The following is a 115343-nucleotide window of genomic DNA, read 5'->3' as shown; positions in this document are numbered from 1 at the left end:
AAGTATTTAAACGGGAGATCGTTTCCTGTCCAATATAACAACCTTTATCAAAAGAAATTGTCTGCCATAAACCAGCTTCTAAGGGGTTAAATTCTTCTGTTAATTCTTGATCGGGAGCGGGTCTACCTTGTAAAATTCTTAATTTTTCCCAAGCATTTTCACCCATTGGTTTAACATCTATTGCTATTAATTTTTGCCAAAATTGTTCAGCAATTTCTATAGGTAAAATAAAGTTATAACCTTTATGTTTCAAGTTACTTCCTAAGATAACTCTAATTTTTTGATCTTCAAAGTTAACTATTTGATGACTATATTCTGGTTGATCAATCATTTGATTAAATCCTAATTTTTCAAGAATTTGATCACTTTTTTCCCCTAATAAAGTAAAAATAGCAAACTTTTGAGATAAATCAGTTAAACTAACTTTATCCATCGGAAAAATAAAGCGATCTAACCATTCTAATAAATATTGACGGCGTTGGGGAGAAACTAATAATAAAATGCTATCTTCTGTTAAATAAGCATTAACTATATCAATAGTTCGAGCGGTGGAAGTTACAAAAACTGTTTCACATCCTTGCCCAACTTTTAAATTATTAATATCATTGGTACTTTGATTATGTAAATATCTAATGCGATCATTTCCTGTTAATTCAATTAAACCCCAATGGGTACGATCATAAACAAAAGTTTGTTCATTAATTTGATGCAAAAAGGTCTCATCATTGCCAAAAGTTAAAGGATAATTTCCCTGAGCCGCTAGGATTGCTCCTGATTTTTGTTGAGTTTTTCTTAATTTTTCAAGCATAGTTAAATTAAAGTTTAAATGAATATTTATTACTTAATACTTATTACTGATTTATTGATATTGCCAATATTTATAAGCACTATAAGCCATTGTAACAACCCCTGTAAAAATTGAAGATTCATCTATTTCAAACTGGGGATGATGGAGAGGATGATTAATTTGATTTGAACGCCCCACACCAAGACGAAACATAGAGCCGGGGGCTTGTTGTAAATATAAAGCAAAATCCTCCGCCCCTAAAGATGGTTCGGGTATAATCTGCACAGCCTCATTACCAAAGGCTTCTCGGCTTGATTGCTCTAAAATTTGGGTTAAATGGGGATCATTTTGCACGCAAGGCACTCCCCGCCGATAATTCATTTCATAACTTGCCCCGTAAGTCTGACAGACATTTTTGATAATGCCTTCAACCCAATCCGGCAGATTGGCGTGGGTTTCAGGGTGAAGCGATCGCACTGTACCGGCCAATCTGACCTGATCGGCGATCACGTTTGGCGCACGGCCTCCGCTAATTTCTCCAATGGTCAAAACGATTGGCCGTAAAGGGTTTTGAGTGCGACTGATGGCCTGTTGTAAAGACGTAATCACCTGAGAGGCTATCCAGATGGCATCGATCGCTTCATGGGGGCGCGCACCATGCCCCGACTCCCCTTGTATAAAAATTTCTAAATCATCGGCGGCCGCTGTTAAAGCCCCGTAACGAATGCCCACACAACCGGCCGGAATGGACGGAAACACATGAACCCCAAAAATTGCATTAACCCCTCGCATCGCGCCATCCTGCACCATCCAACTCGCACCCTGCGCGATTTCTTCGGCCGGTTGGAATAAAAAACGGATTTGGCCGGGGATGGCCTCACTTAACTGGGATAAAATCATGGCCGTACCCAATCCCACCGTAGTATGGACATCATGGCCACAGGCGTGCATGATCCCCTGATGACGGGAAGCAAAATCTAAAATTGTTCGTTCCTCGATCGGTAGTGCATCCATATCAGTGCGAATCCCTAAAATGCGTTGATCCGTACCCTGCCCAAATAAATGACCGATCACCCCCGTTTTACCGATGCCTTCTTGCACTTGAAGCCCATAGGAAGATAAAACGCCGGCCACATAAGCGGCCGTTTGATATTCTTGGCCACTTAACTCTGGGTGAGCGTGAAAATGACGGCGAATTTCGATTAAACGAGGAGTTAATTTTTCAGCAATTTCTTTAATTTGATTTAACATAATGATTTCTTTATTAATGCTTAATTATAAATGTTTTTGCTTAATTTTAAGATAAAAACATCAAAAATTAATCAAAAATAAGATTATAGTTAAAAATAATAAGTCGCTTGAGCAGACTTCTGCTATTAGTATTTAACTTCATTGTAAGCTTTTTACACAAGGTTAAACGATTATTTTTATTAATTATTCTGTAATAAATTAATTTAATTACTAATAGCAAAATGCGGTTAAAATCACTACAAAAATAAATTAATCTTAACTTTGAAAAGTCAAGAATTTTAAAAATACCTGACTTTGTTGGTGTTAATGATCAAAGCTTGATTTTTGCTCAAAATTCTGAAAATTTAGCTCCTTTTACCCAAAGATTGAGATATAATGATAAAAAAGAATTTCGTTTAATCAAACATCAAATAAATAATACAATGACTCAGGCTCAATTACCGAAATCTGTTACTACTTCTGCTAAGTCATTAAAAGCAATTTCAAATCTGTTTCTTGCCTTATTTGCAATTTCTTTCGCCCCGATTTTTATTCGATTTAGTGCAATAGAGTTAAACGCAGATGCCACAGTTTTTAACCGTTCCTTAATCTTTTTATTAATTTTTGGCGTAGGACGTAGTTTTAATATATTGTTTTCCCAATCAAAGCCAAATATTATTACTAAAAAATCATCTTATTCAGAGTGGATTTTATTAATTATAATGGGGATATTATCCGTGATCACTTTAGGATTATGGACTTATTCTCTCCAATATATAACTATTGCTAAATCTATGTTATTAACTAATATTACACCTCTGTTTACTGCTTTAGGGAGTTGGCTTTTATTTAATAAACATTTTGATTATAAATTTTTGTTAGGAATGGCGATCTCTTTATCAGGTGTAATCTTTTTGGGAGTAGATGATTTAAAATTAGAAACATCCTGTTTAATAGGTGATTTGTGTGCAATTTTATCGGCGGTTTTTCGAGGTGGATATTTTTTAATAGTGGAGAAATTAAGAGAATATTGTGATGGGACAACTATTTTAATTTGGCGTTGTATAATTAGCTGTTTAATTTTACTGCCAATTATCTTAAATGATGGTCAACAATTATTCCCGCAAAGTTCCACAGTCTGGTTAGCTGTCATAGGTTTAGGGTTGATTTCAGAAGGAATAGGACAGAGATTATTAGCTGATTCTCTTAATCAATTTTCTTCTAGTTTTGTGGCTTTATTTTTATTACTTGAACCGATTATTAGTGCGGTTTTAGGATGGTTAATTTTTAGTGAAACTATTAATTTTGTAACTAAAATTAGCTTTATTTTTATACTAGGAGGAATTTATTTGGCCAAATCTAGTGAAGCTTCTGTTCATCACAGTAATTAGACTTCTTGCAAAAGTCAAGTAATAAGTATCAGAATTGATAAAAACTTTATGAAAGGGCATCAAAAGTATTATTATTATTACTTTAACAAATGGTTTATTAATTAAGATATAATTAATCAAAAATATTCTAACTAACTAAAATTATGATTAAAAATCTTTGGAATGACGAAGAAGCAAAGCAATATCAAGATGACTTAGCCCTGAGAGTCTATACATCACGCCTATTAGGGCGTGATCCCTCTTTGGTATTACATGGGGGAGGTAATACTTCAGTGAAAATTACACAAACTAATTTAGTAGGGGAAAAAGAAGATATTTTATATGTAAAAGGTAGTGGCTGGGATTTGGCGACTATTGAAGTAGAAGGTTTTGCTCCTGTGCGCATGAATCATTTATTAAAATTAGCAAAATTAGAAACATTATCCGATCCCAAAATGGTCAATGAATTAAAAACCCAAATGACTATTGCATCAGCCCCTAGCCCCTCAGTTGAGACAATTCTTCATGCAATTTTACCCTATAAATATGTAGATCATACCCACTCCGATGTGGTAGTTACTATTACAAATACCCCCAAAGGTTTAGAAAGAATTAAAGAAATTTATGGCGATCTAGTGGTGATCATTCCCTATATTATGCCCGGTTTTGATTTAGCTAAAATTTGCGCTCAACAATTTCCCCAACAAGTAACAGCAAATACCATCGGCATGGTATTAATGAATCATGGTATTTTTTCGTTTGGAAATACTGCTCAAGAATCTTATGATCGCATGATTCAATTAGTAGGAATGGCAGAAAAATATTTAGTTAAAAATAAGGTAATTACACCCGTTCAATCTACAGTTATTAAACCTCAAAATTTAGCTTATTCTTTAGCCAAATTACGTTATCAACTATCAAAAAAAGCTAAATTTCCCGTTATTATAAAAAGTTTTACTAATAGTAAAACTTTAAATTTTGCTATTAGAAACGATTTAAGTATTATCTCACAACAAGCACCCGCTACCCCCGATCATGTGATTCGCACCAAAAGACTCCCCATGATCGGCTATCAAGAAGATAATTTAGAAAATTATATTAAAGCCTATCAAGATTATTTTCAAACCTATTCTAAAGAAAATCAAGTTATTTTAGACCCCATTCCCAGAGTAATATTAGATCCTGATTTTGGCATGGCCACGGTGGGAAAAACCGCAAAAGACGCTCAAATCGTAGCGGATATTTATGATCACACCATTGATATTATTCAAAATGCCACCTTGTTGGAGCAATATCAAGGCTTAAGCGCTAGTGATATTTTCCAAGTGGAATATTGGGATCTGGAACAGGCAAAATTGAAGAAATCCGGTCAAAATCCGCCGTTTATGGGAGAAATAGCCCTTGTTACGGGAGCGGCCTCTGGCATTGGTAAAGCCTGTGTTGAATCCCTCTTAAAACGGGGCGCGGCGGTGATCGGCCTTGATCTCAATCCCGATCTTGAAAATTTATTCAAAAATATTAATTTTTATGGTATTACCTGCGATCTTACAGAGGAAACTGAGCTTAAAGAGGCTTTAGAAAAAGGGATTAGACATTTCGGCGGTTTAGATATTGTGATCTTAAATGCGGGAATTTTCCCCAAAGGATGCCAGATCAAAGAGCTAGACTCCCAAACTTGGGGTAAAGTGATGGCAGTTAATCTCGATGCCAATTTAAACTTGATGAGGGAGGTGCATCCCTTCTTAAAAATTGCACCCAAGGGGGGGAGAGTGGTGATTATTGGCTCAAAAAACGTCCCTGCCCCCGGAAAAGGTGCGGCGGCCTATTCTGCGTCTAAAGCGGCTTTAAATCAATTAATGCGAGTGGCGGCCTTAGAATGGGGTGAAGATGGGATCCGGATCAATTCTGTCCATCCAAATGGTGTTTTTGACACAGGAATTTGGACGGATGAAGTATTAGAAAATCGGGCAAAATCTTACGGTTTAACTGTTAGTGAATATAAGCAAAATAACCTTTTAAAAGTGGAAGTTACGAGTCAATCTGTGGCTGAATTAGTATCAGAAATCTGTGGTGATTTATTCAGAAATACCACGGCCGCACAGATTCCTATTGATGGGGGTAATGAAAGGGTGGTTTAAATAAGTGATAAGTAATAAGTGATAAGTAATAAGTAATAGGTGGAAACATTTACTAAAGCGATGAGAAAGTTTGTAAATTTAAAAATTAAATTCATCCTCATTATTTACCTTTAATCTCTGCTGAATTTCTGACCAATTAATATCAGAAATTAAACTACTTTTAATAATTTTACCCTGTTCTAAATAAATAACTTTTTGGGCAAAATCTTGTAAAAAATTAATTTGATGTGAAATTAAAATAATTGAGGTTTTTTCCTGTTGAGTAAGTGAATGTAAAATAGTTAATAAATTATCACTTTTCCCATGATCCAAAGCAGAATTAGGCTCATCTAATAATAAGACTTTTGGCCTCATCATTAAAGCTCTAGCCAAGGTAATTAATTGACGTTGCCCTAATGATAATTGACTTTCTTTTCGCTCTAATAATTCTTGAGAAATTTTAAATTTTTCTCGTCCATCTTCTAATCTTTCAATAATTTCTTTTTTTGGTAATTTTTGTAATAATAAGGGATAAATTAAAGCCTCTTTAACAGGTAAATCTAATAATTTCGGCTCTTGATGTACATAAACAATATTTTGGCGTAATTTAATTATAGGTATTTCTTGATAATTAATTCCCTCAAAAAATAAAGAGCCAAAAGTAGGATTTTGTAAACGATTTAAGATTTTTAATAAGGTACTTTTCCCCGCTCCCGATGAGCCAATAATTCCTAAGCGATCCCCCTCCAAAATGTCGAAGGAAATATGATCTAAAATTAGTTGTTTTGTAATCTTTGCGGTAAAACTTACCTGCTCAACTTTTAACCTAGTTTTAAGATTTTCATTCATATTTGTTGATTTAATTTTAATGGTAATAACTCAAATTTGATTAATTAAATTATAGATTAAAATTTTAAATATTTTTTCACTTAAATAAAGAAAATTTAAACAATCTTATGTTAAAATAGATTGGGAGTAAAATTAATCAAAATAATGAGCAAAATTCAAGCATTACCATTAGAAATTATTAATTTAATAGCGGCCGGAGAAGTGATTGATTGTCTGGCTTCGGTAGTGCGAGAATTAGTGGAAAATGCCCTTGATGCAAGGGCTGATCGTCTGGCGATCAATGTATTTCCAGACGCTTTAAAAGTCAGAGTTGCTGATAATGGCACGGGCATGAATCTCGATGACTTGCGCCTTTGTGCTAAAGCCCATCATACCAGTAAAATTCTTAATCGTGATGATCTGTGGAATATTCAAAGTCTCGGTTTTCGTGGGGAGGCTCTCCATAGTATTGCACAGGTGGGATCACTGGAGATTTTTAGTTATTGTGAGACGGATGCCGATCCCGTAGGATGGCGATTTGTCTATGATAAGGGCATTGCGATCTCAGAAGAAGCAGTGGCGATCGCTCCGGGGACGATTGTGATAGTTTCCGATTTATTTAAGAATTATCCAGTTAGACAAAAAAATTTACCTAAAATTCCTCAACAATTAAAAAGTATTCAAAATCTAATTTATGATCTGGCCTTGTGTCATCCCCACCTTACTTGCCGACTTTGGAAAAATGATCAACCTTGGTTTAATCTTACCCCTAGTCATACGGCTAAAAATATTTTTCCTCAGATTTTAAATACAATTCAAAGCACAGATTTACAAGAATTAAATCTGAATATTTCTGTACCAAATGCCCCCAATTCCCAGTTAAATTTAATTTTAGGATTGCCCGATCGCTGCGATCGATCTCGCCCCGACTGGGTTAAAATTGCCGTTAATGGTAGGATGATCAAATATCCAGAATTAGAACAAACTTTATTAACGGCCATGAGTCGCACTTTAAGACGGGATCGCTTTCCAGTGGCTTTTTTACACCTTAAAACTGCCCCCGATCAAGTTGACTGGAATCGTCATCCGGCTAAAACAGAAATTTACCTCCAAAACCTCACATTTTGGCAAGAACAAATTACCATCGCCGTAGAAAAAGCCCTGTGTCTCAGTCCGATTACCCTGCCTAATGCTCTGAATAATCAGAGGATTAACAAGGTGTTAAAAGCGGCTGAAAATTCAAGCAGTTATCAAGTGGAAGCAACGGATAAAACTCAGAAAAATCAGATTGGGTTAATGCCCTTAACAGCGATCGCACAACTGAGAAATACTTATATAGTGGCGGAATATCCAGACGGCATTTGGTTAATTGAACAACATATTGCCCATGAAAGGGTAATTTTTGAAAAATTACAAGCAGATTGGCAAATAATTGAGTTAGAAGAACCTCTGATTTTAAGTGATTTAAAAATTAAACAAATAGAAAATTTAGAAAAAATAAATTTAAAAATTGAAGTTTTTGGTAAAAATATGTGGAAAATCTTAAGTATTCCCCAAGCATTAAAAGGAAGGGAAGATCAAAAAGAAGCGATTATTGAAATAAGTTGGGGAGGAGACTTAGAAACCGCACAGGTAGCCACGGCCTGCCGTACAGCGATCCGCAACGGTACGCCCTTAACCTTACCACAGATGCAAGAGCTTTTAAATCACTGGAAAATGACACGCCATCCCCGCACCTGCCCTCACGGGAGACCGATTTATCTAGCCCTTGAGGAGTCAGCCCTCGCCCGTTTTTTCCGCCGTCACTGGGTTATTGGCAAAAGTCACGGTATTTAAGTAACCCCTCAGCCTTGATTTAAAATTTAATTTCATTTTCATATTTTAGGTTATAATAAAAAACAATTTATTAACAAATTATCAATTAATAATTAAATAATTATGACATCAGCAAAAGTAGAAATTTATACATGGAGGTCTTGTCCTTTTTGTATTCGTGCGAAAAACCTTTTAAACATCAAAGGAGTAGAATTTATTGAATATTCTATTGATGGAGATGCTCAAGCCAGAAGCAAAATGTCAGAAAGAGCAAATGGCCGCACTAGCGTTCCGCAAATTTTTATCAATGATCAGCATATCGGAGGATGTGATGATCTTCATGACCTAGAAAATCAAGGAGAGTTAGACGTTTTACTTAATCAATAAAACCGTAAATCAATAGCTATTAACTAATAGTTATTGATTTAAAATCATAAGTAAATGTTAAATTTTTGTGCATTATTTTTGACTATTTTTTATTGCTTAATTCCCTATTTATATGATGGATAAAATTAAATTTGGTACTGATGGTTGGCGTGGTATTATTGCCAAAGAATTTACCTTTGAAAATGTGTTTCGAGTGGCTCAAGTTTCGGCGGAAATATTAGCGCAAACCTATGGAGATCAAACCCCTTCCCGCCGTATTTTAATCGGTTATGATCGGCGTTTTTTGGCGGAAAAATTTGCTCAGAAAGCCGCTCAAGCCGTGCAGGAAATGGGTTTTGATGTGTCTTTAGCCCTAAGTTATGCCCCCACTCCGGCCTTGAGTTGGGCCGTTAAAGCTCAAAAATGTTTAGGAGCTTTAGTCTTAACCGCTAGTCATAATCCGGCTCAGTATTTAGGCTTAAAAGTAAAAGGAGCTTTTGGAGGTTCGGTTGATACGGATGTCACTGCTAAAATTGAGGATTTATTAGCCAAAGATCTTGATTTTATCCGCCCTTGCGGCCTCATGGATACTTTTGATCCTTGGCAAAGTTATTGTCAGCAGTTAAAACAGCAGGTAGCTTTAGATCAAATTATTTCAGCTATTACAAATGGGAAATTAACTGTTTATGCCGATGTGATGCACGGGGCGGCCTCCGGTGGTTTAGAAAGGCTCTTAGGGCTAAAAATCAGGGAAATTAACAGCGATCGCAACCCTTTATTTAATGATGGTGCGCCTGAACCATTGCCAAAATATTTATCCAAATTTTTTAGATTAATTCGCACGGAAAATCGAAAAAATAATCAAAATTTAAAAGTAGGATTTGTGTTTGATGGTGATAGTGATCGCATAGCCGCCGTAGATGAAAAAGGAAATTTTTTAAGTTCTCAAATCTTAATTCCGATCTTAATTGAACATTTGGCTAACAGAAAAGAGTTAAGAGGAGAAGTGATTAAAACAGTTAGTAGTTCTGATTTATTTACTAAAGTAGCTCAATTATACAATTTACCCCTCTTTGAAACGGCGATCGGCTATAAATATATAGCCCAGAGAATGTTAGATCATCAAGTGTTGTTGGGGGGAGAGGAGTCAGGGGGTATTGGTTTTGGCCATCATATTCCTGAAAGAGATGCTTTATTATCGGCACTTTATGTATTAGAAGCAATGGTACAATCAGGACAAAATTTAAGTCAATTAGATCAAGAATTGAGGGTAAAAACTAACTTTAATTCGGTGTATGATCGCATAGATTTACATTTAAAAGATTTAGAAACGAGACGAAGTTTAGAACAATCTTTACAAGATCAACCTTTAACAATAATAGCCGATCAAAAAGTGATTAAATGTACAACACAGGATGGTTATAAATTCAGATTAGAAGATGATAGTTGGCTATTAATTCGTTTTAGTGGTACGGAACCTGTGTTAAGATTATATTGTGAATCAGGGTCTATGATTAAAGTTCAAACTATACTTAATTTTGCTAAAAATTGGGCTGAAAGTTGTAATAATTGAGGTCAGTAATTCTCATTTTAACAACAGGGGATCACAATGAATTTTTGAATATAACAAAATTGAGGTTAAGATCAAAAGTTAAAATTTATTTACTAATGACTATGACAAAAAAAATCAATATTTTACTATTATTAAATAACAACTAATTATTTATGATCAACATTCAAAACAATAAATTAATTCAACCCCAGAAAAAAGCCCCATTGTTAGTACATATTCAACAATGGTTAGAACAAAAATGGGTAGCACCATCTTACTCAGGTTGGGTAATTATTAGTATTGGGATTTGTTTTTTTGGGGCGGCCACTAATACGATGGCCGGATGGCTTTATGTCTTAAGTGGCCTTATGTTTGCCCTCTTAATTCTATCAGCAATCTTAGCAAAACAAACCCTTAAAAATATTAAAATAAATCGCATTCCTATTACCCCCGTAAGTGTGGGAGAAGAATTAACTTTAGAATTAGAAATAGAAAATTTAACTAATCAAACTCAAAGTTTATTACAAATAATAGATTTAATCCCTTTAAATCTTTTTCGTCAGCCTCTTAAAACTCCGATTGAATCAATCCCCCCTTACCATAAAAAGCGATTTAATTACTCATTAACGCCGCCTAAGAGGGGCGTTTACCAATGGAATCAAATTAAATTACGCACAGGTACACCCTTTGGCTTATTTTGGTGTGCAAAAACCCATCAAAACAAGGCTAAAGCCATTATTTACCCCCAAGTATTGCCCCTTAAACGCTGTCCTATGATGGATCAAATTGGACAGGATGAAAATAAATTATTACAAAGTCGTCGCCTTTATCAAAATGCCAATGAAGGCTTAACCAGAGCCTTAAGACCTTACCGCCAAGGGGATCCCACCCGTTTAATCCATTGGAAAAGTAGCGCTAAATTTAACGATTTACAAGTCAGAGAATTAGAAATTGTTACCGGAGGGGAAGAAATTATAATTTGTTTAGATACGGCCTCAAACTGGCAAAGTGAAAATTTTGAAAATGCGGTGATCGCCGCCGCCTCTTTGTATTTCTACGGTAGTCGTCAACAGATGAATATTAAACTTTGGACGGCTAAAACAGGTTTAGTTTACGGTAACTGGGTTGTTTTAGAAACATTAGCCCAAACCCAGCCCAATGAGGGGCAATTATCTTCGATCGCCACTATGCCCAAATTAGCGATCATCTGGTTAACTCAGGATCCCGCTAGTTTAAATCATTTAGCCTTGGGCAGTCGTTGGCTTTTATTTCCAGAAAATCATACTAATATTTCTATTAGCGATCGTGAAAATTCCGGCTTAATAATTGATCCACAAATTTCCCTTCAAAATCAATTACAGGGAACAACTTTTTAAAGCATGGCTTAACTCTTGCGCACTTTGATAGCGATCGCCCACTTTCGGAGAACAAACTTTTTCAATAACTTGTCTGAGTTGAGCGCTAATGGTGGGAATTTTACTCAAATTAAACTTAATTTCATTATTAACCAAAAATTGATATTCTTGAGGTGCATGGCCACTGGTGAGCAGAAAAATTAAAGTTGTGCCGATGGCATATAAATCTGATTGAATACAGGGTTGACCTCTCATTTGTTCAGGTGATCCAAAACCTTCACTACTAATACAAGTGCCAAGGGGTGTACCAATTTCTTTAACTGCGCCAAAATCTAATAATAAAATTTGTTGATCAAGATTGCGTAACATTAAATTAGCAGGTTTAATATCTCGATGGACTAAAGGGGGATCAAAAGAATGAAGATAACTTAAAATATCACAGGTTTTTAACATCCATTCGATCGCCTGTTGGGGTAAAATGTTACCTTTGTCAATCACAATTTGTTCTAAATTTTTCCCATGAATTAACTCCATTGCTAAATATTTTTTATTATTTTCGATAAAAAAATCATAATATTCAGGCACTCCCAAATGTTTAATTTTATGTAAAATTTTCGCTTCCCTTTCAAATAATTCAACCGCTTTAGGAATTTTGGCCATATCAGCGTTCATTTCTTTTAAAACTAATAACAAAGGATGACCTTTAATCGTGCCTTGTTGATCCCATGCGATATAAGTTGTACCCATACCGCCCCGGCCTAAAACCCTTAAAATTTGGTATTGACGGATAAATTCTTCTTGTGTGACGATCGGTTTACCACAATGAATACAAAATAGACTTTGAGGGGGATTATTTTGATGTTGACAAAGGCCGGAAGTAACCCCTCCAATGGGTTTGATAACGGGAATAACAGGAGTTGCCACAAATTCAAATTGAAAAATCGGCCCATTTTGTGCCAACTGGATCAAGGCTAAATTCGGCACTAAACTTTGCGCACCTTGAGAGAGGGGAAAACCATTTAAAAAAGTTTTGTTTGTGCCTTTACTAATTAAACGCCATTGATCCTGTTGTTGATGAATTTCCACATGATAACGAGACACTTCGAGATAATCTTGAATGATAATATCATTATCCTTTTCCCTTCCCATGCGAATTACAGTGGTTGCAGGATCAAAGTTCCACGTTTGAAGGATTGTCTGATTATTTGGATCAAGTTGTTTTACTGTTATCATCTTTTAGTGATTGATCATTGGTCACTGGTCATTGGTCAGGGTATTTGTTCAAGATTAGGACGCACTTTAATTCTAATAGCTACGGCCGTGATATTATCATGACCATTATATTCATTAGCAAAATCAATTAATTTGAGTAATTCGTGATCAAGATTAACCCTTGAACTAAGTAGGGGAATTAAATAAGTTTCCCAATTATTTTCTACTAATTCATTATCGCATAAACCATCGGAACATAATAATAATACCGTATCTTCATTAATATCTAAAAAAGTAATATCCGGTTGAATAAAATCATTATTCCGAGGGCCTAAAGCTTGAGTTAATTGATAAGCGTCAGGGCGGCCGTAGGCGATTTCTGGCTCTACTCCCCGTTGAATTTCCCTTTGACCAACTTCATGATCGATCGTTAATTGTTCTGCACCCCATTTGCGGGTAATTTTATAAACTCGACTATCTCCCACATGGGCGATCGCTATTTTAGTATCCTGAACTAAAGCCATCACTAAGGTTGTTCCCATCCGGCCACTACCCGATCGAGAATTTTCCATATTAACATCAAAAATCGCCTGATTAGCCGCCAAAATGCCATTTTTGATCATTTCTTCATCGGGAAATTCATCTTGCCAATGAACTTTAAAATAACTTTGTAACTTTTCTACGGCCATGGCCGAAGCTACCTCCCCCGCATCATGGCCGCCCATACCATCACAAACAATATATAGCCCCTTAGCTTGAGTTAAACGCCCCACAGGGTTGGCACGGGTGATCATAGTGGTTTGTAAACCGAAAAAGTCCTCATTATGATCCCGTTGAGAACCGATGTCAGTAATCCCACTATCAGTTAAACTTAATAACTGCATCGGTAAAACAATCGTGGGAATATCATTCCCTTCGCTAGTATAGCTAAGAGGATTAGATTCTTTTTTATTAACAATAGTAATTAAATCAGATTCATTGATATTTTCCGCTTCAATTTCAATTTCAAAATCTTCCCCCATATTTTGAGTTAAATTTTCTTGATCTAAATCTTGAGAAGCAATCATTTCTAAATGTTCACATAATTCTTTTTCTGTTTGAATTATTCCTTGATTAACTTTAACTATTAATTCATTAAATTGTTCAGATTCTTGATGGGATTCTTCTAGGAAAAATTGCCATAGTTTGACTAAATCTTTAAGATCATATTCTACATTTTCTACATCAGGATAAAGTTGTTTTAAACAGAAAGTTAAATCTTCATCTAAACAAAGATTATTGTGATCAAATAAACTTTGACGACATTTATATGTACCTAAATCTTTCCACAAACGTGCCATTTCTTTCATTAAATATAAAAGATGAGGGAAAGTAATAGATTCATTGGCTACATATTCAGCTAATGTTAAATATTGGGATCTATCTTCAATAATTACAATATTTTGATCCTCCTCTTGCCAACCATCGTAAGCTCTAGGCACGATTGAGCCATATTCTTCAAAGGCTAAATAGGCTTTAACTAAACTATTGGCTAATTTACTTTTAATTTCATCTACTTCTTGAGATTCTCTTAATAATAAATCTAATCTTGATTCTTGTACTGGTCTAGTATCAACAACTTTAATTCCTATTAAATTATTACCACAAGTTGATTCTAATTTAGCCCGTAAAGTATCTCTTTCCGTACTCAGAAGACGATAACGCTTTCCTTTATCAAAATAATCTCCTTCAATTAATATTTTATCTAACAGATTTTCTTGATTTTCAATTTGATCTTGATCAATTTGTTCCGTAGTTTGATCATTGATTTGTTCATTTAAACTTAGATTTTGTTCATCAAGATCATTAAGAGAAGAAATGTGATCATTACTAACAGTAACAGGGCTATCTTTTTCCGTTGAATCAGTTAATTTAGCTGTCACTAATTCAGTTTCTAAAGTATTTTGTGTTAAAGTTTCTGTAGTCAAATTAACAGGTTGAGCAAAAATTAACCATCTGAGGGTAGCTGTCAATGTACCACATTCGGAACAGTTTTCTTCACTATAGTTCACTTTTGCCCCGCAGACATGACAATGTTTTTTGATTAAAGAATTTCCACATTGTTGACAAAATTTGTTATTATCTGGATTTGTCGCTTCACATTGGGGACAGATTAGCATAATCAGTTTTCCTCGATTGTTATTAATTTAATCAATTAGATAAATTTACAATAATAATTAATCATAACTTATCAATTGACAATTGATAATTAATAATTGTCAATTGTTGAATAAAATTCTTCTTCTTTCTAGTTTGCCAGAAATCAGGGAAATTTTACCATTTTTTTTACTTAATTTAATAATTAAGATAGTGGGGGGTGAGCTTGAATATTGATCTTTACCTTTGGGGGTATTTTCAAAGTCAGATTAAAATTGTATTTTATAATCGGTTTTAACCGATTTTTTCAATTAGATAACAACTTCAATTATCTCACAGTTTCATCATTTAATTGATTGTCAATTACTTATTGTTTTTTTCGTTGATTAATTTTTGATTTTAATAATTTTACTTGATAGGGATCGGCATCTTTACGCCAATAAATACTATGGCCTTTAATTTCAATACAATTTTCTGTTAAAATTTTTAACCAATCTCTTAAATAATGAATTTTTTTATAATTAAATAATCCCCTTTCTTTTTCTTGATTAGTTAATTTTAAAAACTTATTATATAAAGGATAATTTTCCGTCACAAATTTTTCTTTTTCGTGAATTATTGGCGGATTTGCCTCTAGATCCGCCGCCCAATAATAGACTTTTAAATTTTGTAAATCAATGGTCATTTTTTCCATAATAATGGGGTGAGCTTCTGTGTCAAAATTTGGCACAGATAAATAGGCAATTTGCGCTTTATGGAAGTATAATTGAATGATATTACAGTCATCTAATCTGCCAAAAGTACGGTTAGCTGTACCTTCATATAATCTTAAAATTGGCTCTAAATTTTCTAAGGCATTAACATGAATTAATAAAGAATTAGCTGTTTTTTTACCTACCTTACTTTTACGACATAAATCTGCGATATTTTGAAGATCTCTTAAACTTAATAAAGTTAAATCTGCTAATAAACAAGCTTTTTGATAATTCCCAAATAAAGCTTTAATATCCTCCCTCATTTCATAACTAAAATGAACATATTTAGGCCGCTCTTTAAAGCTACTCAGGGCAATATATAATAATAAATCTTGACGGCGTTTTTCTTCAATTTCTTCCCATTCTTGTTGATCTGTTGCCTCTAAAACTAATTTAAAAGCCTTCCTCATTGTGCCAAATTCTAATTTAATTTCACCTTCATTTTCTAACTCTCCTTTAACTGGTAATCGGCCCCGATTTGTAACAAATTCAATTAAGGGATTTAATAAGATTTGATAATCTTCAAAACGTCTAACTTTTCTTTGAATACGAGGAGTTTTTAATTTACTTCTAAAGAAGGAAGCCCGAAAAAGTTGTGCCTTTTCTTCATCTTTAAAGATTAAATAAATACCTAAAGAAATAGGAATAGAATCAACTTTTAAAACCTGATCAATATAGATTTTTAATTCTTCCTGTTCATAATATTTTTGAAAGGTATTTCTATTAGTAATAATGCCATCTCCAAAGGCTACAACCCCCCTTCTTTCATCATCAATTAAAACCTGTGCGGCCACAATTAAAACTTGTTTTGTTAAATGCCAAGCATTAATCAGAGCCTCTCTACGCTCACCTAAGCTCTCAATCACATTGATAATATAACCTAAATTGACTATATCAGCTTTGTGTAGGGGTTCATCGGGGCGATAATGGGGATCCCAGCCATGACTCACAAAACCTCTTTGACTAATCCTCTCAAAATCCCCACCATAACCGCAACCGTAGTCAAAAAAGCTCATTCCCTCTTGAAAAATGCCTAAGTCTAAGGCGGTTTTCACGGGGCGGGAAAGTTCATTGCGCATCAATGCGGCCTTATGGCGTTCAATTTTGCGTTGGGGGTTTTTAAATTCTACTTTACAGGTTAAAAAATGCCCATTAAAACTGATATGATGAGCCAATAGACGTTTTTCCCATTGTTGTTTTGTGCCGATCGCCCGTGCTTGATCCAATAAGCCTAAGCTTTCTTCACAGTGGGTTAAATGGGCAAAAATTTCATATAAAGGATAATCAGGGGTTAAAAAAGTTTCTTTACGGTGTAAAATAGGAGGATTATCTCTTTTTTCATATTCCCAAATATTAATTTCTTGAGTTAATAAATCAATAATAATACTTTTTTTCAGGGCGGGATGGGGATCATGATCAAAATTAGGATAACATAAATAAGAAATTTTCGGTTGATCGGTATGAAATTTAATTAAATCAAACTGATTACTTTCCGTTAATAAAGTTCGGGCTTGTTCCTCATATTCTGTTAAGATCGCCTCAAGGCTAGATAGGGCAGAATGATGGATATATAAAGCGTTTGGTAACTTTTTACCAAAGGGGCTATGCTCACAACACTCGGCGATCGCAAAAAATTGTTGAGGATCAAAAACCATAGTTTTAAACTTGAGCAAATAAATCTTGCCAACTCCGAGAGGGTGCATCGGATTGAGCTACAATTTCAACGATTTTATTTTTAGCTTCAGCGTGGGATAAAGCCATCACACTCACTTGAGCCACTTTACGCCGAGGGATACTGCCCTCAAATAAGGTATCAGCCCCACCCATAATAATTGGGTCAAGATTATCCTCATTTTTGAGTCCACCCGGTCTTACAATGGTATAATTTAAGCCACTATTTTGTAAATAACCTTCTGCTTGTTTTTTCCAATAGAGAATTAACCAAAAAAGATTCAGAGGATGAAAGAATTTGGAAACACATAAAGATGAAACTAACACAAAATGCTGAATTGCGTTCTTTTTGGCTAGGTCGACTAGATTTTTTGTACCAATATAATCCACTTGATAGGGGGCGGTAAAATCAAAGCTAGGAGTGGCTCCGGTGGCACATAACAACACATCACACTCGGCGATCGCACTGGCAAAAGTGTTCGGGTTTAAGACATCTCCCTCGATCAACTCCACTCCTTGAGGTAAAATTGTTTGAGCTTGAGCCATATTTCTGACTAAAGCCTTTACCTCAATTTGGTTTTTTAATAATTCTTCAACAATGCGTCTTCCGGTTTGGCCGGTAGCTCCTGCGACAAATGCTTTCATTTTTAAACCTCTAGTTTGACAAAATAATTAACTTTAATTTTAAGATAACAGAAAATTAAAAACAATTCAATTTTAAGAATAAATTGAATTATATTGAGAAAAATTAGGTAAATTAATGGAACGGGGTGATTTTTTAGTTTTTGGAGAAATTCTTGGATAAATTAAAGGAGAAGGGGATTTTTTCTGATGTTGATCATAGGATGAGAAATTATGATTTTGTGTTTGATTTTCTTCATTTTCAAAATCATTAATAACTGTTTCAGAATTAAGTTGATCTTCTCTAATTTTATTAATAAAAATAGGCCTTGTTAATAGCTCTTTTGATGATTCTAATGGGAGTAAAAGATGAGATTTACTTTTTTTCGATTTATTGATATTATTTTCTATATAACTATTAGAATCATCACTGTTAGGCTTTAATTCTTCTACTAATTTACTTTCAACTATAGGAGCAATTAAAGGTTCTTCTAAAGTTTGATTTTCCTTGTTATTAGCAGAAGTAGGAACATTTAAAACAATAGTATTTGATGCCTCTTTAATTTCAAGTTTAACAATTTCAATATCCCTATTTGATGGTAAATTCTCCTTAACTTCATCCAGTGAATTATTAGCTTCTAAATTTTGATTTATTTCCCACTCAAAAGGATTTTGTAAATCTAGTTTAAAATGAGGAGGCAAAGGTAAATCTTGTTTTTGACTTGACCAAGGTTTAATTGGTTGATGATGATAAGTAGGAGTATAATCTATTTGATTTTCTTGATTAATTAATCTTTCAGTTTCAGATGTTTGACTCAAATTTTTATCAAATTTGTCGTCAATTTCTGGAGCAAGTTGGGTATTTTTAATAATTTCTAAAACTTCCGAACTAATAGAAGATTCAATCGGAATTTTAGCTTGATCTGAATTAGATTTAGATGGGGAAACTAAAGCAGATTGTTGCCAATTTTGACGTTTAATTTGATGGAGATTATCTCTTAATTCTTTAACCTGTTTTTCAGCTAAAATTAGTTGATGAGATTGCTCATTATAAGCTTCTTGAAGTAACGCACATTCCCTCTCTAATTGGGCGGTTTGCTCTTGGGATTTTTCTAATTGTTCCGTTAAATTATCTAAAACATTTTGCTGACATTGGGCAGTTTTATGGGATGCTTCTAACTCATAAAAAAGGCGAGAAACCTGTTTTTGAGTATTATTTAATTCTTCTGTTTGTTGATTAATTACTAATTCAGAATTTTTAAATTGAATCATCTGAGATTGTAACGATTCTTGGGTATTAGCTAAAGCTTGTTCTAACTGTACAACGGTTTTCACCAATTCCCGATTATGTTGACGCAATTTTCTGGCTAAAGTAAACCAATCGGTATTTTGAGCCACTACCTCTTGATCTTGATCTTGATTTAATTGTTGATCAATTTGAGAAAGATTTAAACTACCTAAACGGGGAAATTTATTTAAGGCCGGTATTTCGTGATCAGTGTTTTTCTTTTCTTCAAAATGATCGGCGATCGCCTCAGAAGTCGCCTCAGAGGGGTTACAAGACGATAAATTATTGAGGTGATCATCTGATCCATTCTCATCAGAAATCACCTGTGAATTTAAAAGAGGTTGGTGATCACCTTGAAGGCTTTGATCCGCAGATTGAGGAAATTGATCTTCAGTCATAATTGGTCACAAAATAAAGAAAATACCAAGTTTAAAATCAATATAGCTTAATTTTGTCAAATAGACATCTGATCTGAACAAAAGTTTATCGTGGCATCCCACTGGGCAAAATCACCACCTTTGAGGGGGAAACAAAAAATTTTTGTCGTTTAATCATTTTTCAATTCAACTTGTATCCATAAGTACAGAATTTTGTCAAGTATTTTTTCTAAAATGTAACCAAACTTAACAAAATTATTAATATATCAGGAGTACATATCATGTCTAACCCTATCGAACTTTCCTTAGAACAAGAATTCAGCATCCGCTCTTTCGAGACTCAAGTAGAACAAATGAGTCAGGATCAAGCTAAAGAATTTTTAGTTAGATTATATGAACAAATGATTGTTCAGGAAACAATGTATAAACAGTTTATTAAGTCTCAGTGGGGCTTTGAGACTCCCCTGAGAACTACTTAGATGAATATTAAAAATAATGAAATGTTGAAATAATTGATCACGAGTAGCTTCTAGGCGTTTAACCTCTTTCTTGAATAGAAAGGGGTGTTTTTTTATAAATAGGTTTTTTGCACAAGTCAAAAAAAAGGTTAAAAGCATTAAAATTTAATTAAAACTGTTAAAGAATTGATTTAATTTAATTTTTTATTACTTTCTCAAGAGGTCTAATTTTTAAATCATTTTAGATAGGATTTGATAAACTAATCGAAATAAGGCCATAATGGCAATACTTCCCGCACCTGCTAAACTTGCGATTATAAATGTCATCATAATGCCAAGATTATGATTTAAAGTAGGAAATAACATGATTATACTTGAAATAATTGCGAGGATTGGTAAGTCTTTTTTTTCAATAATGCGCCGATATTGAAGAAAGACTAAACCCCCCACCATCATGCCCCAAATACCGATGGAAAAAGGAGTTATTCCTTTAAATAAGTGAGATAGGGCGATCGCTAATAAACCCCCTTCAAACCCCGTAAAGGCTGAATTGCCAATGATTTCAAAAAGAGAAAATTGGGGTGTAATTACTACCGGAGGAATAGAAGGATTAAGAGGTGTTCTTACAGAGGGTTTACTGACGGGGGGTTGAGTGATGGGGGGTTGAGTAAGAGGCCTTTGGGGTTTAAGAATGGGTTGAGGGTTTTCTAATAAGGCTAAAATCTCCTCGGCCGACTGAAAACGGTCTTTGACTGAGTTAGAAAGCATAATATCAAACAGTTGTGCGAGATCATCACTAACGGAAGTAACCTGCGATCGCCAGTTCCAACAATTGTTATAGGGATCATAGAGTTGATCTGGCTGTTTGCCACTCAATAAGGTAATACAAGTGACGGCTAAAGCATATAAGTCGGTGGCTGGGAAAACTTGAGAGCCGGACATTTGTTCGGGTGGGGCATAACCTTGGGAATAGATACCCGTAGAACCTCCCCCCCCAGCCGAAGCCGTCACTTCTTTGACTGCTCCAAAATCAAGTAAAAAGAGTTTGCCCTCTTGATCTCTCATAATATTACTCGGTTTTATATCACGATGAATTGAATTATTTTCGTGGACAAATTGAAGCACTTTTAAAATTTCTACCAAAATATAACGCACTTCATCCTCAGAAAAAGCTCCTTTAATGCTCAATTCTTCTTCTAAATCTTGTCCATTGATTAATTCTTGAGCCAGATAAAAATATTGTTCTTCTTTATTTTGATGAATACTCGGTACAATTAGGGGAAAAAATGCAAATAAATCAGGGATTTGGGGATGTTTATTACCTAAACGCTCTAAAACGATTGCTTCTCTTTCAAATAAATTCTGAGCTTTTTCTAATTGATTTGGGCTTAAATTGCCTGAAGGTTGAAACTGTTTAACGACACATTCTCTCATGGTGGGGGTAAAACGGTCTTTAGCCAAAAAAGCCGCCCCAAAACCACCTTGACCAAGTAATTTGATTGGCAAGTAACGTCCCGCTAGAATTAAGGGCATTCCACAACTAATACAGAATTTTTGTTGGACGGTTTTGAGTTTTGAGGATTCATCCAGATCACTAAAAGAATTTTGAGGATGGGGGCAGTTAGGACGGGTACAAATAATTTCCATATTTTAAGGTTTAAATTTGTTCACAATAATTATCATAATTCAAAACTTAAAAAATCAAGCATTTTAAATTAAGAATTTAACGGTTGACAGTTTTCAATCGCTTTTTTAATTGTCAATTGTCAATAGCTGATCTGTTTTTTATTTGATTAACTAATCCTGAAGCAATTGTAACACTTTGCCATAATAATTGTTCATTTTCTTCTAAATTAATTAATGTTTCATTAGTTTGTAATTGTTCAAAAATGGGATTTAATAAAGTTCTGGCGTAACTCCCGTATGCTACCCCTGCAATATGAGAAAATTGTTGATTTGCTAATAGTTGAATCTTCAAATTTTCTAATAATAAATCTGGACTAATTAAGTTTTTTTCTTTTAATTTTTTTACTGTATATTGATTAGTGCCTCCGGCTAATTGAATAAAGCCCGGAAATTTAATTTTAATTAATTTTTCGGCCATTTTGATTGCGGGATGGGTTGTACCTTTGCCTAGATCTCCGCTCATTGGTCTGCCGTCTGTTTGCCAAATTAAGGCACATTTTAGGGGGGAGATGATCTGATATAAATTATTAAGATAATCTGTTACATTTTCGTGATTTTGACAACTCACAGCGATTAATTTTAAACTAGAAATAATCGGTTTTAATTGTTGCCATAATCTATTAAAACCTTCTATTTGTCCTACTTGGGTATGGATCTCGATCGCATCAATTTTTAAGTCTTGAATTAAGGGAAAAATCTGATTAAAATTAGCAATATAGGAGCGGGTTTCAATTAAATTTAATGGACAAATGGGAATACATCTACCACAACCATAACATTTTTGATCGATCACTCCATTATTATTAATAGCTAAGGCCGGACAAATTTTTTCACAGGGGCGAGGACAATCTTTTGGGCATAATAAAGGATTAAATTCTGCCTTGCGAAAATGGGGATCTTCTGCTGTATTTAAACTTACCATTAACCAAGGTTTTTGATAACTTAAAAATCCTTTTTCTTTTGCTTTTTCTTGTAAGTTTTCGGCTATTTTTAACCCTTCTTTAACTGCATTAATCACGGCTGGATCGGTCGCTAAATCAAGACAGTCAGCCCCTGCTAAACTATAGGCGATCGCCAAACTTCTAATAGTAGGTAAATCTTGAAAACTTGCACCACAAATTAACTTAAACCATTTACCTGCGATCAATGATTTTAAAGGTTTTTCTAATATTTCTGTAGTTTTGATCATGTTTACTCCTTTAATCTTATTTTAAGAATTGTAACATATTTATCCACATTAGTTAGTAGGGCTATATATGGTTAAGTATTGATTATTTCGCCAAAATATTATATTATTAAATTAAATAATTAGTATTATAATCAAATTATATGACGTGGGTTATTTTATTTCATGAACAATTTGAATTAGAGTTTGAGCATTTTCCGAAAATTGTACAAAAACAAATGTTAGCAAAAATTAAAGTATTAGAAAAATTTGGACCAGAATTAGGGAGACCAATTGTAGACACATTAAAAGGGTCTAAATATACTAATATGAAAGAATTAAGATTAAAAGTTAATGATGGAGTTTGGCGAATTGCTTTTATTTTTGATCCTCAAAGAAATGCAATTTTATTAGTAGGAGGTGATAAGTCAAAAATAAAAGAGCAACTTTTTTATAAACAATTAATTCAAAAAGCAGATTTTAGATATGAACAACATTTAAAAAATTTATAATTATCATTAAATAAAAAGGAGTTACCTAAAATGACAAAAACTTTAGCAGAAATTATGGCAAAATTTACCCCTGAAGAACGGGCTGAAATTGAGGCTCAAGCTCAGGAATTAATTGCACAAGAAATGACATTAAGGGAGTTGAGAAAAGCTTATCAATTAAGTCAAACAGAACTAAGCCAAAAATTAAATATTGAAGAAGATCAAATTTCTCAAATAGAAAAACAAACTGATTTATTATTATCTACTTTTACCAGTCATCTTCAAGCTTTAGGAGGTAATTTAAAATTAGTAGTAGAGATGCCAAAAAGTCAATCTATTGTCATTAATCAGTTAGCAGAACTTAAGCAAAACTTTCCTACTTCCTCTCAAGGATAAAAGTTGAATTTATTAGAATATTTTTAAAGTTAGGGATTTTTTAAATCTGCTACTTTTTGTTTTAATATTATTATTCACGATCTTAAGACTGACTGCTATAATTTTTAATCATCTTTGAAAATGACCCCATCGCATTATGCAAACACCGTCAAGTAGTCAAACAGTATTCAGTAATATTCCCTATTTAATTTTTAATAATCAAGGGCAAATCTTACCACCCGTACCACTTACCAAACAATATCATATTTTTGGGCGCGATCATATTAGAGCGGATATTGTCTTACCTAGTAACTGGACGGTGATCAGTGGTATTCATGGACGTATTCAAAAAATGGGTAATGATTACTATATTTTTGACGGTGACGGTCATAAACCAAGCACAAACGGCTTATTTCTCAATAATAGGAGGGTTTCTATCAATCAAGGGGTAAAATTAGAAAATGGGATTGGGTTAAAAATTGGTCAAGACCCTACTAATTGGATTATTCTGAACTATTTTGACTCCAGTGGTAGCCAAACCGCGCCGCCTCCTTCCCATCGAAGTATATCACTTAAAAATCGCTCCGTCTTATTAGGACGTGATCCTAACGCTAATCTGATTTTAGATTCTCCCATTATATCCCGCCGTCATGGGGTGATTGATCAAGATAGCCAAGGGCGTTATATCATCAGGGATTTCAGCACTAACGGTATTTTTGTTAATGGTCAAAAAGTTAACGGGGCAATGATCCTAACCCTTGGTTGTAAAATTCAATTAGGCCCTTATATTCTTGTTTTACAAGGTGATGAGCTTATTTTAGCTGATCAGGGTGATAATATTCGCTTAGACGCTCAGAATATTATGCGTATCGTCAGAAATAAGCAAAATCAGCCCATAACCCTCTTAAATGATATTACTTTACCGATCGAGCCGGGGCAGTTTGTGGCTTTAGTGGGGGGTAGTGGGGCTGGAAAGTCAACTTTGATGAGGACTTTACTCGGTATTGATCCCACAACTAACGGGATTGTGTATTTGAATGGTGAAAGTTTAAGAAAAAATTTTAATATTTATCGTACTCAAATCGGATATGTACCGCAAAGTGATATTGTGCATAAAAATTTAAGGGTAATTGATGTATTAAATTATGCGGCAAAATTGCGTTTACCTCCTGATATAAATGTGAAAGAAGTAGTGGAAAAAACCTTACAACAAATTGAAATGAGCGATCGCCGAGATGTGTTTGTTAAAGCGTTGAGTGGAGGTCAATTAAAAAGGGTAAGTATTGGGGTAGAATTGTTAGCGGATCCTAAATTATTTTTCTTAGATGAACCCACATCGGGTTTAGATCCTGGCCTTGATAAAAAGATGATGCAACTATTAAGAAAGTTGGCAGATGAAGGGCGTACAATTATCTTAGTTACCCATGCTACAAGCAATATAAAGCAATGTGATCGCATTGTTTTTATGGGTGCGGGTGGCCACCTTTGTTATTTTGGGCCACCGAAAGACTGTTATCACTTTTTTAATATTCAAACTAACGATTTTGCGGATATTTATATTAAATTAGAAACCAAAGAAGCAGTGTTACAAGAAAGTCAAAAATTTAGAAATTCTAGTTATTATCAAAATTATATCGAAAACCGTTTAAGTATAGGACAAAAAGCCACAACTCAAACCCAACCCCAAAAAGTTAAACCTTCATTTTTACAACAATTATTAATTTTAACTCAGCGCTATTTAAAATTAGTTTTAGAGGATAAAGTTAATTTATTTTTATCATTAGTTACCGCACCTGTTGGTATTGCTTTAATAAATATTGCCATCAGAGACAAAGAGCCTTTAATTATTCCCCAAGAATTAGAAGCAAGTTTAGCACCTTTAGCTTTAAGAGTTTTATTTGTTTTTACCTCGGCCGCTTTGTGGGTAGGTTTATCAACATCTTTGCAAGAAATAGTCAAGGAAGCTGATATTTATTTAAGGGAAAGATTGGTTAATTTAGGCTTATTTTCCTATCTAGGTTCTAAGTTATTAGTGTTAGGAACTTTGGCGGTAATTCAAACCATTTTAATGACAGGAGCAATTCTATTAGGATTTGAGTCACCCCAACCTGATTTAATTTCATGGTCAATCGGGGCAGGAATTACCAGTTTTTTAACCCTTTTTACTTGTATGAGCTTAGGTTTAATGGTTTCTGCTATGGTTAAAAATAGCACTCAAGCTAACAGTGCTTTACCCCTTTTATTAATTCCTCAAATCATTTTTTCAGGGGTATTATTTGACATGGAAGGGGCGGGAGAAGTGGTATCTTGGTTAATGTTAAGTAGTTGGTCAGTGAGGGCTTTTGCTAGTTTAGTAAATGTTAATGCCATGGTGCCAGAAGCTCAAGTTTTACCGGACGGTACGGAAATTCCTTTACCTTTTGCTGGTGATACAATTTATAATGCTACATGGCATAATTTAAGCTTAAATTGGGGTATGTTGGGAGTTCATACTTTAGTTTATTTAATTGTTACTTTAATCTTACAAAAACGCAAAGATATTTTATAATTTGTTTTCTTGATTTCTGATTAACTTAATATCTCCCCAATCCTCCTTAAAATAGTATAATTAATCAATTATCAATTATCAATTGGCAACTGATAACTAACTACTAAAGATAAAGCCATAATAGGCGCGGTAACAGCCCTTAAAATTCTTTTCCCTAAAGAAACAGGTTGAAAATTATAATCGATCGCCGTTAAAATTTCCTGATCAGTCCAACCGCCTTCCGTTCCCGTCATAATAATAATATTTTTAGAAGATTTTTTTTGTAAACAAGTTAATAAATGAGGATTTTTTCCCCTCGCCACACACATATAATTATCACTATTTTCTAAGTTAATTTGCTCGAAAACTTGCTTAAATTTGACGGGTTCACTTAGATGGGGTATTAATTGACGTTCTGACTGTTCCGTTGCTTCTAGGGCTATTTTTCGCCATCTTTCCACTTTATTTGGACTGGGTTTTAATAAAGTTCTTTCACTAATTATTGGTATAATTTGATTAACTCCTAACTCGGTACAACTTCTCACAATATCGTCAAAATGATTGCCTTTTGGTAAAGCACAAATTAAAGTTAAATTAATAGGTAACTCGTTATTCTGATTAAATTTTTCTTTGATTTGATAAATTTCTCCCTCAAAAATAACCAGCCATGCTTGACCTTGGCCGTCCATCATAATAATTTGATCCCCTTCTTTGAAGCGTAAAACCCTTTCAAGATAATGTTTTTGCTCTGAATTAAGTATAATTTGATTATTCTGTATTTGTTCTGTTTTAATGACAATTCTTTGTAATTGATGAATTTTCATTTGATTTAATTTTTACTTGACATTTTATGGGTTGATTATGTTATACTATATACCATACTTATTACTTATTACTTATTGCTTGAGGGACTTAACATTGTTAAGTCCCTAATTCTTATCTATTGCTCACGATTAATGCTTATCAATAACTCATTAACCTCTCAATTAGAAACTCTGAAACAGACCCTCAGATCAGGGCAAAAAAGTTTAGCAGAGTGGGAAGGTTCTCAAATGGCAGTTTCAGCAGTACCCGGAGCCGGAAAATCCCATAGTCTATCCGTAGCGGCGGCGATCGCCATTATCAAAAATCAATTACATTCGCGCCGTCAACTCTTAATCGTCACTTATACTCGATCGGCGGCCACTAGCATTAAAACTAAAATTAGAGACAGATTAAAAGAGCTATCCTATCCCCCCGGAGGCTTTATGGTGCAGACTTTGCACGGATTAGCTTTAAATATTGCCAGTAGTCATCCTGAGTTATCAGGGTTAAATTCTCAAGATTCAACTCTGGTTATTCCTACTCCTAGCCATCGCATTATGAGAAGTACAGTGGAAAAATGGATAGTTAATTATCCTGATCTATTTAATTTACTATTAAAGGGAAACATAATTGACGATGAAGAAACAGAAAAATTACGCCGTCAATCCGTATTAAGAACAGAGGTTTTACCTAATTTAGCCTATCAAGTGATTAGGGAGGCCAAAAGTTCGGGCTTATTACCAGAAGATTTAGCTAAAATGAGTGAAAAAGCCACGGATCAATATCAAATTTTAGCGGTATGTGCGGGATTATTTGAAGAATATCAAAAAGTAATGAAAGCTAATAATTATATTGATTATGATGATATGATTTTAGGGGCTTTAAAAGTTTTAAAAAATGAAGAAATTAGTCAAGTTTGGCAAAATCAAATTTTCGCAGTTTTTGAAGATGAAGCACAAGATTCTAGCCCGTTACAAGAACAATTAATTAACATTTTAGCTCAAGAAGTTAACAGTAATAAGATTAATTTAATTAGGGTTGGCGATCCTAATCAAGCCATTAATTCTTCTTTTACTCCGGCTGATCCGATGTATTTTAATTGGTTCTGTCAATTATGTCAAAATCAAGAAAAATTAGCCACGATGGATCAAGCGGGTAGAAGTAATCAAATAATTTTAAATGCTTCCAATGTGATGTTAAATTGGATTTGCGATTTCTGGGAACAAAAAGAACAAAAAAAAGAACAAGATCTGGTCAATAAATATCCATTTCGCCGTCAAAATATTCGCCCTGTAGATGTTAATGATCCCCAAATTAATGCTAATCCAACTGCCGAGGGTAAAGGCTTAGAAATTTATACACCACAAGACTTTGACCATACTATTAACCTAATCGAAAAAAGAGTAATTGATCTATTTAAAAAAAATCCTGAAGATAGTTGTGCAATCTTAGTTAGATTTAACCGTCAAGGCCGCTTTTTAGCCAAACAATTAAGCCATTTGGAAACAGAATATGGCATCAAAATTTATGAAGTAAATCAAAGCGATCGTTATTCACAAATTCCTACAGAAATATTAAAATTATTACAATTTGTTGATCGCCCCCATTCTTCAGATTATTTAAAATCAGCCTTAGAAGTATTAGAAAATCGTCAATTAATAGCCACTCAAGACTTTAATGCTTTGGCTACCTATCCCGAAATCTTTTTATATCCCACGGCCATTGATCCCCCCCAAAAAGAAATAGTAAAAACTGCCCGTCAATATTGTTGTAATTTGCTTAAAGCTAGATTAGAATTACCCCATTATCAATTAATATCTTTTTTGGGCATGACTTTACAATATCAAGGCGCAGAATTAGCCACTGTGCAAAAATTGTCTGAAAGAATTAATCAACAAATTATTGGGAAAAGTTCCTTAAAAAATATTATTAATACTTTAACAGAAATTGTGAACACAGAAAATTTTGAAGGGGTAGAAGAAGAAACAGAAAATCAATATGTGCGCCCAAAACAAGTGACAATTATTACCATGCACAAAGCCAAAGGATTAGATTGGGATTATGTTTTTTTACCTTTTCTTAATGATGATGTAATTCCGGGGGATAATTGGATTTCTGCTCCATTTTTAGGTCAATTTAGTTTACCAGAAGTCGCTAGAGTTCAAATTAGAACTATTTTACATAGTCAATATTTAGATGATCATAAAAAAGTTCAAATTCCTTCACCTACGGAAGCTTGGGAAGAAGCAAAATCATTACAACAAGCGGAAAATTATCGCCTTTTATATGTAGCCATGACTAGGGCTAAAAAATTACTTTGGCTATCGGCGGAAATAAAAAATCCTTTTAATTGGCATCGTTTTAGAGGAGAAAAAACGAATTTAACAATCAAAAAACCCTGTGAAGTTATTGATGTTTTAAAACAAAAATTTCCCGATTGTGTGATCAAAAATTAAAAAAATCAGGGGGAGAGAATGTATGATCAATTTGTTAAAATACAAAAAAATAATCCATGAAAACTATGTTCAAAAAAATTAAATTTTCTTTTTTCTTTAGTTTAGCCCTTATTACCTGTTCTTTCTTAATATTAATTAGTTGTTTTCAAGCACCACTACCCCCTTTAAAAATGGGTTATCATATTTGGACAGGTTATGAATTTTTTCACCTTGCTCAAGATTTGAATTATTATCAAAAACAACCAATTGAATTAGTAGATTATCCCTCGGCTACTGAAACAGCTAGAGCCTTACGCAATGGCAATTTAGAATTAGGTTGTCTTACCCTTGATGAGAGTTTTTTATTAGCAGAAAGTATCCCAGATCTAAGGGTTATTTTAATTATAGATACTTCCGCCGGAGCAGATGCTTTAATTGCGAAACCAGAGCTTAAGAATTTACAAGATTTAAAAGGGAAAAAAATAGGGGTAGAAAGTTCAGCTTTAGGGGCTTATATGTTTAGCAGAACTTTAGATTTTGCCCAATTAAAAGTAGAAGATGTTAATGTAATTCCTCTGGGTTTTTCTGAACATGAACAGGCTTTTAAATCTGGTATAATTGATGCAGTTGTAACCTTTGACCCTGTTAGATCTAATCTCTTAAAAACCGGAGCAAAAGTATTATTTGATAGTAGTCAGATCGAAGGTGAAATAGTAGATGTTTTAGTGACACGTCAAGAATTATTAAATACTCGTCAAAAAGACATAGAAACTTTAGTTAAAGGTTGGTTTAAAGCCTTAGATTATTTTAAGAAATACCCTCAAGAAAGTGCGCAAATTATGTCAGAAAGAGAAAAAGTTACTAAAGAAGAATTTTTAGATGCACTCAAGTTATTAAAAATTCCCACTTTATCGGAAAATCAAAGTATTTTATCAAAACAAAAATTAGATTTAATTAAGACGGCTGAACAATTAAATCGAGTTCTGATGGAGAAAAAATTGTTAACTAAAAAAGTTGATTCTCAAGCTTTATTATCAGATCAAATTGTTAAAAATTTATCCACTTTGAATAATTAAATTATTTTAATTATTCTCATAATAAGCCTTGAAATTTATTTCAAGGCTTGATCAATACTTTGAGGATTAATTTTTAAAATTGTCAACTGTCAATTGATAATTTGTAGTTAAGATAACTTCAATTGTCTCAATCATGATATATTAAATTTATTGAACCATCAATTAAAATTTTTTAAATTAATCATAAATGAAAACTTTTCCGTTTCCTTTACGAATATCTTTACCTATTATGCTATTTTTCTTGGGTAGCGGTTTAAGTTTGTATGCGTTTTTTGTAGAAGTATCGAAAAGTTATCAACGTCAAGAAAAAGAAGCTATGTCTCAAGTTACTTTTTCTGCTCAACAAACTTCAACTATTTTAGAATATATTTTTCGTAAAACAACAGTTGAAGATCATGATTCAGAAGTTGCTAATGTTATTATTAGTCAAATGGGAAATGATTCTCATATTGAATTAGCAGTTTTATTAGATGAGCAAAATCAAGTAATTTTTTCCACTGATTATCAATTGAAACAAACATCTGTTAAAAATACGATGTTTGCAACAATAATTCCCCAATTACAAGAAGTAAGAAGTAATCAAAAAGCCGATGTAATTGTGGGTAAAAATAAAGATAGTTTAATCGCAATTTATCCTATCTATTTTCAAGCTAAAAAAGGAGAAATTAGACCTTCAAGAGTCGGTTTATTTACTTTTAAATATGACTTATCACAGGGCAAAAAAATCGCTTTTAATGATGCTTTAAATAAAGCTTTACAAATGACAATTGTTGTGATGGGAGCTTGTTTAGTAATTTGGTATTGGTTTTATGAAAGTTGGAAAAAAAGGGCTGATCAATTAGTAAATGTAACTATAAGTTTTGCCCAAGGAAATTTAAGCGATCGCTCAAATTTAATAGGAAAAGATGAATTAGCGCAAATTTCAAAAGCTTTTGATCAAATGGCTGATCAAATTGAAAATGATACCCATATTCTCAAACAATCTAAAATAGAATTAGAATTAAAAGCTGAACAATTAAAAAATACTTTATTAGAATTACAAAAAACTCAAGCTAAATTAATTCAAAATGAAAAAATGTCAAGTTTAGGGGAATTAGTCGCAGGAGTAGCACATGAAATTAATAATCCAGTTAGTTTTATTTATGGTAATTTAGTTCATGCCAATCATTATATTAAAGATTTATTATATTTAATTGAACTTTATGAAAATTACTATCCCCAACCCCATAAAAATATCTTAGATCATAAACAAGAAATAGATTTAGAATTTATGAAAGAAGATTTAATAAAATTAATTAATTCTATGAGAATTGGAACAGAAAGAATCCAAGAAATTGTTAAATCTTTACGCATTTTTTCCCGTTTAGATGAGGCTGAAGTTAAACAAGTAAATATTCATGATGGCATTGATAGCACTTTAATGATTTTAAAACATCGCCTCAAAGCTCAAAATAATCGCCCTGAAATTATTGTTAATAAAAATTATGGAGATTTACCTTTAATTAATTGTTATGCCGGCCAAATTAATCAGGTTTTTATGAATATTTTAGCCAATGCGATCGATGCTTTTGAAGACCAAAAGAAAGATCATACTTTTGAAGAAATTTTAACAGATCCTCATCGAATTAATATTACAACAGAAATAGGTGATCATAATCATATAAAAATTATGATTAGTGATAATGGTTTAGGCATTCCAGAGGCGGTAAAATCTCGTATTTTTGACCCATTTTTTACGACTAAACCTGTAGGAAAAGGCACGGGAATGGGTTTAGCAATTAGTTATCAAATTATCGTAGAAAAACATCAAGGTAAATTAATTTGTCATTCTGAAAATAATCAAGGTACAACTTTTATTATTGAAATTCCCCAAAGTAATGATATTAGTTAGTAGAAACGTAAGATCTTACGTCTCTACAGAATTTAATAAATAAGAAATAATTAAGCACTTTTAAAAAAGCGGATAATTTCCCTAACATGATCTAAAAATTGACTATCTTCTGTTAATTGAGAAATCGCACTTTTAGCCTCATGGGATAACCTTTGATGTGCTACTTCATTATCGGCCTTTGCCTGTTCAATTTTTGCCTTTAAAATAGCTAATTCTTGTTGATTTTTAGTTAATTGTTTTTGTTGTTGAAATAAGAAAGAATCTTCTTTTTCTAAATTAATTTGTGCTAATAAATATTTAACATTTTCTTCTAGTTGATTAACCTTTCCTCTTAACTCAATTACATCTTCCCTCGGATATTTTATTTGTTGACGAATCATCGCTAAACGATTAGCTAAATATTTATAAGTACGCACAGCCGGCCGCAAAAAGGTTAATAATAAAGTAGCAATTGAACTAATATAACCAACTGAACTAATACCCCTTTCTGCAAGGTAATAAAGCCCTACGGCCGATGAAATATGTAAAGCTAAAGCCACAATAACAGCTATTTTTGAAACTTGATTCACATATTGTAATTGTTTGTGATCAACTTTAATCTTTTTCTCTTGTGAAAGATTAGCTTCAGCGATCACTTCCCTTGCATCAAAATAGATATTCCAAGGCACAGTTACAATGATTAATAACCATGAAAAACTAGCAATTCCAATAAACCAATCCACAAAATTACCAACAGGAATATGTAGCCATTGTAAAACAGCATAAGCAATTAAAGCTAAAATTCCTAAACCGCAACTAATACCAACATAAACAAACATTTTTTCACCTCTTAATTATTGGATCATTAAGTTAACAATTGATATTTTGATTATGTTAAATTGAATTTAAAAATAGAATTAGACTGTGATACTTTCTCAATTTACACAATCAAAAATTTTTGCACCAAACCCTAAACAGTTGGGGTATCTAATCCCAATTTACTTAAGATTTAATTATCTTACATTTTGAGTTAAAATTTATTAATTATCTTATTAAAATAATGTGACAATTAAAAATTTGTCTTTTAATTTAATCAATTTATATTTTGAGACTGGATGCTTTATAATGAATTTATCAATCAAATATCATTTCTAAATAACCAATAACAAAAAGTTTAAATTAATTTATGAATGATCAAACTTCTCCCCTCCAAAATATTTTAAATACAACTTTTGATACTGTAGAAAAAGTCATTAAAAATTATTCTCCTGAGTTAGAATTTCAGGAAATTGGTATTATTAAATCTTTAGGTAATGGTATTGCTAGAATAGACGGTTTAATGGGTGTAAAAGCGGAAGAATTAGTGCTATTTCCACATAATTTATTAGGTTTAGCTTTCAATCTTGATCCAACGGAAGTGGGGGTTATTTTATTAGGAGAAAGTGATAATTTGAAAGCAGGTGATAAAGTTAGACGCACAGGGCGAGTTTTGGATGTTCCCGTTGGTTTTGACTTGATCGGGCGAGTTCTTACTCCTACGGGCATTCCCTTAGATCATCAAGGGGCAATTCAAGGGGAAACTCGTTTTAATGTGGAACGTCCTGCTAAGGGGATTATGGAGCGTTCTGCGGTTACTGAGCCTCTACAAACGGGTATTAAAGTGATTGATGCCCTTATTCCCATCGGAAAGGGTCAAAGGGAGTTAATTTTGGGTGATCGCCAGACAGGAAAAACGGCCATTGCTTTAGATACGATTATTAATCAGAAAAGTAAGAATATCCTCTGTATTTACTGTGCGATCGGGCAAAGAAGCGCGGCGATCGCCAAGTTAATAGCCGATTTAAAAGAATATGATTGTTTAGATTATTGTACCGTTGTAGTTACAACAGGAGACGATCCCCCCGGACTCCAATATATCGCACCTTATGCCGCCACCTCGATGGCTGAATATTGGATGGAAAAAGGAAACGATGTGTTAATTATTTATGATGATTTAACTAATCATGCGAGGGCTTACCGAGAACTTTGTTTATTATTGCGCCGCCCTCCTGGCCGAGAAGCTTATCCTGGGGATATTTTCTATATTCATTCCCGTTTATTAGAGCGTTCTACCCATTTAAAAGAGGATTTAGGTGGCGGATCATTAACAGCTTTACCCATTGTTGAGACAGAAGCTCAGAATTTATCAGCTTATATTCCCACTAATTTAATTTCAATTACCGATGGACAAATTTATCTTTCCCCTGAATTATCACAAAAAGGGATTTTACCCGCCGTTGAAGTGGGGCGATCAGTCTCAAGGGTAGGGGGAAAAACTCAGTTAAACGCTTATCGAAAGGTGGCCGGGGCGTTAAGATTATCCTATTCTCAATTTCAGGAATTAGAAGTTTTTGCCCGTTTTGGCACTCGTTTAGATCCACAAACTCAGAAAATTTTAGAAAGGGGAAAAAGGCTCAGGGAAGTATTTAAACAGGATCAATATCAACCTTTAAGTGCGGGGGAGCAAATCGCTATTTTGTTTGCTTTAAATCAGGGAATTTTTGATGATATTTCTTTGGAAAAAATGAAAGAAGCTCAAGTTTTTGTTATTAAATTATTGAAAGAAAATTTATCAGAAATTGCTCAAAAAATTGAAGCTGGAGAAATTTTTACTACTGAAGATCAAAATAGTTTATTAAGATTATTAAATCTACAAATATTTGATAATCTAAAATTAGATCAGTTCAATTTATTAAATGATCACTATTAGCCTTGAAATTAATTTTATTGCTAACATTATAAATTATCCAGTTTTTTATAATTTGTGATTAATTAATCTTAATCGGTGCTAGGAAATATGTTTTAATTTCCACATAATACTGGAAACCCAATTAGTTATAATATGGGCGATAATTGGTACTAATAAATTGCCTGTTTGAATAGCACTCAAACCCAAAATAAAACCGACTAAAGTCGCCCAAATTACATAGGGTTTTTGTCCTTTTCCACTATAATGTAAAACCCCAAAAATGATACTTGAAATAATTAAAGCTAAGGTATTTGTGCCAAATGCTGATAGCATTACGCCTCTAAATAATAATTCTTCACTTAAGCCCGGTAATAAGCCTAACCAGACTAAATCTATCCAAATTAAAGGTTTAACTACTAATTCTAAATAATAATCTGCACTAACACGATAAGCTTCCCAAAAATGATAAATTAAACTGCTTAAAATACTAATAATTATTGATAATCCAATCCCCATTAAAAGGGCATTTTGATTAAAGGTAATCGTGAGAATTGTTATTTTACCAAAATACGTCCAAGTTTTAGCTATTACTAATAAAACAATGGCTGTTACTCCCATTAATACTAAGATCTGTGTACGGCTGAATTTTTCAAAATCTTGATCAGGTTGATTAGAATTAGTCACGATTGTTACCTAGAAAATAAAATTTAAGTTGATTTAATTATACTTGACAATATTTGACTTTTTTTGATGTTATTAAACTTTATAATGAATTGAGTCAATTTTAGGCCGTAAAGCTTGAAAATTAATTCCCGCTCGATCGCTAACTAATACTCCTAATGCTTCTAAATAGGAGTTGACTTCGATCGCTTTAATACCTAGATCCTTGGCTTTAACATTGAGTTTAGTTTGATTATCTTTAACGGTAATAATTTTCAAATCTTTATTTTGACTTAAACTTAAAATAGCACTACCGCCACAGGCATTTTCAGGAATAATTAAAGCATCTATTTCATCCGCCCAAATTACTTGGGAATTATTACAATTTTGACGATTAATTACATATTGAGGGGCTTGATTTAAACCAACTAAAACACAAGGTAAAAAGGTAAAACCTAATTCCTCGGCGGCGGATCTGGGGGAAATACTTGCATCTAAAGGTAAAGGGCGCAAGGCCGGAGCATGGGCGCAAGGAATTTGAAATTGTCTGACTATTAAATGGGAAATGATCGCCTCCGCCCCTGCAATGGGATCAACCCCCACTCCCTGACGGTAATTTTGTAATGTTTCGCTTTCTGTTTCGTCTGGAAACCTTGTTACTACAGCGATCGCATTAATTCCATTATTAATGACTTTTTCAGAGGCTCTTAAAAGGGAGTCAGGATTGCCGATCGTTCCCCAACTAGCACCGGATTGTGCTAGTCTTAATTCAATATTTAAAGGCTGATCGGTAATGATATATTGTTCGATCGCTATGCCTAAAGTAGCTCTGAGGGCATCAGTTGCCTGTAAATGACGTAATTTTAAATCATCTTCAATCCCTTGATCTAAAATTAATCCTATTTTATTCTGATTTACTAATCTTAATCCCCAGTTATTAGAAGCGAATTGATCTAAGGCATAACCCTCTACATAAAGAGTATTAGGTGAATTAAAATATAATTGAGCGCCATTTAATACATTAGGATGGGTGATCAGGCGATCGCAAACTTGAGAGATGGCTTTAGCTACGGGAATGGCATCACCCGCATAACCGCCAATGGAAGCACCCACGCCCGTGGGAATAATTAAAACCACAGTATAATTATTTTTCATAATTATAAAAATATCTAAAAATCTTGAGCCAACAAGCTTTGACAAGACAGTACAATCAGTTTTAAAAATCAGTTTTAAACGGAGAGGGAGGGATTCGAACCCTCGATGGAGCTTTTAACCCCATAACTCCTTAGCAGGGAGCCGCTTTCAACCGCTCAGCCACCTCTCCAAGAAGGAAGTGTTCTTATCTTACCATAACTTTTTAAAAAAGGGAAGTCTTTTGCTGAAAATTTTTTTTTTAGCTCCCCGATCCCCCTTAGCAGGGTGTTTTCAAAGTCAAATTTTATGATCTGTGTCATTTTTTGATCATAAAAAATTAAAAATTTAAAAAAAGGGATAATTTATAACAAAAAATAGTTCAATTTATTGAACTAATAATTATATTTTAATCCCCACTTTAACAACACCCTGAGAGAAGGCGAAGGGCAAGGTTATTCCTCAAATTGAGGAAATTTTAACATTCCCCAAGTTTGTTCTTGAATTTTGGGTTGATCTTCGATTTTTTCCCCTTCAATAATACGTTTAATTTTATCAAAATCAGTCTCTTGAATTGCCTGTTTTAAATTACGTTTTTGATGGGCATTAGCAATAGCTTCTTCCTTATTTCGAGAACTGGTATCAAAACATCTTTCTAACTCTTGAATAATACCAACCCGCCGAGATTTTGTGAAAAATTGTCGCTCCGTATCTAATAATTTACTCATTAATTCTAAATACATTTGATCACCACAAATTTCGGCTAAAATTTCCCATTCTTCAGGCCCTAAGACCATTCTTTGATCTCGCAAACGAGTATCTTTAAATTCCTCTCCCATTACTTCTTGATAAATGCGAGGCAAACTATCATCAAATTCGTGTTTTTCTTCTAACCAAATTTTACGAATTTCGCTTAATTCGCCGTGAGTTATTAAAGTTATATCTTTAAATTCTTCAGGAGCATTTTCCCTAAGTTTAACCTGTGCTTCTAACACTTTTCTTAACCAATATTCCCTTGCTTCTTTAGTATAGGGGCCGGGTACGGGTTCAACATTTGTCTTTCCTTTCCCTAAATTTCTTTCAAATAGTTGAACAGTTCCCCAAATGCGTCTAAAATCTCTTTTAGATCGATCATCTTGAATATCTAATTCATTACGAATATCAGATAAAGGTTGTAACCATTCTTTTTCCACATCATTTTGGATCATCGCTTCCATTGATTTATCTTTATTAACTAATGTACAAACCCAACAGCCAAAACGAGAATCTCCACAACTAGGAGTTGAAGTATCCACCACTAAAGGGCATTCATTATCTTGTGTCGCACCCCTATACATATTAAATAAATCTTGATTACTATAGCCCCAAGGGTTTTCCCACTGCATTAAATAAAGCCAAACTTCATCATTGCGCCAATCTTCGATCGGACTATAAACAAATGAATTAATCAGTGTACTATTAGGACTAAGCCGATCTCGTGATCTTCTAGCTTCATGTTTTTTCATACTGGCCGCACGATTAGCACTTTCAGCTTTGCGAATGCCCAAAATTAAAATTGTTTCTCCATTATCTCGCACTACTTTACGAATAAAATTGTTAGAAGGATCAATTTTTAAACGGCTAGTACACCAACGAAACTTTGTATTAGGGGCTGGATAGCCTTTGCCGATTAATTGAACCCAATAGGTCTTTTCTACTTCTGGATATAGTAAATTAGGTATAAACGGCATATTTTGCTCTTGTGCCGATATTTCCATTCTTTGATGAGATTTTTTTACCCAAGCCGAAACAATGGGATTTTCTACTAATGTATCTGTGGTAATCACATAAACTTTTTTATGTCTTTTTTCAGGGGGAAGTTTAGCGATCGCATTCCAAACAAGTTGTAAAGTAGCAGTGGAATCTTTACCGCCACTATAGCCTAAAACCCAAGGAATTTGATCACCACAGTATAACTCTTGTATTTCTTGAGTTAAAAATTCCACTTCTTCTATAAATTCTTCTACAGTGCGGGGAGGAAATAATATTGCTTGTTGACTTGTCATAATTAAAAATTCGTATATTTTCGGTTGTAGATGGGATCATTTAATGATTATTATTATAATAAATATTATTATTAAATTAGGTTAAATTATATGTCACAAATTGATCAACTTCAAATTGAATTAATCAACCAACTTAATAATGCCCTTGCTTCCTATGTAGCGAAATATTATCGAGATAATTTTTATTTAGGGCTATCTTTTGAGCAGGGCAAACGAAAAATGATCCAAATTAATGTACCTGCCAATCGTTTACCTACTCTTTTACAAGCAAAACCATCTCATGGCAATGATCCCGACTCTGGGAAAAATCGCCCTGTGATCAAAAATCATGCGAAAGAGGTTAAAGAATATTTATTAAAAAGAATTCAACAAGATAAACCTTGGATTTTAGGTACATTAACAGCTAATGTAAATCCTGATGATATAAAAATAGTAGAAATTGGTTGGGGGTTATGTTTTGTGATTATTCCCAGTGGTACAATGTTAGATATTACCGATGGGCAACATCGAAAAACAGCCATTCAAGAATTAATTACTAGCCCTGATGCTAAATTAATTGGACAAGATAATTTTCCTATCACTTTAGTATTAGAAGAAAGTCAAAGCCAGTGTCAAACTGATTTTAGAGATATGGCACAAACTAAACCTCTTGATACAACTTTATTATTATCTTTTGGTATATTTGAAGGGCAAGTTGGTATTACGAAAAATATACTTGAGCAAGTGCCAATCTTTAAGGATAAAACCTCAAAAGTTAAAGGAGCTTCTACCAGTAAACACAAATTAATTTATACTACTAATTTTGTGGCAAAAATGGTTAGTTGTGCTTTTACCAATGATCCCCAAAATCAACTTGAAGATTATAATGTAGAAAGTTCAACGGAAATATTAGTCAGTGCTTTAAATCAATTTTTCTCTGAATGTAATGATACAAGAAAAATATTTGAAACTCCTATCGAAGATTTAAAAGTTGAGGAAATTAAGGAGTTTATAGATACTTGTATTTTAGGAAGAAGTGTTGGTTTAGAAATTTTAGGAAAACTTCTTTATTGTACTTATGACAAAGAAAATAATCGTTTTTCACCTGAAAAAGTCTCTCAAATTTCTCAACTTAATTGGTTAAAAAATGGTCATATTTGGCAAAATAGCGTAGTAAAATTTGATGCTAATAATAATAAAAATCCTTATCAAATAACTGCGAATATAACTTCTATAAAAATAGCAGTTAATAACGCTAAAATAGCTTTAGGATGGATAATTTTACCAGAACAACAAGAAATTAATCTTTAAATTTGCTGATGATTTAAACATAATTGAACAATTAATAAATCTGTAGGGGCATGACTTCCTTAACTTAAATATTATCATGCCCCTACAATTTTAAATTAATAATTCCCATTCATAAATAATGACGCTATAATAAGACTATTATTCAAGTTCACTATAAATTTATCAATCAAAAAAACTTAAATAAAGTATAATTCTACTTTTAAGCATTGACAATTGATAGTTGATAGTAAACAATTAACAAATAAAAGTTATTAATAATAATAAATAGATTAATTATGGCAGAAAAATTTTTTAAAAATGATCAAGAAGGTTGGTATCATGACCCCGGATTTTGGGGCGGTTTTTTTCATACTTATAATCAATTAAATTTACCTCCCCATTCACCCCATAAAATTCATATTTTTCTGCCTAGAAATTATGAAGTTAGTCAAGAATATTACCCAGTTTTATATCTTAATGATGGGGATACCGCTTTTTTTGAAGGTGGGGCTTATCATAAATCATGGCAAATAGGACAGTTATTAAGTCGTTTATATTTAAGTAATCAAATTAGAAAAATAATTGTTGTAGCAATTTGTCCAAATAATCGTGATTATGAATATACTCATGCTCCAGTTTATCAAAAAGATTGGGGCGGTTTAGATGATTATGCACGATATTTAGCCCACAGTGTTAAGCCTTTTATTGATCATAATTATCGCACTTTAACTGATGGAAAATATAATCTAATTTTAGGCTCATCTCATGGCGGTTTGGCCGCTTTTTATACCTCTACAAAATACCCTGAACAATTTAATAATGTAGCGGCTTTATCTCCTTCTTTTTGGGTGGGTTTAGATTCAATTATGGACGCATCTTTATTAAATATTTCTAATAGTTTTTTTGGCTCTTTAGAGGCTTGTTCTTTAATTTTTAATGTGCGTAATACTTTAATTAATCCTAATCAAAGATTGAAAATTTATTTAGATTGGGGTTTAATCAGAGAGGGAGGAAATCATAATGCTTTTTTAGAAGAAAGAAGCACCACTAGAGGGCGAGAAATGAAGGATTTATTAATACATCAATTTGGTTATAAATTAGGAGAAAATTTATTTGTGGTGGAAGATCCTCTAGGGGAACATACTGAAGAATCATGGCGCAATAGAACAGAAAATATTTTAAAATTATTTTTTAGTTATTAAAATTAATTGATAATATGAGTAAACAAAAAGAATTTTTAAAAATAGAAGGAATGGGTTGTGCGGCTTGTGCTATTACCATCGAAAAAACCTTACAAAAAATAGAAGGAATTAAGCAATGTCAAGTTAATTTTGCTTTGGCACAAGCAGTAGTAATTTATGATAGTAATAAAGTTAATTTAACTCAGATTCAACAAGGGGTAATTAAAGCAGGTTATCAAGCTTTTCCCCTAGCTCAATCTTTATCAGAACAAGCAGATCAAAATAATATTTTGGGAGAAAAACAAGAACAAATATTATTTAAAAAGTTAGTATTATCAAGTATTATTAGTATTATTTTAATCGTGGGAATGTTACCCATGATGTTAGGTTTAAATCTTGATTTTATTCCCCATTGGTTACATGATCCTTGGCTACAATTAAGCTTAAGTACCCCCGTTTTATTTTGGTGTGGAAATGGTTTTTTTTCAGGTGCAATTAAAGCTTTTAAACGTGGTTCTTCTGATATGAATACTTTAGTTGCTTTAGGAACAGGATCGGCCTATTTTTATTCTTTAATTATTACTTTATTTCCCGATCTTTTTAAAAATCAAGGTTTAAAAACTGAAGTTTATTATGAATCGGCCGTTGTTATTATTACCTTAATTTTGTTGGGGAAACTATTAGAAACTAAAGCCAAAAAACAAACTTCTTCTGCTATTAAAAAGTTAATTGGTTTACAGGCAAAAACCGCCAAAGTGATCCGAGAAAATCAAGAAATAGATCTACCTTTTGAAGATGTGATGGTAGGGGATCTGATTTTAGTGCGCCCAGGAGAAAAAATCCCTGTAGATGGTAAAATTATTGAGGGAATATCTACTATTGATGAGTCTATGGTGACGGGTGAACCTATGCCCGTTAAAAAATCGGTGAATGATGACGTTATAGGCTCAACAATTAACAAAAATGGTACTTTTAAATTCAGAGCAGAAAAAGTAGGAAAAGATACTTTACTCGCTCAAATTGTGCAATTAGTTCAAAATGCTCAAAATAGTAAAGCTCCCATTCAGAAATTAGCCGATCGCATTACTGAGTTTTTTGTGCCTGTGGTGATGATCATTGCGATCATAACTTTTTTAATTTGGTTAATTTTCGCTCAAAATTTAACTTTAGCCCTTGTCAATGCCGTCAGTGTGCTAATTATAGCCTGTCCCTGTGCTTTAGGTCTAGCTACCCCCACCTCCATCATGGTGGGGACGGGAAAAGGGGCTGAACACGGCATTTTGATTAAAGATGCCCAAAGTTTAGAGTTAGCCCATCAACTTAATACAATTGTATTAGATAAAACCGGAACTATGACAGAGGGAAAACCCACTGTTACTAATTATATAACCGTTTCAGGGCTTACTGATAGTAATGAGTTAAAATTATTAAGATTAATAGCATTTTTAGAGAAAAACTCAGAACATCCTCTAGCGGAATCAATTGTTAATTATGCTTTAGATCAAAGAGCGATTCATCAAAATGATCAACCTCAATCTTTAGAAAGTTTTGAAGCCATTGTAGGAAAAGGGGTTCAAGGTTATGTTGAACATAAATTGATTCAGATGGGAAAGCAACAATGGTTAACAGAATTGGGCATTAAAACAGAGGATTTAGAGGATTATGGCGTACAATGGGAACAGGAGGCAAAAACAACGGTTTGGATCGCTGTAGATGGTGTATTTCAAGGTTTAATTGCCATTTCTGATCAGATTAAATCATCTTCTTTTTCTGCTATTAATAATTTACAAAAAATGGGTTTAGAAGTGGTGATGTTAACGGGAGATAATCGCCATACCGCTAGAGCAATCGCTGATCAAGTGGGCATTGAGCGTATTTTTGCCCAAGTGTTGCCTACCCAAAAGGCTGAGATTATTCGAGATTTACAGCAGGAAAACTATAATCATAAAACTCTGAAAAAAGTGGCAATGGTGGGAGATGGGATTAATGATGCCCCCTCTCTGGCACAGGCTGATCTGGGTATTGCGATCGGCACGGGTACGGATATTGCGATCGCCGCCAGTGATATTACCTTAATTTCTGGTAATTTAGAGAGTATTGTGACGGCGATCAAACTGAGTCGAGCGACTATGAAAAATATTAGACAAAATTTATTTTTTGCTTATATTTATAATATTTTAGGCATTCCTATTGCGGCCGGGATCTTATATCCCATTTTACAAATACAATTAAATCCGATGATTGCGGGAGGTGCGATGGCTTTTAGTTCTTTTTCTGTGGTAACTAATGCGTTAAGATTAAGAAATATATCAATAAATCATTGACAATTGACAATTAATAATTTAATAATTAATAATTAATAACTACTAACTAATAATTAATTTATACTTTTTTTGAGCGTTGAGCTAAGGTTAATAAAAGATAAATCACAATTAAGTATAAAATGGCGATCGCCGGAATGACAATTTGTAAATTATTAAAAATCATAGTTTTTGAGAGGAGAAAATAAAGATATAATTTAAGAAGATTAATCTGATGTATTTAGAAAAATTTACAGATAAAAACCTCTGATTATGCTAAAGAAAATCAGAGTTTTAACCAGTAAGCAAAACCCTTAATTTAGTTATTATTTTAATTTAATAACTAAAATTTGGATCGGTTAACAATTGACAATTAAAAAATTTATTGTCAACTTTTTATTGACTTTTTATTGATTATTTTTATAATTTAATAAACCTTTTAAATTCAGAAAATTTAAGAGTTAAATAAATCTGATTTAAAATTTTTTTCATTTATTAAATTATGGTCAATTTTTTAGTTGTTTATTTAATTTTCTTGAGTCTTTTTCTGTTGCCCAATCCCATTTTTAGAATATCATAGTCTTGATCTTTAGGAAATAGGTTTTTGAGCATTTTTGAAAAAAATGTTTTAATAAATTTTCTGACTTAATCAACTAACTTTTTAAGTTATAGTTAAGAGTTTTTTATTATTTTAAAATAGTTTAATTAAATAATTCAAGCATAATTGACAGTCTACTATCTTGATCAGCTTTAGAATTTTGTTTTTCAATTTCTGTAGATAGTCTCAAATGTGGAGTTAGGGCGTAACTTACGGCTAAGTTAGTGATCCCGACTTCATTTTCCCCTCCAGGAGAAATAAAATTTTGACTTAATGAAAGATCAGCCCCCCCCAAGGGCGATAGGGCGAAATTAACTTTTGCTCCCACTTTGACCCCATCGGTGTTATAATTGTCACTCTCAATATAACGATAACCGATGGAGGGGGCGAGATTAAGATAATTTCCCAAGGGTAAAACGTAATAACGGGCTTCCATGCCGGCCGCTTCTCTGGTGTTGTCAAAGGAGGCGTAATAGTCGGCGCTGACAGTTAAAGGGGTTTTTCCGATAAATAGATCTTCTATCCCGATATTCCAGCCACTGCGATCGCCTGATGAGGGAAAAAAAGAATATCCCGCTCTAATACGAGTGGGAAAACTAGGCGTAGAGCGAATTTCCTCTAAAATATTAGGAATTTGATTTTGCCACCGTTGTAAAACTGGACTACTTTCAATAATTTCGGGGGCTAAGTCTAAATTTTCCACTATACCCTGCTCCTGTGCTGATACGGTTGTTACTAGACCTAAACTAAAACAAAAAGCACAAGTTAACCTATAAGCCAATTGATTGAGATTGAAAAATTGAATCATATTTTTGATCATAACAGCACAGAGTATAATAGTTATCATTAAGTCTAAAAAAAAAGTTAACATAATTTCGGTAAAATCACCATGACTATTGATCAAATGAATACCAAAAGTTTTAAAAGAGAATTGCAAAAATCTGACAACTATCATCGCAAAGGCTTTGGCCATGGGGAAGAAGTTGCTGGAATGTTAAACTCTGAATATCAAAGTAGTTTAATTCAAGAAATTCGCAATAATAATTATTCTTTAAAACGGGATAATATCACCATCAGATTAGCAGAATCTTTTGGCTTTTGTTGGGGTGTAGAAAGAGCGGTCGCTATGGCTTATGAAACTCGTCAACATTTCCCCAATGAGAAGATTTGGGTAACAAATGAAATTATCCATAATCCTTCTGTCAATAACCGTTTAATGGAAATGAATGTTAATTTTATTAATCTGAAGGAAGGGGTAAAAGACTTTTCAGTAGTGGAACAGGGCGATGTGGTAATTTTACCCGCTTTTGGTGCTACTATTAATGAAATGAAAATTTTAAAGGATAAAAATTGTACAATTGTAGATACAACTTGTCCTTGGGTTTCTAAAGTTTGGAACTCCATTGAAAAGCATAAAAAACAAGATTATACTTCTATTATTCATGGTAAATATAAGCATGAAGAAACAGTGGCTACTAGCTCTTTTGCTAATAAATATTTAGTGATTTTAAACTTAGATCAAGCTAATTATGTTTGTAATTATATTTTATTTGGCGGTGACAAAGAAGAATTTTTAACTAAGTTTAAAAATGCCTATTCTGAGGATTTTGATCCTGATACTGATTTAATCAAAGTAGGAATTGCAAATCAAACTACAATGTTAAAGAGTGAAACTGAGCAAATTGGGAAATTATTTGAGCAAACTATGATGAAAAAATATAGTCCCACTAAGATTAATGAGCATTTTATGAGTTTTAATACCATTTGTGACGCTACCCAAGAACGTCAAGATGCCATGTTTGACTTAGTAGAGCAGGATTTGGATTTAATGGTAGTGATCGGAGGCTTCAATTCCTCTAATACCACCCATTTACAAGAAATTGCGATCGAGCATGGTATTCCCTCCTATCATATTGATAGTGCCGATCGCATTAAAGAAAATAATTTTATTGAACATCAACCCCTCAGTGGAGAGTTACAATTAACTCCTAATTGGCTACCAAAAAGAGATTTAGTAATCGGAGTAACTTCCGGTGCTTCAACTCCCGATAAAGTAGTTGAGGATGTAATTGAAAATATTTTTGCTTATAAAAGTTAGTTATTGGTAATTTGTTAACAATCAATTAATAATTATCAATTATCAATTATTTGAACGGCCATTAAAGCAGAATAACTGACACCGGCCGTTCCCTCTCCGGGATGGGTAGAGTCGCCCACTAAAAATAAATTTCGCCAAGGGGTACGAGTGCCAAAAGCAAAAGGAGCAAAAGTTGAAATTCGTTGTCCCACACCGCCGACAAAGCCTTTTTCCCTAGCAGTAAATTTAGCAAAAGTTCGGGGTGTTGCTACTTCTTGAACAATGATATTTTCCGATGTTAAATTAAAGTATTTTCCTAATTTTAATAAAGCTTCTTGAGTGTATTTTTCTTTCAATTGTTGATAGATTGTAAAATCATTTGTCCACCATTGATCCACATTGGTAAAAGAAGAAGCAATAATTGTTCTTTTACCTTTTGGCGCTCTACCATCATCACTTTTACTAACAGAAACAAACAGGGAATTATTCTCACCAATTTCTTTATTATAATCATATAAAAACTGTAAATGAGGAGGACAATTTTTAGGAACGGCTTGATCTTCTACTCCCAAATATAACACAAATGCCCCCGAAGGTTGCTCTAATTTTTTAACTCTTTTCTGATATAAATTTTGGGCTTGATTTAACTTATAATTATCATCTACTTTAATCATTTTAATTAAGTTTTGTACGGGTACATTTGCAATAATATAATCAGCTTGATCGGTTAATCTTTCTTGATTTTTTTGCTTAATAATTGTTACTTGATTTACTTTATGAGAATTATAATAAATCTGCTCAACTTGATGGCCAAAATATATTTTTCCCCCATATTTTTTTAATCCTTCTATCAGGCGATCGCTTAATATTTGCATACTACCTAATAAATGGGATAGGCCTTGAGGGGCTTGAGACACCGCCAAAGCAGTGGCCGCATAAAGTAAAGCCGTTTCATCGGCATTAACTTGGGAATAAAGTTTTAATTGTAAATCTAAAAAAGTTTTTAATCTTTTATTATCATAAAGATTATATAATTTTAAAGCATCACCAACCGTCATTAAACTAAAAGGCACAGTTATTAAAGTATTTAACCGGAGAGCTTTTACCAATTGGGTTAGATCCCAAAAAGTAGCAGGGGGTAAAATCGGATCACGCCCTTGAAACTCCCAACTTACCTTAAACAACTGGTGTAATAATTGCCAAAAAGGTTCACTTCCGGGAAACTGTTGTTGTCTTTCCTGTTGCCATTGCTGAGGATTGCGCCAAACATTAATCGGCTCACTTTCCTCTGGTAGAAAAACCCCACAGGCGGGATCACAGGGAATAGACTCAGGAAGCTCAATATTTAACTCAGAAAAAATCCGATGGTGAATACCGCCTTTTTCTAATCCTGCTACTTGAGTAGCCCCCACATCGAAAATAAAGCCTTTCCTTTGAAAAGTAGAAGCACAGCCCCCCGCCATGAAAGCCTGTTCATAAATAGTCACTTCATAGCCTTTTTTCGCTAATAACGCTCCGGCCGTTAAGCCTCCGATTCCCGCACCGATGATAATAATTTTTGACATAAATTATAATTTATTTTTTAAATTTTAATTAAATAAAAAAATATTTAGCTCTGTTTTTTGCAATAATAAAAAATATTTAGAAATTTATTAACAACTAAATAATAAGAAAAAATGAGATCGAACTAAAACCAAAAGCAATACTCAAAAATTAGAAACATTAGAAAAATAAATGATATAATTGTTGTATCAAAAAAGATATTGATTAAGCCTATCATAATTTTTGCATAAATTTATCAATAATTTGATCAAATTAGAGTTAATCTGATTACTAAAAAAATTATCTATTTTGGCTTTAAAACTCTATTAATAAAAATAAATTAATATTCAATACAAATAAGAGGATAACAAGGCTAACATGACATCAGAAAATGACAAAAATCAATTTATTTATCCCAGACGAAAATATTATGGTGAATTTACACCTGAAAACTTAATGTTTAATGCAAATTTACAAGAATTTGCTCAAAAAGTTAGTTATATCTGTAACTTAGAAACAGCAGGGAAAATTAACACTAATTATGCCTATCAAGAGATTAAAAAATTATGGAAACAATTGAAAAAAAGCAAAAAAGAATTAGGCATAGGAGAAACAGAATCTGAATCAAATTAAATTAATAGATTCAAAATTTAACTGAAGCTTCCGATTTTTAATTAGTCGGAAGTTTGATATTTATTAATTTTAATGTTATAATTATTAATTGTCAATAATTTAACTAAAAATTTTATGTCTAATCAAAATCATCGTTTAATTACTTATAATGTTTTATCTAGTCATTTGTGTGAACCTGATTATTTTAAATCTTGTAATCCTCAACATTTAAAACCGGAATTAAGATTAAAGAAACTTATTAATAAGTTAACTCCTGAACTGGCCAAAAAAACAATCATTTGTTTACAAGAAATATCCCTTTTATGGGCGGGGGAATTACACCGTTTTTTCGCTAAAAATAACTATTATTTGATCACGGGTTTATATGGTAAGTCAAATAACGGTTATATGGGCGTAGCAGTAGCTTATCCCCTTGATCAATATGAAATTTTAGAGGTAAAAATTGAGCGTTTAAGTGATAGCCGTAACTGGAAAAATTTAAGACAAGGTGAGGTTAAATATCGTAAATTTTTACAGAATATTAGTAATTTATTAAAATTGAAAAAAAATCTAAAACATCCTCAAGATTATGCCCAAACTAGATTTAATCAATTTGTATTTTTGAAATTAAAAGATCGCCATTCTCAAGAAATATTTTGTGTGGCCAATTATCATATGCCTTGTATGTTTTTTGTCCCTCAAGTAATGACAATTCATGTGGCAATGATCGCTCAAAAAGTTCAAGAATTAGCCCAAGAATATCAATTTATTTTAGCAGGAGATTTTAATATTCGCCCCCATAGCCCCCAATATCAATTATTAACCAATGGCCGATTAGAAACAACTAATTCTGACTATCCTTTATTATTAAAAAATGATCCTTGGCTTCCCGATTTAAAATATGGTTTAAAAAGTGCATATTTTGAATTTTTAGGCAAAGAACCTGAAGTAACTAATTATTCTAAAGTTAAAGATAAAGAACCTTTTGTTGATACTTTAGATTATATTTGGTTATCCCCTAATTGGCAAGTTCAATCTATTATTAATTTACCTAAGAAAGAGGAACTAAAATCATTTTTACCTAATGAAGATGAACCTTCTGATCATCTATTATTAGGGGGTGATTTTGCTTTAAAATCTTCATAATCTTGAGCAATTTTGTGATTAGTTTCTGATGAAATAATAAAGAGTATTAATAATGATCAAAATTTATACTAATTTTGAACAGGGGCAAGAGTGGCTAAAGGATAATCAGGGGAAAATACCCCTTTTTGCTTGTGTTTTAGGTTTTACCCACACGGCCTTAATCGAGGGCATTTCCACGGCCGGTGCTACCCCTCAAGATCGCCAGTTTACAGCGATCGCCGATGGTGAATTTTTAATTAATGGAGTTAACACAAATCCCTCTTTTTCTTTACCTCCTTTAACAGAGGGAATTTCTCCGGTTTATATTTCCCGTGCGGTGATAGAAGGGTTTAAAATTCCGGTTTATTTATTTAATGCGGGGTTGTTGAGACCTCCGGCGGTCAAATCTATTGATTTACAAGGCGTTCCGGCTCAATGTTTATCCACTGGTAAGGCCTTACCTTTGGCGATCGTTAAACATTTATGGCAACAGGGGCAAGAATGGGGAGACATTTTAGCTCAAAAAGCTCAGTTAGACAACCGTTATTTAATCATAGGGGAATGTGTGGTTGGGGGTACAACCACGGCCTTAAGTGTTTTAACTGCTTTAGGGATCAACGCCCAAGGAAAGGTGAATAGTAGCCATCCTAGCTGTAATCATCAACAAAAATGGGAAATTGTGCAACGGGGCTTAAAAAATGCTCAGTTGTTGGTGCATCAAGGGATTAACCCCTTTGAAATTATCGCTAAAGTGGGGGATCCCATGCAAATAGTTGTAGCGGCCATGGCGATCGCCGCCTGTAAAAAAGTCAAAGTGATGTTGGCGGGGGGGACACAAATGTTAGCGGTTTATGCTTTAATGAGAGAATTATGTGAGTTTACTCAAAATTCAGTTGTAATTGGTACAACCCGTTGGGTAGCAGAGGATCAAACGGGGGATACTATTGGTTTGGCAATGATGATCAAGGGTGCTTGTTTAATCGCCACTGAACTTAATTTTAGTCAAGCCCATTTTCCCCAACTACGCATCTATGAACAGGGTTATGTTAAAGAGGGAGTAGGGGCGGGTGGATTAGCGATCGCTTCTACCTTGGCTCAAAATTGGACTTCTGAGGATTTAATCGGCGCGATCGAAAAATTAATAAAAGATAATGGCCAATCGAGCTTAAAGACGACGAGCTAAAAGTTGTTCTTCTAAGGCCGCAATCCGATTATAGGCCGCCGTCAACTGAGCAGTTAAACGCTGGATCTGTAACTCAGTGGAAATATTAGGTAAACAATGATGAGAATAGGAATTTTCATGAAATTGGATGTCTTCTAAAACACTATTATCATCAATCACATGATCAATCGAATTATGATAATGATGGGAATAATTATCTGAATATTCAGGTTCAATTTCAACGGCCACAGTGGGCAAAGAATCACTATGTTGAGCTAATAAATGTTGATTTTGAGACAAAAAATCTTGTAATTGACAATTTAAACGTTTAACTATTTCATTGAGAGTATCAACTTTACAATTTAAAACAGCTATTTCCTTGTGTATTGTATTCATAAGCGTAACCTAATAGTATCTAAACAACAATAATAATTTTTCCACTATGATCATAAAAGCAACTTTGAGAAAATTGGAAAAATTACTGATTTATTTAACTTTATGGGCTGAAACTTGATTTTAGGTGAAAACAAGCCTTTTTTTCCCTAAAATAAAAGAAAAAAATCTGCTCAATGGCAAAAAAGTTTAACACTTTTGTTATTTGTGATTTAGGATTGCCATAGATTCATTTATCTTAATTAAAAACTATGAAAATTGTTATTCAAAAAGTTAAATCATCTCAAGTAATTGTAGATGGTAAAATTGTCGGTAGCATTAATCAAGGACTAAATTTATTAGTAGCAATTGCCCCCACAGACACGGAAAAAGAAATTGATTGGATGGTGAAAAAATGCCTAGAATTACGATTATTTTCCGCTCAAAATACTGGTGATAAATGGGAAAAATCCGTCCAAGAAATTAACGGTCAAATCTTAGTAATAAGTCAGTTTACCCTTTATGGTGACTGCCGTAAAGGTCGTAGGCCTTCCTTTAGTAATTCCGCCCCTCCAGCGATCGCCGAACATTTATATAATTTATTTATCGAAAAATTAAAATTAAGTAAATTAAAAATAGAAACAGGTATATTTGGAGCAAAGATGGAAGTTAAAATTGAAAATGATGGGCCTGTTACCTTATTATTAGAAAAAGAAGCAACCTAACTTAAATTATTAAAAAATCGTCTGCCATAAACAAGCCTCATCCAAGATGGCATTACTTAACACCGCCCCCGTTAAAATAGCACCAGACAGATCAACTCCCGTTAAATCTGCATTGCGTAAATTCGCCCCAGACAAGTTAGCACGGCTTAAATTCGCCCCCCATAAATTAGCATGACTTAAATCAGCTAAAGTTAAATCCGCATCCATTAAAAAAGCATTATTCAAATTAGCAAAACTTAAATTTGTTTCCCGTAAATGCGCATTACTTAAAAAAGCCTTATTCATTTCCCCATAACTCAGATCAGCCTCAGAAAAATCCGCCCCCCTCAAATCCGCCTCCACTAAAAAAGCATGACTTAAATTCGCCCTCATTAAAAAAGCATCAATTAAGTTAGCAAAACTCAGATCAGTTGTCCTTAAATCAGCCTCAATTAAAAAAACTTCCCTCAGATAAGCTCGACTTAAATTCGCTTTAGTTAAAATAGTTTTAGTTAAATTAGCACCCGTTAAAATTGCTTTACTCAGATCAGCACCCGTCAAATTAGCTTCCATTAAATTCGCCCCATAAATTCTGGCCTGACTTAAATCGGCAGTAATTAAAATAGCCTTAGTCAGATTTGATCCTCGAAATTGAGCTTGACTTAAATTAGCACCATTTAGATCCGCACCACTTAAATCTACTTCAGTTAAATTAACAGGTTTTAAACGGTTTTCTTTTTGCTGTCGCCAATAATTCCACTCTTGGACACCTTTTTTTAAAATGTTTAATTGTTCTGGATTCGCACTCATAAATTAATTTAGGTGATTTAAGATTATAGATATTGAAACAAAATCATAAATTGATTATTTTACTTCTTAATTGTATAAGATCAGGATATTTGTCAATATCAATTTTAGCAATGATCCAGTCATAAAAATCCTTTAAAGAAATATAATTTGATTTTTGTTTTTGCATTGCTTTAGCTAAGTCTTTACCATTGAACCAAATTAAATAACGATGATTTTGCCAAAATGTTTCCTGAGTAAATAAATTAAGATAATGATCAAGACTCGTTTCAAATTTTTCCATTGTAATTGATTCAATATCTTGACGAAATTGATTAATTAATAAAATGGCTTCTTGTTTACAATTTTCTAAACTTAAAGAGTCTTCTGAAGGTAAACTATTATTACCAATCCATGTTGTTTTTAAATTAGTTCGACTTTGACTCATTCTTAATAAATCACCTAAAGCCCATCTAATTATTTGATAATTTCTAATATATTTTGCACTCGTTTCTATCCATTGCCAAATTGCTTCAATTCCGGGTGAATTTTTATGACCCCATTTTGAGTGAGGATTATCTAATTTTTCTTGATATTTTTCAGTCCAATATTGATCAATTAATTCAGGTTCTAATAAGTAATTTTCAACACAAGTTCTATAACTTAAAAACATTGATTTATATTCAAGTAAATTAATCTGTTCAGTTGGCAGAAGATCAAAATCCCGATCTCGAAAAACTAAATATTTTGATTGTTTTTTTCTATTAGCAAAATATCCTTGAGCAAAAACAGAAAAAGTAAATTTACCCTGAGCGGGAACAATGGTAATATTTTCTAAATTTTCCGTTACTTTTTCTAATAGTTTAGCATCTAATTTTCCTTCGCAAAAAATTATTTTTGTTGAAACATTAAGCACACTCATCATTAAAAATTCTCCATTTGATCTAACCAAATAATACTGTCATTTGGTACTAATTGTTCAATATAATCAGAATGGGTTGTAATTATAAATTGATTATTTTTCCCCAATTTAGGTAATGCTTTTAATAATGCTTGTTGCATAGGAGGATGTAAATGCAATTCGATTTCATCAATTAAAATTATAGAATTATGAATATTCCAATTAGCAAAATCCATTAAAATTGGAAAAACAGCCCTTTCTCCTCCTGACATTTCTGATATTTCATATTGACTTTTTCCATCATACAAATTAAACCAAAATTCACTAAAAATATCATCTATATTTTCTCTGGGTGCAACTCCATCAAAACTTCTGTTAGGAAAAATTGCTTGATAGGTTTTTTCAATTTCCGCATATAGATCTTTTTGTCCGGGACGGAGTTCTTTAATTTTTCCATTTTTTATACTTTCATGAAATTGTTGTGATGATGACAAAAGATGTCTAATTTTATCTTCTGTAATCTCAATTTTTTCCTCAGTATTTTCAGATGTTAAACTGGTGGAAGTTCTTTGCTCAGTATACCAAAAAATAGTTCCCACTTTTTCAAATATTTCAAAACCTTGAGAACGAGTTAAATATTTAGCATATTCTCTCCCTTTAAATTGAAATAAATCACCTGAACTATTAGCTTGAACACGATTATTTTTCCAATATAGATTAACCAAATTATTTTGATTAGGAATAGCGGGAAAATTATCATTAATTTCTTGTATTTTTTGATGAAATTCTTTAATTGATTGTAATTCTTGAGATGAAAATTCAACCTTAATATTAACTTGTGGTTCTAATCTTCTCCAATTAGCACTTAATAGTTCATAATTAAAACCTGACCATTGTAAATCTGATATTTTTTTTAATCTTCCTGTAGCTACTCCTAAAGTAGAAGCGATCGCCTGTAAAATGCTAGTTTTTCCCGCAGAATTAATGCCAATTAAAACAATTAAATCTTTAGCTAAACCCGTTTCAGAATTAGTAAAATCTAATTGTAAATCACGAAATTTTTTAAAGTATTTTAAGTCAACTGATTGAACTTTCATAATCAAATAATATCTATAAAACAATATGAATATATATTTATATATTAGTATAATTTAATTTTTCTTATCAAATTAAACCCACAAACTGTTAAGATTTATTAATAATAATTTAAAATCTTAGAGTTCAAACATGACTGATAACAACACAAATCCTACATTTTGTCAAGGTATTAAATTTTTTGGCGAAAATTTAGCTCATTTTAACGAATACGGTAACACTGCGGCGATCGCTGAGGGTAAAACCGCTATTTCTTCCCCCAATGATCAAAGTGCCGTTTTTCAAACCTTACTCTATGCGGACGCTTTACGTTATTTAACCCTCCAAGTTACCGCCAGTAAGGAGTCAGGCCATCCGGGCGGTTTTGCCAGTATTGCCGAAGCGATCGCCGCCTTAGTGATGCTTGGTCATAAAAATATCATCACGGAAGTGGGACACCATGCCCCCGGCTTTTACAGCAATATGTTTTTAGACCGCTCCCTTGAAGATATGGGCATTAATACCGTTGAACAGATGATGGAGCGTTTTCGTGAGATGCACGGGCTTTTAGGGCATCTTTCAGGGCAGATCCCCGGACTTTTAAACCCGGCCGGCCCTCTAGGGCAGGGGCAACATTTCGCCATGGCCGGAGCAAAATTACATCCGGGAGTATTATTTCCCGTGACGATCGGCGATGGCGGACTGGGTGAACCCTATATTATGAGCAGTTTCGCCCATTTTAACACCGCCTACCCCCAAGCCACTAACTTTTTACCAATTTTAGTGTGGAATGGCTACTCACAGGAACATCACAGCATGGTTTCCACCAAAACCAATGAAGAAATGATTGCTTATTGGCAAGGAAACGGCTTTAAAGAGGTGATATTAGTTAATGCCAAAGACTTTGACGATGCTAACCAACAGGGTGAATATGTGGACAGTACAGCCTTTTCCCTTGAAAAACGCATGGCTTTCACCCAAGCAGTCTTAGAAGCCACCGACAAAGCCGCTAAATTAGCTTTAGGAGGCACTTTAACCGTTTTAATTGTGAAACAGTTAAAAGGTGCAGGAGTTCACAAACGAGGCTCACAATCTCACAATTTGTACCCAGGGGATACCTTAGAAAGAGATTACATCGTCAAAGCCTTACAGGAAAGGGCTTTATCCCCTGACGCATGGCAATTAGTGCGCACCAACTGTGAAAGAGCGGCCGGTGGGTCTGCTTCCCATCACGTTGTCACCGAAAAAGAATTACCCCTCCCCGACTTGGGAACATTACCCCTCACCGAATATGAGGTACACGGCGATAAAAAAGTAGCCACCACCGCCATGGGTGAATTAGTGGTTCATGTGGGCAAAAAAGACCCCAACTTTATTGTGACAAATGCCGATGGTAACGCCGCTTCGGGGATCAATAATATCAATATCGGCTTAAATATTGTCCATCCCACAACAGACGATATTTATTATCAAAACCCCAACGGACAAGTTTATGAGCCTTTAAGTGAGGATGCTTGTGCGGGTTTAGCCGCCGGATTATCCCTATTCGGAGCAAGAACTTTATGGTGTAGTTATGAGTCTTTTGTGATTAATGGTTTACCCCTATGGCAAACTGTCACCCAAGCCATGACGGAGTTAAGACGCTCCACTCCCTCTACGATCTGCCTATTTACGGCGGGAGCATTAGAACAGGGGCGCAATGGTTGGACACATCAACGTCCCGAAGTGGAAAATTACTTTGCGGCCATGATGCGTAATGGTAATGTTTTCCCCCTATTTCCTTGCGATGCAAATAGTATTCAAGTGTGCTACGAATGGGCATTAAATACATCAAATAAAGGTGTACCTATTACTGCTAGTAAATCACCCCTACCTGTACGCACCACATTTGAACAAACCCGTCAAGCTTTGCAAGATGGGGGCGTAATTTTGCACAATTCAGAAGGTAAGAAAAAAGTAGTTTTTGCGGTGATTGGAGATATGACATTAATCCCCGTTTTTGATGCCGCTTTACACCTTGAAAATGAAGGAATTGGGGTGAAAATAGTATCAATAATTAACCCTCGTCGCTTATATCGTCCCACTGATGTGGCATGGGATACTTGCACTAATAAAGACAGTCATTTTATTGATGATGAAACCTTTGAAAAATTATTCGGAGGAGATGGGTTAATAGGGGTGACAGGAGGTTCTTCTGCGATGTTAGAACCGATCATGTTAAGAAGTAAAATTAACCGTGATGTTTTTGCATGGAAACGGGGAGAAACCACCGCTTCAGCAGGAGAAATTATGGCATTTAATGGCTTAACTGCTGAAAATTTAACCAAACGTGCTGAGGAATTATTAGGTTAATTTGTAGGGTGGGTAATGTTGTTTAAATTTTGATTTTACCGATCGATTTTGTATTCATTGCCCACCTTAACCTATTATATATTAATATTAATGGTGGGCAATCATAAAAGTTATTGATTTGATTCGTAAATTAACGCAGATTGCCCACCCTACTTTCTTACAATATTTAACATCCTAAAGTTTTTTTTATTGTTTCTATTATTCCGGTTAGTATTGCAAGTGACGTAGCTGTTGTACCAACGTCTGCGGCAATAGCCTCAGCTATTAAAGCTACAGTTGCTCCCGATGTTAGCATTGTAACTATAGTAGAAGCTATTGAGGTAATTACAATCCCAGTGCTAACAATAAAAACTCCTCCTGTAACCAATGCAGACAATAATAGTAATATGGTGATCCATTCTGAGAGATTTGGGGCATGACAAGCTGTACTAAACAAATAAGAGATAGAAATAAAATCGATTAACATAATTAAATTCAAAAAAAAGACAACGGAAAATATATATTTCTGAATTATACTATAATTTGTAGGGTGGGCAATGCTTTTTAAATTTTGATTTTTACCAATTAATTTAATATTCATTGCCCACCTTAACCTATATAATATTAATATTAATGGTAGGCAATCATTAATGTTATTTATTTAATATATAATTGAATGCTGATTGCCCACCCTACAATATTGATTCGTAGGGTGAGCAATGCTTTTTCATTTTGATTTTTACCGATCAATTTTATATTAATTGCTCACCTTAACCTATTATATATTAATATTAATGGTGGGCAATCATAAAGGTTATTGGTTTGATTCATAAGTTAACGCAGATTGCCGAATTTCTCACAAGAGCCTGAAAAAGAAGAAATTACCGCAAACTCAACTCAAATTTTAGCTAGTAATAAAAAACCTCATTTTTTCAGAGGTTAAATTAACAGTTATTCTTCTCAAATAATTAGCTTATTCTTATTATACCATTTACATTTAGTAACTTCAGACTGAGACTTAATAGAATAGTTTATTTACAGAGATTTCAGGTATTTAACAATGTAGCGACTAAATGTAAATGGTATAATTTCTTTTATTTAAAAACTATCACTATGTTAATTAATAAAAATTATGATGGTCAAGTAACTGAATTTTTAACGGAAAATTGTGCTACAGATATTAATAGGCTTGTTACTGTGCCTATGATCACTCGACAAATGCAGTGCCATTTTCAAGGAGTTTTTAATAATTTATCATCAATTGAACAAACAATAATCTTACAATTAAGTAAGTCAGAAAATCCTATTTTAAGAGAAGAATTAAGACAAAGTTTAAACTTATCATCTTTAGATTTTAATAATGGTTTACAATCATTACAACAAAGATATTTAGTAATTAAAATTAAAGAAGAAAAAATAATGTTTAAATTGTCTTCTATTTTTAGGGAATATGTTAATTCATTTTTCAATTAATAACTGATAACTCATCTTGATTGTATCATTGATTGTGATCAATTTCTTTAGTCACAAGAGATTGAATACCGTCTAATGTTGCCGGAATGGTGCGAGGATCCATAAATAAAACCTTACTGCTTTCACTTGTGCCAATTTTCAAACCCATTTCTAAATAATTTTGTGCTAATAAATATTGTAAAGCCGTAGAATTGTGAGGATTTTCTTTAAGTTTATTGGCGATTAAATCCATGGCTGAGGCTGTGGCCTCTGCTTTTAAAATCTGTTGTTGTTTCTGTGCCTGAGCATCTAAAATCGCTACTTTTTGACGTGCTTCGGCCGCAATAATTTGGGCTTGTGCTTTACCTCTAGCTTCATTGATCGCCGATTCTTTTTCACCCTCGGAGGTTAAAATGGCCGCTTGTTTTTTGCGCTCGGCGGACATCTGCAATTCCATTGCACCTTGAACGGTTTTTGATGGTACAATGTCTCTCAATTCAACCCTTTTGACTTTTACCCCCCAAGGTTCGGTTGCAATATCTAATTCCCTGAGTAATATTTCATTAACCTCTGTACGCGCGGTGAAAGTTTGATTTAATTCTAACTTACCTAATTCTGAGCGAATCTGAGTTAAGACTAAGTTAACCATTGCTGACTGAAGATTTTGCACTCGATAATAGGCTTTTTCTATATCTAAAATTTGCCAATATACCACTGCATCAACGGTAATAGAAACATTATCTTTTGTAATACAATTTTGGGGGGGAATTTCTAAAACCCTTTCTTTAGTAGTTTCTTGATAGACAATTTGTGATAGAAATGGCGTGATAAAATTAAGCCCCGGCTCTAATTTTCTCCCTTCATATTTACCTAAAAATTCTACTAAAGCTTCATTTCCTTGTTTAATAATTTTAACACTATTCATAAAAGAAATAAGCGCCACTGCTAAAAAACCAAAAATAGTAGCTTCCATTTTAATTATTCTCCGTTGATTAATTTTAATAGATTTGAATAAAGTATAATTTTGATGACTAAAAATGATTAAAGATTACTGTTGAAAAAATCCTCATCTGCCACAATTAAAGTATTACCTTCTCTGCTTAAAATATAAACTTTTTGATCTGCTTTAATTTGTTGTTGAGGATCGGAACATTTGCCTTGCCAAGAAGTTCCTTCATATAAAATTCGGCCTGTTTTTCCTGGTAAAATTTCCGTCAAAGTTGTGCCTTCTTCTGATGATTTGATCTCAAATTTTGGACGTTTAATTAAAGTGGGACGTAACCAAATAATAAAGGCTAAAGAATCACCTAACCAGTTAAAAATTTGCGCTCCAAAATTATCATACATTGTATAGCGCCATTCGAGCAAAACAAGGCGACCTGCATACCATAAAATTAGAGAAATTAATAATGCTCCTGCCCCTAAAGATAGAACAATAAATTTAAACTTGTTGGGTATTTTTCTGAGGAAAAATAAATCAAAAATGATTAAAATTAATCCCAATGATAACCAAAACCAAGGAGGGGTAAAAACAAAACTTTGTTCAACTATTGGCAATTGACTAAGATATAAAATCACATATTTATCTCCTATTAAATTTAATTTGATTTAATTATATTTTATGATCGAGGTTAGTGAATAATTTTTAATTTTTTCTTAAATTTTGCTAATTTTTACCTGTGTATTAAAAATTAAACTTAATAGAACTCTTGGGAAAGTAATAAAAAAATCAAATTAAATTAATTATTTAATTACCAATTTTGAATAGAAGGGGAAAGTGTGATTAAATCATCTAAATTTTTCTCCATATTTTGACAAATTTGATCTAATGGTAAATCATTGGCATCATAGCCAAAAGGATTTTCAATTTCAATGCCAATTTCTTCAATTCCAAACACAGTAAAACTAATAATTCCCACAATAATTGCTGTTAAGAAACCAAGATCTTTAACCATTTGAAAAGGTAAGGAAAAACAATAAAGTAAAATTAATTGTTTTAAATGGATGGCATAAGCTAAAGGAATAGGAGTTCTTAAAATTCTTTCACAACCTCCCACTGCTTCTACTAATGAATTAAGTTGGTTAAACATGGCTACACTTTGATAGGGATTAAGTTTATTTTGATCCTGTTGATATTGTAAATAATCACTAATTAAAAAAGCAATTTCTAAAGGAATACTATTAACTGTTTTAATTTTTTCAAGATGATTTTGCGGCAATAATTGAGCTAATTCTTCATTAATAGATTCGGATCTTAAATGTAATTTAGTAGATAGGGCAAAAGCTAATAATAAATGTAAAGCTTTAATTTTTTGTTGTCGATCTTCTTGATTTTCTTCTTTAACTGATACCCAAATCATTCTCGATAAATTACGCACAGAATTATTAATAATTCCCCATAATTTGCGCCCTTCCCAAAATCTTTCATAGGCCGTATTTGTTCTAAATACTAATAGTAAACCTAAGACAATACTGGGTACGACACTACTTAAAATTGGTAAAGAAACGGGGATATTTAATTTATATAAAGTTGAAATAATAATAGCAAAAATAATACAGATAATTACTTTTGGTAAAATTGCGGGAATGACTGAGCCACGCCAAGTAAATAATAAACCAAACCAGCTTTTTTTCATCATACAAAATATTGATAATTATATTGATAATTTTTAATTTTTAAAGTAAAATAAATTAGGGCAACCATTTAGGATGATAGCCAATAAAACTACCGACAAGTTTAGAATTTTTAGGGTTAGGTTGAGCTTTGTCTTCAGGCAAAGATAAAATCCATAATTTTCCGTTAGTAATGCCTTGACCTTTTTCATTTATACCATTAATGTTAAAATTATCCAAGGCATTTTGTACTTGATCAAAAATTAAAGCTGAACCATCAGAAGCAAAACTAATCGTTAAATTTGGATCATTTGGTAAGGCAATTAAAGGAACTAATTCTCCTTGGTTTAAATCAATTCTTGCTAATACTTTATTGTCTACATAAACCCCATTTTCTTCAACGGGATCGCTTTTTGCACAATAAATAATATTTTCTTTGGTTGGTTGAAATTGACAATTAATAAATGGGGAAAAACTAAAGCCTAATTCTCTTTCTTTTCCATCTTGATTAACTAAAAATAAAGAATAAGTGCCATTGATATTAATTTTTTCAATTAATTTTTGTGAATTGTCACTAGAAAAGCCAAAAAATTGCGTTCCTCCTGTGATAAAACCCTGTTGGCCTTTGTCATTTAAAGGATAAAAAGAAATTCCTTCAGCTAAAGTAATAATTAGGGTATTTCCATCGGGAGAAATATCAAAATTTTGTCCTAAAATTCCTAAAGGTTGGGGTTTTTGATCTTCAGCAATGATCCATAAACTATGATCATTTTGATCTTGACGATTTTTTCTTTCAACGATTAAGGTTTCTCCATTTTTTGATAATTTAAACCTGATATTTTCATAGTTTTTACTATCTAATAATAGGCGTATTTTCCCCCCTATATTAACTTGATTAGAATTATTAAATTTTAACCCTGTTGTAACGGTAAATAATTTTTGTTGATTAAAGCCTTCATTGGGATTAAATGCTGAAATAATAGCCCGATCTCCTTGGGGTTTAATCGCAAAATTAACCACCCATAGATCGGGGGGAGTTAAAATTTTTGATTCGTTAAGAGTTTGATTATATAAAATTAATTTTCCTTTTTGTTGTTTACTTTGATCTAATTCTTTAACTCCCGTATTTGGGTTAATATCTTGTAACCCAATATAGCCAAAAATTAAATCTCGACTTTGAAATTCAGCTTCAAAAGGTTTGATTTTTTTAGCATAATTAGATCGATCTAATTCTTGGGCTGAATTTAATCGTAAAATATATTTTTTGCCGTAAGTTAAACTGTCGGTTAAAGTATAGGTTAATTCTTTGCCAGACCAACTAATTTTACCATCTAATTTTGGCTCAATATCTATATTATTATTAACACTTTCTTGATTCATTAAACGATTAAATTTTAGGGTAAAACTATGATCATTAAACCCGATTTGCTGATTAGCCCAACTAAATTTAATTACTTGTGGTAGTTGAGTATCTCCTAATATTAATAAAATACTAATGACTACCGTTAAAACAAAAATAATAATAATTGCAATGAGATCAAAACGCTTAAAAGAGATCATATTAATTGATAATAAATAATAGATAATAAATAATAAATAATTAATAATTGACAGTTGACAGTGGACAGTTGACAATAGACAATTGATTAATTAACTTTAAATTTAGCCTTAAATTAGGAAAAAATTTTTTCCTGAATTGTTAACTGTTCACTGTCCATTGTCAATTGTTCAATTATGAATCATTCTTCCACACCAACTCCATTTGATCGAGAGATGATGCAACGTTGTTTAAGTTTAGCACGTCAAGCCGAAGGCAAAACTTCTCCCAACCCTCTAGTGGGTTCAGTGGTGGTTAAAGATGGGATCATTGTGGGAGAGGGTTTTCATCCCCAAGCCGGCCAACCCCATGCGGAAGTTTTTGCCTTAAGAAATGCTGGTGAAAAAGCGATCGGGGCAACGGTTTATGTTAATTTAGAGCCTTGTAATCATTATGGACGTACTCCCCCCTGCTCTCAAGGTTTAGTTGAGGCTCAGGTGGGTAAAGTGGTGGTGGGGATGGTTGATCCTAACCCCCTCGTGGCAGGGCAAGGAATTGAAACTCTACGCAAGGCCGGCCTTGAAGTGATGGTGGGAGTAGAGCAGGAAGCTTGTCAGTTATTAAATGAGGCTTTTGTCCATCGCATTTTACATCAAATGCCCTTTGGCATTTTAAAATATGCCATGACCTTAGATGGTAAAATTGCCTCAAATACGGGTCATAGTCGTTGGATCACCTCTGAAAAATCCCGTTATTTTGTTCATCAGTTGCGCTCAAGTTGTGATGCGGTGGTGATCGGTGGTAATACTTTACGGCAGGATAACCCCTCCTTAACCAGTCATGGGGTGAGCGATCATAATCCTTTGAGGGTGGTGATGAGTCGCACTTTAAATGTACCATGCGATCGCCATTTATGGGAATTAGATCAGGCTCAAACGGTGATTTTTACGGAAAAAGGAGCTAATCAGAGGGTTTATCATAATTTATTAGAAAAAGGAGTGGAAATACAAATTTTAGAGCGTTTAAGCCCGAAAATAGTCATGGAAAATTTATATAATAGGGGTTTATCCAAGGTATTGTGGGAATGTGGCGGTATTTTAGCCGCTAATGCCATCAATGAGGGCGTTATTCAAAAGGTAATGGCTTTTATTGCCCCGAAAATTATTGGAGGTGAAGTTGCCCCCTCCCCCGTAGGCAATTTATCATTAAATTTAATGAGTGAAGCCTTAATTTTAAAGAGCATAAAAATTGAAGAAATAGAATCTGATTTTTTAATTCAAGGTTATTTTAAATAATAAAAATAAGCAAATTATAACTATTATAATCTAATTAATATCTTAAATTTTTTCTAAAATGAATCAATCTAATTGGCACGGAAAAATTAAATTAAATTATCAATTTAATCAACATAAAACAGAATTATTATCAAGTTTTACCCAATCCCCTTTTAAAATTCAACAGTCATTTTATCCCGAAGGGGAAGCAATTTGTCATAATATTATTTTACATACGGCTGGGGGTGTAGTGGGGGGTGATATTTTGGATCAAGAAATAATTTTAAATGATCATTCCCAAAGTTTAATTACAACTCCTGCGGCCAATAAAATTTATCGTAGTAATGGAAAAATAGCCCAACAAAATATTAATATTAGATTAGAAAATCAGACTATTTTAGAATATTTACCCCAAGAAATGATTATTTTTAATGGTGCTAAATATCATCAATCAAATATTATTAATTTACATCAAGATTCTACTTTTTTAATGTGGGAAATTATTAGATTTGGCCGCACGGCAAGGGGTGAAATTTTTAATCAAGGTTATTGGCAATCAAATTTAGAAATTTGGCAAGAATCAACCCCTATTTTGATTGATCATATTTGTTTACAAGGTGAAGATGATTTATTTCATAGTTTAACAGGTTTAAATGATCAGCCCCTAGCGGCTACATTAACTTATATTGGTAATTTTCAAAAGGCTGAAACTTTGACAAAAATTAGTCAATTGTGTCAAAATTCATTAACATACGGACAGGCAGGAGTTACTGAATTAATTAAGGGTTTAAATTGTCGTTATTTAGGCCATTCTACCACAGAAGTTAGGGCATTTTTCTTTAAAATTTGGCAAATTTTACGATTGCAATATTTAGGGAAAAATGCTATAAAATTAAGGGTATGGTAAAAACAGTAAACAGTAATCAATAATCAAATCATTGTTTAGTTAAAAGTGTTTGGTTAATTTATTACTAATCAAAAAATAACTAATTAAAAAATAACTAATTATTGATAATTAATTACTGATTACTGTTGACTAATTATTGTTTACTAATTACTGATTACTGATTTATGCAATTGTCACCTCAAGAAAAAGATAAACTGTTAATTTTTACGGCCGCTTTATTAGCAGAAAGACGCAAAGCTAAAGGTTTAAAATTGAATTATCCTGAAGCGATCGCCTACATTACGGCGGAAATTTTAGAAGGGGCAAGGGAAGGAAAAACCGTTGCACAATTGATGAGTTATGGTCAAACTATTTTAACTAAAAATGATGTGATGGAGGGAGTTTCTGAGATGATCCCTGAAGTACAAGTTGAGGCAACTTTTCCCGATGGCACAAAATTAGTTACTGTTCATCATCCAATTAAATAATAATTAATAAATAATAATTAATAAGTAATAACTAATAATTTTTTTTAGATTAAATTAACTTAAATTATCAAGAATAAATCATGATTATCCCAGGAGAAATTATTACTAAAACAGGAACAATTGACCTTAATCAAGGGCGTTCAACTCTTAAAATTAAGGTTGGAAATACTGGCGATCGCCCCATTCAAATTGGTTCACATTTTCATTTTTATGAAGTTAATTCTGCTTTAAAATTTGAGAGAGAATTAACTAAAGGAATGCGTTTAAATATTCCCGCAGGGACGGCTATTCGTTTTGAACCGGGGGACGAAAAAGAGGTAGAATTAGTAATGATTGGAGGGACAAAAGAAATTTACGGTTTTAATAATTTAATTAATGGCAAATTAGATTATTAATTGACAATGTAACATAAGCAATAACTAATCTAAATTCACCCTTGGTAAACGATGTTTAAAACTACAAAGAATTTCCCATGAAATAGTATTTAATTGATTCGCCCAATCATCGGCCGTAATTTCTAAATTACCATCTTTGCCAATTAATGTTACAATTTCTCCTGCTTGAACATCAGGAATTGAACTCACATCTAACATTAATTGATCCATCGTAATATTGCCAATTTGGGGAATTTTTTGACCCCTTACTAAGACTTTTAAATTATTAGATAAATTACGGGGAATGCCGTCTGCATAACCTATTCCCACAATGGCAATTCTTGTTTCTTTATTAGTTTTAAAAGTATGTCCATAACTAACACCACGATTGGCGGGTAATGTTTTAACTTGAGTAATTTTTGCTTTAACTTGTAAGACTGGTTTTAAGTTTAAAATTGATTTTAAGTGAGGGGCAGGGTAAACTCCATACATGGCTAAACCTACCCTCACAAAATCATAATGTAAATTTTGATCGCAGAGGGTAGCGGCGGAGTTGGCAATATGTAAGGCCGCAGGATTAATGCCATTTTGTCTAATCTGAGCTATCGCACTCTTAAACCTCTGATGTTGCAAATTCATAATAGTGCGATCAGGATCATCCGCAGTCGCAAAATGGGAGTAAATACTCTTAATTTTTAAATAGGGTAATTGATGAACTAATTGGACAAATTCCCAAGCCTGATCCCATAACATTCCAAGGCGACTCATGCCCGTATCTAACTTCAAATGGACAGCCAAATTGGTTTCTAAACGGCTGAGGGTTTCACTAAAAATAAAAGCTTGTTGAGGATTACAGAGGGTAGGCTGTAAATTCCACCTCACAATAGCCTCTATTTCATCAGGTGTATTAATCGCCCCTAACACCAAGATGGGAGCGGTGATCCGAGCTTGACGTAATTCTATGCCCTCGCTTAAGGTGGCGATCGCCAACCAACTAGCCCCGGCCTTTAACACTGTTTGAGAGGTACTCACCGCCCCATGACCATAAGCATCGGCTTTAACTACCGCCATTAAACTGGTTTGAGGAGATAAAAAATCTTTAATTTGTCTAATATTATCAGCTAAAATTCTTTGATCAATTTCAACCCATGCCCGATGACACATGACTTTTGACGATTCAAAAGGGTAATATTTAGGGGGTTGTAAATTAATTTGATGATCTTGACTTAACACAACAATTCACTCCACACAGTAATTATGCTTATTCTTAACTAATTTTTCCCTAATCGTCAAGTATATTTTCGTTATTTGTTCTTTCTTATTCGTTATTAGTAACAATAATTTAGCACTATTTGAGTTGAATTGATTGAACTTAACTTCAATGGGAATATTCTCACTTTTAACTTATTACTTATTACTGATTACTTCTTATTTAATACTAGCTAAAGCCAGATCAATATTGTCTCTGACAGACTGGGCAGAAGCATTTAAAATAGCCCTTTCTTGATCAGTTAAATTAACCTCAAAAATACTTTCTACACCTTGACAACCTAAACGACAAGGTACACCTAAAAAAAGGTCATTTAACCCATATTGCCCCTCTAAATAGGCCGCCGCCGATAACAGTCGAGACTGTTGTTTTAAGATCATTTCTACCATTAAACAAGCCGAAGATGAAGGCGCATAATAAGCGCTACCTGTCTTTAATAATTTAACAATTTCTGCCCCCCCTTGACGAGTGCGCTCAATTAATTTTTCAATCTTACTTTCTGGCATTAATTCTGTAATAGGAATACCGCTTACCGTACAATAACGAGGAATAGGTAACATTAAATCACCATGACCTCCTAAAACCATCGTATGAATAGTAGAAGAAGGCACATTTAACTCCATTGCAATAAAAGTCTGTAACCGTGCCGAGTCTAAAACTCCAGCCATGCCCATGATTCTTTTTTTCTCAATTCCCGTAGTTTTCCATGCTAAATAAGTCATCACATCTAAGGGGTTAGTTACCACAATTAAAATCCCTTGGGGAGACTTTTCTAAAGCTTTTTGAGCGGCCTGGGTGACAATATGGGCATTAGTTTTGAGTAGATCATCTCGACTCATGCCCGGTTTACGGGCGATTCCCGCCGTGATCACAATCAAATCTGAGCCAATGGTATCCTCATAATGATTCGTGCCAATGATGGTACAATTATGCAACTCTAAACCTTGTGCTTCCATCAGATCAAGGGCGATCCCTTGGGGTAAACCTTCCACGATGTCAAAAAGTACCACATTAGCTAAATCTTTTTCCGCAATCCGTTGGGCGAGGGTGCTTCCCACCTTCCCCGCTCCAATAATGCTAACTTGAGGAGATTTACAGGTAATTGGAGTTTGAGCCGAAAAATTCATAGTTTTTACCCTCAATTGCTAAAAATTAAGTAATTATTTCTTGAAAAATAACTACAACCTCAGTAGGGGGGCAATGCCCACCCTACCATTCCCTATTATTCAACAGTTTGAAGTTGATCAAGACGTAACCAGACGTTAGGAGTTGGAGTATAGAATTTAACTAAAGCGTAGTCATCGTTTAATTCTAAGATTTCGCCTTTCGTGTCAAAAATATAGGAAGGAAAACGGGAGTCACTAGCTTTAGCTTCAAGACTATTAACTAAATTTTCCTTAATGACACGAACATTAGTTCCTTTTTTCATTTTAACAGCCATAATCGTTTACTCCAGATTTATTTAAGATTTATGTTTAAAGTTATCAGAATCTACTGAATTTAAGCAAATTTTTGAGTAAAATAGGTGGTTGAGTTAAGTTACTTTTTTTGAAGTTGTTTCCCTATTTAGACTTATGATGTTTTTGTCAACTAATCTGCTTATTGATAATTTTATAACCCAATTAGTGGAAGGTTATCACCGCACTTACGGCGGTTGGCAAGGTAGTTATGCTGAAATTATTGCTTGGGCGGCGGGAATGGCTTTAGAAAATATTGCCAATAGTGATGCTCTTTACCACAATGTGGAACATACCATTTTTGTCACTTTAGTAGGGCAGGAAATATTAAGAGGTAAACATATTAAAGAAGGGGGCGTTACCCCTGAAGACTGGCTTCATTTTCATATTTCTTTACTCTGTCATGATATTGGCTATGTTAAAGGGGTTTGTCAACAGGATCACCCCTGTGAAAGGTTATATGCCACAGGGGTTAATGAAGTTATGATTTCCTTACCTCCGGGGGCTACTGATGCGGCCTTAGCCCCCTATCATGTTGATCGAGGTAAATTATTTGTACAAGAGCGTTTTGGCGGTCATAAGTTAATTGATGTGAATATTTTAAAACAAAATATCGAATTAACTCGTTTTCCCGTGCCGGCCGATGATGATCACCAAAATACGGATCATTATCCGGGCTTAGTGCGAGGAGCGGATTTGATTGGCCAGTTAAGCGATCCCCGTTATTTACAAAAAATTCCCGCTTTATATTATGAATTTGAAGAAATTGGCACAAATAAAGCTTTAGGTTATCATAATCCGGGAGATGTGAGGACTAATTATCCTCGGTTTTACTGGAAAACGGTTTTCCCTTATTTAAAAAGTTCTTTGGCACATTTAGAATTAACTCAAGCGGGTAAACAAATTTTGGCTAATTTATATGCGAATGTCTTTCAAGTTGAGCATGAAAATTAAATACTTTTGTCATTGCTCATTTGTCATTTGTTCTGAGCTTAAAAATAAGGGAAGTCTGTTATATAATTGACATATTTATTAAAAATAAAAGGAGTGATTAAACAAATGGCAGATAAAAATTTTGAAATTGTCCAACCTTCAGGTATTTTAGATGGAGTTAGTGCGAAAGATTTACGCACTCAAATTCTTGATTTATTAGAAAGTAAAAAACCAACAAGTATTTTAGTAGATCTACAGGATCTTACTTTTATGGATAGTGCTGGTTTAGGTGCTTTAGTTTCTATTTTAAAAACTGTGCGTTTAGCGGGTTCAGAGTTTTTTTTATGTTCTTTAAATGATCAGGTTAAAATTATTTTTGATTTAACTAAAATGGAAAAGGTTTTTAAAATTTTTGAATCTCGTCAAGAGTTTGAAGAAAAAATGAATTAGTTATGGTTTTTTTGTTATTTCTGATTGATTATTTTTAATAAAAAGTAGCCTTCCCAAGCGATAAATTATCATGGTGTTTTCCTTTATTAAAAAGCCCTCTCCCGTAGGTGGAGAGGGGATAAGGTTAAACTAATTTAAACTAATTTGTAATAAAGAAACATCATCATTTAAAGAGGTTTTATTATGAAGTTGTTGAATTTGTTGTAAAATTTGTTCAACTTCAATGATTTCTGATTGATTATGAAAATTAGTTAAATAATTAATAAAAGAATCTAAGCCCCAAACTTTACCATCTTGTTGATGTATTTCATAAATTCCATCACTAAAAATATACAAAATACTGGGTTGTGTGATTTCACAAATTGATTCTTCATATTCAAAATTGGGAATCATTCCAATGGGAATACTCATAGAAGATAACTTTTTAACTTCAATATTTTTGCCATGATTTTGTTGATTATTGGTTAATAAAATGGCAGGTGGATGGCCGGCACAACCGTAAGTTAATTGACGGTTTTTGATGTTAAAAATTCCATACCAAATAGTAAAATAATCGTCTCCCATTTCATTCATTTGAAAGACTCGATTTAATTCTGCTAAGACATTTTTAGGGCTACGAAAATCTGTATTTGATAAGGATTGAGTGCGCAATAAATTAAGTACAGAAACGGATAATAAGGCCGATTTTACCCCATGGCCAGCCACATCTAATAAATAAAATACTAAATGATCTTCATCTAACCAATAATAATCAAAAACATCCCCTCCTAACTGTAAAGAAGGCACAAAATGTTGTTGAATTGAAATATTACCTTGTAAGGGAGAAGGCAGTAAAGAAAATACATATCTAGCGGCTTCATTTAACTCAGTTTGTAACATTTTGTTTTGATGTTCTAAGGTTTCTTGAGCTTGTTTTCTTTCCGTAATATCCCTTAAAACATAAACAAAACCTTCTTCTTTGACATCAGTTTTAATGGTAGCACAGGAAAAAGCTACGGGTATTTTTTTCCCCGTTTTAGTAATACAATTAATTTCCCAGTCACTAAAGTTATTCCCTAAAATTAAATTGTTTTTTAATAAGTTTTGATGACCGATAAATTTTTCACCAAATAATAAATTAATTGAACTATTTAATAATTCTGCTTCTGAATATTCAAATAGATCAATTACGGCTTGATTAACTGTTTTAATCATACCATCCGCATTAGTTACTAATAAAGCATCAGCCATTGAAGTTATCACTTTATCAATGTATTCTTTAGCGGCCGATAATTGATTTAATAAGATAAAAGCTTCATTTTCTTTTTGTACTAAAGCTTGTTTTAAAGCCATTTTATCTGATACTTCTTCAAAGAAGATAAACAGACGATTTTTTAAGGATTCTTCCCTTTGATTAGCCACAAAATAAACATTAATATATTGGGTTGTTTTTCCTTCACTATGGCGGTTAACTCCTGTTAGTTCAAAATTGTCTTCTTTCCCTGCTAAAATATTAATAAAAGTGCTTTCTAAACCATAAAATGGAGGAAAAGCTAAACGCACATCTTTACCTTCAATTAATTGATCTGGATGATCGGAAAATTGTTTTGCTCCTTCAGAAATACTAATAATATTAAAGTTTTCATCTATCACAAGATAAGATTGATACCTTAAGGCCAAAAGTTTACCCAATAATTGTAATTCTTCTTCCACTTGTTTACGTTTAATAAATTGGCCTAATTCACTACCAATCGTTGACATTGTTTGTAATAAATCATTATCTTTTGGTTGTATTTCCTTGCTAAAAAAAGTCATCACTCCTAACTTTTCTTCACCGTTGGTAATCGGCACACCAAAAGCAGAATGTAAACCCAATTCAAGCACTAATTTATTCTTTTCAGGATTAATTTTTTCCTCTTGGATCATGTTAGAAATCCAAATCGCTTTCCCTTCACTCCAAACTCGCCCCGTTATGCCTATTCCCGATGAAAAAGTATAATCTTTGAGCATTTGATTAAACTTAGCTACATTTTGAATTAAAGGATTATCGTATGTGGCAATACAACGTAAAACATTTTCTTTTTCATCCATGATCCAAATTTGGCCAATTTCCCATTCTAAATTATCACAAATCGCTTTTAAAATATTAGTAGTTGCTTCTTTTAAAGTAGTTGCTTCTGCTAAAACTTGAGTAGTAGCAGAGTCAGCATTGCGATATTTTTCACGGTGTTTTTGTTCAGTAATATCATTTAAAGTTCCCGAAATTCCTAAAATATTATTATTATTTAAAGTGATTAAATTACCGAATAAATCCATCCATCCAAAACCCCCATCTTTGCGCAAATAACGCATTTGAAAATTCCAATTTAAAATTTCTTGATTTAATAATTGTTGATATTTTTCTTGATAAAAAGAAACTTCTTCAGGATGTAAAAATTCAGTAAAATCCCGATTTAAACTTTCAACCACTGTAAAACCAGTTATTTCACTCCAAGCCGGATTAAAAAAAGTAATCATCCCATTTTGATCTAACTGAAAAATTACCTCTTTCAAGTTATCAACTAACAAACGATATTTTTTTTCGCTTTCTCTGAGCGCTTTTTCCGCCCAATTTGCCTGTAAAATACGTTTCAGGCGTTGACGTAATAAAGGAGGGTGGATCGGCTTTGTAACGTAATCTGTAGCCCCTACCTGAAAGGCTCGATCGACAGAAGTCTGATCCTCTAACGCCGTGATCATCAAAACAGGAATATTTTGATTCCCCGAAATTTTCATTAATTCTCGACAACAGGCAAAACCATCCATCACAGGCATCATGGCATCTAACAAAACCATATCGGGCTTTTGTTGTTGATAAGCCTCTAAACACTGCGCTCCATTGTTCGCTTCTACCACTTTATAGCCGTCTTTTTCTAATAAATGTCTCAATAGCATCCGAGTTACTCGCTCATCATCGGCGACTAAAATTGACGGAGAGTATTGTTCAAAACGGTGATTCATTCAAAATTTCAGTGATTTTACTTAGTAATTTATTCTCAAATAGATCGGAAAATCATCTAATTTTTAAGGTCAGATTTGAGTTTCTTCTGAGAATTGTTATTGTTAATAAGTTATTAATCAAAGTTTAATCGTCAAGTTAACTCAATTCTTTGACCACATGATTTTCTTAAATTAATTATATATTTAGTTTTAGCAGATTTTAACAAATATTTAAAGATGATCAATGAGTCAATTATCTTAATGTTTAATTTCATCTGCGTAAATTTACGGATAGATTTTATGTAGATCTAAAGCTATTAATCTTAAATTATGATTAAATTATGAATAATTTTTGGTTCTCCCTCAAACTAGAGAAATGTTAAGTTTTGAAAATTTTACTTTGCAAATCGGTTTTATAACTATAAAGTAATATGAAGATTCAAAAATGATAGTAATAACCAGTAAATTAAATCGAAATGACTACAGATATTGCAACTAAACCCCAAGAAACCACAAATCAAAACTTACCTCCGGCCGATTCACGGGAACGCTTTAAAAAGTTTGTGATGGACTTACAAGATCGGATCTGTGCTGGCCTTGAAGAAATAGATGGCAAAGCCAAGTTTCAAGAAGACTCATGGCAAAGGGAAGAAGGTGGTGGTGGTCGCACCAGAGTGCTGACCAATGGTAATGTGTTTGAACAGGGTGGTGTTAATTTCTCTGAAGTGTGGGGTAAACATCTTCCGCCCTCTATTTTAACTCAACGTCCAGAGGCGGCGGGATCTGATTTTTATGCTACGGGTACTTCAATGGTACTTCATCCTCGTAATCCTTACATTCCTACAGTACATCTTAATTATCGTTATTTTGAGGCCGGCCCAGTGTGGTGGTTTGGTGGTGGTGTGGACTTAACGCCCTATTATCCTTTTGTAGAGGATGCGATCCATTTTCATCAAACGATCAAAGATGCTTGTGACAAATATCATCCTGAATATTATCCCACTTTTAAGCGTTGGTGTGATGAATATTTTTATCTTAAACATCGTCAAGAAACAAGGGGTGTGGGGGGTATTTTCTTTGATTATTTAGATTACCGAGGTAATTTATATAATGGGCCTGATCCTAATGGTATAGCGGGTCAATATGGTCAAAATATCGGTAAAATTAATCATTCTTGGGAACAGTTATTTGCCTTGGCTCAAAGTTGTGGTTATTCTTTCCTTGATGCCTATTTACCTATTGTTAATAAACGCAAAGATACTGTTTACGGCGATCGAGAACGTAATTTCCAATTATATCGCCGAGGACGTTATGTTGAATTTAATTTAGTTTATGATCGTGGCACTATTTTTGGTTTACAAACTAATGGACGTACGGAGTCAATTTTAATGTCTTTACCTCCTTTAGTGCGTTGGGAATATAATTATAAACCGGAGGCAGGATCGCCGGAAGCTGAACTTTATGAAACTTTCTTAAAGCCTCAAGATTGGGTCAATTATCAACAATAAAAAATTATAAAAAATTAATAAGATTATTTTCAATCTTATTAATTTTACCCCAATTTTTAAAAATTACTGCTTAATTGATAGTAGAAAAACCTGTTTTTTCTTGCCATTGAATCGCTCCATCTTCTGTAGTTAAATATAATTTAATATTTTGCTTTTTTAACAAAGTTTTTAGATTTTGCTTAGGTTCAGAATTGACAGCGATCGCAATTTTAGGATTAATTTTTTGGATTAATTCTTGATTAAAATGATCTTGCCACCAGATTAATATATCCGCATCATTATTAATCGTTAAATTAGGATCACTTTTCAATAAAAATAACCATTTTTCCTCATTAAAGTTTAAATTTAAAGTGTGTTGATTAGAAAAATTAAGCTTAAGATTTTCTGAAGATAGAGTTTGACTTTTAGTTAAATTAATTAAATTGTCAATTTTCACATAATTATTAATTAAAGAAACTTGATCATTTAATAGAATTAAAGTATTAATTTTATTAATACCTTGGCTTTTTAAAAAGGGTAAAATTGTATAAACTAAATCAGTATAATTACCCTGAGTAATCAGAAATTGATCGCCTTTATTTTGAATAGTTATATTAGGCTGTTTTGTATCAAAAATAGTGATTTGAGTTAGGGTATAATTTTGATAAATAAGAGGTAAAGAAATCAGGGTAAAAATTAATAAAATTGATAAATATAATCTTTGATTTAACCATTGATTGAGATAGGTTAAAATAAAAATTAAATAGATAATTAACATTAAACTTAAAGGAATTTCTCCTAATGCTAAATTCCTGTAAGGTAAACTATCAAAAAATTCAATAATTTTAACTAGAAAATGGCTAGGATAATATAATAATTGAGCAATAAAAGTGCCAAGAGAGGGCAAAAATAAAGTACAAAAAGCACTTAACATTCCGCCTAAACTAATAATAATAATTAAGGGATCAGCAATTAAATTAACTAAAATACTATAGATTGGAAAAGTTTTAAAAGTATAAATAATCAAGGGAAAAACCCAAATATTAGCACTAATAGAAACGGCTAAAGGATTGGCAATAACTGGGTATAAAAAATCTAATTTATTTTCAATTTTTTCCGCCGATAAAATTAAACCTAAAGTAGCTAAAAAACTTAATTGAAAACCTAAATCCCAAATCCACAAAGGATTAATTATTAATAATAAGATTGCGGAAACAAATAATGAGCCTAAAGGATTAACTTTGCGATCATTAACTAATCCTAATAAAGTGCCTAAACCCATTAAAGTTGCACGACAAACAGAAGCTTGTAGCCCTGTTAAACCAAGATAAAAAAGTAAAGAAATTAAGCCTATTATTAATTGATTTTTCCCAGAAAATCTCTTAGTTAATTTTAAAATTACTCCTAATAATAAAGCCACATGAAAACCAGAAGCGGCCAAAACGTGAGCCAAACCATTATTAATAAATAAATCCTTAATCTTCGGGGGTAAATCTACGGCATTTTTCCCTAAAACAATAGAACTTACTAATTGCCCTAATGGACTTTCTAAGGCTTTTAATTGAGCTTGAACGATTCTTTTTCTAACTTTATAAAAAGTAAAAATAGGCTCTTTTTCTTGAAGATTAATCACACTATTTTGGCCAGAAATTCCCGAAAAAACTCCTTTTTGTGCCAGATAATATTGAAAATCAAATGCTCCGGGATTAGTTAATTTTTTCGGTAAATATAATTTACCTGTGATCTCAATATTTCTGCCAATATATAAACCATTTCCTTGTAATAATGGCAAAGTTACATAGGTTTTTCCCGTTACCTTATTAATTTTTTTTGCCTGTGGTTTTTTCAAGTGATCAACTGCTAAAATAAATCTAATTTTCTGATTTTGATTTAATTGAGGTTGATCTACAATTTTCCCTTTAACTGTTAGAATTTCGCCAACTAAATTATCTTTTTTGATAATATTGCTAAGATCATTAATTTGGGGGGTAGGAATACGAAATTGAAAATAAATCACACCTAAAATAGCAATTAAACCCCCCATTAACCAAATTTTAAAATTGGGCATAAAACGCCAATATTTAGGCAAAATCAAAAAACTGATAATCGTGATACTGGAAATAATAGTAATAATAATTAACCATTTATTAAGAGATGGGGAGAAAGAGCTTAAATCAAAAATTGAGGTACAAAATAACCCAATTAGATAAAATATTCCAAATAGAATATAATAAGAACGTCTCATTTTGATTAATAGTTAAATTACAAAAATTAATATTAACTCTTTTAGTTAATTATATCTTATCATAAAATCTCAAAAAAATTCTTACAAAACTTGATTTTTTTTTCGGTATTAATATATAATCTAAAAAACATTTGATGAATTATATATGAGAATTTTAGTCACGGGTGGTGCGGGTTTTATCGGTTCACATTTAATCGATCGCTTGATGGAACAAGGCCATGAAATATTATGTTTAGATAACTTTTATACAGGGACTAAACGTAATATTTTAAAGTGGTTAAATCATCCTTATTTTGAGTTAATTCGCCATGATATTACGGATCCAATTAGATTAGAAGTTGATCAAATTTATCATTTAGCTTGTCCTGCTTCTCCCATACATTATCAAGCTAATCCTGTTAAAACTATTAAAACAAATGTAATGGGAACATTATATATGTTAGGGTTAGCAAAAAGAGTAAAAGCCAGATTTTTATTAGCATCAACTTCAGAAGTTTATGGGGATCCAAATGTTCATCCCCAACCCGAAGAATATTGGGGAAATGTTAATTGTAATGGAATTAGATCTTGCTACGATGAAGGAAAAAGGGTTGCAGAAACCCTTGCTTTTGACTATCATAGACAGAATAAAGTTCAAATTAGAGTTGCTCGAATTTTTAATACTTATGGATCAAGAATGTTAGAAAATGACGGCCGAGTTGTCAGTAATTTTATTAGTCAAGCCTTAAGAAATAAGCCAATTACTATTTATGGAGATGGCTTACAAACTCGTAGTTTCTGTTATGTGTCTGACTTGGTTGAAGGATTAATTAAATTAATGAATAATGATTATATTGGGCCAATTAATTTAGGTAATCCTTGCGAATATACAATCTTAGAATTAGCTCAAACTATTCAAAATATGATCAATCCTAATGCTGAATTAATTTATCAACCTTTACCTGCTGATGATCCCAAACAAAGACAACCTGATATTACTAAAGCGATTAAATATTTGGGTTGGCAACCTACTATTAATTTAGAAGAAGGTTTAAAGTTAACTATTAATGATTTTCGTGATAGAATTATTAATGAATAACTTATAAATTTAATTAAAAAACTAGATTTAATCATTATGAAAGTTTGTGTAATTGGTACGGGTTACGTTGGTTTAGTGACTGGAGTTTGTTTAGCAAAAATTGGTCACAATGTCATTTGTATTGATAATAATGAGGAAAAAGTTAAGCTCATGAAATCAGGTCAATCGCCTATTTATGAGCCGGGTTTATCTGAATTAATGCAGGAATGTATTACTAATAAAAACTTGCAATTTTCTAGCGATTTAAAATTAGGAGTTGATCACGGTGAAATACTTTTTATTGCCGTAGGAACTCCCGCTTTACCTAATGGTGAAAGTGATACTCGTTACGTTGAAGCAGTGGCTAAAGGTATCGGTGAAAATTTAAACCAAGGTTATAAAGTTATTGTTAATAAATCTACCGTTCCCATCGGTTCAGGAGATTGGGTTAAAATGATTGTTTTAGATGGCGTAAAAGAGCGTCAAAACCTATTAGAAAATAATCAAAACATAGAAGTTGATTTTGATGTAGTTAGTAACCCTGAATTTTTAAGGGAAGGTTCGGCTATTTATGATACTTTTAATCCCGATCGCATTGTGTTAGGAAGTGAAAGTGATCGAGCGATCAATTTAATGAAAAAACTCTATGAACCGATTATTTTAAGACAGTTTGCACAGGAAAAAAATGCTCCGAATATTCCCATAGTTGTCACAGATTTAACCTCCGCCGAGATGATTAAATATGCGGCCAATTCATTTTTAGCAACTAAAATTAGTTTTATTAATGAAATAGCAAATATTTGTGATAAAGTAGGGGCAGATGTGGCTCAAGTTGCTCAAGGAATTGGTTTAGATTCGCGCATTGGAACTAAATTTTTAAACGCAGGAATAGGTTGGGGAGGCTCATGTTTTCCGAAAGATGTTTCCGCTTTAATTCATATCGCTGATGATTATAATTATCAAACTCAAGTTTTAAATTCTGTGGTCAAATTAAATCAACATCAAAGATTAATTGTAATCGAAAAATTACAACAGGAATTAAAGATTTTAAAGGGTAAAATTATCGGTTTATTAGGGTTAACTTTTAAGCCTGATACTGATGATATGAGAGACGCTCCTTCCCTTGATATTATTAAAGAATTAACCCGTTTAGGTGCTAAAGTTAAAGCCTATGATCCGATCGTTTCTCAAACAGGAATAAGTCACGGTTTATCTGATGTTATAATTGAAAGTAATGTTTTAATGTTAGCAGATCGATGTGATGCCTTAATTTTAGTAACAGAATGGCAGGAATTTTTAAAGTTAGATTATGCTAAAATTTTAACTAAAATGAATAATAATATTTTGATAGATGGACGAAATTTTTTAGATAAAAACTTATTAATTCAATTAGGTTTTAATTATGTGGGAATAGGCCATTAACAGTTAACAATGATCAAATAATTACTAAATAATTACGACAATGATCCTATGGAAATATTTAATCAAACAGATCAAGAACTAATTTTTAAAACGCCAGTTGGAGAAGTAAAAAAAAATCAAAAAATAGGTTTATTTCTAACTCTATTTTCCTTAATTTTACTATCAGTTTCTATCTATAGATCCGGTAATAATCAATTAAACTGTCAAAAAATCACAGAAAATCAAATTAATTGTCAATTAATAAGAAAAAGATTAATGGGTTTTTATCAAAAAGAAAATCTAAAAATTAATTCAATTCAAGAGGTTAAACTTCAACAAAAAAAAGTTATAATTGTTTCTGAAAATAAAAATATTTATTGGTCTAATTATCAAATAGATCAAACTAAATTAAACAATTGGTTAAATAATCCCTTTAATGATAATCAATTAATGCTTAAACATAGTAATATTTTTGCTCAAATTGTTTTAAGTTTTATTTTAATCTTTTTTTTATTAGGTGGCCTACAAATGTTAAAAAATGAGGGTAGAACTTTAATTTTTGACAAGAAAATTAAAAGATTTACTTATCATTATAAAAACTTAGGTTTTAGTCAAACTTTTGAAAGCCCTTTTAATGATATTCAAAAATTTGAACATAAATTTGTTTCTAGTATTGACGGAACTAAATATTATGTCGTAAATTTAGTTTTAAATACTAAAAATATGTTAAATTTATCCCAATGTATTTTATTATATTCTTCTCAAAATGAAGCCGAATCTTTAGAAATTGCTCATCAGATTAAAACATTTTTTAATGTTAATATTAGTTATCTTAAATGAGATGATTTAATTCCACTCCCAGCCCTCTTTTTTGGATAAGAAAGTTGGGAGTTTGTCCGATCTTATTTTCAGTATTAATTATTCATTTTCAGGCAAAGGTTGACGGAAACATAAATAAATTAATGTACCAAATAAAGGGATAAAAGAAATTAACCAAAGTTGATAATTGTTCATATTTCTTCTTACTAGATCATCCTTTAATAAAAAGGTAAAAAGTAAAGATAGTAAACAAAAATCTAAACTCATTACATTAATAAAACGGCTTGTTTTCCATTGTAAAATAAAATCTTGCCAGTTGCCTTGACTAATCCCAAATATTAATAATATAATAGCAGTAATTGTTAAAAATAATCCTAAAATTCGAGAATCATTAAATTTAATTAACCAATTTTTTTGACCAACAAAAGTTTGATTATTTTCCCTTAAAATTAAATAGGGAATTAAGGCAAAAGCACCTAAGAAAAATGAAGCACTTAAAAATAACCAAGCGGGAATTTTTTGCCCCCTACCATCGGCAAATAAAAAACAGCCATACATGGCGGGTAAAATGCCCATTAAGTTAAATAATGCGATAATATAAGCATTAATTCCTGTTAAATTTCCGGTGGATAAATTCTTAATTAAATCTAAGGTATCAGGGTTATTAGGAGGGGCAAAAATGAAAGCATAAATCACAAAAGTAAGCCAAATTAAACTTAAACTAATTTTTCTAATCATGATCATTTAATTGTAATTTTTTTAATAAATTATCTTATGAAAGTATATCTTAAAGATGATATTTTGTGTATTAAAGCTGATGATGTTCCTCCTTATAAAAAAGGGGGATCGATCGTCAGAAATTCCTATTTTTGGGCTTTAAAATCAATTAGTTGTTATGCCAGAAAAGGGGGTGACTGGGAGTTTGATCAAGTTGTCTGGGTGGCTTTATCCAGAATTTTATTATCTTTTACCGAGTCAGGTTATTTAAAATTATCAGAAACTATTTTAGAATTTGATCAAGATGATCTTATTCCTGATGTTTTGCGAGATGTTTCTACTCGGTTATAATGATATAATCATAAATTAATTAAACATAAAAATTAATTATTTGCTAATTTTTTCTTCTGACGAGAAAACTGTTTAATTTTATTTCAATTTCTGTGATTATTTCTTTAACTTCCTCTTTTTATTTTTTTAATGAAAATAATTTGTTTAAAGTTAACAATCAATGTCAGAAATAAGATAATATATGCTTGTATTACTAATAACAAATAACCAATAACTAACTTAAAGTTTCTGATAAATAATTAGCGGCCGTTTCTACTAAAGATATAGCATTAGAATATAACATTCTAGTGGGCCCGATCATGCCCACACTACCAACGGGAATATTTCCCTGTTGATAGGTAGCAGAAATTAAGGTACAAATTTGCATTGATTGTAAGGGATTTTCTGAGCCAATTCTAATCGTAACTTTACTTTTTTTCTGTTGATTAATTTCCGGTAATTCAAAGATTAAAGGAAATAAACTTTCTTGTTTTTCTTCTAATAAGTGTAATAACATTTGTACCTGATCTAATTGGGAAAATTCAGGATGTTTTAATACTTCTGATACTCCCTTAAATAATATATTCTTACTGGCAGAAAGTTGAGCTTGAGTTTGTAATTCTTTGATAATTTTTGTTAAAAAATTGGCGTATTGTTTAAATTCCTGATCTAATTCATACCAGTTTAAATTAGAGATTTCAAATAGGGATCTACCTTTTAATTTACTATTGAGAAAATTAGATAAAATTTGTAATTCTTCTTCTAATAATTCTTGATTATTAAAGTTTTCATAATTAATTAAAAATGACTGGGTTTGATAAGTGTCAGTCACCAAAATTAACATAATTTGTTCAGAATTAAGTTGAACTAATTGTAAATGTTTTAATAAATTTTGGGAAGGTTGGGGCAAGGTAATTAAGGCAATATAGCCGCTTAAAGTGGCTAACATTTGAGCGGCTCTTTGTAATAAATCTTCAAAATTCCAACTGTCTCGACTAAAATAATTATTTAAAGATTGTTCGATTTTTTTTCCTATTTTTTCATCTGGAGTTATTAATTGATCTACATAAATTCGATAGCCTGAGTCTGAGGGAATACGCCCAGCCGAGGTGTAAGGTTGATATAAAAAACCTGCTTTTTCTAAACTACCCATGACGTTGCGAATAGTGGCCGAACTAATGCTAAAATCATATTCATTAACTAAGGTTTTTGAACCTACGGGTTCGGCCGTTGCAATATAATGTTGTACTGTTGCTTTTAAGATGTTTTGATGACGTTCAGTTAGTTGACATTTCTTCATAGTTAATCGTTTTTTATTACTATTAATTAAACAAATCTTTTTTAAATTAATTTATTGATAAAAAAATAGTTAATTGTCTTTCAAATAAAGTTAATATTTGACAATTAAAAAAGTTATTGGTAATTTGTCATTTTGAACTATAATTTAGATTAATTTTTTAATAGTTCTCGTCAATTATTCTTGATTTTCCCTCGTTTTTTAAGTAATCTAATATCGAGGGATGGTAGAATCAACTAAGAGAGAATAGGCATCAATTCCGCCTTCAATATTTTTAACATTAGAAAAACCTTGATTTCGTAGCCATTGACACATCTGGGCGGATCTAACTCCATGATGACAAAGTACAAATGTTTCAATTTCTGGATTGTACTCTGTGGTTAGATAGGTTGACCATTGTTCAAAATAACTGAGGGGAAATACCTCAAAGCCTTTGATAAAGGCTTGTTTGACTTCTGATGGCTCTCTGACATCAATCAATTGTAAAGGGCGATCGGGATCGTTTTGTGTTAAAAGTTGGGCTAACTCGTCAACGGAAATACTAGGAATAGATGAATAAATCATTGTAAATTTAAAAGTTAATTACAAAATGGTAACAATTGTCAACTGATCATTAGCAATTTTAACATAAAGCTTAATCTTAAATCACATCAAATCAGGTTTAAAAATAGGTTTTTTCTTATTTAAACCATTGATAACTCGATCGGTTATGATTAGATCATCAACTATTTTAAATTAATCTTATGAAATTTCGTTCTTTTATTTTAATTATTATTATTGCTTGTTTTCTGTTATTTTCCGTTGCAGGAATAGGGGTATCAACAATTATTAAAAATAGTCCTCTTTCTTTACAAGTTGGGGGTTTAAATTTAACACCCCGTGCAAGTATTTTTATTCCACAACAAGCGCCTTTAATGTTATCATTATTGGCTAATCCTGAAAAATTAGAAGCTTTTTCCCAACTAGCAATTCCCTTAGGAAAAAGGGCAAAAAATCAAGAAAATTTAACCCAATTAAAAAATAGTTTACTAAAAAAAACAGGTTTAAATTATCATCAACAAATTAAACCTTGGTTGGGTGAAGAAATTACTTTTGCGATTACTTCCCTTGATTTTGATCGGGATCTTAATAATGGATCACAACCCGGTTATTTATTAATTGTTAATACAAAAAATGCAGATTTAGCTAAAAATTTTCTTCAATCTTCCTATTCTCAAAAGGCTTTAACTACTACCTCTGAATTAAATTTTGAAACTTATAAAGGTGTTAATTTAATTGATGAAACTTCATTAGATAATCCTATTAATCAAGGTTTAATGGCGAGGGCAGTAGTGGGAAAATATGTACTTTTTGCTAATAATATTAATGTGTTAAAAAATGCAATTAATAATGTTCAAGCTAAAGATTTAAACTTAGAAAATGCTAGTTTTTATCAAGCGGCCTTAAACACGATTCAGAATCCTCGCATTGGCATGGCGGTGGTTAATTTACCCGCTATTTCAGCATGGATCGCCCATCAAAGCACCCCTGAAACTTCAGATCTTGAGCAAATTTTAACCATTAGTTTAGGAGTTAAACCCCAAGGTTTAGTAGCCCAAACAGCGTTAATTGGAGTATTAGGAGAAAATGAACAAAAACCTGCTTTAAACGCTCCGGTTAAGGCTTTAGCCCTAATTCCCTCAGAAAGTGTCTTAACGGCCGCAGGAATTGATTTAAGCCATTTTTGGGAGCAAATTAATCAAGGTTTGGAGCAAAATTCACCTTTAAAATTATTATTTGATCAGGGGATTAATAGTTTAGAAAAACCCTTAAATATTGATTTACCTGAAGCAATTTTTTCATGGGTTAAAGGGGAATATGCTCTCGCTACTGTACCTAATAATCATCATTTAGATTGGATTTTTGTGGCGGAAAAAAAATCAGAATTTGAGGCAGAAACTGCGATTAATTATTTAGATGAATTAGCCGAAAAACAGGGTTATAGTGTGGGGAATTTACCTTTATTTGATAGTACCATGAAAGCATGGACAAAATTAGAAACTAAGGGCAAAAATCAAAGGTTAATTAGTTTAAATGCTCAGGTTAAAGGTGTCCATACAACTATTGATAATTATGAGATTTTTTCTAATTCGATCGAGTTATTATCAAAAACAGTAGCACAACAGGAAAATTCATTATTAAATAGTGAGAAATTTCAAGATGCCATCGCCGCTTTACCTTTAAATAATGACGGTTATTTTTATATAGATTGGCAAAATAGTTCACCTGTGTTTGAAAAAGTGCCATTATTAAAAGTAATTCGTTTAGCATCAAGTTCATTATTGAAAAATTTAGAGTCATTAACTCTCAGCAGTGAAGGCAGTCAAAATGGCATTAGACGTGCTAATATTTTCTTAAATTTAGTTGATTAAAATTAATTAATTCATTGAGAAAAAGCCCCGCTTTAAAAATCGGGGATTTGTTAAATACCCGATTTTTTGCATACCTAAAACTAATCTAATCAAACTTAAAAATTATGAACAATATCTTAAAAATAGCAAAATTAGGAGAATCAATTTTAAGAGAAAAAGCTCAACCTATTACTAAATTTAATGATCCTAGTTTAAACAAATTAATTGATTCCTTATTAACAACTTTAAAATTTTATAATGGAGTGGGAATTGCCGCCCCTCAAGTCTCTCAATCTTTACGATTATTTATCGTTGCATCCTATCCTAATCAACGCTATCCCTATGCTCCAAAAATGAAGCCCACCGCTATGATTAATCCTAAAATTACTAATACTAATAATCGGAAAATTAAAGATTGGGAAGGCTGTTTAAGTCTGCCAAATATTAGGGGTTTAGTTCCACGTTATACCCAAATTGAAGTAGAATATTTTGAGCCAAATGGACACTTAAAAACATCTATTTTTAATGATTTTATTGCTCGAATTTTTCAACATGAATTAGATCATTTAGAGGGAATTTTATTCATCGATCGCCTCGAAAATTCTCAGGATCAATTTACAGAAGCCGAATATCAAGAAATTATCACTCGACAATTAATAATTAACAATTAACCATTAACAAATATAAAAGTCATTATCTATTGTTGAAATCAATTTTTCTCGGTTAAAATATGATATTGTGGAAAATTAATAATTAGAATTGATTTGAAATGATGAAAAAAAAAGTAGTTATTGGCGTTGATCTTGGCGGTACGGCCATTAAAATAGGTTCTTTTCTCGAGGACGGTTCTTATTTACAAAAAATCAGCATTCCTACCCCCCAACCCGCTACTGCGGCCGCTGTTTTAAATGCCATCGCCGTAGCCGTCAAACAACTAAATACAGATCAACACGCCATCGCCTTGGGAGTAGGCATTCCAGGGGCGGTAGATCAAACGGGAAGAATAGCCAAAGTTGCCATTAATCTTTCAGGGTGGCAAGATGTAGCCGTGGCCGACCTTTTAGAACAAAAAACTGGTTTACCTACCATCATCGCCAATGATGCCAACTGTGCAGGAGTGGGAGAAGGATGGATCGGCGCTGGTCAAGATTTTCAAGATTTTATCCTTTTAACCCTTGGCACGGGCGTGGGAGGGGCAATTATCTTAAATGGAGAGCTTTTCACAGGCTCAAGAGGTGCGGCCGGAGAATTAGGCTTAATCACCCTTAAATTTGACGGTTATCCCTGTAATAGTGGCAATCAAGGCTCATTTGAGCAATATTGTTCCATTGGTGGGATTATACGTCAATGGGGCAAAGAGCCGGCCGAATTAGGAAAATTAGCCCTAGAAGGGGATCAATTTGCCTTAGAAGTGTGGCAAAATTATGGTAAATTATTAGCGGCAGGAATCGCTAGTTTACTTTATATTTTTACCCCTTCTGCTATCATTATTGGCGGTGGAATTAGTGCTAGTTCTGAATTTTTCTTACCCTCAACTTTAGCAGAAATCGAAACAAGAGTTTTAGCAAGTTCCCGTGTTAATTTACAACTATTAAAAGCCACATTAGGCAATGATGCAGGAATGATTGGAGCGGCTAAATTAGCTTTTGAGTTGTCAAAAAAGAGGTAAAAAACTATTGAGAATTAATCATAAAAAAGTCATTGTTTTAGAGAAACAATATGATCAATAATCTAAAATTAACTATTAAAAATATGGCCACCATTACCACACCTGAAAAATCAACTTCTTCAGTCGTAATTAGAAAACCCTACCCCAACTATAAAGTAATTGTTCTCAATGATGATTTTAATACCTTTCAGCACGTTGCCCATTGTTTAATGAGTTATATTCCCAATATGACCAGCGATCAAGCTTGGGAATTAACCAATCAAATCCATTATGAAGGCCAAGCCATCGTATGGGTAGGGCCTCAAGAACAAGCAGAATTATACCACGAACAATTATTAAGGGAAGGTTTAACGATGGCACCCCTCGAACAATCCTAAAAATTAACCCCCTCGCCGATGGGAGAGGGGGTTAGGGAGTGAGGGCAAAAACCCTCGCAAAATCTAAAATAGATCAGATTTTATTAAAAAAAGTCATTACGTTGAGGAGGTAATTGATAAAGAGTCTCAATATTGACTTTTTTACGACGACCTCGACCACGTTTCATCACTCCACCCGGAGCTTGACTTAAAGCCGCTAAAAATTGAGCGATTTCATGGGATTGCTGAGAAAAGCCTAATTGATTAAAGCCATCTAAAGCTTGATCCGCCGCCCGTTTAGCCTCAATTAATTCACTCTTATGTTGGTGATAAACCGCTAAAGAACGTTGACTAAAAGCAAAAGATTGAACATCATCAAGCCCTTCACAAGCCTCTAAACTGCTTTGAATTAGTCTTTCCGCATCTTTAAAATTATCCAACTTGATCGCCGTTTCAGCTAACCAATTTTGGATCGCAATGACCGCTTGTTCCCATTGTAAGTCTTTAGCCAGTTCTAAAGCACTTTCATAAGCTTTTTGGGCTTCAGCATAATCTTCTTGGCGATAAAGACTTTCCGCAGAATAATAAGCTAACTGAAATTCTAATTCAGACTTAATTTGCGCATCTAACTTTTCTTTTGTTAAAGCTTTCTTCACGCCTTCAAATAACTTTTTACCTTTGCTGAATAAGCCTTGACGTAAAGCCACTAAAGCTTTAGTCATTTCAAATTCCAGATTTAAAATAGGATCATCATTACTATCCCATTCCTTACCTTGAATTAATAAATTTTCAGCTTGTTCTAGGTCTTGATGTTGTCCTTGACGGGCTAAAATTTGAGCTTGAGTTAAAAAGGCCTGTGCTAAAGAGCTTAAACCTTCTTTTTGGCCGCCTTCAACTAACTGTTCGCTCCATTTAAGCACATATTTCCAGTTATTTTTGGCACTGGATACACCTTTAAAGGTTTCAAAGAAAGAACGGAAAGTTTTATAATCCTTCTGATCAATAATCCAATCCATTACTGATTGAAGATTATCCCACTCAGCATTTAAAGCCTCGGCTTTTTGTTGCCACTCCTGTTCATCTAGATCTTGGTATTTAGCACATAAAGTCTGATACCATTTGACCCATTGTTTACGCGCTTTTTCTTCAAAAGTGCCATTTTGATTGAGTTCACCCAAGGCATAATGACGTAAGAATGATAACATTCCATAACGCCCGTGATCATGATTAACAACAGATAATCTTTGTAATTGAACAAAAGCATCGGCCACACCAGGGTTACTGCCTAACTGAGCTACTTGTAAAATTACTTCTCTTTGAGCAGGTTGAGGGAATAAAGATAAAGCCATTAAAATTTGAAAGGCCACTTCATCCTGTTTAACCGATTCAACCACATCTCGGAAGCAAAAACGAGCAAACTCACCATCAGGAGCGTTTAACCGTTGTTGTACATCTTCAACACCATATCCAGCGGCCAACTGAGACATACCATAGGTGATGGCAATGGGTACACCATCAATATCATGTGCCAATTGATTTAACTGAGAAGGAGTTAAAGTGATTCCTTTTTCCTTAGCTTTCTGTTCTAATAACTTAATCGTATTAGTTTGGGTGAGAGCTTCTAATTTTACTACCACATCCACTAAAACCATAGTGCGACCAGTGATCACCACTTTAACAGTGGGAGGTAACTCATATAAAAAGGCCAGAACTTTTTCCGGTTCTTCAATGGTTTCCCAGTTGTCAATAATAAATAAAGTGGGGTGATCTAACAGATAATTCTGAACTTTGCCAAAATCATCTAAACTGGCATCTTCAATTTCTAAAGTTTGAGTTAAAACTTCAAAAATCTCCTCAACTGTCTTTTCCGTTTTCATCCGAGTTAAAATACTCTCAGATGTGAAACTTTGTTCTTTAGCTGAACAAAAAACAATTGATTTAAAATGAGGTAAATGTTTACTATTGCTTTTTTCAATTAAGCGATAAGCCACTTCTAAAATTAAAGCGGTTTTCCCGATCCCACTTAAACCAGTAATATTGATTAAATGGGCAGGATCAGAATTAGACAACAATTGAAATAATTGTGCTAAATAATCTTCACGACCAACAAAAACTCGATGAGAAGGTGCTGGTAAATTGTTTTTTATCGGCTCTAAAGGCTCAGACATGGATCCCTTACCCGGTACACTAGAAGTTAACTCATCGTTAGAGACTGCGTTAAGATGTTTTGTCTTAGCTTGATCACTAAGTTTTTCCCAAATGCCAGTGAGATAAGATTTTAAACGAGTTTCTTTTCCTCTGGCACCTGTATTAATACCAAATTTGCGATACACCTGACCCATGCGCTTTTGACAAGCTTGGGGAGAGGTTTCTAAGTGTTTGGCAATGTCAGGATAGTTTTTACGGTCAATTAAACGCAGTAAAAACACATCTTCCTGATCGGGGGAGAGATTTTGATCTCTAGCCACTTGGATTAAAAAATTACGGGGTAATACCAATTTAATTTTCCTCTATGCTCTTATTATTTAAGACTGTTACAATATAACATATAGTTCTGCTAAATATTAAACTCTTAATATAAATCTTAATAAACTTGTAATAATTTAGTGATGAATTATTGAAACAATAACTCATTTGTGATCTTTGTCACTGCAAACATTATCATATTATTCTCAATGATCATCTTTAGTCATTTTGTCCATCAATCTGCTTAATCTTCCTTATTCCCAAGATTATATATAATAAGTGAATTGAATCATTGTCTTTTGGTAGTTGCAAATTTATGTTAAAGCGTCAAATTATTATTGGGGATGTACATGGTCATTACGAAGCATTACAACATTTATTAGAGGCCATCGCTCCCCTAGCCCATGAAGAAGTCTATTTTTTAGGAGATTTAATCGATCGAGGCCCTGATAGTGCTAAAGTGATTGATTTTGTCATGACTAATGGTTATCAATGTGTGAGAGGAAATCATGAAGAAATGTTACTCGAAATTATTGAATTGGGAACACAGGCCGATGATTTAGTGTATACTTGGCTTTACAATGGCGGACAAGCAACCCTTGATAGTTATCATAATGCTATTGCGATCGAACATATCAATTGGTTAAAAAATTTACCAATTTATTTGGATCTAGGCCATGCTTGGTTAGTACACGCCGGAGTTAATCCCCAACTTAAACTTGAACAACATGATTCTTCAATTTGTTGTTGGATTAGAGATGAATTTCATTGTATGACCGAACCCTATTTTCAAGATAAATTAATTATTACAGGCCATACTATTACTTTTACTTTTCCGGGAGTTGAACCGGGTAAACTGGTAAAAGGGGTTGGTTGGTTGGGTATTGATACGGGGGTATATCATCCCTCTAGTTACTGGTTAACAGGATTAGATTTAACTAATCAAATCGTTTACCAGTACAACCATGATACTAAAGATTTCAGAAAAATTCCTTTAGATCAAGCGATGGTTGAAATTAATCCACAGAGTATTTTAAATCATCGCTCGTTAAAATAATTAAATTAGTTAACAATTATTTATTAAAAATAACAACATTTTGATTGTTTAATATGAATTATTAAATTTATGTTAGAATATGCGCACAATATTGAATGATTAGCTAATTAAACACAATCTTTATTTTATCAAAGGAAATTTATCATCATGCTAAGAAAAGTTTTAGTTGCTTATTCAGGTGCCGGAAATTCTGAAGAATTGTTAAAGTATTTAACTTTACTGCCTAGTTTCAAAGATGCTTCAATTACTTTATTAAATGTTATTTCTACTAAAAATCCTAGTGATGAACTTGAAGCCAAACTTGAAGAAGGTGGCAAGGTTTTGGCTAAAACGATCAGCGAATTAAAACTTGATCCCCATCGAGTTACTACGATTTTACGGCCGGGCGAACCCAAAGACACGGTTTTAACAGTAGCTGAAGAAATTAATGCTGATTTAATTGTGATGGGATCAAGAGGTTTAGGGCGTTTAGAGTCTATTTTAAGAAATTCCGTCAGTCAATATGTGTTTCAATTAGCTAATCGTCCAATGTTACTCGTTAAAGATGATATTTATGTGAAAAGAATTAAACGAGTAATGGTAGCAATGGATAAATCAAATTCTTCTCAAGATGCTTTAAATACTGCTTTATTTTTATTAAGAGATTATGCCGATGGGGAGTTAATTTTAACCAGAATTAATCCTGATTTAGATGCTAATATTATTTTATCGGCCGAAGAAATTGAAAATAATCCGATTTTAGCACCTGCGGCCAAAAAAGCTAAACAAATGGGGGTAAAATGTAGTTGTTTAGTTAAAGGTGGAAGGCCGGCCAAAGAAATCTGTAATTTAGTAAAAGAATTAAATATTGATTTATTAGTTTTAGGATCGCCCGATCGCCGTCCTTCTATTGCCAAAAGTTTACCAGATTTAGATCGTTTATTAGGTAGTTCTTTATCTGATTATGTCAGAGTTAATGCGAGTTGTCCTGTGTTATTAACTCGTACTGAAGGGGCTTAAACAGTACTAATTAATGATTAAGTTGTAAGGATCAACTCATGTAGGGATCAACGGCGGTTGATCCCTATTTAATTTGAATTGTCAATTGTGAACTGATAACATAAGATCAAGTTAACCTAATTATTTTAAGAAAGCTATAAGAAACTACTATGTTAAAAGCCTTACTAGGGGATCCCAATGCCCGTAAACTAAAGAAATTTCAGCCACTGATTGCGGAAATTAATCTTTTAGAAGAAGATTTTAAAAAATTATCTGATGAAGAATTAAGGGGCAAAACTAAAGAATTTCGAGCCAAATTAGCCCAAGCCGAAACTTATGAGGAAACGCAAGAAATACTCGATGAAATTTTACCTGAAGCCTTTGCTGTGGTAAGGGAAGCGGCTATTCGTGTTTTGGGAATGCGTCACTATGATGTGCAGTTATTGGGGGGCATGGTTTTACATAAAGGCCAGATCGCCGAAATGAAAACGGGGGAAGGAAAAACCCTTGTGTCTACTTTACCTGCCTATCTCAATGGTTTAACGGGTAAGGGTGTTCATGTGGTGACTGTTAACGACTATTTAGCTCGGCGTGATGCGGAATGGATGGGTCAAGTTCACCGTTTTCTGGGCTTATCCGTTGGTTTAATCCAGTCTACCATGACTCCGGCTCAGAAAAAGCAAAATTATAATTGTGATGTGACTTATACCACTAACAGCGAGTTGGGTTTTGACTATTTGCGCGATAATATGGCCACCACGATTGACGATGTGGTACAACGTCCTTTTAATTACTGTATTATTGATGAGGTTGACTCTATTTTAGTTGATGAGGCCAGAACTCCTTTAATTATTTCAGGTCAAGTCGATCGCCCTACGGAAAAATATTATAAAGCGGCCGAAATAGCTGAATTATTAGTCAGACAAGAGGAAGAAGACGGTTTTGGCCATTATGAAGTTGATGAGAAAGGCCGTCAAGTTTTAATGACTGATGATGGTTTTGCTAAAGCTGAAGAATTATTAGGAGTTAAAGACCTTTATGATCCGGAAAATCCTTGGGCGCATTATGTTTTTAATGCGATTAAAGCTAAAGAGTTATTTATCAAAGATCGTCATTATTTAGTGAGAAATGGCGAAATTGTGATCGTAGATGAGTTTACCGGAAGGGTGATGATCGGTAGACGGTGGAGTGATGGGCTTCATCAGGCGATCGAGGCTAAGGAAAAAGTGGAAATTCAAAATGAAACCCAAACTTTAGCTACTATTACCTATCAAAACTTTTTCCTACTTTATCCGAAATTATCGGGAATGACTGGTACCGCTAAAACTGAGGAAACTGAGTTTGAAAAAGTTTATAATCTGCAAGTAACTATTATTCCCACTAATTTAATTTCTAAAAGAAAAGATTTAGCTGACATGGTTTATAAAACCGAGTTAGGGAAGTGGAAAGCCGTCTCTGATGAGTGTGCGGAGATGCACGAACTCGGCCGACCGATCTTGGTGGGAACAACTAGCGTAGATAAATCAGAGATTTTATCGGCTCTGTTAACTCAGAAAGGAATTACCCATCAATTATTAAATGCCCGTCCCGAAAATGTGGAAAGGGAATCGGAAATTGTGGCTCAAGCCGGACGTAAAGGGGCTGTGACTATTTCCACCAATATGGCTGGACGGGGTACGGACATCATTTTAGGGGGGAATGCTGACTATATGGCACGTTTAAAGGTGCGCGAGTATTTGATGCCTAAAATTGTCCAGCCTGAAGATAGTAGAAGTCCCGTGGCCGCAGGTTTTGGCCGTGGTAATCTCCAAGGTGGTCAAGGTTTTGGTTCTAATGGGGATCAACCGAAAAAGAAAAATTGGAAGGCTTCTGAGGAAATTTTCCCCACTAAAATTAGTGCAGAAATTGAAAATCAGTTAAAAGAAGCGGTGGATTTCGCCGTCAAAACATACGGTTTTCAGAGTTTAACCGAGTTAGAAGCAGATGAAAAAATTGCGATCGCCGCCGAAAAAGCTCCCACTGATGATCCGGTGATTTTAGAGTTGCGCAAGGTGTGTAACTTAGTCAGAGATGCTTATAAAGAATTTACGAAAAAAGAGCATGAGGAAGTAGTTAAGGCGGGAGGCCTTCATGTGATCGGGACGGAGCGCCATGAGTCACGCCGGATTGATAATCAGTTACGGGGAAGGGCAGGAAGACAGGGGGATCCGGGTTCTACTCGCTTTTTCCTCAGTTTAGAAGATAATCTATTGCGCATTTTCGGCGGTGATCGTCTGAAAGGGATGATGGAATTATTACGAGTGGAAGAAGATATGCCGATCGAGTCTAAAATGTTAACTCGTAGTTTAGAGGGTGCGCAGAAAAAGGTTGAAACCTTCTATTATGACACCCGAAAACAGGTGTTTGAATATGACGAAGTGATGAATAACCAACGCCGCGCCATTTATGCGGAACGTCGTCGAGTTTTAGATGGTTACGATCTCAAAGAACAGGTGATCCAATATGCGGAACAAACGATGGAGGAGATCGTTGACGCTTATGTTAACCCTGAGTTACCGCCTGAAGAATGGGATCTAGAAAGTTTAGTCAATAAGTCGATCGAGTTTGTTTACTTGATGAAAGATGTCACCCCTAAAGATATTGAGGATATGACAGTAAATGAGATCAAAACTTTCTTAAAAGAGGAAGTGCGTAAGGCTTATGATCTTAAGGAAAATCAGGTAGAAAAAATCCAAGCCGGCCTGATGCGTCAAGCGGAGCGTTTCTTTATTTTGCAACAAATAGATAACCTCTGGCGTGAACATTTACAAACGATGGACTCTTTACGGGAGTCGATCGGTTTACGGGGTTATGGTCAACAGGATCCCTTGATCGAGTATAAACAGGAAGGTTACGAAATGTTCCTTGAAATGATGATTGATATTCGCCGTAATGTGGTTTATTCCTTATTCCAGTTTCAACCCCAAGCCCAACCCCAAACGGTTTAAACAGTGACCAGTGACCAGTGACCAGTGACCAGTGACCAGTGACCAGTGACCAGTAACCAATAACCAATAACCAATAACCAATAACCAATAACCAAGATGATTGATATTGAACAAGTTAAAAAAGTTGCTCTGTTAGGACGTTTAGAATTAACTCCCGAAGAAGAAGCTCAATTTTCTACTCAATTAAGTAGTATTTTAGATTATTTTGAGCAATTAAGTGAGTTAGATACTACTAATGTTGAGCCTACTACCAGAGCGATCGAGCTTAGTAATATTACTCGCCCCGATCAGCAAAAATCCTACGGCGATCGAGAAGCTTTATTAGATCAAGCCCCCGAAAGAGATGAGGACTTTTTTAGAGTTCCGAAAATTCTCAGTACCGATGAAAATAATTAATTTTAATTATTGACAATTGACAATGGACAACTGACAATGAACTATTAATATTTTTCTAAAAGCCCCTGCCCCTAAAATGGGAGACAAGGGGTAAAATTAAACTATCTTATTATTTATTAATATTATTTAAAACTAAAAAATTAAAACCTTGATTAATCATTTTTCTATTAATATTTTATCTGTAATTCAAAATTCTTCTACTGATACACCCCTAAGTCAAATTAATTGTTTTCAAGCGATTGTTTTTGGCTTCATTCAAGGGTTAACGGAATTTTTACCTATCAGTAGTACCGCCCATCTTAAGGTCATTCCTGAAATTTTATGGAATCATGATCCGGGTGTTGATTTTACAGCAGTGATTCAATTAGGTAGTATTTTTGCAGTTGTTTCTTATTTTTGGCAAGATTTAAAACAAGTTTGTCAAGGCTCACTCAAAGCCATTCAGACACAAGATTATCACTCTAAGGATTTTCAAATAGCCAAAGGAATCTTTTTTGGAACTTTTCCCATTCTTATTATTGGCGCAATTTTGGAAATTTTCCAAATTGACTTAGACAACTCCGTTAGAGGTATGATGATCATTGCGATCGCCTCCATCGTTATGGCCTTATTCCTCGCTTTGGCCGAAAAAATTAGCCAACATCTGCGAAATTTTGATCATCTTAAATTAAGTGATGCCCTTATGATGGGTTTAGCCCAGTCTTTAGCCATTATACCAGGAGTTTCACGCTCTGGCTCAACCATTACGGCCGGCTTATTTATGGGGCTAGATCGCGCCAGTGCGGCTCGTTTTTCCTTTCTATTAGGCATCCCGGCCATCACCTGCGCAGGTTTAATCAAGTTAAAAGACGTTTTCGGTGCTAGTTTTACCATTAATGAAATATTAATTTTAATCGTTGGTGTGATTTCTTCGGCTTTTTTCTCATATATGGCGATCGCATGGTTAATTAAATATTTACAAAAAAAAGATACATGGATTTTTGTCTGGTATCGTTTAGGTTTTGGAGTATTTATTTTAATTCATGAATTGGCATTTAGAAGTTAAAAAATAGATTCAATTATTGATAATTGACAATATTAAATAATTGTCAATTGTCAATTACTTAAAAATCCTGTCTTGATCATTAAACCTGATTTATAAATTAGTAGAAATCGCTTGAACTGGACAAGTAGGAATACATTGTTCACAAACAACACAAGTAGATCTAATAAACTTTAAAGCAAAAGTTTGAGCATCTAAAATTAAAGATTCGGTAGGACAAACCCCCGTACATAAGCCACAATCCACACAACTTTCCTCATCAATTAAAATCTCTCTACTGGCTAAAGAAATTTGAATACCTTGACTATTAATCCAATCAATAGCCGCTTCTAATTGATCAATATCTCCCGATAATTCTAATACTAATTTTCCAATTTGATTAGGTGCAACTTGCGCCCGAATAATATTGGCCGCAATATTAAAATCTTTGGCCAAAATATAGGTCAATGGCATATTAATAGTTTGTTGAGGAAAGGTTAAAGTGACACGCTTTTTCATAATTAATGATTAGTTAAATTTCCCTATTTAAAGATTAACATGGTTCAATCTTAATGGCTGACTCACTGAAAAGCCTTGATCAACAATGATTTTAAGCGATTTCCCCAAAAAAATAAAAAAATTTGCCAAAACCCCTTGCCATTTCCAAAAAACTGTGTTATATTGTCTAAAGTGACAAACGAAAGGAAACAAACCAACGGGCGGTTAACTCAGCGGTAGAGTGTCTGCCTTACAAGCAGAAGGCCACTGGTTCAAATCCAGTACCGCCCATCTCAAATAACAATTATCATACCTTTGAAAAGGACTTACAATTATTAGTTGTAAGTCCTTTTCAGGCTTTTGGTAAAATCTTTTGGTAAAATTTAAAAAAGTAAAAAATTGCAAAATATTCGTACAAGTTAAGAAAGCTGTTTGGATTATACATAGGAATCGAACCTATAAAGCCAGATCTTGAGTCTAGTGCGCAACCATTACGCCAGTATGTAAGCTTTCTTAGTTAGGGTACGAATAGAGAATTAATTTAATTCTCTATTCTTAGATTACAGATGTAATACATTTTTGTCAAGGCAAAAACTGGAATTTTTTTTGCGATGAAAATTACAGTTTTTAAAACAGAATAATTAATTATTAATGGGTTGAGGGATCAAAAGTAACAATGAATACAGTTATTTCAAATTTGTTAGGATTTGCTGACAACCTGATCCCCAAAAATACTAAAAAACCCCGAAAAGCTTATATAGAGAGATTATGGTCAGAGTAGACAAATCGCTAAAACTTTGTTACATTTGTACACAAATCCAAACCTCTAGCAAAAAATTAATTTTTTTGGCAAAGAGTTTTTATAAAACAAAGATAAAACGCAATTATTTAAAAACAACGATTAAAGTTAACTTTTAACCACTGGTCAGAATAAAGACTTGACAAAGTTGTTAATACTAAATCGGAGAAAAACATGGCAAAAGAACGCCCACCTTTAGAAGATATGACGTTGCGCCAACTACGCAAAGTTGCGAGTGAATACAACGTCTCCCGTTATAGTCGAATGCGCAAAGCTCAACTTTTATCGGCGATCCAACAAATTGAAAATCAACAATCTACTCCCATTTCATCACCATTAATTATCAAGGAGGAACAACAAGTGGAAGCGGCTAAATTTGAAGTAGGTCAAGATGATCTCACTGGAGGCCCTTTAGCTTCTGTAGATGAAGTTTTAGGCGATCTCCCCGGCGGTTATGGTGAAAGCCGAATCGTCTTATTACCCCGTGATCCCCGTTGGGCTTATACTTACTGGGATGTGTCCCATGAACATAAGGAAGACTTACGCCGTCAGGGTGGCCAACAGTTGGCTTTACGCATTTATGATGTAAGTGATATTGATATTAATTATCAAGCCCCCCACAGTGTGCAAGAATATCTGTGTGATGAATTGGCAAGGGAATGGTATTTACCTATCCCAGTGAGCGATCGTGATTATATTGTGGATATTGGTTATCGTTGTGCCGATGGACGTTGGTTAGTCTTAGCACGTTCCGCACCTGTGAAAATTCCTCCCGTTTATCCTTCCGACTGGGTAGAAGATATTTTTGTGACCGTACCTTGGGAAGAAGATTTAACCGGAAAAACCGTTTATGAACTTGTACCGCCCAGCAAACGCTATAGTCAAGAAACGGCTCAAACTGGCACAGGGACAAGTATTTACGGCGATATGTTTGCCATGGCTCAAGGGGCTGAGGCTCAACGCATTGCAGGTTCTCTCTATGGCTCGATGCAACACGTTGCAGGATCTCTTTATAGTTCCGCTAGTTTACAGCAGTCTTTAAGTTCCTATATTTTCCCTTCGGGCGTGGGAATGTGGGCTTTACCGACTGCTTCTGGTATCAATATGTCCGGTATTGGCATGAATATGTCCGGTATTGGCTTTGCGTCTGCACCTCCGGCTCGTCCTCGTAAATTCTGGTTAGTAGCTGATGCGGAATTAATTGTTTATGGTGCGACTGAGCCTGATGCCACTGTAACCATTGGTGGTCGTCCCATCAAACTCAATCCTGATGGTACTTTCCGCTTCCAGATGTCCTTCCAAGATGGCATGATTGATTATCCGATCGTGGCAGTAGCGGCCGATGGAGAACAAAAACGCTCTATTCACATGAACTTTAACCGTCAAACTCCTTCCCGTTATACCAATACGAAAGAGGAAGCCGTTGAAGAATGGTTTGTGTAAATTGAATTAAAGTTAACTAAGATTAATTAGCCCCTAAATCTAAATTTTGGGGTTAATTTTTTTTGTTTTTGTTGAGGTTAGGACTTACGCATTGACAAATAGAGAGTAAAATGCTCATTGAAAGATTTGTATCTTAGAATACATTTTTCTCTAAAATTTCTAGTTGAAATTCCAAACTTGACAAAATGTCCATTCAAACCCAAAATATAGTCCTTGAACAATTTAAGATTGAATTGATTGACAATGAAACTAAAACAAAAACAGGAAAAAGCTAAATGTAATTTGCCAACATATACCTTATTTTTATTGTCAGAACCTAAATTGATTAGTTGTCAAAGATTATCGGATATTTTAGGAGATCTATCTCATGATGCCATCAATCGTTTTTTAATTAGACAACAATATACTCCCAAGGATTTATTTGAAGCAATTAAGACTTTAATTAATTTAAATGGGGAACATTAAGCGTAGATGATATGGTAATAGACAAGGAACAAGGCTTTTCATTTGCCTTAAAATCGAACCGAAAAGTGGCGATTGAACAAGGTAAATTTGTGCAACTCAAAGACCTAGAAATTAAAGAAGAAGGATTAATCGTTGATCTCAAAGAAGTAGGTTTGGTAAAAGTATTTACAACTAGATTCAAAAACGAAACTAGGTATTATGCTATATTTTTACCAAACTATCATGAACTGAAAAAGATTAATAGAGAAAAATTTACCATAGTTCATGATCAACATTGGGGAATTGAACAATATCATCGAGCGTTAAAACAAGTTTGTAATATTGAAAGATTTTATGTGCGTCAAACTGCGGCAATTTCCACTCATATTTTTAGTTCAATCTGGGCTTTTATTCAATTAGAATTATTTCGATTTAATTCAGAGATTATCAATTGGTATCAGTTGAAAAGAAATATGTTTAATGAAGTAATCCGCTCGTTTATTCTAAATAATTTAGATTCTAAATTTCTTAATCTAAATTATTTGATTTCAGATCATATTTAAAGGTTTAATACATATTTTGTTTTTTTTGTCAATGCGTAAGTCCTAAATAATTAAAAATTAAAGATGATTAGTATTAATAAGAGCTTGAGGTTGAATAATAGTAATTTGAGGAAGTTGAATGAAATCGTTAGGATTAAAAGTTAATAAATGAGTAATATGATGAGTTTTCATCACGGCTAAAAGTCTAAGATCATGGGTACGTTTTCCTTTAATATTGTAGTCTGTTACCAGTTGTAACCAATTAAGAAAAATGTCTGGAGTTTCCTCAAGTAAAATAAATTGAGCAATAAATTGATTAATTTTTTCTCTAGTTTCTTGAGGTGTCCAACCTAAACCATTAACATTACTTGGGCGAGTAGCAACTACCCAAAATTCTACTAAAACTTGAGATGTAATAACACCTAGATCACCTAAAATTAAGATTTCTTTGATGGCATTAATTACTAAATGATGTTGAGGAGATGAGGTATCAGCTATTCTTAATAAAATATTAGTATCAAGTAAATATTTAATCATTAATATTCATCCTCATACATAGTATCACGATGTAAGGCTTCTTCAGGTAAATTAGCACTGGTTTTGGGCAAGGTTGCCACAAAATCTAACCATTTTTTTACCCTTTCTTCTGGGGCAAGGTTAGGCTCTGGAGATGGTAGGGAAGTTAAACTTTTCTGTTTCAAAAATTCACTAAAATTTAAGACTTCCTCTTGTTGTTTTAAGGGCAGTTGTTTAAGATTTTCTAAGACTGCTTGTTCAATGTTCATAGTGGGTTTTTGTTAATAAATGTGGACAATATTATGATCAATTAAAGAGATAAAATAAAGTTTTTTAAATGTTCAAAAGCCGAATTATTAAAATCAAAATAACCCGCTTCTGAAGCTTCAGCTAACCTTTTATCAGGAATTTCCCTACTTGCTAACCAAGCATGAATTTTCGCTTTATCTATATTTTTAGGAAAAATTTGAGATTGATGGCTGATACAATCAAAATATTGATTAACACAATTGAGAGCATTATCATCTTTTAAAGATGCTAAACACAAAGTTTCTAACATTCCTGAATTTTGATTATCTGGTAAGATAAAAATACTAATTTTTGGGATGTCTTGACTTGATTGGGATAAACTATTAGGAATAGATAAATTCGCTTTAGTTAAGGCAGAACAAATACTCTCAAAAATACTTTTAATTGATTTATCATCAGTATCTCTAGTAATACCAATTGAAACTAATTGAGCAAAATTTGGTCTAACTTTTAAAGTCTTGAGATATTTAGGTAAATTATCTTTCCCTTGATAAGATTCTACCATAATATCATCAAGGTTTAAATATTTAAGAAAGCTTTGAAAAAATCTCAGTTCATCATTGCCTTCTCCGATTAATAATTTAGGTTTAGTAATAACTTTAATTTCTTGATTCATTATCTCATCTCAAAATCCATTTCTACAGAAGTATCTATTGTTTCTTGGTCATAAGTTATACTTTCAATAACATGATTAACCCTTTGGAAACGATGATAAGCAAAATCATAAATTTCATTTTTTAAAAAAGCATTATGAGCCGATTTGATACATTCTAAACTGTGGGTAGTAGCAAATATTTGATTATTAGTTTCTCTAGCGGCTTGGGCAATAGCTATCCAAATTTTAGTAGTGATAGAATGATGTAATCCATTTTCGATTTCATCAATTAAAATTGTCCCATTTTGATTATTAAATATCGCTAAAACTACGGATAATAACCGTCCCATTCCTTCTCCCATTAAAGGGATAGGAATTAAAGAACTTAAGCCAATATCGCCATAAATAGTAGGAACTCCCCCTGTTACTAACACGGCTAAACGCTTTAATCTCGGTTCTAATATTTTTAATATTTCTATTACCTGTTCTTGACTATTAACTATTTCTAAATTACTAAATTTTTCCGCATCTTCTGTGGGAGAAATTCTTAAACGACTACTCAAAAATTCAGAAGGTGGGAAAGATTCTAAATGTCCATTTTCTTGTTTTATTCCTATTTTAACTTGTCGATCTTCTTCATCTATGGTTAAATATAATCTCACCGTAAAATTTTTAGTTCCTTGATGATATTCTAAACATAAATCTTTAAAAATACCTCTTTTATTAGTTTTAGAATTAATGGGAAAAAATCTTGTTTCTTCGGCTTTATCTAATTTTAATTTAAGTTCGCTATTTTCTTCGAGATCACTGGTGGTGCTAATTGAAATAACTTTACTACTCTTTTTATCAAAAAATAACCATTCACAAATATCTTCAACATCAAAAGTATCTTCTCTTAAAATACCTCTTAAAAAATTTAATTTAAAAGGTAATTCAATCGAATTTAAACCGGATAGTAAAAAAACACTTTCTAAAAAAGCGGTTTTACCAATATTATTAACGCCACTAATTAAATTTACTCGTTTTAAATTATCGATCGTAAATTTTTCAAAACACCTAAAGTTTTTAATTGTAATTGATTTAAACATAAAATTTAGCTTTTTTATTCTCCTTTAAAAAATAATACTAATTTACGACTGTTGTAAATTTGTTCAATAATTTCCTCGTCAGTTTGTTCATCTTCCCATGTACCAAATGTCTTTAATAAGGCTTGATTATTGGTGGATAGTTGTTGCTGATTACTTTCAGATTTTAAAGTACGTTTGACAATAGTTTCAATCAGATTTTCTAAATCCATCACTGTTAAATTATTTAGGGTTTGATTGGAATTTACCATAATTTACTCCACTTGATTTTTAATGATAATTGTAGCATATTTATTTAACTATAAGGTAGGGAATGGTTCTAATTTATTGGTGATAATTAAAGTTTAAAATATATTGTCACTACTAACTATAATTGTTAATTTTTAAGCTAAAACTAATTCAAATTTTACTTGCATTTTTAAAGCATTTGCTATTAAATTTAAGATTAAAAATGAGTCCCCTTCATAGTCAGCATTTTCGATACTTTCAAGGGTTAATTCATCAAAATTAATTAATTTAGCTAGGTCTTTAGTAGTAAGATGATGAAGTTCTTTTAGTTTAAAAATTTCCCTAGCTACTTGATCATCAAGACGAGCTTTTTCTAATTCTAATTGGCGAGTAGGATCATCTTGATAATATCTTTGATAAAGTATTTGTAAACCATCGTTAGTTGTTAGTTTTTCTTTCATTTTACCTCCTGTGAATAAGTATATAATTCGGGATTTTGTTCAAATTTAGTTTTATTTTTGATTGCCTTATCTATTTCCGAAGGCGGAACTTCTTTTTCTTTAATAATACCATGAGAAATAATAACCGCTTGATTTTGATAGAAAAAATAAAGAATCCGATAATTAATTCCTTGAAATCCGATTCTTAATTCATAAATTTTATCTCGTAAAAAGAAAGCGGTGGTTGTTTATCCTGCACCATTCGCTCCCCCTATTACATAAATATTATTCATTTTAACTATGATATACTAATTTATTGATCAGGTAAGCAATATGTTTAATTTATTGGTTATAATTAGACATCTCTATAAGACATCTCTATAATATAATAGAAATAAAAAAATTAAGCTATCATCAACAAAGATTTTAAGGAGAAATAGCCAAAATGAGTAATTATACTTGGCAATATATTCAAGATCACAAACAAGCAACTAAAAGATTATTGGGAATTAATTATGAACAATTAGAACTGCTAATTGCACATCTTTTAATCTTGGAGAAACAAGCAAAAGAAGAATCCGAAAAACAAAAAACTAGAATTATCAATTCAGGGGGTGGTAGAGAGAGTAAACTTTCAAAAGAAAACCAGATTATTTTGACTTTAATTTATTTAAGACATCATCTGAGTTTTCAACTATTAGGTATCGTCTTTCAAGTAAGTGAATCAACAGCCAATAATTTGTTTGATTATTGGCAAAAATTATGAGAGAAGCTTTGCCATGCTCTTTACTAGAACAAGTAAAAAGTCCCCAGAAAAAATAGAAGAAATGTTGGAAAAATTGAAGGAAAATGAATTATTAGTAGATAGTGAAGAACAGCCAAGAGAAAGACCTTTAGACTATGAAGAACAGAAAAAATGTTATAGTGGAAAAAAATGTGAACATACTTTTAAAAATCAATTAATTAGTCTTCCAAAAGGCCGAGATATTGTGGATGTAGTGGCGGGAAAACCAGGGCCTTCAAGTGATATTAACATCTGTCGTCAAAATCTTAATAAGTTTGGGATAGATCAAAGGTTTAAAGGGGATAAAGCTTATGTGGGAGAGCCACAAATTATTACCCCAAAGAAAAAACCGAAAAAGGAGTATTAACTCAGGAAGAAAAAGAAGAAAATAAAAAGATTTCATCGGTAAGAATATTTATAGAACATTTAATTAGAATCATAAAAATATGGCGAGTAGCAAGAGAAAGATTTAGATTAAGAAAAGATAAATATCAGTCAGTATTTTTAACAGTTTGTGGGTTAGTGAGATTAAGAATTGAGAGTTTAGTTTTAGAAATAGTAAAATCATCGTCATCAAGTGAAGTAATTGATGTTTTAATCAGTCATACTTTTGGGAGGAAATTAGATTTAGAGGAAATTTTGACGTGAAATTAACTTTACAGCGATTGATTGCTGAGTGCTGATTAAAGATGAAACTGTTACCATATAAGCTTTATCAGTTATTGGAGATGTCTAAAGGAAATGGTTTTCCTAGATACAAGAAGAAAATGCGGAGTTTTGTCTTTCCGGCTATGCTCAAAAATTGTTTAGCAAAAGGGAAAATTAAACTACCACAATTGGGATGGTTAAAGATTAGACAATCAAGGGATTATCCTACTGGCTTTGATGTTAAACAAGCTAGAATTGTTAAAAAAGCATCTGGATATTATGTGATATTAACCTTTCAATCACAAGAACAATGTCCTAATGCTCCCGTTGGGAAAACCAGTTTAGGGATAGATGCCGGAATTGAAAGTTTTGTAGCTACTTCTAATCAAGAATTAATCAAAGCACCTAAGTTTTTAGTAAAATCACAGCGTAAGCTTAAATTGCTACAAAGAAGATTGAAACATAAAAAAATAGGTTCTAAAAACTGGTTAAAACTCCAGCAGAAAATAGCAAAAGTTCATGAACAAATTGCTAATACTAGAAAGGATTGGCATTTTAAATTAGCACATAATCTCTGTAATCATAATTTGAACCGCTGAGGTTTTCTATACTAATTAAAGTATCATTTAAGGCTTCACCTAATGTACCTTTATTGGTAGTTAAACTAACATTAACGGCGGAAGTTGCGTTAAGATAGGTTGCCGTATCAATACCATTCCCACCATTAAGAGTATCTGCGCCTAAACCACCGTTTAAACTATCGTTACCATTATTACCCGTTAAGTTATCATTACCTGCTAAACCTTTTAAAATGTCATTACCACCTAAACCTTGAAGGGTATCATTATTATTAGTACCGGTTAAAGTATCATTACCACTTGTACCAATAAAATTAAGAACATTTAAGGCAAAGCTTTGATTGACACTGCTTCCTTGTAAATCGGTAGCAATCAGTTTAATATTATAAGTTCCAGCACTTGTCGCTGTGGGAATACCACTAAAGGTACGAGTTGCACTATTAAAAGTTAACCAAGAGGGTAAAGCATTACCATTTTCTAGGGTTGCACTGTAGGTGAGAGTATCATTTTGATCAATATCGGTAAAAGTATTAAGAGGAAAAGTATAGGTAAAATTATGTCCTTCGCCTATAGTTTGAGAGGGAATATGATTTGTTACGGTGGGTGTATCATTTACAGGATTAACGGTGACAGTGAAGATATTATCTACATATTTACCGTTAGCTGTACCTCTGACTGTAATATTAGCTATCCCAAATTGATTTTCTAAATAATCAAGAGTTAATTGATTATTATTAATTGTTGCTGTTAATAATCCTATATTACTATTAGCAAAGACAGTTTTAACTATGTTATCTCCCTCTACATCACTGAAAACGTTAGTTAAATCAATGATAGTATTATCGGCATCTTCATTAACAGTTAGAGGTGCGATCTCGTTACTGACTACAGGTGCATCATCTACAGGATTAATGGTAATATCAAAGACTGTTTCGTTAATATTACCATTTTCGCCATCAGCAACAGTGAAGCTAAAATTATCAGAGGTGGTTTCACTGCCATTGTGAGTGTAACTGAGACGGTTATTGTTAATATCGTTTTGGGTAAAGGTATTACCAATAATTAACGTCACATTATTAAGAGTTAAACTTCCGTTATTAGGCAAATCGGTTAAGGTGTAAACAATTTCATTGTTAGTGTTATCAAGATCAGTTACTAGGAGTTGGGTATTGGCGATCGCTTGACTATCACCTTCATCTAATAACAGTTTCTCATTAATTAATAATTGAAGATCAGGCAAAATAGTAAAGGAAACTGGCAAAGTATTTTGACCAGTATTTCCAGCACGATCTTCAACAGTGGTACTATTAATAGTTAGTTGATAAGTACCAGGAGTACCAGTTAATTGTGTTAATCCATTAATACGATAAGTGGTATCAGAGAGATGTTCAATAGTAATACTTGTTAGATCAAGTATTTCACTACCATTACGGATTAAGGTAAGATCGCTACTATTAAAAGTAGCTAAATTAATTACTTCTGAGAAGCGAACATCAAGATAGTTGACATGATTAATAGTAGGTGCATTAGGAAGGTTTAAGACTTCGAGAATACTAGGTTTAGTTAGGTCAGTAAATAGTGTGATCTCAGTTGAATTAATGTTACTAGCACCATCAATTATCCGTATTTCTAATTCTTGATTCCCTAAAGTTGTTAAGGGAATAGTAGCATTAAATTGATAATCAGTAACGATAGCTTGTCCCAGAGATTGATGGAGTTTAGTATCATAAACATAAACTTTTAAGCCATTTTCACTGAGACTTCCACTAAGGGTAATATTGGTAGTATTAATCAGGTTAACTGTATTTAAGTTGATGCTATTTTCACCTATTTTAAGATTACTAGGAGCATCTGGTGGAGTAATATCCATTAACCAAGTTTCGGAAGCTGATCCTGTACCTAAATTACCGGATAAATCTTTAATTGCGTTACCATTAACCGTTAAAATATAGTTTCCTTCGGTTTGTGTGAGGTTACTTAAGCCATTAATACGGTAAGTAGTATCATTAATGGCATTAATAGTAACCGTGTTGTTAATTAAGTTACTGCTACCATTACGAGTAAGAGTAATATCTTCCCAAGTGAAGGTACTTAAATCAATAGATTCAGAAAGGTTAACATCAAGGGATGAAACAGGAATATTGCGAGGATCAAGCTGTAAATGTTGAATATTCGTAATAGTCGGTGGGGTATTATCTGTGTTTCCTGTAGCAGTTTTAATCCAAGTTTCACTAAGTGAACCTGAGCCTAATTTACCATCTAAATCGGCAATTTGAGTTGCATCAACAGTTAATTGATAATCGCCATCAGTGTTAGTTAATGTTTCTAATCCTGTAATTTGATAACGAGTAGTTGATAGGGGAATAATTGAGATATTAGGGGTAATTAAATTTGTGCCATTATTCAGAGTTAAAATTAGATCGTTGTAATTGAAAGTATTGGCTTTTATCGGTTCAGAAAATTCTACAATAATGGCATTAACCGCAGTGGAACGAGGATCTGGAGTAACATCAATAATATCGGTAACGGTAGCACCACCAGAGGTATAAATAACGGTATAAGTAGTTTCTCCAGGGTTAGCATTATAGTCAAGAAAATGTAAGATATTTTCGTAGATAGGAGAACCTGTAGCGGGAAAAGTGCGATCGCTTATCCAAACATTATCTAAGTTAATAGCAGTACCATCAGACCGTAAAACTTGACTAATTTCTAATGTACCATTACTGGGATCTGCTAGGTGTAAATATGTCCAACCACTATTGACATTGGCTGTAATTTGTGCTTGTAAATTGTCAATGGTTGTTGTAGCATTAGTAAGGACATTTACAGGGGCAGTAGTGCCATTACTCAAGTAGAGAATATCAGGATAGAAATTAGCATCAAAGGTATCATTAACTAAGAAATCAGGTAAGTTATCACTATCCACATTAACTTTGTGAGTAAGTTCGTGAATATTGACTTCTTTAATCAAGGATAATTCAGGTTTTCCTAAATCGTTAATATGTTCAAAAGTAGCGTTATATTCAGTAAATCTACCTTGCAATGAAGACTTGAATAACCAATCAGCAACTACAGTTTCTCCGGCTACAATATTACCGAAATCAACGTTTAATGACGGGGTAATAGATTCACTTCCGATTTGAGTACCGATAATATTAAAGTCAATTAGTAAACCTTTTTCATTATCAATAATCTTGGGTTGTGCGGAGTTAATATGTAAGTTTTTAGCAGTTCCTTTACCTTCATTTCTGATTAGCATTCCTAATGAGAAAGGAACAGATGTTTCTATAGACCTCTTGCGAAAGTGGGATCATGAAAGTACAATAAAGAAAAAATTGGAGAACAGAATATGAATTATGAAGAAGTCAAAAAATTAAACTCAACTGAGTTTAAACGCTATTGTGGAGTTCAGCTCGAAACATTTAATGATATGGTAAAAATTGTCAAAGCTGAAAAAATACTCCAAAAAAAACCGGGAAGGAAAAGCAAATTATCTATAGAAGATCAAATATTAATGACTCTTGCCTATTTAAGAGAATATCGTTCTTTTTTCATTTAGCAATTGATTGGGGAATTCATGAATCAAATGTTTGTCGAATTGTGAATAAAATTGAGAAAATTTTAATTAGTTCAGGTTTGTTTACTTTACAGGGGAAAAGAACGCTAATTCAAAGTGAGAATGAGATCGAAATAGTAGCAGTTGATGTCTCAGAACATGAGATAGAACGTCCTCAAAAAAAACAGAAAAGTTATTATAGTGGGAAGCAAGGCTATCATACAATAAAATCCCAACTATTGATCAATAAAAAAGTGCAGAAATAATTTGTACAGCTTTTGCAAAAGGACAAATTCATGATTTTAACCTGTTTAAAAAAGTAAAATAAATCTAAATGAAGATACCAAATGTTTAGCAGATAAAGGGTATCAAGGAATTAATAAAATTCATAAAAATAGTACCATCCCTATCAAAAAAGAAGAAACAAAAACTCAGTTCAGAAGAAAAACAATTTAATCGTCAACTAGCAAAAGAAAGGATAATTGTTGAACATATTCATCGTCATTTGAAAATATTTAAAATACTTTCATCACGATATAGAAATAGAAGAAAACGTTTTAGATTAAGATTTAATTTAATTGCAGGTATTTACAATTATGAGCTTTCTTTGAAGACAAAATTGGCGATCGTCTGATACTTTCGCAAGAGGTCTATTGCACTAACTTCTCCATTAAATCCCCCCGTCCGAATAACTGTTACTTGAACGCTGGTTGCACCATTTTCTCGAATACTATACTCAGGTTGACTCAAAGATAAAACACTATTACCAAAAAATCCTTCTGTCCAAGTTGCACCGTAAACTGTACCGTTATTGTCATTTCCAGCTAAATCACTAACAATATTTCCTGTAGCTTCATTAAACTGCCAATAACCTATTAATCCGGTTTCAGTTCCGTTTAACGTATGATTCATATTCGCCTGGATTTCTTCTTGAGTTCGCGCTTGATTCCACATCCGAACTTCATCAATATTTCCATTGAAATAACGGACTGTATTAAAAGTGACACAACCAAAATCAAGAACACCGTTATTATTTACGGGTGTTCCAGTGAAAGGAACTGACTGACTTAGTATTCCATCCAAATAAATGCTTAGGGTAGAACCATTTAAGACTCCTGCAACATGATGCCATTGATCATCAAGAATATTTGTCGTTGTCAATGCTGTAATATGTTCAGTGCCATTTCCTACGGAAAAGCCAAGAATACCATTAGTGGCTAATCCTTGAATAGTCCAACCACTGAAAGCTGGAGCTATTCCATGAGATTTATCCACTAAGGCAAAGAGTTGATCACCACTAAATTGATCTGGTTTGGCTTTAAACCATAGTTCGACAGTAAAAGCAGTATTAATATTCAAGTTATCATTATGGGGAATCTGAACATAATCATTAACGCCATCCAATAATAAGGAAGTTTCCTCATCATTTTTTTCTATTTCAAGAGTTTTTCCCCCTAAAGTAAGCGTTGCTGTGTCATCTTCTGTTTTTAGTGAAGCTAAGTCTTGAGAAGACAGATTTTTCCCTTGTACTAAAGCTGAAAAGATTGCTCCCTCATCACCAAGACTATCTACTGAATTAATCTGAGCGTCAATAAAATGTCCAATTTCCTCTAAAACAACACTCTTAATACTTTCTGGAGTTGCAGATTTGAGAAAATTATCCGATAGATAAATGGTATTGGTGCTACTAGCGTAAGCTCCGTTAGCATTACCTAAAATCTCGCTATTAAGTATCTCTATCGAAGGAATTTGACTAAAATCACCGATTTGCCATAGAGATCGCACAGTTGCGGCTAGATTGTGATTATATTCTGTCCCGAAAGTAGTATCAAGGATATTCCAGAAGTCTTCACTATTGGCAAATAAACTCAGTTGATCATAGGTTAAAGACAAAATATCATTGATATTAACCGACTCAAGATTCAGGGCTTTGTTAGACATCTCTTTGCCCTCCTTTTGTATTCTTAAAAAAAATAATTTAATGTAGATATATATTTGTTTTTTTTAGAATACCCACCCATAATCCTAGCAATTTAATTAAAAATATTGTCTTAATTTAAGAAAAATTTAAGATTCTAGTTTAGACTAAAAATATTTTGCAAGACAAAAAATTAAACCAAATCAGAAAGTAGATCAGACAACTCACCTTGTAGATCCTGACGGTTATCATCATAGATCATTAAAGTATTCAAATCAGCATGACGGGATAACTTCTGCACCTTGCGCACATTCCCTCCGGTGGCATCAAGAGCCGCCGTAATCCCCGAATGCCTGATCCGATGAGGCGAAATCACCTTAGTAATACCCGCTTCAATCGCCACCTTACGCACCAATTGATAAATAGCCGTCCCCGTGATACCATGACCATAGTGAGCATGGTCTAAGGCAATAAATAAAGGCTGATGGAGGTCTAATTCCCCTCTAGCCTGTAACCAATCTAAAATAGCATTAACCGTAGGTTTAGCCAAACTCACCGCCTGTTGTTGTTGCCCTTTGCCCTTGCCAATAATCAATAAAGATTTACCTTCCAAATCTAAATCTTTAATCAAAGTTTGCGCAATTTCGCCCCGTCGTAAAGCATTATCCCACAACAACCTTAAAATCGCATAATCTCGTTTACCCTTCAAAGTAGAGCGATCGGGAATAGCCAACATCAGGGCATAACTTTCCTTACTAACACCCGTCGTATCCCGATAACGAATGACCTTATCCCCCTTAATACTATCTAAACTATAACAACATTCGCCCAATTGATTTCCCAAACGCACCAACGACTTAATCGCCGCCAAACGCCGATTAATGGTAGCAGAGGATAACTGACGCTTTCGCAAAGAAGACTTATATTGTAAAACCACAGCCGTCGCTTGTTTTTGCTCAAGAGAGAGAAACTCTTTCACCAAGAGGGGATTAGGCTCAGTAGCACCCGTCAAAAACTGAAAAAAATCCCTTAAATCTTTGGCGTAGGCACGTCTAGTTTGGGATGAGCGCTTATCCTCAAGTAACTGGGTGAGAATGTCGGGGTTAGTGAGATGATTAAACTGGAGATGGACTTGAATTTGACTCATGAGCTTGTGATAATAATCCTTGTCATACTGCCAAAAAGTTAGAAGTACCTGAGAATATAATTTTGTTATTTCAACCACCTTATTGTCCAGAAGTAAATCCGATTGAAAGACTGTGGTTATATATCAAACAACAGTTAAAAAATATCTGGTTTAAGAACTTGGATGATGTCAAAAATAAAGTAGCTAATATCTTAAATAATTTACAAGAAGATTTTATCCTGTCTTTAGCAGGTTGGGATTATATTGTGAATGCTTTATCTGTGTAGCTACTTTTTGTAAATGGTATCAGATCTGTCTCAAGTGATTCGCTTACGTCCTCTTTCGGGTAATGAGGAGCAAGTTTGCGGTATTTTTACCCCCTTAGGTGAAAAAATTGAACCGGCCGAGTTTCCTCTCCCCAAAACTCAAACTTTACAAAATCACTCGGCGGCACAGTTACTTCTTGATGCGGCTAGATTAAGTTTAAGGAGTGGGGCGGGTCCTTTTCGCTGTTTGGGTCGTTTATCGGTGCGTCCTCGTCCTTATCAGTTAGTTCCTTTGTTAATGGCTTTACGTCAAGAAACGGTACGCTTATTGATCTCTGATGATGTGGGGGTTGGTAAAACGATTGAAACGGGCTTAATTATTCGAGAATTGTTAGAAAGAGGAGAAATTAAACGAGTGGCTGTACTTTGTCCCCCTCAATTATGTGAGCAATGGCACAAAGAACTTAAAGAGAAATTTCATCTGGAAGGGGTCGTGATTAGATCCGCCACTGTCTCTAAATTAGAAAGAAGTTTACCTACTGGTAATCATCACATTTTTGACTATTATCCAGTAATAATTGTGAGTATGGACTATATCAAATCAGAACGACGCAGAGCGAGTTTTTTGGCATATTGTCCTGATTTGGTGGTAGTAGATGAGGTGCATACCGCTAGTAGTGGGGGTGAAGGGACAAGGCAACAACGTCATCAGTTAGTGAGTGCCATCGCCGAAAAACCTCAGCAAAATTTAATTTTATTAACGGCTACGCCCCATAGTGGCATTGAGGCCAATTTTCTCTCAATTTTAGGCCTATAGGACTTACGCATTGACAAATAGAGAGTAAAATGCTCATTGAAAGATTTGTATCTTAGAATACATTTTTCTCTAAAATTTCTAGTTGAAATTCCAAACTTGACAAAATGTCCATTCAAACCCAAAATATAGTCCTTGAACAATTTAAGATTGAATTGATTGACAATGAAACTAAAACAAAAACAGGAAAAAGCTAAATGTAATTTGCCAACATATACCTTATTTTTATTGTCAGAACCTAAATTGATTAGTTGTCAAAGATTATCGGATATTTTAGGAGATTCATCTCATGATGCCATCAATCGTTTTTTAATTAGACAACAATATACTCCCAAGGATTTATTTGAAGCAATTAAGACTTTAATTAATTTAAATGGGGAACATTAAGCGTAGATGATATGGTAATAGACAAGGAACAAGGCTTTTCATTTGCCTTAAAATCGAACCGAAAAGTGGCGATTGAACAAGGTAAATTTGTGCAACTCAAAGACCTAGAAATTAAAGAAGAAGGATTAATCGTTGATCTCAAAGAAGTAGGTTTGGTAAAAGTATTTACAACTAGATTCAAAAACGAAACTAGGTATTATGCTATATTTTTACCAAACTATCATGAACTGAAAAAGATTAATAGAGAAAAATTTACCATAGTTCATGATCAACATTGGGAATTGAACAATATCATCGAGCGTTAAAACAAGTTTGTAATATTGAAAGATTTTATGTGCGTCAAACTGCGGCAATTTCCACTCATATTTTTAGTTCAATCTGGGCTTTTATTCAATTAGAATTATTTCGATTTAATTCAGAGATTATCAATTGGTATCAGTTGAAAAGAAATATGTTTAATGAAGTAATCCGCTCGTTTATTCTAAATAATTTAGATTCTAAATTTCTTAATCTAAATTATTTGATTTCAGATCATATTTAAAGGTTTAATACATATTTTGTTTTTTTTGTCAATGCGTAAGTCCTAAATTGTCTAATAAAATTTTTCACTTGTAGCCAAATATCTTCTACAAATATCTTCTAAAGGCTAAAAGCCTTGTTTTATAATATTTTCAGCCTTAGCGTTGTTTTTCGCACACTTGCTACCCAAACGCCTCTAAGTAATGATAACAAAAAAACCACCCGTAGGGATGGTTTTTTTGTGTTGAAAAAGGAGCTTGGCATCGAACTATTTTCCCGTCCGGCAACCCGGAAAGTATCTTCGCCGCTCATTCGTTTCACCATCGAGTTCGGGATGGAATCGAGGTGGGACCAAAAGGCTCAAGACACCAAGCAATGGGTAAAAAACCCTCAAGATTACATAGAGTGAACAATAAGTCAGAAATTAAAATTAGGTCAAGCCCTCGGTCGGTTAGTAAGTCTCGACTTCATCCATTACTGGACTTCCATCTAACTCCTATCAACGGGTGGTCTGCCCGTGACCTTACCAGGTTAACCCTGTGAGAGTACTCATCTTGAGGTGGGCTTCCCACTTAGATGCTTTCAGCGGTTATCACCTCCGCACTTGGCTACCCTGCGTTTACCGTTGGCACGATAACAGGTACACCAGAGGTGCGTCCTTCCCGGCCCTCTCGTACTAAGGAAGACTCCTCTCAATACTCTTACGCCTACACCGGATATGGACCGAACTGTCTCACGACGTTCTGAACCCAGCTCACGTACCGCTTTAATGGGCGAACAGCCCAACCCTTGGGACCGACTTCAGCCCCAGGTTGCGATGAGCCGACATCGAGGTGCCAAACCTCCCCGTCGATGTGAACTCTTGGGGGAGATCAGCCTGTTATCCCTAGAGTAACTTTTATCCGTTGAGCGACGGCCCTTCCACTCAGTGCCGTCGGATCACTAAGACCGACTTTCGTCCCTGCTTGACTTGTAGGTCTTGCAGTCAAGCTCCCTTCTGCCTTTGCACTCCACGGCTGATTTCCAACCAGCCTGAGGGAACCTTTGTGCGCCTCCGTTACCATTTAGGAGGCGACCGCCCCAGTCAAACTGCCCACCTGAAACTGTCCTCCCCCCGGTTGACGGGGGTGAGTTAGAATTCTAGCTTCCTGAGAGTGGTATCTCACCGTTGGCTCTGTTTTCCCCACAAGGAAAACTTCAACGCCTCCCACCTATCCTGCGCACAAGAAGCCCGAACACCATTCCAGGCTACAGTAAAGCTTCATAGGGTCTTTCTGTCCAGGTGCAGGTAGTCCGTATCTTCACAGACATTCCTATTTCGCCGAGCCTCTCTCCGAGACAGTATCCAGATCGTTACGCCTTTCGTGCGGGTCGGAACTTACCCGACAAGGAATTTCGCTACCTTAGGACCGTTATAGTTACGGCCGCCGTTCACCGGGGCTTCGGTCACTAGCTTCAGGATTGCTCCCTGACCAACTTCCTTAACCTTCCGGCACTGGGCAGGCGTCAGCCCCCATACTTCGTCTTACGACTTGGCGGAGACCTGTGTTTTTGGTAAACAGTCGCCTGGATCTCTTCACTGCGACCCCCCTCTCAGGGGGTACCCCTTCTCCCGAAGTTACGGGGTCATTTTGCCGAGTTCCTTAGAGAGAGTTATCTCGCGCCCCTTGGTATTCTCTACCTCCCTACCTGTGTCGGTTTCGGGTACAGGCCTTTCTAATTTATGAAGTTTAGGGCTTTTCTTGGAAGCCTGAAATCATAGCACTTCCCTCCTTAGAGGGTCGGACTCCCACCTTAGCTCAGTCTGTTTTCTCCAGACCTCATCACCTCGAATGGTTGCACTAGGTATTCCAACACCTAGCCACTTGATTCCTTCTCCGTCCTCCTGCTTCAATTAAAAAGGGTACGGGAATATTGACCCGTCGTCCATCGACTACGCTCTTCAGCCTCGCCTTAGGTCCTGACTAACCCTCCGTGGACGAGCCTTGCGGAGAACCCTTAGGGTTTCGGGGTATATGATTCTCACATATATTTTCGCTACTTAAGCCGACATTCTCACTTCTATACAGTCCACATCTGCTCACCGCTAATGCTTCACCCCATATAGAACGCTCCCCTACCGATTTGTTGTTATACTAAATCCCACAGCTTCGGTAAATAGCTTAGCCCCGTTCATTTTCGGCGCAGGAGCGCTTGACCAGTGAGCTATTACGCACTCTTTTAAGGATTGTCGCTTCTAGGCAAACCTCCCGGTTGTCAATGCACTCCCACCTCCTTAATCACTTAGCTATTATTTTGGGACCTTAGCTGGTGGTCTGGGCTGTTTCCTCTTGACGATGAAGCTTATCCCCCACCGTCTTACTGGTTAATTCCTCTGGGGTATTCTGAGTTTGCCTCACTTTGGTACCGCTCTCGCGATACGCAGATGAAACAGTGCTTTACCCCCAGTCTTACTTTAACCAGCTCGCGCCTAAACACATTTCGGGGAGAACCAGCTAGCTCCGGGTTCGATTGGCAT

General features: G+C 33.6%; 100 protein-coding genes, 2 tRNA genes, 2 rRNA genes and 5 pseudogenes (2 of these 109 running past the window's edge). 60 read left to right on the top strand and 49 right to left on the bottom strand.

Going from position 1 to position 115343, the window contains the following annotated elements; translation table 11 throughout:
* Window positions 1-808, bottom strand: partial view of a CAF17-like 4Fe-4S cluster assembly/insertion protein YgfZ gene (ygfZ, locus tag Anndu_RS14750; protein WP_464101910.1) — the 5' portion only. 254 nt of this gene lie to the left of the window's left edge; the window shows 808 of its 1062 coding nt (coding positions 1-808); the start codon lies at window positions 806-808; its stop codon lies off the left edge, out of view.
* A gap of 51 nt (window positions 809-859) precedes the next feature.
* The gene (locus Anndu_RS14745) at window positions 860-2038 is read right to left on the bottom strand and encodes a M20 family metallopeptidase (protein ID WP_464101909.1); all 1179 of its coding nucleotides are present in this window, start codon (window positions 2036-2038) and stop codon (window positions 860-862) included.
* Between the two features lie 317 nt (window positions 2039-2355).
* Here Anndu_RS14745 and Anndu_RS14740 point away from each other — a divergent pair, with 317 nt between their 5' ends.
* Together Anndu_RS14740 and Anndu_RS14735 are read left to right on the top strand one after the other, a co-directional pair.
* Entirely contained in the window at window positions 2356-3408 is a 1053-nt protein-coding gene (locus Anndu_RS14740) for a DMT family transporter (protein ID WP_464101908.1), read from the top strand.
* Between the two features lie 146 nt (window positions 3409-3554).
* Window positions 3555-5525: a bifunctional aldolase/short-chain dehydrogenase gene (locus Anndu_RS14735; RefSeq protein ID WP_464104118.1), complete on the top strand. Its 1971-nt coding sequence runs from the start codon at window positions 3555-3557 to the stop codon at window positions 5523-5525.
* Between the two features lie 78 nt (window positions 5526-5603).
* On the opposite strand, the gene Anndu_RS14730 is transcribed toward Anndu_RS14735, so the two are convergent.
* Complete coding sequence (locus Anndu_RS14730) at window positions 5604-6353, bottom strand: ABC transporter ATP-binding protein (protein WP_464101907.1); 750 nt, start codon at window positions 6351-6353, stop codon at window positions 5604-5606.
* Window positions 6354-6494: 141 nt separating this feature from the next.
* On the opposite strand from Anndu_RS14730, the gene mutL reads away from it, so the two are divergent.
* The 4 genes from mutL (at window position 6495) to Anndu_RS14710 (ending at window position 11441) form a co-directional block, all read left to right on the top strand.
* Entirely contained in the window at window positions 6495-8168 is a 1674-nt protein-coding gene (gene mutL / locus Anndu_RS14725) for a DNA mismatch repair endonuclease MutL (RefSeq protein WP_464104117.1), read from the top strand.
* 102 nt (window positions 8169-8270) lie between these two features.
* Window positions 8271-8534, top strand: coding sequence for a glutaredoxin 3 (grxC, locus tag Anndu_RS14720; RefSeq protein ID WP_464101906.1), 264 nt, complete (start codon window positions 8271-8273; stop codon window positions 8532-8534).
* 115 nt (window positions 8535-8649) lie between these two features.
* A complete protein-coding gene (locus tag Anndu_RS14715) occupies window positions 8650-10086 on the top strand; it encodes a phosphoglucomutase/phosphomannomutase family protein (protein WP_464104116.1) in 1437 nt (478 codons plus the stop codon).
* A gap of 215 nt (window positions 10087-10301) precedes the next feature.
* Window positions 10302-11441 (top strand): DUF58 domain-containing protein, encoded by a 1140-nt coding sequence (locus Anndu_RS14710; protein ID WP_464104115.1) that lies wholly within the window; start codon window positions 10302-10304, stop codon window positions 11439-11441.
* Here the strand turns inward: Anndu_RS14710 and Anndu_RS14705 are convergent.
* The 5 genes from Anndu_RS14705 to Anndu_RS14685 all read right to left on the bottom strand — a co-directional run bounded on the left by Anndu_RS14705 (window position 11421) and on the right by Anndu_RS14685 (window position 19501).
* Window positions 11421-12653, bottom strand: a complete 1233-nt coding sequence (locus tag Anndu_RS14705; RefSeq protein WP_464101905.1) for a protein kinase domain-containing protein — start codon at window positions 12651-12653, stop codon at window positions 11421-11423. The genes Anndu_RS14710 and Anndu_RS14705 overlap by 21 nt on opposite strands.
* A gap of 35 nt (window positions 12654-12688) precedes the next feature.
* On the bottom strand, window positions 12689-14791 hold the full coding sequence (locus Anndu_RS14700) for a serine/threonine phosphatase (protein ID WP_464101904.1): 2103 nt from the start codon (window positions 14789-14791) through the stop codon (window positions 12689-12691).
* A 344-nt stretch (window positions 14792-15135) separates the two neighbouring features.
* On the bottom strand, window positions 15136-17178 hold the full coding sequence (locus tag Anndu_RS14695; protein ID WP_464104114.1) for a DNA phosphorothioation-associated putative methyltransferase: 2043 nt from the start codon (window positions 17176-17178) through the stop codon (window positions 15136-15138).
* 4 nt (window positions 17179-17182) lie between these two features.
* Window positions 17183-17839, bottom strand: coding sequence for an NAD(P)H-binding protein (locus Anndu_RS14690; protein WP_464101903.1), 657 nt, complete (start codon window positions 17837-17839; stop codon window positions 17183-17185).
* A 72-nt stretch (window positions 17840-17911) separates the two neighbouring features.
* Window positions 17912-19501 (bottom strand): hypothetical protein, encoded by a 1590-nt coding sequence (locus Anndu_RS14685; protein ID WP_464101902.1) that lies wholly within the window; start codon window positions 19499-19501, stop codon window positions 17912-17914.
* A gap of 260 nt (window positions 19502-19761) precedes the next feature.
* On the opposite strand from Anndu_RS14685, the gene Anndu_RS14680 reads away from it, so the two are divergent.
* Window positions 19762-19959 (top strand): NblA/ycf18 family protein, encoded by a 198-nt coding sequence (locus Anndu_RS14680; protein WP_464101901.1) that lies wholly within the window; start codon window positions 19762-19764, stop codon window positions 19957-19959.
* Window positions 19960-20169: 210 nt separating this feature from the next.
* On the opposite strand, the gene Anndu_RS14675 is transcribed toward Anndu_RS14680, so the two are convergent.
* Window positions 20170-21585 carry a protein kinase domain-containing protein gene (locus Anndu_RS14675; protein WP_464101900.1) on the bottom strand — a complete coding sequence of 472 codons (1416 nt, stop codon included), beginning with the start codon at window positions 21583-21585 and terminating at the stop codon, window positions 20170-20172.
* A 112-nt stretch (window positions 21586-21697) separates the two neighbouring features.
* Window positions 21698-22795: a circadian clock protein LdpA gene (ldpA, locus tag Anndu_RS14670; protein ID WP_464104113.1), complete on the bottom strand. Its 1098-nt coding sequence runs from the start codon at window positions 22793-22795 to the stop codon at window positions 21698-21700.
* 158 nt (window positions 22796-22953) lie between these two features.
* Here ldpA and Anndu_RS14665 point away from each other — a divergent pair, with 158 nt between their 5' ends.
* From Anndu_RS14665 to Anndu_RS14655, 3 genes are all read left to right on the top strand, one after another.
* On the top strand, window positions 22954-23301 hold the full coding sequence (locus Anndu_RS14665) for a type II toxin-antitoxin system RelE/ParE family toxin (RefSeq protein ID WP_464101899.1): 348 nt from the start codon (window positions 22954-22956) through the stop codon (window positions 23299-23301).
* 30 nt (window positions 23302-23331) lie between these two features.
* A complete protein-coding gene (locus Anndu_RS14660) occupies window positions 23332-23676 on the top strand; it encodes an XRE family transcriptional regulator (protein ID WP_464101898.1) in 345 nt (114 codons plus the stop codon).
* A gap of 136 nt (window positions 23677-23812) precedes the next feature.
* Window positions 23813-26203, top strand: coding sequence for an ATP-binding cassette domain-containing protein (locus Anndu_RS14655; RefSeq protein WP_464101897.1), 2391 nt, complete (start codon window positions 23813-23815; stop codon window positions 26201-26203).
* 71 nt (window positions 26204-26274) lie between these two features.
* Here Anndu_RS14655 and Anndu_RS14650 read toward each other — a convergent pair whose 3' ends face one another.
* A complete protein-coding gene (locus tag Anndu_RS14650; protein WP_464101896.1) occupies window positions 26275-27006 on the bottom strand; it encodes a 16S rRNA (uracil(1498)-N(3))-methyltransferase in 732 nt (243 codons plus the stop codon).
* Window positions 27007-27138: 132 nt separating this feature from the next.
* On the opposite strand from Anndu_RS14650, the gene Anndu_RS14645 reads away from it, so the two are divergent.
* The 3 genes from Anndu_RS14645 to Anndu_RS14635 all read left to right on the top strand — a co-directional run bounded on the left by Anndu_RS14645 (window position 27139) and on the right by Anndu_RS14635 (window position 32388).
* Window positions 27139-29442, top strand: coding sequence for an ATP-dependent helicase (locus Anndu_RS14645; protein ID WP_464101895.1), 2304 nt, complete (start codon window positions 27139-27141; stop codon window positions 29440-29442).
* Between the two features lie 65 nt (window positions 29443-29507).
* Window positions 29508-30497 carry an ABC transporter substrate-binding protein gene (locus Anndu_RS14640; RefSeq protein WP_464101894.1) on the top strand — a complete coding sequence of 330 codons (990 nt, stop codon included), beginning with the start codon at window positions 29508-29510 and terminating at the stop codon, window positions 30495-30497.
* Between the two features lie 187 nt (window positions 30498-30684).
* The gene (locus Anndu_RS14635; RefSeq protein WP_464101893.1) at window positions 30685-32388 is read left to right on the top strand and encodes a sensor histidine kinase; all 1704 of its coding nucleotides are present in this window, start codon (window positions 30685-30687) and stop codon (window positions 32386-32388) included.
* Between the two features lie 50 nt (window positions 32389-32438).
* Here the strand turns inward: Anndu_RS14635 and Anndu_RS14630 are convergent, their stop codons facing one another.
* Window positions 32439-33206 carry a hypothetical protein gene (locus tag Anndu_RS14630; RefSeq protein ID WP_464101892.1) on the bottom strand — a complete coding sequence of 256 codons (768 nt, stop codon included), beginning with the start codon at window positions 33204-33206 and terminating at the stop codon, window positions 32439-32441.
* A 347-nt stretch (window positions 33207-33553) separates the two neighbouring features.
* On the opposite strand from Anndu_RS14630, the gene Anndu_RS14625 reads away from it, so the two are divergent.
* Window positions 33554-35116 carry an alternate F1F0 ATPase, F1 subunit alpha gene (locus Anndu_RS14625; RefSeq protein WP_464101891.1) on the top strand — a complete coding sequence of 521 codons (1563 nt, stop codon included), beginning with the start codon at window positions 33554-33556 and terminating at the stop codon, window positions 35114-35116.
* 78 nt (window positions 35117-35194) lie between these two features.
* Here the strand turns inward: Anndu_RS14625 and Anndu_RS14620 are convergent, their stop codons facing one another.
* The 4 genes from Anndu_RS14620 to dndC form a co-directional block, all read right to left on the bottom strand.
* Window positions 35195-35713, bottom strand: coding sequence for a CPBP family intramembrane glutamic endopeptidase (locus tag Anndu_RS14620; protein ID WP_464104112.1), 519 nt, complete (start codon window positions 35711-35713; stop codon window positions 35195-35197).
* Between the two features lie 138 nt (window positions 35714-35851).
* Window positions 35852-36910, bottom strand: a complete 1059-nt coding sequence (locus tag Anndu_RS14615; protein WP_464101890.1) for a DUF3326 domain-containing protein — start codon at window positions 36908-36910, stop codon at window positions 35852-35854.
* A gap of 79 nt (window positions 36911-36989) precedes the next feature.
* A tRNA-Ser gene (locus Anndu_RS14610) sits at window positions 36990-37079 on the bottom strand.
* 262 nt (window positions 37080-37341) lie between these two features.
* Window positions 37342-38931: a DNA phosphorothioation system sulfurtransferase DndC gene (gene dndC / locus Anndu_RS14605; RefSeq protein WP_464101889.1), complete on the bottom strand. Its 1590-nt coding sequence runs from the start codon at window positions 38929-38931 to the stop codon at window positions 37342-37344.
* Window positions 38932-39021: 90 nt separating this feature from the next.
* Here dndC and Anndu_RS14600 point away from each other — a divergent pair, with 90 nt between their 5' ends.
* From Anndu_RS14600 to Anndu_RS14590, 3 genes are all read left to right on the top strand, one after another.
* A complete protein-coding gene (locus Anndu_RS14600; protein ID WP_464101888.1) occupies window positions 39022-40221 on the top strand; it encodes a DNA sulfur modification protein DndB in 1200 nt (399 codons plus the stop codon).
* A 275-nt stretch (window positions 40222-40496) separates the two neighbouring features.
* The gene (locus Anndu_RS14595) at window positions 40497-41402 is read left to right on the top strand and encodes an alpha/beta hydrolase (RefSeq protein ID WP_464101887.1); all 906 of its coding nucleotides are present in this window, start codon (window positions 40497-40499) and stop codon (window positions 41400-41402) included.
* A gap of 14 nt (window positions 41403-41416) precedes the next feature.
* Window positions 41417-43705 (top strand): heavy metal translocating P-type ATPase, encoded by a 2289-nt coding sequence (locus tag Anndu_RS14590; RefSeq protein ID WP_464101886.1) that lies wholly within the window; start codon window positions 41417-41419, stop codon window positions 43703-43705.
* 677 nt (window positions 43706-44382) lie between these two features.
* On the opposite strand, the gene Anndu_RS14585 is transcribed toward Anndu_RS14590, so the two are convergent.
* Window positions 44383-45087, bottom strand: a complete 705-nt coding sequence (locus tag Anndu_RS14585; RefSeq protein ID WP_464101885.1) for a hypothetical protein — start codon at window positions 45085-45087, stop codon at window positions 44383-44385.
* Between the two features lie 96 nt (window positions 45088-45183).
* On the opposite strand from Anndu_RS14585, the gene Anndu_RS14580 reads away from it, so the two are divergent.
* Window positions 45184-46377, top strand: a complete 1194-nt coding sequence (locus Anndu_RS14580) for a 4-hydroxy-3-methylbut-2-enyl diphosphate reductase (RefSeq protein ID WP_464104111.1) — start codon at window positions 45184-45186, stop codon at window positions 46375-46377.
* A gap of 35 nt (window positions 46378-46412) precedes the next feature.
* Here Anndu_RS14580 and crtD read toward each other — a convergent pair whose 3' ends face one another.
* Window positions 46413-47921 carry a C-3',4' desaturase CrtD gene (gene crtD, locus Anndu_RS14575; RefSeq protein ID WP_464101884.1) on the bottom strand — a complete coding sequence of 503 codons (1509 nt, stop codon included), beginning with the start codon at window positions 47919-47921 and terminating at the stop codon, window positions 46413-46415.
* A gap of 355 nt (window positions 47922-48276) precedes the next feature.
* On the opposite strand from crtD, the gene Anndu_RS14570 reads away from it, so the two are divergent.
* From Anndu_RS14570 to cobT, 3 genes are all read left to right on the top strand, one after another.
* On the top strand, window positions 48277-48531 hold the full coding sequence (locus Anndu_RS14570; protein WP_464101883.1) for a DUF7219 family protein: 255 nt from the start codon (window positions 48277-48279) through the stop codon (window positions 48529-48531).
* Window positions 48532-48645: 114 nt separating this feature from the next.
* Window positions 48646-49656: an endonuclease/exonuclease/phosphatase family protein gene (locus tag Anndu_RS14565; protein ID WP_464101882.1), complete on the top strand. Its 1011-nt coding sequence runs from the start codon at window positions 48646-48648 to the stop codon at window positions 49654-49656.
* A 52-nt stretch (window positions 49657-49708) separates the two neighbouring features.
* Window positions 49709-50818: a nicotinate mononucleotide-dependent phosphoribosyltransferase CobT gene (cobT, locus tag Anndu_RS14560; RefSeq protein WP_464101881.1), complete on the top strand. Its 1110-nt coding sequence runs from the start codon at window positions 49709-49711 to the stop codon at window positions 50816-50818.
* Here cobT and Anndu_RS14555 read toward each other — a convergent pair.
* On the bottom strand, window positions 50801-51193 hold the full coding sequence (locus Anndu_RS14555) for a hypothetical protein (RefSeq protein ID WP_464101880.1): 393 nt from the start codon (window positions 51191-51193) through the stop codon (window positions 50801-50803). The genes cobT and Anndu_RS14555 overlap by 18 nt on opposite strands.
* A 248-nt stretch (window positions 51194-51441) precedes the next feature.
* Between Anndu_RS14555 and dtd the strand changes: the two genes are divergently transcribed.
* A complete protein-coding gene (dtd, locus tag Anndu_RS14550) occupies window positions 51442-51894 on the top strand; it encodes a D-aminoacyl-tRNA deacylase (RefSeq protein ID WP_464101879.1) in 453 nt (150 codons plus the stop codon).
* 9 nt (window positions 51895-51903) lie between these two features.
* Here the strand turns inward: dtd and Anndu_RS14545 are convergent, their stop codons facing one another.
* The 3 genes from Anndu_RS14545 to Anndu_RS14535 are packed head-to-tail and all read right to left on the bottom strand — an operon-like array spanning window position 51904 to window position 54657.
* Complete coding sequence (locus Anndu_RS14545; protein WP_464101878.1) at window positions 51904-52683, bottom strand: pentapeptide repeat-containing protein; 780 nt, start codon at window positions 52681-52683, stop codon at window positions 51904-51906.
* A gap of 43 nt (window positions 52684-52726) precedes the next feature.
* Window positions 52727-53584 (bottom strand): hypothetical protein, encoded by an 858-nt coding sequence (locus tag Anndu_RS14540; RefSeq protein WP_464101877.1) that lies wholly within the window; start codon window positions 53582-53584, stop codon window positions 52727-52729.
* Window positions 53584-54657: an AAA family ATPase gene (locus Anndu_RS14535; protein WP_464101876.1), complete on the bottom strand. Its 1074-nt coding sequence runs from the start codon at window positions 54655-54657 to the stop codon at window positions 53584-53586. The genes Anndu_RS14540 and Anndu_RS14535 overlap by 1 nt, the downstream gene beginning before the upstream one ends.
* 130 nt (window positions 54658-54787) lie before the next feature.
* Between Anndu_RS14535 and Anndu_RS14530 the strand changes: the two genes are divergently transcribed.
* A complete protein-coding gene (locus tag Anndu_RS14530; RefSeq protein ID WP_464101875.1) occupies window positions 54788-56986 on the top strand; it encodes a phosphoketolase family protein in 2199 nt (732 codons plus the stop codon).
* A gap of 166 nt (window positions 56987-57152) precedes the next feature.
* Here Anndu_RS14530 and Anndu_RS14525 read toward each other — a convergent pair whose 3' ends face one another.
* The gene (locus Anndu_RS14525; RefSeq protein WP_464101874.1) at window positions 57153-57566 is read right to left on the bottom strand and encodes a hypothetical protein; all 414 of its coding nucleotides are present in this window, start codon (window positions 57564-57566) and stop codon (window positions 57153-57155) included.
* Between the two features lie 512 nt (window positions 57567-58078).
* On the opposite strand from Anndu_RS14525, the gene Anndu_RS14520 reads away from it, so the two are divergent.
* Window positions 58079-58438: a hypothetical protein gene (locus Anndu_RS14520; protein WP_464101873.1), complete on the top strand. Its 360-nt coding sequence runs from the start codon at window positions 58079-58081 to the stop codon at window positions 58436-58438.
* 25 nt (window positions 58439-58463) lie between these two features.
* Here Anndu_RS14520 and Anndu_RS14515 read toward each other — a convergent pair whose 3' ends face one another.
* From Anndu_RS14515 to Anndu_RS14500, 4 genes are all read right to left on the bottom strand, one after another.
* The gene (locus Anndu_RS14515; RefSeq protein ID WP_464101872.1) at window positions 58464-59390 is read right to left on the bottom strand and encodes an SPFH domain-containing protein; all 927 of its coding nucleotides are present in this window, start codon (window positions 59388-59390) and stop codon (window positions 58464-58466) included.
* A gap of 68 nt (window positions 59391-59458) precedes the next feature.
* A complete protein-coding gene (locus Anndu_RS14510; protein ID WP_464101871.1) occupies window positions 59459-59995 on the bottom strand; it encodes an NfeD family protein in 537 nt (178 codons plus the stop codon).
* Window positions 59996-60168: 173 nt separating this feature from the next.
* Entirely contained in the window at window positions 60169-61056 is an 888-nt protein-coding gene (locus Anndu_RS14505) for a bestrophin family protein (RefSeq protein ID WP_464101870.1), read from the bottom strand.
* A 52-nt stretch (window positions 61057-61108) separates the two neighbouring features.
* Entirely contained in the window at window positions 61109-62590 is a 1482-nt protein-coding gene (locus Anndu_RS14500; RefSeq protein WP_464101869.1) for an Ig-like domain-containing domain, read from the bottom strand.
* A gap of 174 nt (window positions 62591-62764) precedes the next feature.
* Here Anndu_RS14500 and ribD point away from each other — a divergent pair, with 174 nt between their 5' ends.
* From ribD to ureB, 4 genes are all read left to right on the top strand, one after another.
* Window positions 62765-63862: a bifunctional diaminohydroxyphosphoribosylaminopyrimidine deaminase/5-amino-6-(5-phosphoribosylamino)uracil reductase RibD gene (ribD, locus tag Anndu_RS14495; RefSeq protein WP_464101868.1), complete on the top strand. Its 1098-nt coding sequence runs from the start codon at window positions 62765-62767 to the stop codon at window positions 63860-63862.
* 58 nt (window positions 63863-63920) lie between these two features.
* Window positions 63921-64748: an urease accessory protein UreD gene (locus Anndu_RS14490; RefSeq protein ID WP_464101867.1), complete on the top strand. Its 828-nt coding sequence runs from the start codon at window positions 63921-63923 to the stop codon at window positions 64746-64748.
* A 164-nt stretch (window positions 64749-64912) separates the two neighbouring features.
* Complete coding sequence (ureA, locus tag Anndu_RS14485) at window positions 64913-65215, top strand: urease subunit gamma (RefSeq protein ID WP_464101866.1); 303 nt, start codon at window positions 64913-64915, stop codon at window positions 65213-65215.
* An 83-nt stretch (window positions 65216-65298) separates the two neighbouring features.
* Entirely contained in the window at window positions 65299-65610 is a 312-nt protein-coding gene (gene ureB, locus Anndu_RS14480) for an urease subunit beta (RefSeq protein WP_464104110.1), read from the top strand.
* Between the two features lie 24 nt (window positions 65611-65634).
* Here ureB and alr read toward each other — a convergent pair whose 3' ends face one another.
* The 3 genes from alr to ndhO form a co-directional block, all read right to left on the bottom strand.
* Window positions 65635-66753, bottom strand: coding sequence for an alanine racemase (alr, locus tag Anndu_RS14475; RefSeq protein ID WP_464104109.1), 1119 nt, complete (start codon window positions 66751-66753; stop codon window positions 65635-65637).
* A 264-nt stretch (window positions 66754-67017) separates the two neighbouring features.
* Entirely contained in the window at window positions 67018-67986 is a 969-nt protein-coding gene (mdh, locus tag Anndu_RS14470) for a malate dehydrogenase (RefSeq protein ID WP_464101865.1), read from the bottom strand.
* A gap of 95 nt (window positions 67987-68081) precedes the next feature.
* The gene (gene ndhO / locus Anndu_RS14465; protein WP_464101864.1) at window positions 68082-68300 is read right to left on the bottom strand and encodes an NAD(P)H-quinone oxidoreductase subunit O; all 219 of its coding nucleotides are present in this window, start codon (window positions 68298-68300) and stop codon (window positions 68082-68084) included.
* Between the two features lie 133 nt (window positions 68301-68433).
* On the opposite strand from ndhO, the gene Anndu_RS14460 reads away from it, so the two are divergent.
* Complete coding sequence (locus tag Anndu_RS14460; protein WP_464101863.1) at window positions 68434-69270, top strand: Npun_R2479 family HD domain-containing metalloprotein; 837 nt, start codon at window positions 68434-68436, stop codon at window positions 69268-69270.
* Between the two features lie 105 nt (window positions 69271-69375).
* On the top strand, window positions 69376-69699 hold the full coding sequence (locus tag Anndu_RS14455) for an STAS domain-containing protein (protein WP_464101862.1): 324 nt from the start codon (window positions 69376-69378) through the stop codon (window positions 69697-69699).
* Window positions 69700-69828: 129 nt separating this feature from the next.
* Here Anndu_RS14455 and Anndu_RS14450 read toward each other — a convergent pair whose 3' ends face one another.
* The gene (locus Anndu_RS14450; protein ID WP_464101861.1) at window positions 69829-72678 is read right to left on the bottom strand and encodes a PAS domain S-box protein; all 2850 of its coding nucleotides are present in this window, start codon (window positions 72676-72678) and stop codon (window positions 69829-69831) included.
* 455 nt (window positions 72679-73133) lie between these two features.
* Between Anndu_RS14450 and hemF the strand changes: the two genes are divergently transcribed.
* A complete protein-coding gene (gene hemF / locus Anndu_RS14445; protein ID WP_464101860.1) occupies window positions 73134-74165 on the top strand; it encodes an oxygen-dependent coproporphyrinogen oxidase in 1032 nt (343 codons plus the stop codon).
* A gap of 70 nt (window positions 74166-74235) precedes the next feature.
* On the opposite strand, the gene Anndu_RS14440 is transcribed toward hemF, so the two are convergent.
* Window positions 74236-76389 carry a ComEC/Rec2 family competence protein gene (locus Anndu_RS14440; RefSeq protein ID WP_464101859.1) on the bottom strand — a complete coding sequence of 718 codons (2154 nt, stop codon included), beginning with the start codon at window positions 76387-76389 and terminating at the stop codon, window positions 74236-74238.
* Between the two features lie 145 nt (window positions 76390-76534).
* Between Anndu_RS14440 and Anndu_RS14435 the strand changes: the two genes are divergently transcribed.
* The 3 genes from Anndu_RS14435 to Anndu_RS14425 are packed head-to-tail and all read left to right on the top strand — an operon-like array spanning window position 76535 to window position 79687.
* Window positions 76535-77467, top strand: coding sequence for a UDP-glucuronic acid decarboxylase family protein (locus Anndu_RS14435; RefSeq protein ID WP_464101858.1), 933 nt, complete (start codon window positions 76535-76537; stop codon window positions 77465-77467).
* Window positions 77468-77503: 36 nt separating this feature from the next.
* Entirely contained in the window at window positions 77504-78868 is a 1365-nt protein-coding gene (locus Anndu_RS14430) for a UDP-glucose dehydrogenase family protein (RefSeq protein WP_464101857.1), read from the top strand.
* Between the two features lie 48 nt (window positions 78869-78916).
* Window positions 78917-79687: a hypothetical protein gene (locus tag Anndu_RS14425; RefSeq protein WP_464101856.1), complete on the top strand. Its 771-nt coding sequence runs from the start codon at window positions 78917-78919 to the stop codon at window positions 79685-79687.
* Between the two features lie 78 nt (window positions 79688-79765).
* On the opposite strand, the gene Anndu_RS14420 is transcribed toward Anndu_RS14425, so the two are convergent.
* Window positions 79766-80404, bottom strand: a complete 639-nt coding sequence (locus Anndu_RS14420) for a DUF2834 domain-containing protein (protein WP_464101855.1) — start codon at window positions 80402-80404, stop codon at window positions 79766-79768.
* A 36-nt stretch (window positions 80405-80440) separates the two neighbouring features.
* Between Anndu_RS14420 and Anndu_RS14415 the strand changes: the two genes are divergently transcribed.
* Entirely contained in the window at window positions 80441-80734 is a 294-nt protein-coding gene (locus Anndu_RS14415) for a hypothetical protein (protein WP_464101854.1), read from the top strand.
* 214 nt (window positions 80735-80948) lie between these two features.
* Here Anndu_RS14415 and hrcA read toward each other — a convergent pair whose 3' ends face one another.
* Both hrcA and Anndu_RS14405 read right to left on the bottom strand, forming a co-directional pair.
* Window positions 80949-82013: a heat-inducible transcriptional repressor HrcA gene (gene hrcA, locus Anndu_RS14410; protein ID WP_464101853.1), complete on the bottom strand. Its 1065-nt coding sequence runs from the start codon at window positions 82011-82013 to the stop codon at window positions 80949-80951.
* A gap of 207 nt (window positions 82014-82220) precedes the next feature.
* On the bottom strand, window positions 82221-82574 hold the full coding sequence (locus tag Anndu_RS14405) for a rhodanese-like domain-containing protein (protein ID WP_464101852.1): 354 nt from the start codon (window positions 82572-82574) through the stop codon (window positions 82221-82223).
* A gap of 179 nt (window positions 82575-82753) precedes the next feature.
* Between Anndu_RS14405 and Anndu_RS14400 the strand changes: the two genes are divergently transcribed.
* The 4 genes from Anndu_RS14400 to clpS all read left to right on the top strand — a co-directional run bounded on the left by Anndu_RS14400 (window position 82754) and on the right by clpS (window position 86446).
* Window positions 82754-84421, top strand: a complete 1668-nt coding sequence (locus Anndu_RS14400; protein ID WP_464101851.1) for a DUF3352 domain-containing protein — start codon at window positions 82754-82756, stop codon at window positions 84419-84421.
* A gap of 104 nt (window positions 84422-84525) precedes the next feature.
* Window positions 84526-85071, top strand: a complete 546-nt coding sequence (gene def, locus Anndu_RS14395; RefSeq protein ID WP_464101850.1) for a peptide deformylase — start codon at window positions 84526-84528, stop codon at window positions 85069-85071.
* Window positions 85072-85172: 101 nt separating this feature from the next.
* Window positions 85173-86069, top strand: coding sequence for an ROK family protein (locus Anndu_RS14390; protein WP_464104108.1), 897 nt, complete (start codon window positions 85173-85175; stop codon window positions 86067-86069).
* Between the two features lie 83 nt (window positions 86070-86152).
* Window positions 86153-86446: an ATP-dependent Clp protease adapter ClpS gene (gene clpS / locus Anndu_RS14385; RefSeq protein ID WP_464104107.1), complete on the top strand. Its 294-nt coding sequence runs from the start codon at window positions 86153-86155 to the stop codon at window positions 86444-86446.
* 83 nt (window positions 86447-86529) lie between these two features.
* Here clpS and Anndu_RS14380 read toward each other — a convergent pair whose 3' ends face one another.
* Window positions 86530-88923, bottom strand: coding sequence for an AAA family ATPase (locus tag Anndu_RS14380; protein WP_464101849.1), 2394 nt, complete (start codon window positions 88921-88923; stop codon window positions 86530-86532).
* A 284-nt stretch (window positions 88924-89207) separates the two neighbouring features.
* Here Anndu_RS14380 and Anndu_RS14375 point away from each other — a divergent pair, with 284 nt between their 5' ends.
* The 5 genes from Anndu_RS14375 (at window position 89208) to Anndu_RS14355 (ending at window position 95354) form a co-directional block, all read left to right on the top strand.
* A complete protein-coding gene (locus tag Anndu_RS14375; protein ID WP_464101848.1) occupies window positions 89208-89948 on the top strand; it encodes a metallophosphoesterase family protein in 741 nt (246 codons plus the stop codon).
* Between the two features lie 147 nt (window positions 89949-90095).
* Window positions 90096-90947, top strand: coding sequence for a universal stress protein (locus Anndu_RS14370; RefSeq protein WP_464101847.1), 852 nt, complete (start codon window positions 90096-90098; stop codon window positions 90945-90947).
* Between the two features lie 149 nt (window positions 90948-91096).
* The gene (gene secA / locus Anndu_RS14365; RefSeq protein ID WP_464101846.1) at window positions 91097-93913 is read left to right on the top strand and encodes a preprotein translocase subunit SecA; all 2817 of its coding nucleotides are present in this window, start codon (window positions 91097-91099) and stop codon (window positions 93911-93913) included.
* A 96-nt stretch (window positions 93914-94009) separates the two neighbouring features.
* On the top strand, window positions 94010-94309 hold the full coding sequence (gene gatC / locus Anndu_RS14360; RefSeq protein ID WP_464101845.1) for an Asp-tRNA(Asn)/Glu-tRNA(Gln) amidotransferase subunit GatC: 300 nt from the start codon (window positions 94010-94012) through the stop codon (window positions 94307-94309).
* 148 nt (window positions 94310-94457) lie between these two features.
* Window positions 94458-95354: an undecaprenyl-diphosphate phosphatase gene (locus Anndu_RS14355; protein WP_464101844.1), complete on the top strand. Its 897-nt coding sequence runs from the start codon at window positions 94458-94460 to the stop codon at window positions 95352-95354.
* Between the two features lie 90 nt (window positions 95355-95444).
* Here Anndu_RS14355 and Anndu_RS14350 read toward each other — a convergent pair whose 3' ends face one another.
* Window positions 95445-95849 (bottom strand): NIL domain-containing protein, encoded by a 405-nt coding sequence (locus tag Anndu_RS14350; protein WP_464101843.1) that lies wholly within the window; start codon window positions 95847-95849, stop codon window positions 95445-95447.
* 198 nt (window positions 95850-96047) lie between these two features.
* Between Anndu_RS14350 and Anndu_RS14345 the strand changes: the two genes are divergently transcribed.
* The 4 genes from Anndu_RS14345 to Anndu_RS14330 all read left to right on the top strand — a co-directional run bounded on the left by Anndu_RS14345 (window position 96048) and on the right by Anndu_RS14330 (window position 99077).
* A tRNA-Val gene (locus Anndu_RS14345) sits at window positions 96048-96119 on the top strand.
* 682 nt (window positions 96120-96801) lie between these two features.
* Entirely contained in the window at window positions 96802-98070 is a 1269-nt protein-coding gene (locus Anndu_RS14340; protein WP_464101842.1) for a DUF4912 domain-containing protein, read from the top strand.
* Window positions 98071-98313: 243 nt separating this feature from the next.
* Window positions 98314-98535 (top strand): hypothetical protein, encoded by a 222-nt coding sequence (locus Anndu_RS14335; protein ID WP_464101841.1) that lies wholly within the window; start codon window positions 98314-98316, stop codon window positions 98533-98535.
* Between the two features lie 11 nt (window positions 98536-98546).
* Window positions 98547-99077 carry a transposase gene (locus Anndu_RS14330; RefSeq protein ID WP_464101840.1) on the top strand — a complete coding sequence of 177 codons (531 nt, stop codon included), beginning with the start codon at window positions 98547-98549 and terminating at the stop codon, window positions 99075-99077.
* Between the two features lie 57 nt (window positions 99078-99134).
* On the opposite strand, the gene Anndu_RS14325 is transcribed toward Anndu_RS14330, so the two are convergent.
* From Anndu_RS14325 to Anndu_RS14295, 7 genes are all read right to left on the bottom strand, one after another.
* Window positions 99135-99593, bottom strand: coding sequence for a type II toxin-antitoxin system VapC family toxin (locus Anndu_RS14325; protein WP_464101839.1), 459 nt, complete (start codon window positions 99591-99593; stop codon window positions 99135-99137).
* On the bottom strand, window positions 99593-99841 hold the full coding sequence (locus Anndu_RS14320) for a hypothetical protein (RefSeq protein WP_464101838.1): 249 nt from the start codon (window positions 99839-99841) through the stop codon (window positions 99593-99595). Before Anndu_RS14320 ends, Anndu_RS14325 begins: the two co-directional genes overlap by 1 nt.
* Window positions 99842-99882: 41 nt before the next feature.
* The gene (locus Anndu_RS14315) at window positions 99883-100497 is read right to left on the bottom strand and encodes a DUF3226 domain-containing protein (protein ID WP_464101837.1); all 615 of its coding nucleotides are present in this window, start codon (window positions 100495-100497) and stop codon (window positions 99883-99885) included.
* A complete protein-coding gene (locus tag Anndu_RS14310; RefSeq protein WP_464101836.1) occupies window positions 100497-101564 on the bottom strand; it encodes an AAA family ATPase in 1068 nt (355 codons plus the stop codon). The genes Anndu_RS14315 and Anndu_RS14310 overlap by 1 nt, the downstream gene beginning before the upstream one ends.
* 14 nt (window positions 101565-101578) lie before the next feature.
* Window positions 101579-101812 (bottom strand): hypothetical protein, encoded by a 234-nt coding sequence (locus Anndu_RS14305; RefSeq protein ID WP_464101835.1) that lies wholly within the window; start codon window positions 101810-101812, stop codon window positions 101579-101581.
* Window positions 101813-101944: 132 nt separating this feature from the next.
* Complete coding sequence (locus Anndu_RS14300; RefSeq protein WP_464101834.1) at window positions 101945-102250, bottom strand: hypothetical protein; 306 nt, start codon at window positions 102248-102250, stop codon at window positions 101945-101947.
* On the bottom strand, window positions 102247-102405 hold the full coding sequence (locus Anndu_RS14295) for a hypothetical protein (RefSeq protein ID WP_464104106.1): 159 nt from the start codon (window positions 102403-102405) through the stop codon (window positions 102247-102249). The genes Anndu_RS14300 and Anndu_RS14295 overlap by 4 nt, the downstream gene beginning before the upstream one ends.
* A 269-nt stretch (window positions 102406-102674) precedes the next feature.
* Here Anndu_RS14295 and Anndu_RS14290 point away from each other — a divergent pair, with 269 nt between their 5' ends.
* The 4 genes and pseudogenes from Anndu_RS14290 to Anndu_RS14275 form a co-directional block, all read left to right on the top strand.
* Window positions 102675-102995, top strand: coding sequence for a helix-turn-helix domain-containing protein (locus Anndu_RS14290; protein WP_464100878.1), 321 nt, complete (start codon window positions 102675-102677; stop codon window positions 102993-102995).
* Between the two features lie 13 nt (window positions 102996-103008).
* Window positions 103009-103478: pseudogene (locus Anndu_RS14285) on the top strand (transposase family protein); the annotation flags it as partial.
* A 57-nt stretch (window positions 103479-103535) separates the two neighbouring features.
* Complete coding sequence (locus Anndu_RS14280) at window positions 103536-103661, top strand: hypothetical protein (RefSeq protein WP_464100876.1); 126 nt, start codon at window positions 103536-103538, stop codon at window positions 103659-103661.
* A gap of 83 nt (window positions 103662-103744) precedes the next feature.
* Window positions 103745-104242 (top strand): annotated as a pseudogene (locus Anndu_RS14275) (RNA-guided endonuclease InsQ/TnpB family protein); the annotation flags it as partial.
* Here Anndu_RS14275 and Anndu_RS14270 read toward each other — a convergent pair.
* On the bottom strand, window positions 104217-106109 hold the full coding sequence (locus tag Anndu_RS14270; RefSeq protein WP_464104105.1) for a cadherin-like domain-containing protein: 1893 nt from the start codon (window positions 106107-106109) through the stop codon (window positions 104217-104219). The pseudogene Anndu_RS14275 and the gene Anndu_RS14270 sit on opposite strands and share 26 nt — an antisense overlap.
* Before the next feature lie 1479 nt (window positions 106110-107588).
* On the opposite strand from Anndu_RS14270, the pseudogene Anndu_RS14265 reads away from it, so the two are divergent.
* From Anndu_RS14265 to Anndu_RS14255, 3 genes and pseudogenes are all read left to right on the top strand, one after another.
* Window positions 107589-107815 (top strand): annotated as a pseudogene (locus tag Anndu_RS14265) (helix-turn-helix domain-containing protein); the annotation flags it as partial.
* A gap of 24 nt (window positions 107816-107839) precedes the next feature.
* Window positions 107840-108061 (top strand): hypothetical protein, encoded by a 222-nt coding sequence (locus Anndu_RS14260; RefSeq protein ID WP_464104143.1) that lies wholly within the window; start codon window positions 107840-107842, stop codon window positions 108059-108061.
* 92 nt (window positions 108062-108153) lie between these two features.
* Window positions 108154-108429, top strand: coding sequence for a transposase family protein (locus tag Anndu_RS14255; RefSeq protein WP_464104082.1), 276 nt, complete (start codon window positions 108154-108156; stop codon window positions 108427-108429).
* On the opposite strand, the gene Anndu_RS14250 is transcribed toward Anndu_RS14255, so the two are convergent.
* Window positions 108390-109736, bottom strand: coding sequence for a LamG-like jellyroll fold domain-containing protein (locus Anndu_RS14250; RefSeq protein ID WP_464101833.1), 1347 nt, complete (start codon window positions 109734-109736; stop codon window positions 108390-108392). The two genes, Anndu_RS14255 and Anndu_RS14250, sit on opposite strands and share 40 nt — an antisense overlap.
* A 170-nt stretch (window positions 109737-109906) precedes the next feature.
* Complete coding sequence (locus Anndu_RS14245) at window positions 109907-110860, bottom strand: tyrosine-type recombinase/integrase (protein ID WP_464101832.1); 954 nt, start codon at window positions 110858-110860, stop codon at window positions 109907-109909.
* Window positions 110861-110895: 35 nt separating this feature from the next.
* Here Anndu_RS14245 and Anndu_RS14240 point away from each other — a divergent pair.
* The 5 genes and pseudogenes from Anndu_RS14240 to Anndu_RS14220 all read left to right on the top strand — a co-directional run.
* Window positions 110896-110991 (top strand): annotated as a pseudogene (locus Anndu_RS14240) (hypothetical protein); the annotation flags it as partial.
* Window positions 110992-111139: 148 nt separating this feature from the next.
* A complete protein-coding gene (locus Anndu_RS14235) occupies window positions 111140-111922 on the top strand; it encodes a DEAD/DEAH box helicase (protein ID WP_464101831.1) in 783 nt (260 codons plus the stop codon).
* A 162-nt stretch (window positions 111923-112084) separates the two neighbouring features.
* A pseudogene (locus tag Anndu_RS14230) lies at window positions 112085-112332 on the top strand (IS701 family transposase); the annotation flags it as partial.
* Window positions 112318-112611 carry a hypothetical protein gene (locus Anndu_RS14225; protein ID WP_464104146.1) on the top strand — a complete coding sequence of 98 codons (294 nt, stop codon included), beginning with the start codon at window positions 112318-112320 and terminating at the stop codon, window positions 112609-112611. The pseudogene Anndu_RS14230 and the gene Anndu_RS14225, both read left to right, overlap by 15 nt.
* Window positions 112581-112847: a hypothetical protein gene (locus Anndu_RS14220; protein ID WP_464104145.1), complete on the top strand. Its 267-nt coding sequence runs from the start codon at window positions 112581-112583 to the stop codon at window positions 112845-112847. Before Anndu_RS14225 ends, Anndu_RS14220 begins: the two co-directional genes overlap by 31 nt.
* A gap of 233 nt (window positions 112848-113080) precedes the next feature.
* Here the strand turns inward: Anndu_RS14220 and rrf are convergent.
* Window positions 113081-113198 (bottom strand): 5S ribosomal RNA (rrf, locus tag Anndu_RS14215).
* Window positions 113199-113256: 58 nt separating this feature from the next.
* Window positions 113257-115343 (bottom strand): 23S ribosomal RNA (locus Anndu_RS14210) (it continues 804 nt past the right edge of the window).

The sequence above is a fragment of the Annamia dubia NIES-4383 genome (assembly GCF_055394725.1).
Note: the sequence above shows the minus strand (reverse complement) of the source record. Positions and strands in the feature narration are given on the sequence as shown.

Excerpts from the sequence above, each read along its gene's own strand:
- Anndu_RS14745 (WP_464101909.1), bottom strand. The coding sequence starts at position 2,038 with ATGTTAAATCAAATTAAAGAAATTGCTGAAAAATTAACTCCTCGTTTA.
- Anndu_RS14730 (WP_464101907.1), bottom strand. The coding sequence starts at position 6,353 with ATGAATGAAAATCTTAAAACTAGGTTAAAAGTTGAGCAGGTAAGTTTT.
- grxC (WP_464101906.1), top strand. The coding sequence starts at position 8,271 with ATGACATCAGCAAAAGTAGAAATTTATACATGGAGGTCTTGTCCTTTT.
- Anndu_RS14715 (WP_464104116.1), top strand. The coding sequence starts at position 8,650 with ATGGATAAAATTAAATTTGGTACTGATGGTTGGCGTGGTATTATTGCC.
- Anndu_RS14705 (WP_464101905.1), bottom strand. The coding sequence starts at position 12,653 with ATGATAACAGTAAAACAACTTGATCCAAATAATCAGACAATCCTTCAA.
- Anndu_RS14700 (WP_464101904.1), bottom strand. The coding sequence starts at position 14,791 with ATGCTAATCTGTCCCCAATGTGAAGCGACAAATCCAGATAATAACAAA.
- Anndu_RS14695 (WP_464104114.1), bottom strand. The coding sequence starts at position 17,178 with ATGGTTTTTGATCCTCAACAATTTTTTGCGATCGCCGAGTGTTGTGAG.
- Anndu_RS14690 (WP_464101903.1), bottom strand. The coding sequence starts at position 17,839 with ATGAAAGCATTTGTCGCAGGAGCTACCGGCCAAACCGGAAGACGCATT.
- Anndu_RS14685 (WP_464101902.1), bottom strand. The coding sequence starts at position 19,501 with ATGACTGAAGATCAATTTCCTCAATCTGCGGATCAAAGCCTTCAAGGT.
- Anndu_RS14680 (WP_464101901.1), top strand. The coding sequence starts at position 19,762 with ATGTCTAACCCTATCGAACTTTCCTTAGAACAAGAATTCAGCATCCGC.
- Anndu_RS14675 (WP_464101900.1), bottom strand. The coding sequence starts at position 21,585 with ATGGAAATTATTTGTACCCGTCCTAACTGCCCCCATCCTCAAAATTCT.
- Anndu_RS14665 (WP_464101899.1), top strand. The coding sequence starts at position 22,954 with ATGACGTGGGTTATTTTATTTCATGAACAATTTGAATTAGAGTTTGAG.
- Anndu_RS14660 (WP_464101898.1), top strand. The coding sequence starts at position 23,332 with ATGACAAAAACTTTAGCAGAAATTATGGCAAAATTTACCCCTGAAGAA.
- Anndu_RS14655 (WP_464101897.1), top strand. The coding sequence starts at position 23,813 with ATGCAAACACCGTCAAGTAGTCAAACAGTATTCAGTAATATTCCCTAT.
- Anndu_RS14650 (WP_464101896.1), bottom strand. The coding sequence starts at position 27,006 with ATGAAAATTCATCAATTACAAAGAATTGTCATTAAAACAGAACAAATA.
- Anndu_RS14645 (WP_464101895.1), top strand. The coding sequence starts at position 27,139 with ATGCTTATCAATAACTCATTAACCTCTCAATTAGAAACTCTGAAACAG.
- Anndu_RS14640 (WP_464101894.1), top strand. The coding sequence starts at position 29,508 with ATGTTCAAAAAAATTAAATTTTCTTTTTTCTTTAGTTTAGCCCTTATT.
- Anndu_RS14635 (WP_464101893.1), top strand. The coding sequence starts at position 30,685 with ATGAAAACTTTTCCGTTTCCTTTACGAATATCTTTACCTATTATGCTA.
- Anndu_RS14630 (WP_464101892.1), bottom strand. The coding sequence starts at position 33,206 with ATGTTTGTTTATGTTGGTATTAGTTGCGGTTTAGGAATTTTAGCTTTA.
- Anndu_RS14625 (WP_464101891.1), top strand. The coding sequence starts at position 33,554 with ATGAATGATCAAACTTCTCCCCTCCAAAATATTTTAAATACAACTTTT.
- Anndu_RS14620 (WP_464104112.1), bottom strand. The coding sequence starts at position 35,713 with ATGGGAGTAACAGCCATTGTTTTATTAGTAATAGCTAAAACTTGGACG.
- Anndu_RS14615 (WP_464101890.1), bottom strand. The coding sequence starts at position 36,910 with ATGAAAAATAATTATACTGTGGTTTTAATTATTCCCACGGGCGTGGGT.
- dndC (WP_464101889.1), bottom strand. The coding sequence starts at position 38,931 with ATGACAAGTCAACAAGCAATATTATTTCCTCCCCGCACTGTAGAAGAA.
- Anndu_RS14600 (WP_464101888.1), top strand. The coding sequence starts at position 39,022 with ATGTCACAAATTGATCAACTTCAAATTGAATTAATCAACCAACTTAAT.
- Anndu_RS14595 (WP_464101887.1), top strand. The coding sequence starts at position 40,497 with ATGGCAGAAAAATTTTTTAAAAATGATCAAGAAGGTTGGTATCATGAC.
- Anndu_RS14590 (WP_464101886.1), top strand. The coding sequence starts at position 41,417 with ATGAGTAAACAAAAAGAATTTTTAAAAATAGAAGGAATGGGTTGTGCG.
- Anndu_RS14585 (WP_464101885.1), bottom strand. The coding sequence starts at position 45,087 with ATGATTCAATTTTTCAATCTCAATCAATTGGCTTATAGGTTAACTTGT.
- Anndu_RS14580 (WP_464104111.1), top strand. The coding sequence starts at position 45,184 with ATGAATACCAAAAGTTTTAAAAGAGAATTGCAAAAATCTGACAACTAT.
- crtD (WP_464101884.1), bottom strand. The coding sequence starts at position 47,921 with ATGTCAAAAATTATTATCATCGGTGCGGGAATCGGAGGCTTAACGGCC.
- Anndu_RS14570 (WP_464101883.1), top strand. The coding sequence starts at position 48,277 with ATGACATCAGAAAATGACAAAAATCAATTTATTTATCCCAGACGAAAA.
- Anndu_RS14565 (WP_464101882.1), top strand. The coding sequence starts at position 48,646 with ATGTCTAATCAAAATCATCGTTTAATTACTTATAATGTTTTATCTAGT.
- cobT (WP_464101881.1), top strand. The coding sequence starts at position 49,709 with ATGATCAAAATTTATACTAATTTTGAACAGGGGCAAGAGTGGCTAAAG.
- Anndu_RS14555 (WP_464101880.1), bottom strand. The coding sequence starts at position 51,193 with ATGAATACAATACACAAGGAAATAGCTGTTTTAAATTGTAAAGTTGAT.
- dtd (WP_464101879.1), top strand. The coding sequence starts at position 51,442 with ATGAAAATTGTTATTCAAAAAGTTAAATCATCTCAAGTAATTGTAGAT.
- Anndu_RS14545 (WP_464101878.1), bottom strand. The coding sequence starts at position 52,683 with ATGAGTGCGAATCCAGAACAATTAAACATTTTAAAAAAAGGTGTCCAA.
- Anndu_RS14540 (WP_464101877.1), bottom strand. The coding sequence starts at position 53,584 with ATGATGAGTGTGCTTAATGTTTCAACAAAAATAATTTTTTGCGAAGGA.
- Anndu_RS14535 (WP_464101876.1), bottom strand. The coding sequence starts at position 54,657 with ATGAAAGTTCAATCAGTTGACTTAAAATACTTTAAAAAATTTCGTGAT.
- Anndu_RS14530 (WP_464101875.1), top strand. The coding sequence starts at position 54,788 with ATGACTGATAACAACACAAATCCTACATTTTGTCAAGGTATTAAATTT.
- Anndu_RS14525 (WP_464101874.1), bottom strand. The coding sequence starts at position 57,566 with ATGAATATTAAATTAATTGGTAAAAATCAAAATTTAAAAAGCATTGCC.
- Anndu_RS14520 (WP_464101873.1), top strand. The coding sequence starts at position 58,079 with ATGTTAATTAATAAAAATTATGATGGTCAAGTAACTGAATTTTTAACG.
- Anndu_RS14515 (WP_464101872.1), bottom strand. The coding sequence starts at position 59,390 with ATGGAAGCTACTATTTTTGGTTTTTTAGCAGTGGCGCTTATTTCTTTT.
- Anndu_RS14505 (WP_464101870.1), bottom strand. The coding sequence starts at position 61,056 with ATGATGAAAAAAAGCTGGTTTGGTTTATTATTTACTTGGCGTGGCTCA.
- Anndu_RS14500 (WP_464101869.1), bottom strand. The coding sequence starts at position 62,590 with ATGATCTCTTTTAAGCGTTTTGATCTCATTGCAATTATTATTATTTTT.
- ribD (WP_464101868.1), top strand. The coding sequence starts at position 62,765 with ATGAATCATTCTTCCACACCAACTCCATTTGATCGAGAGATGATGCAA.
- Anndu_RS14490 (WP_464101867.1), top strand. The coding sequence starts at position 63,921 with ATGAATCAATCTAATTGGCACGGAAAAATTAAATTAAATTATCAATTT.
- ureA (WP_464101866.1), top strand. The coding sequence starts at position 64,913 with ATGCAATTGTCACCTCAAGAAAAAGATAAACTGTTAATTTTTACGGCC.
- alr (WP_464104109.1), bottom strand. The coding sequence starts at position 66,753 with ATGTGTCATCGGGCATGGGTTGAAATTGATCAAAGAATTTTAGCTGAT.
- mdh (WP_464101865.1), bottom strand. The coding sequence starts at position 67,986 with ATGAATTTTTCGGCTCAAACTCCAATTACCTGTAAATCTCCTCAAGTT.
- ndhO (WP_464101864.1), bottom strand. The coding sequence starts at position 68,300 with ATGGCTGTTAAAATGAAAAAAGGAACTAATGTTCGTGTCATTAAGGAA.
- Anndu_RS14460 (WP_464101863.1), top strand. The coding sequence starts at position 68,434 with ATGATGTTTTTGTCAACTAATCTGCTTATTGATAATTTTATAACCCAA.
- Anndu_RS14455 (WP_464101862.1), top strand. The coding sequence starts at position 69,376 with ATGGCAGATAAAAATTTTGAAATTGTCCAACCTTCAGGTATTTTAGAT.
- Anndu_RS14450 (WP_464101861.1), bottom strand. The coding sequence starts at position 72,678 with ATGAATCACCGTTTTGAACAATACTCTCCGTCAATTTTAGTCGCCGAT.
- hemF (WP_464101860.1), top strand. The coding sequence starts at position 73,134 with ATGACTACAGATATTGCAACTAAACCCCAAGAAACCACAAATCAAAAC.
- Anndu_RS14440 (WP_464101859.1), bottom strand. The coding sequence starts at position 76,389 with ATGAGACGTTCTTATTATATTCTATTTGGAATATTTTATCTAATTGGG.
- Anndu_RS14435 (WP_464101858.1), top strand. The coding sequence starts at position 76,535 with ATGAGAATTTTAGTCACGGGTGGTGCGGGTTTTATCGGTTCACATTTA.
- Anndu_RS14430 (WP_464101857.1), top strand. The coding sequence starts at position 77,504 with ATGAAAGTTTGTGTAATTGGTACGGGTTACGTTGGTTTAGTGACTGGA.
- Anndu_RS14425 (WP_464101856.1), top strand. The coding sequence starts at position 78,917 with ATGGAAATATTTAATCAAACAGATCAAGAACTAATTTTTAAAACGCCA.
- Anndu_RS14420 (WP_464101855.1), bottom strand. The coding sequence starts at position 80,404 with ATGATTAGAAAAATTAGTTTAAGTTTAATTTGGCTTACTTTTGTGATT.
- Anndu_RS14415 (WP_464101854.1), top strand. The coding sequence starts at position 80,441 with ATGAAAGTATATCTTAAAGATGATATTTTGTGTATTAAAGCTGATGAT.
- hrcA (WP_464101853.1), bottom strand. The coding sequence starts at position 82,013 with ATGAAGAAATGTCAACTAACTGAACGTCATCAAAACATCTTAAAAGCA.
- Anndu_RS14405 (WP_464101852.1), bottom strand. The coding sequence starts at position 82,574 with ATGATTTATTCATCTATTCCTAGTATTTCCGTTGACGAGTTAGCCCAA.
- Anndu_RS14400 (WP_464101851.1), top strand. The coding sequence starts at position 82,754 with ATGAAATTTCGTTCTTTTATTTTAATTATTATTATTGCTTGTTTTCTG.
- def (WP_464101850.1), top strand. The coding sequence starts at position 84,526 with ATGAACAATATCTTAAAAATAGCAAAATTAGGAGAATCAATTTTAAGA.
- Anndu_RS14390 (WP_464104108.1), top strand. The coding sequence starts at position 85,173 with ATGAAAAAAAAAGTAGTTATTGGCGTTGATCTTGGCGGTACGGCCATT.
- clpS (WP_464104107.1), top strand. The coding sequence starts at position 86,153 with ATGGCCACCATTACCACACCTGAAAAATCAACTTCTTCAGTCGTAATT.
- Anndu_RS14375 (WP_464101848.1), top strand. The coding sequence starts at position 89,208 with ATGTTAAAGCGTCAAATTATTATTGGGGATGTACATGGTCATTACGAA.
- Anndu_RS14370 (WP_464101847.1), top strand. The coding sequence starts at position 90,096 with ATGCTAAGAAAAGTTTTAGTTGCTTATTCAGGTGCCGGAAATTCTGAA.
- secA (WP_464101846.1), top strand. The coding sequence starts at position 91,097 with ATGTTAAAAGCCTTACTAGGGGATCCCAATGCCCGTAAACTAAAGAAA.
- gatC (WP_464101845.1), top strand. The coding sequence starts at position 94,010 with ATGATTGATATTGAACAAGTTAAAAAAGTTGCTCTGTTAGGACGTTTA.
- Anndu_RS14350 (WP_464101843.1), bottom strand. The coding sequence starts at position 95,849 with ATGAAAAAGCGTGTCACTTTAACCTTTCCTCAACAAACTATTAATATG.
- Anndu_RS14340 (WP_464101842.1), top strand. The coding sequence starts at position 96,802 with ATGGCAAAAGAACGCCCACCTTTAGAAGATATGACGTTGCGCCAACTA.
- Anndu_RS14335 (WP_464101841.1), top strand. The coding sequence starts at position 98,314 with ATGAAACTAAAACAAAAACAGGAAAAAGCTAAATGTAATTTGCCAACA.
- Anndu_RS14330 (WP_464101840.1), top strand. The coding sequence starts at position 98,547 with ATGGTAATAGACAAGGAACAAGGCTTTTCATTTGCCTTAAAATCGAAC.
- Anndu_RS14325 (WP_464101839.1), bottom strand. The coding sequence starts at position 99,593 with ATGATTAAATATTTACTTGATACTAATATTTTATTAAGAATAGCTGAT.
- Anndu_RS14320 (WP_464101838.1), bottom strand. The coding sequence starts at position 99,841 with ATGAACATTGAACAAGCAGTCTTAGAAAATCTTAAACAACTGCCCTTA.
- Anndu_RS14315 (WP_464101837.1), bottom strand. The coding sequence starts at position 100,497 with ATGAATCAAGAAATTAAAGTTATTACTAAACCTAAATTATTAATCGGA.
- Anndu_RS14310 (WP_464101836.1), bottom strand. The coding sequence starts at position 101,564 with ATGTTTAAATCAATTACAATTAAAAACTTTAGGTGTTTTGAAAAATTT.
- Anndu_RS14305 (WP_464101835.1), bottom strand. The coding sequence starts at position 101,812 with ATGGTAAATTCCAATCAAACCCTAAATAATTTAACAGTGATGGATTTA.
- Anndu_RS14300 (WP_464101834.1), bottom strand. The coding sequence starts at position 102,250 with ATGAAAGAAAAACTAACAACTAACGATGGTTTACAAATACTTTATCAA.
- Anndu_RS14290 (WP_464100878.1), top strand. The coding sequence starts at position 102,675 with ATGAGTAATTATACTTGGCAATATATTCAAGATCACAAACAAGCAACT.
- Anndu_RS14270 (WP_464104105.1), bottom strand. The coding sequence starts at position 106,109 with ATGGATATTACTCCACCAGATGCTCCTAGTAATCTTAAAATAGGTGAA.
- Anndu_RS14250 (WP_464101833.1), bottom strand. The coding sequence starts at position 109,736 with ATGTCTAACAAAGCCCTGAATCTTGAGTCGGTTAATATCAATGATATT.
- Anndu_RS14245 (WP_464101832.1), bottom strand. The coding sequence starts at position 110,860 with ATGAGTCAAATTCAAGTCCATCTCCAGTTTAATCATCTCACTAACCCC.
- Anndu_RS14235 (WP_464101831.1), top strand. The coding sequence starts at position 111,140 with ATGGTATCAGATCTGTCTCAAGTGATTCGCTTACGTCCTCTTTCGGGT.
- Anndu_RS14225 (WP_464104146.1), top strand. The coding sequence starts at position 112,318 with ATGGTAATAGACAAGGAACAAGGCTTTTCATTTGCCTTAAAATCGAAC.